Source organism: Nakamurella flava (assembly GCF_005298075.1).
Lineage (GTDB): Bacteria > Actinomycetota > Actinomycetes > Mycobacteriales > Nakamurellaceae > Nakamurella > Nakamurella flava.
In genome coordinates, this window is sequence record NZ_SZZH01000001.1 from 1,724,213 (window position 1) to 1,839,555 (window position 115,343).

Below are 115,343 nucleotides of genomic sequence, written 5' to 3' on the forward strand. Positions count from 1 at the left end.
ACCATCGTGGACCGGCGTCCCGGCTTCGTCGGACGGTCGGTCACCGACCCGTTCAGCACCCATTGGACCTCGGTGGACGTCGCCGTCGCCGTCGACGCCACTGGCTATGCCGACCTGTGGTGGTCGACCATCACCGGCTGACGGTGCCGGGCCGGGCCCGCCCGACGGCCAGAGCCAGGGCCCACCGGGCGGGTCGCCGCGCTCAGGCCAGACGGAGGTCGGTCAGCCGGCTGAGCTGCTGGTCCCGCTCCACCCGTTCGGTGACGTCCAGCTGGTAGCCGATGTAGTGGGTGAGCCGGCCCGCCTTGTTCCGCACCGGGGACAGGTGGAACTCGTTCCAGAACTCGGCACCGTTGCGCTTGATGTTGCGGATCAACGTATCGATCGAACGCCCGGCGACGATGGCGTCCCGGATCTCGTGCCGCAGCCGGGGGTCGCCGTACGGCCCCTGCAGGAACCGGCAGTTGCGGCCCAGCACCTCCTCGGCGGAGTACCCCGTCAGCCGCTCGAACGCCGGGTTGACGTACACCAGCGGCTGGTCCTCGGCGAGGATGTCGGCCACGGTGATCGCCACCGACGCCTCGTGCGTGGCCCGGGTCAGGATGCCGGGCAACAGGGCCTGCGGGATGAGACCGGAGGTCGGCGAGGACCCCGTCTCGGCCGACGGCGCCGACCACCCCTCGGTCAGCGGGGCCGGACTGCCCAGTCCCTCGAAGACCGCGGACACCCGCTGCCGCAACGGCATCCCCGGGTCGGCCACCGCCCAACCCTCGACCAGGGCGGCGCCCAGATCGCGCAGCTTGCGGTTGGTGTGGGAGGAATGCCACTTGAGCAGGTCGAACGCCTGCTCGGCGTCGAGATCGTAGGCCGCCATGATCATGCCCTTGGCCTGGTCGATCTGACTGCGCGTCGCCGCCGAGGCGCGCACCGCCTGGGTGATCTCCGAATCGGTGGCCGCGCGCAGACGGTTGGTCAGATCGGTCACCACGCCGGTCACCGTGCGGGTCCGGCCGATGGTCGGACCGGCCGCGAAAGTCGTCGTCGCCGTCCGCTCGCTGCGGTCGGCGGTGACCAGCCGATGACCGATGACCACGGCCTCACCGGTGGTCAGGCACCGCTGGAGCGCGGTCTGCCAGGCCACCCGGTCGACCGCGTGCACATGAGCGGACAGCATGACCGCCGTGAAGAGCACCTCGCCCGGGGTGAAGCCCAGCACCGTCGCCAGATCGTCGGATCCGCTGAAACGCGACACCTCGCCGTCACTGTCCACCTCGACGACGAATGTCCCGAACGACAGCCGTCCGGTCGGTTCGTCCACAGTGAGCAACGGTCACACCTCCAGCCTTCAACCACCGGCGAACGGCCGTCTGTTTGACCGAAGCACTCCCAGCTTAGTTGGCCCCTGGGTTTCGTGGGTGCGGAACGGGGCAGGGCCACACGGAACGGCCCCCAGACGAAGCACGGCGGGTCCGCCCCTGCCTCCCCCGGGTTCCGCCGTCCCTAATGCGACAGGCTCCGTCCCGAGCCGGCGGGGCGACCGGCAAGTCGGGCCGCGCGGGCGTACTCGCCGTCGAGCCTGGTCAGGACGGTGGCCCAGGCCGTCGGCGGCTCGGTCCGGCGGTTGTGGCGCTGGATCGACCGTCGCAGGGTCTGGTCGGTGGCCAGCCGGACGATCGCCTCGACCATGCCGTCGTCACCGTCGGCGATGAGGCCCTCCCGGCCGTCGGCGACGAATTCGGTGACGCCGGTGTCGCTCATCGCCACGACCGGCAGACCCGCACACCGGGCCTCCAGGGCGGCGATCCCGAACGACTCCAGGAAGGCCGGGGCCAGGAACAGGTCCGCGGCGGCGTACTCCGTCAACAGGGAGGCCCGATCGATGCGGCCGGCCAGCCGCACCGCGCCGGTCAGGCCCTCCCGACGCAGGTACCGCTCCATCCGGGGGCGCAGCTTGCCGTCACCGAACACGGTGAGCCGCAGATCGACGCCGGACCGATCGGCGGCCAGCCGGTCACGGGCGGCGGCCACGATCTTCAGCAACGGCAGCGGTCGTTTCCGGACCGACAACCGCATGGTGGCCACCGCATGGACGGGTGTCGTCCCGACCGCCCCGGCGGGGGCCGACGGTTCACTCGCCCCGTCGACGGCGGCGACCCGCCACTCGCCGGGATCGAGGCCGTTGGGCAGCACCGTCACCGGCACCCCCGTGCGCTCCCGCAACGGGGCGGCGGCGGCCTCGCTGACCGCGGTGAGCGCGAACCCCGGGGCCAGCCGGCGGTCGAGCCACGGGGTGAGGATCAACGGCAGTCGGAAGGGCGGCCGCAGACAGTGCACCGTCACCACCGTCGGCAGACCGAGGTCCAGGGCGACCCGCAGACCGGCGGCCGCGAAGGGCGACCCCACCCCGGCGTGCACGTGCACGGCGTCGAAGTTCCCGGCCCGCAGCACCTTGCGGATCGGGCGGGACGGGAACGGGTTGTTGGCGATCTCCGCGGGGATCGGCAGACCGGAACGGTGGATCGGCACCCGCGGGTCGGCTCCCGCCGCCCCGGCCGGCCCACCGGGCGTCGCAGTGATCACCTCGGGATGGTGCCCGGCCGCCGCCTGCCGGCGGGTGAGGTCGTTGACCTGCATCTCGATGCCCCCGAGACGGGGCAGGAAGCAGTCGGAGACGTGGGCGATCCGCACCCGGTATCCGCCTCCCCCGCGTCCGGTGGCCCACGCCGGCGCTCGCCGGGGTGGCCCCCGGGCCGATCGGGCCTGGGTCATGCTAGCCCCGTGCCGCTGCCTTCACTCCGTCGTCGCCCCACATCGCCGCCCGATCCCGACCCGTCGCTGCCCACCGCCGTCTTCCTGCACGCCCACCCCGACGACGAGGCGCTGCTGACCGCGGGCACCATGGCCACGCTCGCCGCGCGGGGGCACCGCGTCGTTCTCCTGGTGGCCACCGCCGGCGAGGCCGGCCTGGCCGACGCCGCCCTGCAGGCCACGGACCTGGGGGCCCGACGCACCGCCGAACTGGCCGCCTCGGCCGCCGCACTGGGCGTCGCCCGGACCGAGGTCCTCGGGTACGCCGATTCGGGGCTGGGGCCCGAACCCGGCCCGGTCCCACCGCCCGGGCACCTCCCCCGCCTGGCCGACGCCGCCGTCGACGACGTCGCCGTCCGGGTCGCCGCCGTGCTGGACGCCGAGGACGCCGCCCTGCTGACCAGCTACGACGCGGCCGGCGGGTACGGACACCCCGACCACGTCGCCATCCACCGGATCGGCGCCCGGGCCGCCCAGCTGGCGGCACGCACCCCGGTGCTGCTGGAGGCCACCGCTCCGCGCGACCGGCTGCTGGCCGCCGCGACGCGCGTCAACCGGCTGCTGCCCCGCCGCCACCGGGTGGACCTGGGTCCCTGGCAGTCGGCCTACAGCGCGACCACCGACATCACCCACGTCATCGACGTGCGCGGGCAGGCCCGCGCCCGGCGGGCCGCGATGGCCGCCCACGCCAGCCAGGCGACGGGCGGCATCCGCACGCTCGGGGTGTTCCGCCGGATCCCGTCGCCGCTGTTCGGCTGGGCGTTCGGCCGGGAGTGGTACCGGCAGCCCGGACTGCCGCCCCGGGACCCCCGGGACCGTTACCGGGACGTGTTCGCCACGCTCTGAACCGTGCGGCCCTGGCGTCCGGACAACCAGACCAGCCAGGCGATGACCCCGAACGGGATCTCCAGGACGTGCGTGAAGATCGTGAACAGCAGGACCCCACCCGCCGTGGCGGCCGGGTCCGCGCCCATCGCGACCAGCAGCGCCACTGTTCCGGCCTCGACGACGCCCAACCCGCCCGGGGTGACGGCCACCGACGTCAGCAACCGGCCGAGCGCGAACGCGGCGAGCAACGAGCCCACCCCGGCCGAGACTCCCACCGTGGCCAGGCACCAGCAGAACAGGCCGAAGTAGACGGCGAAGTAGCCGGCGGTGCCCAGGCTCATCGGCAGCCAGCCGGCCGTCAGGACGTCCCGCGTCTGCCGACGCAGCTGTTCGACGCCGTCCTGCCAGGCCAGCCGGCGGGGCCGGCCCACCGCCCGCAGCACCGCCTGGGTGGCCCGCTGCGCACCACCGGTGATCCGTCGTGCGGCCGTCGGGCTGATCAGGACCACCACGAACAGCACCAGCACGGCCGACAGGGTCAGCACCCCGGCGATCGCCGCGTCCCGCAGGGTGTCGCTGAGGGTTCCGCCCTGCAGCACGAGGGCGGCCAGGCCCAGCAGCGGGACGACGATCTTCCCGGCGCTGGCGAAGACGCCGCCCAACACCACCGACACCCCGATGGCCGACCGCGAGAACCCCCAGGACCGGCAGAAGGCGTACGTCACGCCGACCCCGAGCGCCCCACCGAACGGCAGCGTGTTGGCGACCAGCGACCCGGCGAGGTTCACCGTCAACGCCTGACGGTGGGTGATCCCCGGGAGGGCGCCGGTGATGGTGAAGGTGAAGGCGATCAACGCGCTCAGCTGCAGGGCGGCCAGGCCGGCCACCTCGATGCCGGACAACCGGCCGAGCGGGGCGACGATCTCCGCCCACCCGACACCGGCCACCCGGGGCAGGCCCCAGATGAGGAGAGCGGCCGCGGCGCCGAGGGAGACGAGGTCACGCAGCACCCGGAACCAGATCCGCGGGCGCCGCCACCACGGCCGGAGGTCAGCGTCGGGCGCGGCCGGACCGATCGGGCCGGTCCGATCGTCGTCCGCACCGGATCCGTCGCCGGCCGATCCCCCCGGATCGATCACCGTCCCACCGTCTTGCACGCGGTCACACTCTCATGCGCCCCCACCGGATCGGGGCCGAGTCGCGTCGGCCTGTCGGTGGCCGCGGTTACCGTGACGACCGTGTCCGCCGCTCCCTCCGGCTCGGATGCGCCCGCCGCGCAGTCCCCGTCCGTTTCGCCCTCCACTCCTTCGCCGACGTCACCCGGGTCACCGACGGCACCGCCCGACCAGGGCAGCCGATGGATCCGCCGTATCTGGTCCTACTGCTGGCGGCACCGCACCATCACGCTGCTCGCGGCGCTGTCCGCGGTCGTCGGGGTCGGTCTCGGCGCGCTCGTGCCGTTGCTGACCCAGGTGGCGATCGACGACGCCACCGCGGGGTCCACCGCCGGCCTGGGCTGGGTGGTCGCCGGCCTGGTGGGCCTCGCGGTCGTCCAGTTCGGTTCCTCGTTCCTGCGCCGGTGGGCCGGCGGTCGACTGTCCCTGGACGTCCAGCACGACATGCGGCAGGACGTCTTCTCCGCCCTGCAACGACTGGACGGCGCGGGCCAGGACCGGCTGCAGACCGGTCAGGTCGTGTCCCGCGCCTCGTCGGACCTGCAGATGGTGCAGTCGCTGCTGGCGATGGTGCCGTTGTCGGCCGGCCAGGTGGTGCTGTTCGTCGCCTCGCTAGCGATCATGCTCACGCTCTCGCCGCTGCTCACCCTGACCGCGCTGATCGTGGTGCCGGCGGTGGTCGTGGTGAGCCGGGCCACCCGCACCGTCCTGTTCCCGGCGACCTGGTCGGCCCAGCAGTCGGCCGCCGAGGTGGCGGGGATCGTCGAGGAGAACGTCACCGGGGTCCGGGTGGTCAAGGGCTTCGGGCAGGAGGAGCGGGAGGTCGGCCGACTGGACGCCGGCGCGCGCCGGCTGTTCGCCGACCGCATGCGGGCCGTCCGGCTGACCGGGTCGATCACCCCGGCACTGCAGGGCCTGACCGCGCTGGGCCAGGTCGCCGTCCTCGGGATCGGCGGGTATCTGGCCCTCAACGGCACCATCACCCTCGGGACCTTCCTGGCCTTCACCCTCTACCTCGCCCAGCTGGTCGCCCCGACCCGGATGCTGACCCTGCTGCTCGTCACCGCCCAGCAGGCCCGCGCCTCGGTGGAGCGGGTGCTGGAGATCATCGACACACTGCCGGTGATCACCGACCCGGAGGATCCGCAGCCGTTGCCGGACGGGCCACTGGACGTCGCGTTCACCGGCGTCCGCTTCGGCTACGCGCCCGACCAGCCGGTCCTGGACTCCTTCGAGCTGCACGTGCCCGCCGGCCGCACGGTCGCCGTCGTCGGGTCGTCCGGGTCCGGGAAGTCGACCCTGTCGCTGCTGCTCCCCCGGTTCTACGACCCGCAACGCGGCACGGTCGCCGTCGGGGGGCGGGACGTCCGCGCGGTGGGCCTGCAGGAGCTGCGGGGCAACGTCGGGGTGGTGTTCGAGGAGGCGTTCCTGTTCTCCGACACGATCGCGGCGAACATCGCGTACGGCCGTCCCGACGCCGACCGCGAGCAGGTCCGGGCCGCCGCCCGGGCCGCCGAGGCGGCGGACTTCATCGAGGCCCTCCCCCAGGGGTACGACACCGTGATCGGCGAACGCGGTCTGACCCTCTCGGGCGGCCAACGCCAGCGCCTGGCGCTGGCCCGGGCCATGATCACCGACCCGCGGGTGCTCGTCCTGGACGACGCGACGAGCGCGGTGGACCCGGTGACCGAGGCCGCCATCCTGGCCACCCTGGGCCGGCTGACGGCGGATCGCACGACCCTGCTCATCGCCCACCGCCGGTCGACCCTGCTGCTCGCCGACGTGGTCGCGGTGATGGACCGCGGCCGGGTCGTCGACATGGGCCCACACGACGAACTACTCACCCGATGTCAGGCCTACCGCGACCTGCTGGGCGGCGCCCTGGCCCCGGCCGAGCCGTCGGGACCGGCGCCGGCCCCGACGACCGCCCCCGATCCGGTGCCGGCGGAACCCGCCGACGCCGGATCGGATCCGACCGGTCTCACCCCCGAGCTCTGGCCCGACCCGACCGACGCCCCGGCGCCCGGACGGGCCGTCCGCGCCGCGGCCGAGCGCATCGGCCCGCGGGGCGGCGGTGGCATGGGCGGGTTCCTCGGCTCCGGACCGGCCACCCCGGAGCTGCTCGCCCGGGTCGACGCGCTTCCTGCTGCCCGCGACGAACCGCTGGCCCTCAGCGGGCCCACCGACGACCCCGGCGACGAGTCCGCACCGGTCGAGCCCGGCACCCCGACCCCGCCGTTCTCGTTGTGGCGCACCCTGCGGCCGGTCCGCTGGCTGCTGGCCCTGGCCCTGCTGCTCGTCGCGCTGGACGCCCTGGCCGGGCTCGCCCTGCCCGCCCTGGTCCGCTACGGCGTCGACCACGGCGTGTCGGCCGGTTCCCTCGGGGTCATCCTCGGCGCCACCGGGGTGAGTCTCGTCGTCGTCGGGGCGACCTACCTGATCCAGCGCTGGCAGTACATCGCCGCCGGCCGGGCCGGGGAGAACGTCCTCTACCGGCTCCGGCGGCGCGAGTTCGTCCACCTGCAGCGGCTCGGGCTCGACTACTACGAGCGCGAGATGGGCGGCCGCATCCTGACCCGCATGACGACCGACGTCGACGCCCTGTCGACGTTCCTGCAGACCGGGCTGGTCACCGCGGTCGTCTCACTCGCCACGTTCGTCGGGATCGCCGTCGTCCTGCTGGTGATGAACGCGGGTCTCGCGCTGATCGCGTTCAGCGTGCTGCCCGTGGTGCTCGTCTCCACCATCGTCTTCCGCCGGTACTCCGCCCGCGCCTACAACGACGCCCGCGACAAGGTCAGCGTGGTTAACGCGGACCTGCAGGAGAACGTGGCCGGGCTCCGGGTGGCGCAGGCCATGGGCCGGGAGCGGACCAACGCGGACACGTTCGCGGCGAGGTCCGAGGCCTACCGGCGGTCACGGATGCGCGCCCAGACGGCGATCTCGCTCTACTTTCCGCTGGTCGCGCTGCTCTCCCAGCTGTCTGCCGCGGCCGTCCTCGGTATGGGCACGGTCTGGGTGGTGGCCGGGACCCTCTCGGTCGGGACACTCATCGCGTTCGTGCTCTACCTCGACTCCTTCTTCACACCCATCCAGCAGCTGTCGCAGATCTTCGACTCCTACCAGCAGGCCCAGGTCGGTCTGCGCCGGATCGGCGAGCTGCTCGACACCCCGACCACCACCCCGCCGCATCCGAACCCCATCGCGGTGACCCGGGCGGACGGCGACGTCCGGGCCCAGGACGTGACGTTCCACTACGGCGCCGGGCCGGTCGGCACCGCGGCGTCCGGTCGGCCGGTGGACGGCGGGCAGCGGTCGGCCGCGGCCCTGGACGGGGTCACCCTCGACCTGCGGTCCGGCAGCACGGTCGCCGTGGTCGGCTCGACCGGCGCCGGGAAGTCCACGCTCGTCAAGCTGATCGCCCGCTACTACGACGTCACCGGCGGGGCCATCCAGGTCGACGGCCGTGACATCCGCACCTTCGACCTGCCGTCCTACCGCCGCCGGCTCGGGGTGGTGCCGCAGGAACCGCACCTGTTCAGCGGCACCGTGCGCGACAACATCGCCTACGGACGTCCGGACGCCACCGACGCCCAGGTGGAGGCGGCGGCCCGCGCCGTCGGAGCGATCGGGGCGATCGGCCGCCTCCCCGGTGGCTTCCGCCATCCCGTCGACGAACGCGGCCGCAACCTCTCGGCCGGGCAACGGCAGCTGCTGTCCCTGGCCCGGGCCGAGCTGGTCGACCCGGACATCCTGCTGCTCGACGAGGCCACCGCCGCCCTCGATCCGGCCGCCGAGGCAGCGGTCCTGACCGCGACCGAACGGCTGGCCCGGGGGCGGACGACCGTGGTCGTCGCCCACCGGTTGACGACGGCGGCGCGGGCCGACCAGATCGTGGTCATGGAACACGGGCGGGTGGCCGAGGTCGGGCGCCACGACGAGCTGCTGGGCACCGGCGGGGCCTACCACCGGCTGTACGCCGAGCTCACGGCGGCCAGCGGAGGACCATCCCCCACCGACGGGACCAACTCGGTCGGCCCAGTAACCAACCGGAGCGCCGGCGAGGCGTCCATCACCTCGATCGGTTCAGCCCCGTGACGCCCCCGGTCTCCGGCAGCCACGGGACGACGCCGAGCGATAGCCTGAATGCATACACCCTCTAACTCACATCGACCACACACCTAGCCTCAGAACGGGCGGAGAAACGTAGTGTCGTCAACGACCGCGCCAGAGTTCGGACCCAACGACTGGTTCGTCGAGGAGAAGTACCAGCAGTACCTCGCCGACCCGGACAGCGTCGATCCGATCTGGCGCGAATTCTTTTCCGCCAACTCCGGGGGCGCCGCCGCACAGGCGGCCAAGGCCACGTCCGCCCCGACGAACGGTGCCTCCGGCAACGGGGCCACCGCCCCCGCTGCCCCCCGCCCGTCGACCCCGCCGCCGCCCCCGCCGCCCGTCCGGAGCGCTGGCAAGCCCGCGGCCGCTCCCCCCTCCCCGGAGGCCCGGCCCGCCGACTCCCCGCCCGCCGCCAGCAACGGCAGCGCCGCCAACGGCGCGGCCCGGTCCCGCCCGGCCCTGGCCAACACCCAGACTCCGAAGGCCGGCGGCAAGGAACTCGCCGACGCCCCGCCCGCGGCCCGTCGCCGTTCGGCCACCGCCACGCCGAACGACATGGTCGCCGCCTCCGCCGCGACCGCCGCCACCGCCGCGAAGGCGGCCGAGGGCACCGGCGAGACCGCCACCCCGCTGCGCGGCGCCGCCGCCGCGGTCGTCCGGAACATGAACACCTCGCTGGAAGTACCGACCGCCACCTCGGTCCGGGCCGTGCCGGCGAAGTTGATGGCCGACAACCGCATCGTCATCAACAACTTCCTCAAGCGGAACCGCGGCGGGAAGATCTCGTTCACCCACGTCATCGGGTACGCGATCATCCGGGCGGTCCGCGACCTGCCGAACATGAACCGCCACTACGGCGAGGTCGACGGCAAGCCGCAGCTGATCACCCCGGCCCACGTCAACCTCGGCCTGGCCATCGACCTGCCCGGCAAGGGCGGTACGCGCAACCTCGTCGTCGTCCCCATCCGCAACGCGGAGTCGATGACGTTCACCCAGTTCTGGAACGGCTACGAGCAGCTGGTGCGCAAGGCCCGCGCCGGTCAGTTGACCGCCGAGGACTACGCCGGCACCACCATCTCGCTGACCAACCCGGGTGGCATCGGCACCAACCTGTCGGTGCCGCGGCTGATGGCCGGCCAGTCGGCCATCGTCGGCGTCGGGGCGCTGGAGTACCCGGCCGAGTTCCAGGGCGCCTCCGAGCAGACGCTGGTCGACCTGGGCATCTCCAAGATCGTCACGCTGACCTCCACCTACGACCACCGGGTCATCCAGGGCGCCGAGTCGGGCGAGTTCCTCAAGCGCATCCACCAGCTGCTGATCGGCGAGGACGGCTTCTACGACGACATCTTCGCCTCGCTGCGGATACCCTACGAGCCCGTCCGCTGGGTCCAGGACCTGGACTCCGGCCGCTACGGCGCCGCGGTCGACCGCACCGCCCGGGTGCTGGAGATCATCGACGCGTACCGCACCCGCGGTCACCTGATGGCCGACACCGACCCGCTGAACTACCGCCAGCGCAAGCACCCCGACCTGGACGTGCTCTCGCACGGCCTGACCCTGTGGGACCTGGAGCGCGAGTTCCCGGTGGGTGGCTTCAACGGCCGGCAGTACATGAAGCTGCGTGACGTCCTCGGCGTGCTGCGCGACTCCTACTGCCGCACCGTCGGTGTCGAGTACATGCACATCATGGATCCGGCCCAGCGGCGCTGGATCCAGCAGCGCGTCGAGGTCAAGCACGACAAGCCCGCCGTCGAGGAGCAGAAGTACATCCTCGGCCGGCTGAACAGCGCCGAAGCGTTCGAGACGTTCCTGCAGACCAAGTACATCGGCCAGAAGCGGTTCTCGCTGGAGGGCGGCGAGACGGTCATCGCGCTGCTCGACGCGGCGCTCAACCGCGCGGCCGAGTGCGGCATGGACGAGGTCGTCATCGGGATGGCCCACCGTGGCCGGCTGAACGTGCTGGCCAACATCGTCGGCAAGCCGTACTCGCAGATCTTCCGCGAGTTCGAGGGCAACATGGACCCGGGGCAGGCCCACGGTTCCGGTGACGTCAAGTACCACCTGGGCGCCGAGGGCAAGTACATCCGCCCGTTCGGCGAGGGCCAGGTCGAGGTGACCCTGACGGCCAACCCGTCGCACCTGGAGGTCGTCGACCCGGTGTTGGAGGGTGTCGCGCGGGCCAAGCAGGACCTGATCAACCTCGGCGAAGAGGGCTACACCGTGATGCCGCTGGCCATCCACGGTGACGCCGCGTTCGCCGGGCAGGGCGTGGTCGCCGAGACGCTGAACCTGTCGCTGCTGCGCGGGTACCGCACCGGCGGCACCGTGCACGTGATCATCAACAACCAGGTCGGGTTCACCACCGCGCCCGAGCAGTCGCGGTCCAGTGAGTACGCCACCGACGTGGCCAAGATGATCCAGGCGCCGATCTTCCACGTGAACGGTGACGACCCCGAAGCCGCCGTGTGGGTGGCCAAGCTGGCCGTCGACTACCGGCAGGCGTTCGGCCGGGACGTCGTCATCGACATGATCTGCTACCGCCGGCGCGGTCACAACGAGGGCGACGACCCCTCGATGACCAACCCGCTGATGTACCAGATCATCGACGGCAAGCGGTCGGTCCGGCGTCTCTACACCGAGGCGCTCATCGGGCGCGGCGACATCACGCCCGAGGACGCCGAGGAGGCGTTGCGGGACTACCACACCCAGCTGGAGCGGGTCTTCAACGAGGTCCGCGAACTGGAGAAGGCGGCGGCGGCACCGTCGCCGTCGGTGGAGTCCGAGCAGGCCATCCCGCCGCGGGTGGAGACCAAGGTGTCGAAGGCGACGCTGGAGCGCATCGCGGACGTAGCGCTGGACTACCCGGAGGGCTTCACCCCGCACCCGCGCGTCAAGACGGTGCTCGAACGCCGGGTCGAGATGGCCCGTCAGGGCGGGGTCGACTGGGCGTTCGGCGAGCTGCTGGCCTTCGGTTCGCTGGCCATGGAGGGGCGGCTGGTCCGGCTGTCCGGGCAGGACTCCCGGCGCGGCACCTTCGTGCAGCGGCACTCCGCGCTCATCGATCGCAAGACCGGCGCGGAATACCTGCCGCTGCAACACCTCTCGGACGACCAGGGCCGGGTCATGATCTACGACTCGGCGCTGAGCGAGTACGCGGCGGTCGGCTTCGAGTACGGCTACTCGGTGGCCAACCGCGAGGCGCTCGTGCTGTGGGAAGCGCAGTTCGGGGACTTCGTCAACGGTGCCCAGTCGGTCATCGACGAGTACCTCTCGTCCGGTGAGGCCAAGTGGGGCCAGCAGTCGGGTGTCGTGCTGCTGCTGCCGCACGGTCACGAGGGCCAGGGCCCGGACCACACCTCCGGCCGGATCGAGCGCTTCCTGCAGCTGTGCGCCGAGGGCTCGATGACGGTGGCCGTGCCGTCCACCCCGGCCAATTACTTCCACCTGCTGCGGCGCCACGTGCTCGACGGTGTCCACCGGCCGATGGTCGTCTTCACCCCGAAGTCGATGCTGCGCAACAAGGCCGCGGTGTCGTCGGTGGAGGACTTCACCGAGGGCAAGTTCGAGTCGGTCATCCCGGACACCGCCCTGGACCCGTCCGAGGTGAAGCGGGTCCTGCTGACCAGCGGCAAGCTCTACTACGAGCTGGAGAACTACCGGCGGACGCACGACATCACCGACACGGCGATCCTGCGGATCGAGCAGATCTACCCGGTGCCCCGCCGCAAGCTGGCGCACTACCTGGAGGCCTACTCGGGGGTCACCGACGTGCGGTGGGTGCAGGAGGAGCCGGCCAACCAGGGTTCGTGGCCGTTCCTGGCCCTGGCGCTGCCGGAGATGCTGCCGCAGCTCGCCGGGATCAAGCGGATCTCCCGTCGCGCCATGGCCGCCCCGTCGGCCGGTTCGGCCCGGGTGCACGAGGTCGAGCAGGCTGCGGTGATCGCCGCCGCGTTCCAGGCCTGATCCACCCGCGAAGGGCGGGCGCCGGCGACGGTGCCCGCCCTTCGCGCGTTCCGGGGGTTCCGCCGTTCAGCGTCCGTTGATGACCGCGTCGGCCTCGATCTCGACCAGCAGAGCCGGGTCGATCAACGCCGCGACCTGCACCATCGTGGCGACCGGACGAACCGCGGCGAAGAACTCGCCGTGCGCCCGGCCGACCTCCTCCCAGCGCGCGATGTCGGTGACGAACATCCGGGTGCGCACCACATCGGCCAGGCCCGCGCCGACCTGGTCCAGCGCCGCGGCGATCCGCCCGATCGCCTCCCGGGTCTGACCGGCGGGATCGCCCGGAGCGACGACGCCGCCGTCCGGTAGCGCCGCCGTCGTCCCGGCGACCCAGACGTGATCACCGACCCGGACCGCCCGCGAGTACCCGACCGCGGCCTCCCAGGGACCACCGGATCCGACTGTCCTGCGCTCGTCCACCATGCCGAGCACAGTAGAAGGCCCGGTCGGCGCCCCGGTCAGATGGACTCGAGGTTCGGCGGGCCGTAGCGGATCACGCCGTCCTGCAGCACCGCCCAGGTCAGCGGAGCGCCGGGACGGAACACCAGGTGCTCGACGAAGGGCGCGTCCAGCACGTGCAGGTCGGCCCGGGAACCGACCGTCAGACGACCGACGTCCGACCGTCGCAGAGCCTGCGCCCCGCCCGCGGTGGCCGCCCAGATGGCCTCCTCCGGCGTCAGCCCGCACCAGCTCACCCCGAGGGCGACGACCAGGTTCATCGCGAACGACCCGACGGACCCCGCATTCCCGTCCGAGGCCAGGGCGAGCGTGGCACCGGCGTCGGCCAGCGCGCGGCCCGGGGGCGGCGGGCGCCGCGTCGCGAGATTGGACAGCGGCAGCAGGGTCGCCACGGTGCCGGGGGCGCCGTCGGACCGGTGCACCGAGGAGGCGAGATCGGCCACGTCCCGCTCGGACAGGAAGGTGCAGTGATCGACCGCGGCGGCACCGGTCTCGACGGCGATCCGCACCGCTGCCCCGAGAGCGTGCTGCTGGCCGTGCACCCGCAGGCCCAGACCGACCCGCTGCCCGGCAGCCAGCACCCGGCGGGTCTGCGCCTCGTCGAAACCGTCCTCGTCACAACAGACGTCGATCCACCGGACGGACGGGGCGACCACGTCCAGCATCGGTCCGCACACCAGGTCGAGGTAGGTGTCCGGGTCGTGGAACTCGACGGGGACCACGTGGGCGCCGAGGAAGCTGATCTCCTCGAACCCGGCGGCGGCCGCGGCGGTCGCCGACCGCGTCTCGTCCCGGGTGGTCAGCCCGTAACCGGTCTTGGTCTCGGCGCAGGTCGTCCCGCCCCGCAGCATCTCGAGCCGGCGCGCCCGCGCCAGCGCGACGAGGTCGGCATCGGCCGTCGCCCGGGTGGCGGAGACCGTCGCCCCGATCCCCACCTGCTCGGCCCGGCCGTCGGTGGCGGTCTCGTCGACACTCGGCGCCAGCCGGTCGGAGCGACCGCCGAGGCGGACAGCGAACTCCGCGGCCCGGTCACCGGCGTGCACGGCGTGGGTGTGGCTGTCAACCCAGCCCGGGAGGACGGCGCGACCCTCGACGTCCAGGCGCAGATCGGCGGCGGGGGCGTCACCGGCGGCCCCGATCCAGGCCACGACACCGTCCTCGACGACCAGCGCGACCGGCCCGTCGCCCCCTCGGCGTCCGAGCTCGCCGGGCCGGGTGGAACCGTCTCCGGCGTCGTTGGTCACCAGGTCGCCGATGCCGGTGACCAGGACGGCCTGACCGGAACCGGATGCTCCCGCGTGTGTCACGGGTCCCCCTCTCCAACCCGGCGGGAGGGTCCTCCGGGCGACGCAGCTGCCGTACCCGGCCAAGGGCCCCGCCACACCGCCCGGGCCCGGGGGTTCCCGCTCAGACGAGCGTCTGCAGCGCGTCGGTGAGCCGATCCACGGCGGCCACGCAGTCGTCGGGGTCGAGGTACTCCTCGGGTGCGTGCGAGATGCCGCTGGGATTGCGGACGAAGACCATCGCGCTGGGCACCGAGGGGGCCAGCACGCCGGCGTCGTGGCCGACCGCCGACGGCAGGACCGGCGCGTCGAGAGCGGCCGAGAGCTGCAACCCCAGGCCGGTGTCGAGCAGCGCGTTGTCCTGGAGGCTCTCCCGGCGGACCACGACGGTGCACCCCTCCGCGGTGGCCCGCTCGCGGACCGGGGCGAGGATGCGGTCGACGACGACGGCGGTCCGGCGGGCCGACGGCGAGGTCACGTCCAGGACCAGTCGGACGGCGCCGGCGATCACGGCCGGGTCGTCGGGTTCGGCGCGCAGCCGGGCGACGGTGGCCCGGACGGAGTGGTCGGCGTCCGTCGCCTCCCGGGCGGCGAGGACGGCCGCGGCGGCCGGGATCATCGGGTCGCGCCGATCCCTGGACGCCGTCGCGGCGGCGTGATCGGTGCGCCCGGTGACGAGGACGGACCACCGGCCGCGGGCGGCGATCTCGGCGCCGACGGCGACCAGCGCTCCCGGGTGCCGGGTGGTCATCTCGCGGCCCTGTTCCAGGTGCAGCTCGACGAACGCCCCGAGGGTGGCGATGCGCACGGGATCCGGACCGAGATGGGTGGGGTCGACGCCGGCCCGCCGGACGGCCTCGGCCAGCGAGCAGCCGTGATCGTCGTGAAGGCGGCGGGCGGCGTCCGGGTCGAGGGACCCGGTCAGCAGGCGGGACCCGAGACCGGGCACGCCGAACCGGCCCCCCTCGGTCTCGGTGAAGCAGACCACCGCCAACGACCGGCTCGGCCGTACCCCGCGTTCCCGCAACCCGTCCACGGCCAGCAGACCACCGACGACGCCCAGGGCCCCGTCGAAGGCGCCGCCGCCCGGGACCGTGTCCAGGTGCGATCCGACGGCCACCGCACCGGGTTCGGGATCCCCCCACCAGGCCCAGAGGTTGCCGCTGCGGTCGGTCTCCGTGGCCAGGCCCCGGCGTTCGGCCTGTTCGACGAACCACTCGCGCAGCGACAGGTCGGCGTCGTCGAACCCGTGGCGGTGGTACCCGCCGGAGCGGTGGTCGCGTCCGATCCCGGCCGGCCCCGACCAGGTGGACAGGAAACGGGCGCGGGCGGCGGACATCGGCGGCTCCGAGGGGACGGCCTGCGGTGCGGACGGGCGACCAGTGTAGGCGCCCGGGCGCCAGCTGGTCAGCGGGTTCCGGGCACTCCCTCGGCCCGGGCGGCCACCGCGACGGCCTCGGCGACCAGGTCGGCCAGCCCGGGGGTGAACGGGTCGGGGACGATGCGGTGCCGGCTGGCCCGCCCGGAGACGGCGGCGCAGATCGCTCCGGCCGCGGCCACCTTCATGCCCTCGGTGATGCGCTGGGCCCCACTGTCCAGGGCGCCGAGGAAGATGCCGGGGAACGCGAGCACGTTGTTGATCTGGTTCGGATGGTCGCTGCGGCCGGTGGCCACCACCGCCGCGCCGTGCCGGGTGGCCTCCGCCGGGTCGATCTCCGGGGTGGGGTTGGCGAGCGCGAAGACGATGGGCTGCGGGGCCATCCGCTCGACCAGGGCCGGGTCGACGGAACCACCGGAGACGCCCAGGAACACGTCGGCCCCCGCCAGGGCCTCGGCCAGCGTGCCGGTGATCCCCCGCGGGTTCGACCAGGCGGCGAGCCGGGCCTTCTCGCTGTCCGGATCGGCCACCAGGTCGGCCCGGTCGGAGTGCAGCACTCCGCGGGAGTCGACGACGACGATGTCCCGCACCCCGGCAGCGTGCAGGATCTTCGCGCAGGCGATCCCAGCCGCACCGGCGCCCATCACGGTGACCTTCAGGTCGACCATGACCCGGCCGACGACCGAGGCGGCGTTCATCAGCGCGGCGAGCACGACGACCGCCGTCCCGTGCTGGTCGTCGTGCATGACGGGGATGTCCAACGCCTCGGTGAGCCGCCGTTCCACCTCGAAACACCGTGGGGCGGAGATGTCTTCAAGGTTGATCGCCCCGAACGAGGGGGCCATCGCGGTGACGGTGGCGACGATGGCGTCGACGTCGGTGGTGTCCAGGACGATCGGCACCGAGTCCAGCCCGGCGAACGACTTCATCAGCGCCGACTTGCCCTCCATGACGGGCAGGGCGGCCTTGGGTCCGATGTCGCCCAGGCCCAGCACGGCCGTGCCGTCGGAGACGACGGCGACCACCCGACCGGCCCAGGTGTAGTCACGGGCCGCGGCCGGCTCCTCGGCGATCAGGCTGGAGATGGCGGCGACGCCCGGCGTGTACAGCAGGGACAGGTCCCGCTTGTTGCGCAGCGGGGCGCGCAGACCGACGGTGAGCTTGCCGCCCAGGTGGGCCGAGCGCACCTCGTCCTCGGTGATGGCCCGGGCGGCCCGGTGATCGGCGGAATGGTCGGCGGAATGGACTCCGGGCACGGTTTCCTCGGCGATCGACGGGACGGCGTCGGGCCGTCGGGGGGTCAGGGAGGGCTCTAGGGAGGGGTGGGTGGGCTCAAGGTAGGGGTGGGTGGGCTCAAGGGAGGCACGGGCGGAAGCGGGGGCGGGCATGGTGTTGCCTTCGGATCGGTCGGACGCGCCGGCCGGGACGGACCGCCGACAGCGGCCGGGCCGGCGAACCCCGGTCCGGCGCCGGGGTGCGGGCGGCGGACGGTCGACGTACTGGTCCGGCGGGCAACCCGGTGGGGCTCCGTCGAGGCACTGACGTCGGAGGTACGGACGGGTCACCGCTGGTCTGGCCGGTGACCGGCGATCATTGTGCCGCACCGGCGCGGGGAGGTCCGGGACCGGCGCTCCGGGGGCGGTCCCCCAACCGGCCCGGGCCGGTCCGGGGCGCCGACCGCCCCAGGTCAGGACCCCGGGGTCTGGAATCCGGCCGCCAGCAGCCCGTCGATGGTGGTGGCCAGGGTCACGTCCCGGTCGGTCAACCCGCCGGCCGAGTGGGTGCTCAGCGCGAACCGCAGCGTGCGCCAGCGGATGTCGATGTCGGGATGGTGATCGGCGGCCTCCGCCCGGATGGCGACCGCGGAGACGGCCGCGATGGCGGCCGGGAAGTCGGGGGCGGTCACCGTCCGCCGGATCGTCCGGCCGTCCGCATCGAGGGTCCACGCCGGGTGACGGGCCAGGAACTGCCGCACCTGCTCCGGCGACAGCAGGCCCGGATCGTTCGCGGCGGCGGTTCCCATTCCGGTGACCGTGCCCGTCGGTCCAGGGCTGGTCAAGCCCGGGACCGTAGACTTCGCATCCGTGCAGGTCCGAGCCCTCGCCGTTCCCGGCGCCTTCGAGTTCACCCCCGTCCAGCACGGGGATTCCCGCGGCCTGTTCCTGGAATGGTTCAAGGTCGACAAACTGTCGGAGGCGGTCGGCCGGCCGCTGGACCTGCAGCAGGCCAACCTGTCGGTGTCGCGGGCCGGGACGCTGCGCGGCGTGCACTTCGCCGACGTCCCGCCGGGGCAGGCCAAGTACGTGACGTGCCCACGGGGCGCGGCGATCGACTTCATCGTCGACATCCGGGTCGGGTCCCCGACGTTCGGCGCCGTCGACGCCGTCCGGCTGGACTCCGAGCACCGCCGGGCCGTGTACCTGGCCGAGGGCCTCGGCCACGCGTTCCTGGCCCTGGAGGACGACACCACGCTGACCTACCTGTGCTCCACCGGGTACTCCCCCGGCCGCGAACACGGCATCAACCCACTGGACCCGGCCCTGGGCCTGCCCCTGCCGTCGGGGGCGGAACTGGGCACCGAATTCCTGCTGTCGGACAAGGACACCTCCGCGCCGACCCTGCAGGAGGCGGCGGACTCCGGTCTGCTGCCCACCTGGGAGGCGTGCCGGCCCTACCTGGCCGCCCCCCGCACGACAACCGGCGAGTGACGGGGCAGGATGCCGCCATGTCCTCCACGCCGACACCCGCGGCCCGCATCGCCCTCGTCCGTCACGGTCAGACCGAGTGGAGCAAGTCCGGGCAGCACACCTCGACGACCGACATCGACCTGACCGACGAGGGCGTGCACCAGGCGGTCTCGGTGGCCAGTCTGCTGTGGGGCCTGGACCTGCAACCGCAGACGGTCTGGAGCAGTCCTCGGCGCCGGGCGCGCCGCACCGCCTCGCTGGCCGGCCTGCACGTCGACGAGATCGTCGACGATCTGGCCGAGTGGTCCTACGGCGAGTACGAGGGCCTGACCAGCACACAGATTCACCGGACCAACCCCGGCTGGTCGATCTTCACCGACGGCGCCCCGGGTGGCGAGACGCCCGAGCAGGTGGAGGTGCGGGTCGACCGGGTCCTGGCCCGGGCGCGGGAACGACTGGTCGACGGTGACGTCGCCCTGTTCTGCCACGGTCACATCTCGCGGGTGCTGGCGGCCCGCTGGGTGGGCCTGCCGGTCTCGGCCGGCGCCTTATTCCTGATGAACCCGGCCGCCGTCACGGTGCTCGGGATGTACCACGACGCCCCGGCCATCGAGCACGCCAACGTCGTCCCGTTCCGCCCGCCGCGCTTCGCGCACACCGCGGAGGCGGCCGGGTCGGAAGGGGCCGACGCCCGATGAGCGGCACGCCCGCCCCGACCACCGACCGAGCGGTGATCTCCGCGATCCAGCCCGATGACGTCGAGGCCGTGGTCGAGATGGTCTACGAGCTGGCCGAGTACGAGAAGGCGCGGTCCTCCTGCCACCTGACGGCCGAGCAGCTGCGGGACGCCCTGTTCGGTCCCGCCCCGGCGCTGTTCGGCACGGTGGCCCGCACCGGACCGGGCGCACCGGTGGCGGGGTTCGCGCTGTGGTTCCTCAACTACTCGACCTGGGAGGGCGTGCACGGCATCCACCTGGAGGATCTGTACGTCCGCCCGGGGACCCGCGGATCGGGGCTGGGCAAGGCCCTGCTGACGGAGCTGGCCCGCATCGCCGTCGAGCGGGGGTACGCCCGCGTCGAGTGGGCGGTGCTGGACTGGAACACCCCGGCGATCGATTTCTACCGCTCGCTTGGGGCGGAACCGATGGACGGGTGGACGACCTTCCGGCTCAGCGGGTCGGCCCTGCGGGCGGCGGCGTCGGGTCGAACGGCAGCGGGAACCGGCTGATCCAGGCGTTGGCCGGGGGGCTCAGCAGCAACCCGGCGATGATCAACCCGGAGACCAGCACGAGCGGACCCCAGACGTACTGACCGCTGGGCGCGATGAGCCACACCCCGATGAAGACCAGCACCACCTCGAGCACCAGGCAGGGTGTACGACCCCAACGGCGCCCCCGCAGGATCCCGGAGGCCGCCGCCGCCATCAGCACCGCCACCACCAGGTAGTAGCCGGTCTGGGCCAGGGTCCGCCCGACCGGCGAACCGCCCTCCGGTCCGGCCGCCAGCCCGGAGACCAGGGTGACGACGGCCAGCACGACCACCCCGACGGCCTGGGCGAGCACACCCCAGCCGGCCCACCGGACGGCCGGCGGTGGGGGGATCGTGATCGGCGGCGGATCGGCGGGCACACTCACGCCGCCCAGGCTACGGGCCGGACGCCCCGCCGCCGCGCGACGGACACGAGCCGGCGGGGTGGCCCCTCGGACGACGACGGTGCTGGCGACCGCACGGTCGCTAGAGTGCGGGATTGATGCGAGCCCTGTTGATCGTCAATCCGCACGCGACCTCGACCAGCGAGCGTCGCCGTGATCTGCTCGCCCATGCCCTGGCCGGGGTGGTGTCGCTGCGCGTGGCGCACACGGCGAGCCGCGGACACGCCGCCCATCTGGCCGCCGCGGCCGCGGACAGCGGTGTGGACCTGGTGGTCGTGCACGGCGGGGACGGCACGGTCAACGAGGTCGTCAACGGGTTGATGTACCGGGGTGTGCGGCCGGACATCCCGTTGCTGGGTGTGGTGCCGGGCGGGTCGACGAACGTCTTCGCGCGGGCGCTGGGGTTGTCGAACGATCCGACGGTGGCCACCGAGCAGATCCTCGAGGGGTTGTCGGCGGGCCGGTCACGCCGGGTCGGGCTGGGCCGGGTCAACGACCGGTACTTCACGTTCAACGCCGGCCTGGGCCTCGACGCCGAGACGGTGCGCGAGGTGGAGCGGCATCGCAGCAAGGGCCGCAGCATCTCGAATCTATTGCACGTGCGCATGCTGCTGCGTCAGTACCTGGCGACGGACAAGCGCCACCCGCGGCTGCGCCTGGAGATCCCCGGCCGGCCGCCGGTCGACGGGGCGTTCCTGGTGTTCGCCTCGAACGTGGACCCGTGGACCTACCTGGGGCAGCGCCCGATCCGGACCAACCCGGAGACGACCGCGGAGGGCGGTCTCGGTCTCTTCGCGGTGACGGGCCTGGGTCCGCTCACGACGGCGGCGGTGTCGCTGCAGTTGCTGCGAGGGACGGAGCACCCCCGGTCGCGGCGGGTGTTTCGGGCCGATGACACCGCGGGGGCCACGGTCACGGCGGATCGCCCCGTCGATCTGCAGGTTGACGGCGATCATTTGGGGCAACGTACGGAGGTCACCTTCGACGCTATTCCCCGCGCTGTACGAATTGTTCTGTAAAAGCTGATCGCCCGTCCCTTTTCGACGGTGACGGGCCGCTCCCGGGGCTCCCCCGACGAGTGGCCCTCCGTGTCTGAATCGTGGTGAGCAGGCACCATGCGTGGCCATGCGGGGGTTGTGCAGGGGTGACCTTTGTAACCTCCGGGGAACAAACTCTTGACAGTCGGGGGCTATGTGAAACCATTCACAAGGCCTTCGGGTGAACACGAAGGCTGACCGTGACGAGCCGGCGTAGTCGATCCGGCGAACTGAGGAGTAACACCAATGGACTGGCGTCACCGCGCGCTCTGTCGCGATGAAGACCCGGAGCTGTTCTTCCCCGTCGGGAACTCCGGCCCGGCTCTGCTGCAGATCGCCGAAGCGAAGGCGGTCTGCCAGCGTTGCCCGGTGACCAGTGAGTGCCTGGGTTGGGCGCTGGAGACCGGCCAGGATGCCGGCGTGTGGGGTGCCATGAGTGAGGACGAGCGTCGCTCGCTCAAGCGTCGTCGCGCCCGCGCCCGCGCCCGCAGCCTCTAGATCCACCTCGGGGGCCGGCGATCGGCCTCCGCCCCCTGACGGAGACGTTGCACCGGCCCCGATCGGATTCCCGATCGGGGCCGTTCTGCACCCGGCGCAGAGACACCGGATTCCCGATCGGGGCCGTTCTGCACCCGGCGCAGAGACACCGGATTCCCGATCGGGGCCGTTCTGCATCCGGCGGAGGGTCAGGTGCGGCGTCGCAACGGCATCGTCAGGGTGACTGTGGTGCCGCCGTCGGCCCCCGGGCCCATCTCGATGGTGCCCAGGAGTTCCGATGCCACGAGGCTGCGGACGATCTGCAGGCCGAGCCCGCGGGCCTTCTCGATGCTGAACTCCGCCGGCAACCCCACGCCGTTGTCGGTGACCGCCACCTGCAGGTTCTTGGCCGACCGTTCGACGACGATGGACACCTGGTTCTCCGGCGCCCCGGTGTCGACCATGCTGGCCGGCGCGGCGGCATCCGCCGCCCCGTCCACGTCGTCGGTTGCGGGGTCGGCGACGAAGGCGTGCTGCAGGGCGTTCTGGACGACCTCGGCGAGCACCATGACCAGCGGGGTGGCCCGGTCGGCGCCGAGGATGCCGAAGGAACCGATCCGGCGGACCCGGGCGGAGGTCTCGGCCGCGGCGACGTCGGAGATCATCGATGACAGCCGGTCCACGATCTGGTCCAGGTCGACCCGGTCGTCCGGCGACGTGGACAGCGTCTCGTGCACCAGCGCGATCGACGCCACGCGGCGCACGGACTCGCTGAGGGCCTGCCGCACCGACGGATCGGCCGAGCGGCGGGCCTGCAGGCGCAGCAGGGCGGCGACGGTCTGCAGGTTGTTCTTCACCCGGTGGTGGATCTCCCGGATGGTCGCGTCCTTGCTGATCAGCGCACGGTCCCGGCGACGGATGTCCGTGACGTCGCGGACCAGGACCAGGGCGCCGGACGGCCGGTCGTGCGGCCGCAACGGCAGCGCCCGGAACAGCACGGTCGCGGCCTTGCCCTCGGCCTCCATCCGCAGGCCGCTGTTGCCGGCCACCGCGCCCTCGATGTGGGCGGCGAGGTCGGCGGCCACGAACGGGTCGACGATGAGCGACCGGCTCAGTTGGGCGAGGTCCACCCCCACCAGCTCGCCGTTGAAGGTCAGCCGGTGGTACGCCGAGAGCGCGTTCGGGCTGGCGTAGACCACCCGGCCGTCGGCGTCGAGCCGGATGAACCCGTCGCCCGCCCGGGGGCTGGAGTGCACCTCGACCGGGCTGTCGGCCGGCGGGAAGGCGCCGTCGGCGACCATCTGGAACAGGTCGTCGGCGGCATCCACGTACGCCGTCTCCAGCTGGCTGGCCTCCCGTCCGACCAGGCTGCTGGTGTCCCGTTCGAGCAGGGCGATCAGTCGCCCCCCGTGCGGGACGGGGATGACCTCACGGCGGATGAACGACGCCGGGGCGTCGACGGGCGGCGGCTCGACGACGATCCGCTCCTCCTCCCACGCCCACCGCAGCAGCGGGAACTCCCGCGAGGTGATGGTGGTGGAGACGCGGTCGTCGGGGAACGCCGTCGACCCGGTGGTCGGCCGGGCCTGGGCGACGCAGACGAACGAGCCGGGCACGCCGTCGACCGGCCCGGTGGGCAGCCAGAGGGAAAGGTCGGAGAAGGACAGGTCGGCGATCAGCTGCCATTCCGCGGCCAGGGCCTGGAGATGGACGACGGCGGAGCCGGAGAGATCGGAATGTTCGGCGAGCAGATCGGACAGCGTCGACATCGATCAGGAGATCTCGGCGATGAGGTCGCCCTCCTGGACGACACCACCCTCGGCGACCGCGACGCTGGTGACGGTGCCGTCGACCTCGGCCAGGACGGGGATCTCCATTTTCATGGACTCCAGGATCACCAGGGTGTCGCCGTCGGCGACCTGGTCGCCCTTGTTCACCAACACCTTCCAGACGTTGGCCACCATCTCGGCGCGCACTTCCTCAGCCATCTTCGGCTCCTCGACATCAGTGACGGGACAGGCACAGGCGCCCCGCTTCGACCCGGCAGGGGCGCGGGCGGATCAGGGGCCCGCGGATTGTCTCACCGTCCGCACGCCGGGTGGCGAGGCTGGCCGCGGCTCCCGGCGACGGAACGGTCGACCGCCGGAGGTGGTTCGCCCCGCCGGGAAGGCATGGGAGGATTGATGGTCGCGTCATCGGGTGGGCGACCATACGAGGGCACCTCGACCGACCGGGACCCCGAGTTCCGGGGCAGCACCGCACAGAAGGGATCACGGTATGAGCAAGCGCGGACGCAAGCGGAAGTCTCGCAAGAAGGGCGGCGCGAACCACGGCAAGCGCCCCAACGCCTGAGCCGGGTTTCACGCCGAACGGTGCGGCCGGTCCCGGCCGTGCGACCGTCCTGTCAGGCCGGGTCCGTTCCACGGACCCGGCCTTTCGACTCTGTGGGGCCCGCTCAGTCCCGCGGCGCGGGCGGCGGGGCCAGCGAGACGGACTCCGTCGTGGTCCGGGTCTCGACGACCACGGACGAGCCGTCCTCGAACACGGTGGCCACCCGGGCCAGGCGCGCGGTCAACCGGACCCGCAGGTCCTCCGGTGCGACGTCGCCGCCGCAGGTGCGGTGCAGCAGTCGCTTGAGCTTGAGGTCCAGTCCGGCCTCGACCAGACACGGCGAACAATCGTCGAGGTGCTGCTGGACGACGGCCCGGCGTTCCGGGTCCATCTCGTCGTCCAGGAAGAGCCAGACGTCGCGCAGCACCTCGTCGCACTTGCTGCCCGACGGGAACTGCGAGGCCCCGCACGGGTCGTGACCGGTGGAGTCAGCGATGGGCGTCATCGGAACCCTCCCGTCCGGTGGTGGCGGCGACCGCTTCCTCGCGCGCCGGGCGCAGGAATCCGCGTTCGGTCGCGTACTCGGTCAGCTTCTCCCGCAACTGGCGGCGGCCACGGTGCAGGCGCGACATCACGGTGCCCAGGGGGGTGCCCATGATCTCGGCGATCTCCTTGTAGGCGAAGCCCTCGACGTCGGCCAGGTAGACGGCCAGCCGGAACTCCTCGGGGAGTTCCTGCAGCGCCTCCTTGACGTCGGTGTCCGGCAGCCGGTCCAGCGCGTCCATCTCCGCCGACCGCAGGCCGGTCGAGGTGTGCGACTCGGCGGCCGCGAGCTGCCAGTCGGTGATCTCGTCGGTGCCGGTGACCTGCGGCTGTCGCTGCCGCTTGCGGTAGCCGTTGATGTAGGTGTTCGTCAGGATCCGGTACAGCCAAGCCCGCAGATTCGTGCCCTGCTTGAAGGACCCGAAGGCCGCGTACGCCTTCAGGAACGTCTCCTGGACGAGGTCCTCGGCGTCACTGGGGTTGCGCGTCATCCGCATCGCCGCCGCGTACAGCTGGTCGAGGAACGGCATCGCCTGCTCGGTGAACCGCGCGCCGAGCGCGTCGGCGGTCTGGTCGAGAGTGCCGGACGACGTGTCGTCGGGCTGCGTTCCGGCCACGTCGGCCACCGGAGTCACCTGCTCCCCGCTCGCACGTCCCCCGCCGGTCGCGGTGGGAGTGCGGGCCGCGGGGGGCGCCGGACGGACCGCCGGGCGCCGACCGCAGGTTACCCGCCCGGCGGGGCGGTCATGCGCGGGTGAGCCGCCCGGCGGACGGGTCCGGTCGCGCTCCCGCTCCCCGGCGACTCGTCTGGAGATGGTGGTGTCCACGCCGCGCACCCTCCTGTTTGTCGTGATCGGTGGTCCCGTCCGCCACGCCGTCGGCACCGTTCCCGCCGCGGGGAAATCGGGCATCGAGGTGTGCGCGGATCCGGTCGGGACAACCGACCCGACGGGCCGGCTATTCCCCGGTCACCAGGTGACGGGCAGCGTCTCGACGCTGTAGACGATCGAGTTGTCCCGGTAGGCGAGCTCGTCGGCCGGCCCGGCCAGCCGCAGTCCGGGGAAGCGGCGAGCCAGGGCCGGGAAGGCGATGCGCAGTTCTATCCGGGCCAGTTCGGCGCCCACGCAGCGGTGGATGCCGTAGCCGAAGGCCAGGTGAGAGGTGGCCGGGCGGGACGGGTCGAAACGGTCGACGCCGGGCCCGGGCGAGTCGGCGGCGAGCGCGGGGTCGCGGTCGACGGCGGAGTAGGAGCACAGCACCATCTCCCCCGCGCCGATGGTCACCCCACCGACGGTGACGTCCTCGCGGGCGAACCGGGGGAACGCGACCTGCACGACGGACAGGTACCGCAGGAGCTCTTCGACGGTGCGGTGCACCGTCTCGGCGTCGGGCTCGCCGGCCAGCGCCGCGTACCCCTGCGCGTTCTGCAGCAGCGCGAGGACGCCGAGCGACAGCGTGGAGGCGGTGGTCTCGTGGCCACCGGTGAGGATGCCGTCGGCCAGACCGGCCAGCTCCCGGTCGCTGATCTGGTCGCCGTACTCCCTGATCAACATGCCGAGCATGCCCTCGCCGGGGTTGCGGCGTTCCCGCTCGACCAGCCCCTGCAGGTAGTCCAGCGAGGTGCCGATGGACCCCAGGGTGTCGGCGGAGACGTCGAAACGGGCGGTGGACAACGCCTGGAAGGTGTCCCGGTCGGCGTAGGGCACGCCCAGCAGTTCGCAGATCACCAGGGACGGGATGGGCAGGGCGAACATCGACACCATGTCGATGGTCGGCTGCTCACCGGCGGCCACCTGCGTGTCGTACCGGGCCTGCATGTCGTCGAGCAGGGACTCGACGATCTCGGTGATGCGCGGCTCCAGCCGCCGCAACCGGCGCATGGTGAATTCCGGGGTCAGCATCTTGCGGAGCCGCGTGTGGTAGGGCGGGTCGGTCATCCCCAGGCCGCCCGGGTCCTGGTCCTCGTCGGCGCCGAGGTTGCCGAAGGCGTTGCTGAACGCATCGGCGTTACCGAGCACCGCCTTGGCCTCGGCGTAGCCGGTGACCAGCCAGGCGGAGATGCCGAACGGGAGTTCCAGCTTGCCGATCGGCTCGTCGGCGCGACGGTCCGTCAGCTCGGCGACGGGGTCCAGCCCGTTCCGGGAGAACAGCATGGGCATGAAGAGGGCCTCGGTCACCGGGTCATCCTCCCGCACGCGGGCGGCGAGATCCGGTAGCACGATCGAGTCACCTGCACCACAGACGTGGTGCGCCCCGGCTTCGGTCCGAGGATCGGTGGGTACTGTGCGACCACCGCGTGAAATTCCGGCCGCCACGCCCCGTGGCGCCACGGCACCCCGAAGGGCGATCCGTGATCAGTTTCCGCTCGGTCTCCAAGGTCTTCCCGGACGGCACCGCCGCCGTGCAGGACCTCACCGTCGAGATCCCCACCGGTCGCATCACCGTGTTCGTCGGTCCGTCCGGCTGCGGCAAGACGACGTCGCTGCGCATGATCAACCGCATGATCGAGCCGACCGCCGGCACGATCGAGATCGACGGCCGCGACACCCGCAGCATCGACGCGCCCACCCTGCGGCGGGGCATCGGCTACGTCATCCAGAACGCCGGGTTGTTCCCGCACCGCACCGTGCTGGACAACGTGGCCACCGTCCCGGTGCTGCAGGGCACCTCCCGACGGGAGGCACGCGCCGCGGCGTCCGAGCTGCTGGAGCGGGTCGGGCTGCCGGCCGCGATGGGCAAGCGCTACCCGGCCCAGCTGTCCGGCGGTCAGCAGCAGCGCGTCGGGGTGGCCCGCGCACTGGCGGCCGACCCGCCGGTGATGCTGATGGACGAGCCGTTCTCGGCGGTCGACCCCGTGGTCCGGGGTCAGCTGCAGGACGAGTTCATCCGGCTGCAGTCCGAGCTCGGCAAGACGATCGTCTTCGTCACCCACGACATCGACGAGGCGGTGAAGCTGGGCGACAAGATCGCCGTGTTCGCGGTCGGCGGGCGGCTGGCCCAGTACGCCTCCCCCGACGACGTGCTGCGCCGCCCGTCCGACGACTTCGTCGCCGACTTCGTCGGCCGGGACCGGGGGTACCGGGCGCTGTCCTTCCTGGACTCCCCCGACCTGCCGTTGCACGACGAGCCGACCGCCACCCTGGGCAGCGCCCTGACCGCCGACGCCGGGTCCACCGGGGAAGGCGCCGAGGAGACACGCACCGACGGTCCGGCGACCCGCTGGCTGCTGGTGCTGGACGGCGAGCGTCGGCCACGGGGCTGGCTGGACACCACGAACCTGGCCCCCGGCACCACCGTCACCGACCAGCAGCTCGTGCTGGGTGGTGCGTTGGCCGGGCCGGGGTCCTCGCTGCGGACCGCCCTGGACGCCGCGCTGTCGTCGCCCTCGGGGCGGGGAGTCGCGGTCGACGCGGACGGCCGGGTGGTGGGTACGGTCCGCGCCACCGAGGTGCTGACCGCGATCGAGAGCGCCCGGGTCCGGTCGGCCGCCGAACGCACCGGAGCCCACCGGCTGCCGGCCGGCGCGCTGACCAAGTCCGGCACGGGGGGTGACCAGCCGTGAGGTGGGACTGGCTCGACCGCAATTCCGACCAGATCATCTCCTGGTTCCTGTCCCACGTCTGGCTCGCCGCGGTCCCGACGGTGCTCGGTCTGCTGCTCGCGCTGCCGCTGGGGGCCGTCGCCCACAAGTACCGCTGGTCCTACAGCGTCCTGATCACGGTGGCCGGTCTGCTCTACACGGTCCCGTCGCTGGCTCTGTTCGTGATGCTGCCCGGCCTGCTCGGCACCCGCATCCTCGATCCGATCAACGTGGTCGTCGCCCTGACGCTGTACACGCTGGCCCTGCTGGTCCGGGTCGTCGCGGACGGCCTGGACTCGGTGGACCCGCTGGTCGTGCAGAGCGCGAAGGCCATGGGCTACAAGACGTTGCCGATGCTTATCCGGGTGCAGCTGCCGCTGGCCATCCCGGTCATCGGGGCCGGCCTGCGGGTCGCCGCGGTGTCCAACGTCAGCCTGGTCTCGGTGGCCGCGCTGCTCGGTGTGCCGCAACTCGGGCAGCTGTTCACCGTCGGGTTCCAGCTCGACTTCTTTACCCCGATCATCACCGGGCTGGTGCTCTGCCTGGTCATCGCCGCGATCTTCGACATGCTGATCCTGCTGGCCATCCGGCTGAGCACCCCCTGGATCCGGGCGACCCGGAGCAGCAAGCCGGTGTCCGAGCCGACGGCTGCCGACGCCGACCAGAAGTCGGCCGACGCCAAGGCGGTGACCGCGTGAACGCCGGATGGCGGTGGTTGACCGACGGCAGCCACTGGACCGGCGCCGACGGGGTGTGGACCCGGCTGGGCGAGCACCTCTGGTACACGCTGCTGGCCCTGGTCATCGCGGCGGTGATCGCGTTGCCCATCGGCGCGTTGATCGGCCACACCGGTAAAGGCACCGCCCTGGTGACCGGCCTGGCGAACGCGTTGCGGGCCATCCCGACGTTCGGTCTGCTGATCCTGCTCGCCCTGTACGGACTGACGAATCTGCGCGGCGAGTTCGCGCTGCTGGGCCCGACGATCGTGGTGCTGGTGATCCTGGCCATCCCGCCGATCCTGTCCAACACCTACGCCGGGATCGCCGCCGTCGATCCGGCGGTCCGGGACGCCGCCAAGGGGATGGGGATGACCGGCCGGGGTGCACTGTTCCGGGTGGAGCTGCCGTTGGCCCTGCCGCTGATCCTGTCCGGTCTGCGGTCGGCGTTCCTGCAGGTGGTGGCCACCGCGACGATCGCCGCGTTCGTGTCCCTTGGCGGGTTCGGCCGCTACGTCGTCGACGGGCTGGCCCAGCAGGACTACGCCAAGGTCGTCGGCGGGGCGGTGCTCGTGGCGCTCCTGGCCATCATCGGCGACCGGCTGATCGCGCTCGTGGGCCACTTCGTGGTCTCCCCGGGCCTGACCGGCCGGCGGGTGTCCGGCCGGGCGACCACCGCCGATCTGGTCGTCCCGGCCGAGAGCGACAAGCCCCAGGACAGCGAGGCCGCGGTGCTGCGCACCGTCGACGCCGGCGGCAAGCACTGAGACTCGTGGGTCGCCACGATTCCCGGAACGGCGCGATGTAGCTCACTTTTCGTGTTCCAGAACGGTCACGGTTGCGGCCGTCCCGTTGCCCTGGCCGCCCAGGCGGGTAGGAAGACCCCATCACCCGAAGGAGATTGACGTGACTGTGCGATCCCTGTTCTCCCGGTCGTCCTCGACCGGCCGCCGGCGCCTCGCCGGTATCGCCGCGGTCGGCACCGCGGCCGCGCTGGCTCTGACCGCGTGCGGCGGGTCATCGGACCCGCTGTCCGGTGGCGGCACCTCGGCGTCCTCGACGGCCGCCAGCAGCGGTGGCGGGGGCGGCTCCCTGGTCATCGGCTCGGCCAACTTCCCCGAGAGCGCGCTGCTGGCGAACATCTACGCGAAGGCCCTGGACGCCAACGGTGTGCAGGCCACCACCAACCTCAACATCGGCAGCCGCGAGGTCTACCTCAAGGCGCTGGAGGACGGTTCGATCAACCTGGTCCCCGAGTACTCCGGCGTGCTGCTGCAGTACTTCGACACCAGCGCGACCGCCGTGTCCTCCGAGGACGTCTACGCGGCCCTCCTGGAGAAGACGCCGACCGACCTGCAGGTGCTGGACAAGTCCCCGGCGCAGGACAAGGACGCCGTGGTCGTCACCCAGGACACGGCCAGCAAGTACAACCTGAAGTCGATCGCCGATCTGCAGCCGGTCGCCGGTGAGATCGTGCTGGGCGGGCCGCCGGAGTGGGCGACCCGGCAGACCGGTGTCCCGGGTCTGAAGGAGAAGTACGGCCTGGACTTCAAGGAGTTCAAGGCGCTCGACGCCGGCGGCCCGCTGACGCTCAACGCGCTGCTCGGCGACCAGATCCAGGCCGCCAACCTGTTCACCACGGATCCCGCCATCCCGGCCAACAACCTGGTCGTCCTGGAGGATCCGCAGAACCTCTTCGCGGCGGAGAACATCCTGCCGCTGATCGCGAAGTCCAAGAACAGCCCGGTCATCACCGACACGCTGAACCAGGTGTCGGCCAAGCTGACCACCGAGGACCTGACCGCCCTGCTGTCCCGGGTGACCGTGGACAAGGAGGACTCGGTGGCCGTGGCCGAGGACTGGGTGAGCAAGAACATCACCGCGGGCAGTGGCTCGTCCGGCTCGTCCGCAGCGAGCTCGACCGCCACCAGCGGCTGAGCCCCCTCGCTCCGGCAGCGGCCCGGACCGGCACCCGCCGGTCCGGGCCGTTCGCTGTCCGGGCCCGGCCCGCTCCCCTAGGCTCATTTCTCGTGTCCGGACGCTCCCGCTCCTCCAGCCCGAACCGTGGCGGTGCCGGCGGCACCCCGGCCGTCACCGCCCTGACCCGGCTGGGCATCGACCACACGCTGCTGCCCTACCACCACGACCCGGCGTCGACGGCCTTCGGGGACGAGGCGGTCGCCGCCCTCGGCCGCACCCCCGACGAGGTGTTCAAGACCCTCGTCGCCGAACTGGACGGCAAGCTGGTCGTCGGGGTCGTGCCGGTCAGCCACCAGCTCGACCTCAAGGCCCTGGCCGCGGCTCTGGGCGGCAAGAAGGCGGTGATGGCCAAGGTGGCCGACGCCGAACGGTCCTCCGGGTACGTCGCCGGGGGGATCTCGCCGCTGGGCCAGAAGCGGGCGCTGCCGACCGTCGTCGACGCCACGGCGATGGATCACGAACGGGTGCTGGTCAGCGCCGGCCGCCGTGGGCTGCAGGTCGAACTGGCTCCCGCCGACCTGATCCGGGCGATGAACGCCACCGTCAGCAGGATTTCTGCCGCCTGACGTCCGAAACGGCCGGTGGCCGGCTCCTGCACGCGCCGCAGCCGCCCGGGTCCGTCCTGGTGATCCACCCCGGTGGCCGCGGCCACGACAGTGGCAGCCCCACCGGTCCGATCGCACCGTCGACCCCACCCTGCTGGGGCGTCGCCGCGGGCCGGCGACCCAGGAGGACTCGACATGAGCGGACCGCCCGAGCGGCCGACGTACGCAGGACCCGGCCCCGATCCGGCCGCGCCCACCCAGGTGTACCGGGCCGGCGTGGAGGCCCCGCCCGCCCCGGCCGGTGTGCCGAGCGTGGTCGGGGACCTCACCCCCGAGCTGGTCGCGACCGACATCTGGACCGACGAGATGGTGCGGCGGGCCGGTATCCCCATCATCGACACGAAGTTCGTCACCGTCGGCGGCGGTATCGGCTCGTTCGTCACCACCGACTTTTTGCGCCTGTACGGCGTCCCGGCCAGCAACATCACCGTGCTGACCCAGCTGGACACCCCGTGGTCCAGTTACGAGTACCTGACCCGGGTCTCGCAGATCCCCCGCGCCGAACGGCTCCGGTCGGACTCGGCGTCCACGCCGGACAACATCTGGGGCTTTCCCAGCTACGCGGTCCGCGAGGCCTTCGGGGCGAAGTCGGTCGGCGACTTCGTCAAGCCGTTGTGGAACGTGATGACCGAGCCGATCCTGGCCGACTACTACACGCCCAAGGCCGGGCAGGCGTTCGAGACGATGGAGCGCGAGTACAAGCGCATCGGCTACCAGCAGTGCGTCCGCAAGGGACAGGTCCGGATGGTGCGGCGCCGTCGGGAGGGCGGCTACTTCACCATCCTCACCCCGCCGGCCGGGGCCACCCCGACCCGGCGGCTGGCCTACCGCAGCCCCTACGTGCACGTCGCCATCGGCTACCCGGGCCTGAAGCTGCTGCCCGACCTGCAGCGCTACCGCGAGTACTACCGGGACCCGTCCAAGGTGGTGAACGCCTACGAGCCGCACGAGCACGTCTACGAACAACTGCGCCGGCGGCCCGGGACCGTCGTCATCCGCGGCGGTGGCATCGTCGCCTCCCGGGTGCTGCAGCGCCTCGTCGACGACCGCGACAAGTCCGGCCTGCAGACGCAGATCGTGCACCTGTTCCGCACGTACGTCACCGGCGCCCACGGTCCGAACGTCTTCTCCCGCCGCAAGGGTGGTGACGGCTGGGCCTACCAGGGCTTCAACTACCCGAAGTCGGTGTGGGGCGGCCAGCTCAAGGCCAAGGTCCGCAACCTCGAGGGCGAGGAACGGGCCGCCGCCTACAAGGAGATGGGTGGCACCAACACCCCGGTCCGGCGGCTCTGGCAGTCCCAACTGAAGCGGGGCCGCGCCGAAGGCTGGTACCGCACGGTCGTCGGCGAGGTGAAGGAGCTGCAACCCGGTCCGCAGGGTCGGGGTGTCGTCACCTTCCTGCGGCCCACCCAGGGCCCACCGCCGGCCGGCACGACCCCGCTGACCCCCGGCCGGAACGGGCTCGCCGAGATCACCGCCGACTTCGTCATCGACTGCACCGGCCTGGAGGCCGACATCCGGGAACACCGGGTGCTGGCCGACCTGCTCGACCACAGCGGCGCCGGACGCAATCCGGTCGGCCGCCTCGACGTCGACACCACGTTCGAGGTGATCGGCACCCGCAGCCAGCCCGGCCGGATGTACGCCTCCGGCAGCGCGACGCTCGGTGGCCCGTTCCCCGGCGTCGACACGTTCCTCGGTCTGCAGATCGCCGCCCAGGAGATCTGCGACGACCTCGCCAAGCTCGGCTTCGGCAAGCCCATCGGCCCGGTCCAGTCCGCCAGGCAGTGGTGGCGCTGGGCCCGCAACAAGCAGATCTAGGAAAGAGTCATGGTTCCCACTCTGTACGGGCGGATCCAGACCCGCATCGTGCTCACCGCGATCATCGGCGGACTCTGGACGCTGCTGATCACGCCGATCCTGCCCACCGGGGCGCCACTGGGCGCCTCCTACCGCGCGACCTTCCTCGTCCTGGCCTGGGTGATCGTCCTCGGCATCGCCTGGGAGTTCCTCTACCACTTCCTGCAGCAGTTCCGCTGGGAGAAGGACTGGCCGACACTGTTCGGCCTGCTCACCGCGATCAACGAGGGGGTGGTGCTCTGGTTGCTGGTGAAAGCCGGTGTGCTGCCGGGCCTCTCGGCCGGCGTCCCGTTCTCGGCCTTCCTCATCCAGTTCCTCACCACCTGGGTCGTCGTCTGGCTGTGGGCCAACGGACCCATGCGGATCTTCTTCCCCCACTGGCGTTTCCGAGGAGGACGACTGTGGTGACGTGCACCCGGCCCGATGCGCAGCCGTCACACGCGCACTGCCACTTCCCAGGAGGACGACTGTGGTGACCCCCGCTGCCACTCCCCACCCCGCCCCGCCGGACGGCCCGGGCGGCGTCCCGTTCGACCGCGTCCCGGGCGAGGTCCTACCGGGTGATCATCTGGTGATCCGGGTCCCCGGGATCGCGGCGGTCATCCGCACCGGCGATCTGACCGGCGCCGACCCGGGCGCGGCCGCCACTGCACTGTCCGGGGCCGCGCTGACCACCGCGACCGAGCTGCTCGAACTGCTGCGAGCCGTCGCCGACGAGCACGGGGCGGCGCCCGGCCGTCCGCTGGCCCACCGACTGACCCAGTGGGTCGTCGGGACCGCGGGCGTCCCCGGGTTCGGCACCGTCGCCGCGACCGATGACGGCATCGCCGTGTTCCTGCACGGCGACGTGTCGCTCGTCGAGTTCCCGACCACCGGCGCGGCCGGATCCGTCTCCGCCACCGGCCGCAGCGTCACCCCCGCCGTCGACCTCGTGCACCTGTCCGGCCGCACCGCCGCGTTCACCGTCGACCGCCTGCTGCCCTGGCCGGCCGGGGCGATCGCGCTGTCGGCCAACGACGACCCGGTGCGCCCGCCGGCGTCGCCGTTCGCGGCCCTGGGTTTCGGCGGTCTGGTGAACGGTCTCGTCCCGGGTGACGGCATCGTGCTGGATCCGGCGGCCGTGCCCGACGGCCGCCGGGACCAACCCGACGGAACCGCCGGTCGGCACGCCGCCCCGGCGCTACCGGTCGCCGCCCCCGGGGTGTCGCCGGTCCCGCGGGCCGGGGACGCCGGGGCGGCCGCGGTGCTGCCGCTCTCCGCGACACCCGTTGCCCCGCCGGCGACGTCGACCCCATTGCCTGCCCCGCGGTTGTCCGCCCGCATCGACACCTCCGACGACGACGTCGCTCCCCGGCGTCCACTGCCGGTGGCCGGGGCATCGGCCACCCCGCCGGCGGACCCGGCGCGACCCGACCAGCGGGCCGACCGGGGACCGGGGAAGCCGGCGGTCCCGCCAGGGAAGTCGGCGAAGTCGGGGCCCCCGGTCCCGGCCCACGCGATCGTCAAGGGGTTCCGCTGCTCCCGGGGCCATCTCAACGATCCGCGGGTCTCGTTCTGCTCGGTGTGCGGGATCCGGATGGACCAGGTGACGGGCATCCTCGTCGACGGCCGCCGTCCGCCGTTGGGACTGCTGGTCCTGGACATCGGGGCGACGTTCGTCCTGGACGACGACTACGTCCTCGGCCGCAATCCCGAGTCCGATCCCGAGGTACTGGCCGGACGGCTGCGACCGATCCGGCTGGACGACGACAGCGGCACACTCTCCCGCGTCCACGCCGAGATCCGCCTGCAGAACTGGGATGTCGTCCTCATCGACCGTGGATCGGCGAACGGCAGCTACGTTGCCGCCGCCGGCCAGGCCGGCTGGACCCGGCTGGCCCCGCGACAGCCGGTGGTGCTGACCCCGGGCCTGACCGTGCGGGTGGGGCGACGCACCTTCACGTTCGAGTCGTCGGCGGCGCGACTGTAACGGCACCACACCGACGAAAGCCCCGGTGGGCGTGGAACCTCCACGCCCACCGGGGCTTTCGTCATTCCCACCGGCCTGGGCTCGGATCACATGCGCCCCGACCCCGGGTCGTCCACACCGTCGACCCCTGGACCAGAGGCACCAGAGACACTCCTGCCTCGGAGCCAGCGCCGATCCCGCCAGCGCGACGATGTCACAGCCCCCGCCCGGAGCATCCGGACGGGGGCTGTGGACGAGCAGCCAGGCGTCAGGTACCGGTCGGCACCAGCTCGGCCACCTGCTCACCGAACTCGACATCGCGGTCCTGCTGACCGGCCCGCACCCGCAGCACGGTGTGCACGTGGGTGCCGACCGGTGTGCGGCCTCCGACGATCCACATCGCGACGGCGTCGAGATCGCCACCACTGTTGGGGATGTCGGGACCGCCCTCGACGGTGCGGACGTCGAGCCCGCCCTCCCGCACGGGTGCCAACGCCCCGGACAGTTTCCGGGCCGGACGGCCGGCCCCGACCGACGAGAGCAACAGTGGCCCCCGGACGCTGGACGCCGCGGCCGCACCCAGCAGGGCGGCGGTCCGGGCGTCGGCGTCGGACGTGGCCGCCACGGCCACCGGGCTACCGGCCGCCGGGGTCACGCCGAGTCGCGCGGTGACCAGGGTGAACGGCAGGTCCAGGGCGCCTTCGGGGAGGTGACCGGCGGCCCACTGCTCGCTCACCACAACGACGTCGGCCTCGACGGCCTCGGCCTGGGCCAGCAGATCGGTCCAGGGGTCGGAAGTGAACCGGGCCAGCACCGACGGCGGGGACCCGAGGTCGGTCGATCCGGCCACCGCGGCGGCCAGCTGCTGGAGGTCGTCCACCGTGCCGGCCATGCGGGCCAGGTCGGGAACGACGGCCGCGCCCAGTTCGAGCGGCGCCGACGCCCGGCGGATCAGCCGGCTGAGCACGAGTTGGGCGGGGCGACGGCGGCCGAGCAGCAGCGCCCCGACCCCGGCGATCCGCAGCGCATCGACCCGGGCCGCATCGGGCGCCGCGTCGCCGGTGACCTCGTCGACGAGGGTCAGCACCCGGTAGTAGTCGACGACGCCGAGGCTGGCGCGCTCGGCGGCGGCGATGTCCCGCTGCTGCTGACGGTCGGAGTACACGAGCTTGAGCAGGGGCCCGGTCATGGCGGTCGTGACCAGGGCCATGATCACCATCATCGTGAACAGGTTCCCGTCCAGGACGCCGACTTGCAGGCCGACGTTGAGGATGACCAGCTCGGTCAGGCCGCGGGTGTTCATCAGGACGCCGACCGCCGAGGCGGTGCGGTGCGGGACCCTCATGGCCCGCGCCCCGACGTAGGCGCCGACGAACTTGCCCACGACGGCGACCACCAGGATGAGCCCCAGCTCGCCGAGACCGCCCAGGTCCAGCCCGCCGACGTCGGTCTTCAGGCCCGTGACGACGAAGAACAACGGCAACAACAGCAGCACACTGACCTGTTCCAGCCGCTCCAGGATCTCGTGGGTCAGGGTCGCCGCGCCCGGGGTCAGTGCCTCGCGGGGCATCACCGCGCCGAACACGAACGCCCCGAAAATGGCGTGGATGCCGATGATCTCGGTGGTGAACGACGACACCAGCACACCGATCAGGACGACGGCGAGGATGTCGGGGGTCAGGCGTCCCGCGCGGTCCCGCCAGGCGACCAGATGTCGCAGCAGGGGCCGAACGAGCCCGAACATCACGGCGGCGAACAGCGCGGTGAGTGCGACGATCCGCAGCACCTCCATCGGGCTGCCGCCCTGCACGACGGCCACCACGAAGGCCAGCAGCGTCCACGCGATGATGTCGTCCACGGCCGCGCAGGCCAGCGCGAGGACGCCGATGGTGGTGCGCTGCATGCCCCGGTCGGCCAGGATGCGGGCCAGTACCGGGAACGCGGTGATCGACATGGCGACACCCATGAACAACGCCAACCCGAGCACCGGGACGGGGCCCTGGTCGGTCTGGGCGTGGTTGCCGTGCAGCAGGAGCGCCACCCCGGCACCGAGAGCGAAGGGCAGCGCCACCGAAGCGGCGGAGATGGTGCCGGCGACCTTCTCGCGGCCGCGGACGAGCAGGACGTCCAACTCGAGACCGACGATGAACATGAAGAGGATCAGACCGAGCTGAGCCAGCACGTTGAGGAACGGCAGCACGTCCGGCGGGAACAGGAAACCGACCGGGTCGCCGGGGAGCAGGCCGAGCAGGCTGGGTCCCAGGGCGAGACCAGCGACGATCTCGCCGACCACCGGTGGTTGTCCGACCCGGATCGCGAGCCGCCCGAAGAGGCGGGCCGCGACCATGATGATGGCGATGTCGACGAAGACGATGGCGATGGTGTGCATCGGGTTCCTGACGGGCGGGCGGCCGGGCGTCCGGCGACCGTGAGCTGAGGTGGGCCGGAGCGGTCACCGAAGGCCACGGTGGATCGCTCCCTGGGTATCGCCGGGCCGGTCCGCGCCTCTGGACTCTGCGCGTGACCGCCACTGTCGACGAGGGAGAAACCCGTGGTTCTGTCTGATACGCCCCCTGCGCCGCTCCCGGTGCTGGCCGACTTCGAGGTCGTGCGACTCATCGGTGACGGCAACCACGGCCGGTTCTACCTGGCTCGGCCGCCGGCCCGCCTCGGCATCGACGACGAGTATGTGGCCGTCAAGGTGTTCGCCGGCCAGTGCAGCGAGGACGCCTACCGCCGCGGTACCCGGGAGCTCCGCGCGTTCGCGGCGGTCGCCTGCCCGCACCTGGCCCGCGTGTACGACGCCGTGCTGGAAGAGAATTTCCTCTACGCCATGGAGTGGTTCCCCCTCGGTTCGCTGGCTGCGCCGGCGCGGCCGCTCGGCCACGACCACGCCCTGCGGGCGGTCCGCGACGCGGCGCTGGCCGTCGACGCGCTGCACGAGGCCGGGATGGCGCACGGCGACATCAAGCCCGGCAACGTCATGCTCACCGAGACCGGCGGCAAACTCTCCGATCTCGGCCTGGCCCGGGTGTTCACCGCGGGCGCGGCGCTGACCGGGATGGCCCCGGAGACGTCCGTCGAGTACCTCGACCCCGCTCTGCTGCTCGGCGAGTCACCGTCCCGCGCCACGGACATCTGGGCGCTGGGCGCGACGCTGCACCGGGTGCTGGCCGGATCCGGGTTGTACGGGGAGCTGCCGGAACGCCAACCGCTGCTGGCCATCCGGGCCGTGCAGTCCCAGCAGCCCATTGTCCACGCCTCGCTCGGGCCGGACGAGGGCGATGTCGTCCGGGCGTGCCTGGCCCCCCTCGGAGAACGGCCCGGCACCGCGGGCGAGGTGGCCGAGCGAATCACCGGTCTGCTCGCCGACTGACCGATGAGCGCGAGAAGGGGCGGGAGCCAACGGCTCCCGCCCCTTCGTCGTTCCCGGCCCGGTCCCGGTGGAGGCCCTCCAGCCGGCGGTCAGAACGGCGCCGGCAGCCACCAGGTGTCGTACAGCTCCTGGCCGGTGTGGTCCTGCCACTCGGCGTAGATGAGGTAGTTCTGCCGTTCCGGGGCGGAGAACGAGGTGTAGATGGTCGGCACGCCCTCGGCACCGTCGGGCGAACGGTAGAGCTGCCCCTCCACGACCCCCTGACGGTCCCAGTCGGTCGCCGTCGAGGTGGCGTAGTCCCGCGCGAGGTAGGCCTTCCAGGTCTGCGTGTCGGGGAAGTGCATGACCTCGGTGTAGACCCCGTCCGCGTCCTTGCAGCCGATGATGGCGTCGGCGCCGCTGCCGTAGCTGTCGCTCTTGACCGTGCACGTCGACTGGTTGTAGCCGGAGCCGGCCGGCGACGTGGGGAGCAGGTCCGGGAACTGCTTGACCAGGAAGGCCTCGCTGCCCCACGGCCCCTTGGGCACGGTGACCGCGACGGTCGCCGCCGGCGACCGCTGCCCGTTCACGTTGCTGGCGGTCACGGTGTAGGTGTGGCCGCCGACCTCCACCCCGGTCCCGCCCTGCGCATAGCCACCGTCGTCGGTGAACGACGTCGCCGGCCCCTGGTAGACCTGGGTGCCGTCCCGGCTGACCGTGTACCCGGTGGCCCCCGCGGGCGCCGACCAGGTCAGCGCGACCGTGAGGTCCTCGGCGCCGGTGGCCGCCAGATTGCCGGGCGCGGCGGGCGCGACGGGGTCGGACGTCCGGGTCGCGAAGAAGACGGTCGTCCCGATGGCCGCGACGATCACCACCGCCGCGGTCGCCAGCCACAGCCAGCGCCGCGACGACCGTCCGGCCGGCGGGCGGCCGACCGGCATTCCCGGTCGATTCCCGGGGACGCCGCCGTGCGGGCCGGTGCCCACCAGGGCCTGCGGACCTGACGGGTGGGTACCGCCGCCGGTGTTCGGGAAGGAATGCGGACCGGTCCCCGACCAGCCCGACCCGGGAGCGGACGGCAGCGGACCCGACGGGTGGGCACCGCCGTAGCCGCCGGCCGTCCCGATGGCCTCGGTCGACTGGTAGGCCTGGCCGCCCAGCGGCGGCACGGTCCCGGTGGGGCTCCAGCCCGGATAGGCCGCGCCGGTGGCCAGCGGATGCAACTCCACCCACCCGGCGTGCCGGCCCATCAACCGGATCAACGCGTCCAGCTCGGTCGCGTGCTTGGACCCCTCCCGCTCGAACACCACCGTCCGACGCAGCTGGGCGTTCTCGACGGTGATCTCTTGAAGGACGTCGTCGGCGACCACGAACTCCAGAGGCAGCCGGGGCGGCAACGAGAAGAAGTTCGACACCTCCAGCAGCCGTTCGAGTTCGACGCGGTCGACGGCGGGCAGGACGGCCGACCGCACGGGACCCATTTCCTGGACCCGGCCGCCCTGCCGGAACGTGCGGCGGATCGTGACGGTGAACGGCGGTCGCGGCCGGGTCAGCCCGACGGCCTCGGCCGGGGCGACCATCGGCCCGTTCTCGGCGGCCGGCTGCGGCTGTCGCGGCGCGGCCATACCCAGCGGACTGGTCTCGGCGCGCGTCGGTGCGGCGTACGCGCCGGCCGGGGCGGTGCTGACCGCGGCGAGGGCGGCCCGGCAGGCCAGGGCCATCTCGCGGCAGGAGGCGTAGCGGTCGTCGGGATTCTTGGCCATGGCCTTGGCCACGACGTCGTCGAAACCGGGGGGCAGCCAGCCGACCCGGGCCGACGGACGCGGCGGCGGCTGCTTGAGGTGGGCGGTCATGGTGGCGAAGGGCGTCGCCTCCGGGAACGGCACACTGCCGGTGAGCAGTTCGTACAGCACGCAGCCCAGCGCGTAGATGTCGACCCGGCGGTCCAGGGGACGGGCCTCGATCTGTTCCGGGGAGGCGTAGGCCAGGGTGGCCAACAGGTTGCCGGTGCCGGTGAGGTGCTGCACTTCGTCGGTCGACTTGGCGATGCCGAAGTCGGTCAGCAGGACGTGCTCGGCCTCGTTGGGGTCGTCCGAGGCGGCCAGCAGGATGTTGGCCGGCTTGACGTCCCGGTGCAGCAGCCCGGCCCGATGGGCGTGATCCAGTCCGGCGCCCACCTCGCTGATGATGTTGACGACCCGTTCCGGGGTCATCGCACCGTCGCCGGCGCGCGCGGCGACCGCGGCGTCCGTGCCGGCGACGTACTGCATCGAGATCCACAGCTGCCGGTCGTCGGGGCCGGCGGCGCCCCGGTCGTAGACGGCGACGATGTTGCGGTGCACCAGACCGGCGGCCAGATCGGCCTCCCGCTCGAAGCGCGCCCGGAAACTCGGATCGTCGGACAGGGTCGGGCTGAGCAGCTTGAGCGCGTCGCGGCGCGGCAGGCGCGGATGCTTGGCGAGGTAGACGGCGCCCATGCCACCCGTGCCGAGGACCGCCTCGATCGTGTAGCCGGCGAAGTCGTCCCCTGGGGCGAGAACCACGAGCGGAGCCCCCGTTCAGTTCGATGAGTGTGAGCGACCGACCACCGGCACCGCGATACGGCGGCCGGGGCCCGGGTGCGCCCATGGACGTACCCGGAAATCGGGAGACCCCGCCGCATCCGGTGATACGTGCGCCTCGACGTCCCGCTCAACGGGGGTTGGGGAACTCCAGGGACAGCTGTTCGCCCGATCCGGCCGCAGCCGGATCCCGGTCACGGTGGGCCTGAACCGGCTCTGCGTCGTCGGCCCCGGCCGGGGTGACCGGGCGCAGCAGGTCGGCGTCGTCGTTGACCACCGCGCCGACCCGCGGACCGACCGGACGCAGTTCCAGCGCATCGACCAGGGCCGCCGGTGTGGGGGTGAGCAGCGGAGTGGGGTCGATCGCGGGCGACAACCAGTCGGTCCATTCCGACGACGGCAGCACCAGCGGCATCCGTTCGTGGATGTCCCGCAGCGGGCCGACCGATGCGGTGGTCACGATGGTCATGCTGACCACGGGCGCCGGGTCGTGTTCGTCGGCCGGGTCCCCGGCGGGCTTCCAGTACTCCCACAGCCCGGCGAACGCCAGCACGGACCCGTCCTGCGGGGTCATGTAGTACGCCTGCTTGGGCACCTTGCGGTTGCCGGCCGGCTCCCCCAGCTTGCGCCACTCGAACCAGCCGCTGGCCGGGATCAGGCAGCGTCGCTTGGCCAGGGCCCGCCGGAACGCGGGCTTCTCGGCCAGCGACTCGGCCCGCGCGTTGAACATGCGATTGCCGACCGACACGTCCTTCGCCCACGACGGCACCAGACCCCAGCGCATCGGCTCCACCTGCCGGCGGCCCCCACCGTCGGCGTGCTCGGCGGTCCGCCGGGGGTCGAGGCGGACGACCGGCACCGTCACGGTCGGCGCGATGTTGTAGCGGGGCCGGGGGGCGTCACCCCCGTACAGGGCCGCCGGTCCACCGACCCCGTCATCGAGATCGGCGGCGAAGGTCCCGTACAGGACCTCGGGTTCGACGGTGAGGGCGTAGCGACCGCACATGCGGTGATTGTGCCCGTCGGGACCGCGCGGCCGCCCGGCCGGTGGACGCACCGACCGATGACCGCGCGTGCTCGTGCGTACCGGCGGCCCCGCAACGTTTGGGAGGATGCAGGGGTGACGGCACCCGATCGCATTCCGCACGACGCCGACCAGCCGGCCGGGAACGCCTCCGGGCCCGGCGACGGGGACGGTGGGTGGAACGCGCCGACGGTGACCGGCCCGGTACGGGCGGTGGTCTCGGTACCCGGCTCCAAATCGCTCACCAATCGGGCGCTGATCCTGGCCGTGCAGTCCACCGAGCCGTCGACCATCCCGGGCGCCCTGGACAGCCGCGACACCCGCCTGATGGCCGAAGCGCTGGTCAGCCTGGGTGCGGACGTCCGTCCCGGGGGCGGCGAGGGAGACGACTGGACGGTCGTCCCCGCGCCGCTCGCCGGTCCCGCGACCATCGACTGCGGCCTGGCCGGCACCGTGATGCGGTTCGTGCCGCCACTGGCCGCGGCCGCGTCCGGCGCCGTCACCTTCGACGGCGATCCCGCCGCCCGCCGCCGCCCGATGGGCACGGTGCTGGACGCCCTGCGCGGCCTCGGTACCACGATCACCGACCCCGACGGCGGCCCCACGGACGCCCTGCCGTTCGTGCTGCACGGTGCCGGTCGGCTGACCGGCGGCACCGTCGTCATCGACGCGAGCGCCTCGTCACAGTTCGTCTCCGGGCTGCTGCTCTCCGGCGCGTCCTATCGCGACGGGGTCCGCGTCATCCACCGCGGGGCGCCCGTCCCGTCGCTGCCGCACATCGAGATGACGGTGCAGGCCCTGCGCCAGGTCGGCGTCCACGTCGACGACGGCACCCCCAACCAGTGGTCGGTCTACCCCGGCCCGGTGCGGCCGTGGACGGCGCCCATCGAACCCGACCTGTCCAACGCCACCCCGTTCCTGGCCGCCGCGGCCATCACCGGCGGTGAGGTCACCGTGCCGCACTGGCCGGCCAGCACCACCCAGGCCGGGGACGGCATCCGCGACCTGCTGGCCGCCATGGGAGCCGGGGTGGAGCTGACCGGCGGGGGCCTGCGGGTCACCGGCCCCGACGCGCTCGAGGGTCTGGACGTCGACCTGCACGACGTCGGCGAGCTCACCCCGACCGTCGCCGCGCTGGCCCTGTTCGCCCGCTCGCCGTCCCGGCTGCGCGGTATCGGCCACCTCCGGGGTCACGAGACCGACCGGTTGGCCGCCCTGGCCACCAACATCGGCGCCATCGGCGGGTCGGTCACCGAGGAGACCGACGGACTGACCATCCGCCCGGCCGCCCTGCACGGCGGTCCGTGGGGGGCCTACGCCGACCACCGGATGGCCACCGCGGGTGCGATCGTCGGCCTGCGAGTGCCGGGCGTCGTGGTCGACGACATCGACACCACCGCCAAGACGCTGCCCGGGTTCGCCGGCCGCTGGGATCGGATGCTGCACGGGTGAGCCGGCTCGGGGAGTCCTGGGACAACGACGACGTCCGGGTCCGGCCGTCGCGGAGCACCCGGCCGCGGACCAAGAACCGCCCCCGCCACTCCGACGCGCTCTCGGGATTCGTCGTCACCGTCGACCGGGGCCGCTACACCTGCCTCGTCGAGGACGGCACCCGGCGGGAGCGGCTCGTCACCGCGATGCGCGCCCGGGAACTGGGCCGGCGGGCGGTCGCGGTCGGCGACACCGTCGAGCTGGTCGGCGAGACCGACGGCAGCATCGACAGTCTCGCCCGCATCGTGCGCATCGGTGACCGGCGCAGCGTGCTCCGCCGGTCGCAGGACGACTCCGCCGAGGCCGGCGCCGGTCCGGGCGGCGAGAAGATCCTGGTGGCCAACGCCGACCAGCTCGTCGTCGTGGCCGCCGTCACCGACCCCGAGCCCCGGCCCGGTTTCGTGGACCGCTGCCTGGTCGCCGCCTACACCGGCGATCTCGACCCGGTGCTGGTGATGACCAAGACCGACCTGGCCGATCCGGCCCCGTTCGCCGACGCCTACGCCGCACTCGACCTGCCCGTGCTGACCATCGGCCGGGCGACGGGCCGCGCACTCGGACCGGACGACCTGGCCGCGGTGCGCGATCTGGTCACCGACCGGGTGTCGGTGCTGGTAGGGCACTCGGGCGTGGGCAAGTCGACGCTGGTCAACGCGCTGGTACCGGACGCCGACCGGGCCACCGGCGGGGTGAGCGGCGTCGGCAAGGGCCGGCACACCTCGACCTCGGCCATCGCCCTGCGACTGCCGGGCGGCGGCTGGATCATCGACACCCCCGGCGTGCGGTCCTTCGGGCTCGCCCACGTCACCCCGGACGACCTGCTCGAGACATTCGACGACCTGCTCCCCGGGACGGTCGGCTGCCCGCCCGGGTGCGACCACAGCGGACCCGACGGCGGCGAGGGCAGCACCGGCGCGGCCTGCGCGCTGGATGCCTGGGTGGCGGCCGGCCACGCGACCCCGGAACGGCTGGCCTCGTTCCGTCGCCTGCTGGCCTCGCGCGGCACCACCGACTACTGACCGGGCCGACCAATGGTGACCCAGATCACAGCCAACTCCCCCGATCGCGGTCCTGACAGTTGAGCGTTGAAGGAATAGTCTCGGACGCAGGTTGTTGAGCCTTCATGTAACCGGCTCCGCCGCCACCGACCTTCACCTGGGAGAAGCCATGACTGCCACCCTGTCCGCCCCGATCGTCTCCGCCGGCACCTGGACCGCCGACGCCGTCCACTCCGACGTCTCGTTCAAGGTCCGCCACATGGCCGTCGGCAAGGCCAAGGGCACCTTCGCCCTGCAGTCCGCCACCCTGACCGTCAGTGAGGACGGCGCGGTCGCCGTCACCGCTGTGATTGATGCCGCCAGCGTCGACACCAAGCAGGAGCAGCGCGACGAGCACGTCCGCTCGGCCGACTTCCTGGACGTCGCGAACCACCCGACCCTGACCTTCGTCTCCACCGGGGTCAAGGAGCACGACGGTGACGAGTTCATCCTGGTCGGCGACCTGACCATCCGCGACGTCACCCAGTCCGTCGAGCTGGCCACCGAGTTCCTCGGCGAGACCGTCGACGCCTACGGCGCCACCCGGGTCGGCTTCTCGGCCAGCACCTCGATCAGCCGCAAGGCCTACAACGTCTCCTTCGACGCCGCCTTCGGCGCCGGCAACGCGGTCGTGGGCGACAAGGTCGAGATCGCCCTGGAGCTGGAGTTCACCAAGGACGCCTGAGCCGGACGTCGACCTTCCTGGTCGGCACCCGCATCGCTGACACCCGTCCGCTCCGTCACCCGGCCCTGATCCGGGCCCGACGGAACGGGCGCGTGTTCGTCGTTCGGCGGGTCGTCAGAGCTGGTCGTCGAAGAGGTAGCGCACCTCGCCCGGGGCGTACCAGGCCAGGTCGAAGTCCTGGACGGAACCCATGGCGAACTCGGCGTCGGGATCGCCGAGGTCCGCCGCGTCCACCAGCGGCAGCGCCGCATCCACCGCCGGACCGGCATCCGCGCCGTCCACGTGGACGGCCGCCACCTGGCGCCACGCCACCGCACCGGTCAACCGGACGGCGGCCCGGTCCAGGTCCGAGCGCACGGTCACCGCCGCCTCGGGGACGTCGACGGCCACCACCACGCGCAGGGACGGTCCGTCCGTCGCCACGGGCGTCTCCCCCTCGGTCCGCTCGGCCGCCAGCAGACGCAGCGAGGCGCGCGCGGCGTCCTGCATGGCCAGGTATTCGAGGTCCTCCTCCGTCCAGTCCGGGTACTCGCGCTGCAGCGCGGGACTCACCGCGAACGCCGTCCCCCCGGCCACCGGGACCTGCTCGTCGGTCAGCGCCGCCCGCAACCGGGACAGGGTCGCCGGCACATAGACCCGCAGGTCGCCGGACGGGGCCCGGCTCATCGCGCGTCCCCCGACGAACCGCGACGGGTGGCCGGCCGCGTCCCGGCCCGGCTGCGGGACCGGGTCGGCCGTTTCTCCGGCCGCGCGTCGGGGGCCGCTCGGTGCTGGACTGTGGGGGGCACGGTGGACCGCAATTCTTCGACCGCCTCGGTGATGTGGATGCTGAAATCGTCGATGTCGGGGATGGCCTCGCGGTCGGCGGTGACGCCGAAGAACACCCCGCCCCGGTAGGACGTGCAGGACACCGCGATGGCCTGCCCGAGCCCCAGCGGCGCGACCGGGTACATGGCCTCGACCGGATAGCCGGCGGCGTACAGCGGGATCTGCGGACCGGGGACGTTGGTGATGAGCAGGTTGTACAGCCGCCTGGACAGCTGCCCGGCCATCCGGGCGCCCAGCGCGTGCAACGTCGGCGGGGCGAATCGCCCCAGCTCGACCAACGCGTCCGCGGTCATCGGCGAGCCGGTCTCCAGCTGGCTCTCCATCGCGAACGAGACCTGGTGCAGCCGCATCACCGGGTTCGCCTCCGCGACCGGCAGGTCCAGCAGCACCGACTGCACGCCGTGGCCACCGCCCTCCCCACCACCGGCCGACGCCGGACCCAGCAGCGGGGACACCGACACCGGAACCATCGCGCGGACGACCGTGTGGGTGGCGACGGGTTCGCCGTGGGCCAGCAGCCATGACCGCAGCGCACCGGCCACCACGGTCAGGATGCCGTCGTTCACCGAACCGCCGTGCGCCCGCCGCACCGCCTTGAAATCGGCCAGGTCGGCCCGCACGGTGACGAACCGTCGCTGACCGGACCGGGCGTCGTTGAGCAGTGAGCGCGGCGCCGGAGCCACGGTGCGGGCCAGCACGGAGAGCACCCGACCCGCGGTGTCCACCACCCGACCGGCAGCGGCCCGGGCGTCCAGCGCGGAGTAGCGCACGACTTCGAGCACGTCCGTGGGGCGGGTGGCCAGATCGGCGACCGCGTCCACCACCAGGTCGATGTCACTCGGGGACGGGTCCGGGATCCACGGCTGCTGCGGCACCACCCGCGCCTGCCGGCTGACGTCGAGGATGGCCGCGGCCACGTCGACCGCACCGATCCGGTCGACCATCGCGTGGTGGGTCTTGTTGACCAGGGCGACCCGCCCGCCCGACAGGCCCTCGATGACGTAGACCTCCCACAGCGGCCGGCTGCGGTCCAGCGGCCGGGAGATCAACCGGCCGATCAGATGGTCCAGTTCGGCGTCCGTCCCCGGTTTCGGCAGCGCCGAGCGCCGCACGTGGTAGGTGACGTCGAAGTCCTCGTCGTCCACCCAGACCGGGCGGGCCAGTCGGCCGGGGACGAACCGCACCTTCTGCCGGTACCGCGGGACCAGCGAGAGCCGGGACTCGATGAGCGAGACGATCTCCTCGTACCGGAACCCGACCGGGGCGGCCCCGCCGTCGGCGCCCTCGGAGGCCCGGGTGGGGCCCAGGATGACCACTCCGCCGACGTGCATCGGCGACCCGGCATCCTCGGCATACAGGAACGCGGCGTCAGTCGCCGACAGCCGGTCCGTCACCCGCACATCGTGCCATCCGCCCCCGACACCCGGGCCGGGCCCGGCCGCGGGATCGACCCCCGGCAACCCAGAACGGCGGCGGCGCGAGCCGGCAACGGCGAATCCGCCCCGACCGCCGCTGTTACCGTCGTGGACGGCCCAGCCCCGACCGCGAGAGGAGTTGCCGCATGGTCGAGCCGTCGCCGTCGGCTTCCGCCGGCCTCGACTCCCCCGGCACCCCCCGCACCGGTCCCCCCGCGGAACCGGTGAGCACCGGTGGCCCGGAGGCACCGTCCGGGTACTTCGCCACCCGTCTGGCCCCGCATCCGGAACGTTCCCGCATCTGGGGCTACATCTGCGATTACCTGGCCCGCTGGATCCCCGCCGACGCCGAGGTACTGGAGCTGGGTGCCGGCTGGTGCGACTTCGCCAACCAGGTCACCGCCCGGCGCGTCGTCGCCCTCGACCAGGACCCGACCGTCCAGCTCGCCGCGGCCGACGGCGTCCAGGCCGTCGTCGGCGACTGCACCGACCTGCACATGTTCACCGCCGACGAGTTCGACGTCGTGATGGCCTCCAACCTGCTCGAGCACCTCGATCGCGCGGCGTGCGACGCTCTGCTCGACGAGGCCGCCCGGGTCCTGCGACCCGGTGGCCGACTGGTGCTGGTGCAACCCAACTTCCGGCTCAACCCGGGGCGCTACTTCGACGACTACACCCACGTCTCGATCTTCACCGACCAGTCGCTGGGCGACTACCTGGCCTCCCGGGGCTGGACGGTGCAGCACTCCGAGGCGCGCTTCCTGCCGTTGACCATGAAGTCGCGGGCGTCGTCCCTGTCGTTCCTGGTGCCCTGGTACCTGCGGTCGCCGGTACGCCCGCTGGCCGGTCAGATGCTGTTCGTGGCCACCCCGCCGACCGGCCCGCGGCCGGCCTGACCGGGAATCGCGACCATGGCCTGGAACCAGCAGACGGTGGCTGTCGTGCTGCCCACCTACAACGAGAAGAACAGCATCGCCGGCGTCATCAACGAGTTCGCCAAGCTCGGATACGTCGACGACATCCTCGTCGTCAACAACAACGCGGCCGCCGGCACCTCCGAGGAGGTCGCCACCACCACCGCGCGGGAGGTGCACGAATCCCGCCAGGGCTACGGCGCGGCCATCGCCCGCGGGCTCCGCGAGGTCGACGCGGATCTGGTGTGCATCTGCGAACCCGACGGCACCTTCCGCGCGTCCGACCTCAACAAGCTGCTGGCCTTCACCCCCGAGTGCGACATGGTCGTCGGCTCCCGGACGGTCTCCAACTTCATCTGGGACGGCGCCAACATGGGCTGGCACCTGCGGTGGGGGAACTGGGCGCTGGCCAAGATCATCGAGGTGCTCTACAACACCGCGTACCTCTCGGACGTCGGCTGCACCTTCCGCGTCATCCGCCGCAACTGCGTCGCCGACGTCCTCCCCCGCACCCACGACGCCGGATCGGCGTTCGGCCTGGAACTGCTGCTGGTCACCCTCATCCGGCGGCACCGCGTCGTGCAGGTGCCGGTGAACTACCAGGAACGGGTCGGGGTCTCGTCCGTGACCGGGCACCTGCACCGGACTTTCGCACTGGGCGCGAAGATGCTCGCCTTCGTCCTGCGCATGCGGCTGCGCCGCCGCGCCATCCGGGCCCAGTGAGGTCCCGTCCGATCCCACTGGAGCCCCGCCGATGACCACGCCCGACGCCGACCCCTCCGGTCCCGGACCGATCGACCCGGTCTCCGGTCGGGCTCTGCCCCGGGTGATCCCGGCGGCGGCCCCGCCCGCCCAACGGGCCCCGCGTCCGGACCGCCTCGGCCGCGACCTGCTGCTCGCCGCGTTGCCCGTCGTCGTTCTTGGCCTGCTGGTCCGGCTCTGGATCGGGCACACCCCGCTGGTCATCGCCAACTCCGACGAGGCGCTGGTCGGCCTGCAGGCGCGGGAGGTGCTGCACGGCACCTTCCGCCTCATGGTGGCCGGCAACGACTACGGCTCGACGACCGAGTCCTACCTGCTCGCGCCCCTGCTGCTGATCGGGTCCGGCACTTGGCCGCTGCGTCTGCTCGCCGGCATCCTCTGGTTCGCCGTGGCGCTGGCCGTGGTGCGACTGGCCCGGCCGATCGTCGGGCCCGTCCCCGCCCTGATCGCCGGACTGCTCACCTTCACCTTCTCCAGCGCGGTCGTCATCCTCTCCTCACGGCCCTACTTCGGCTATCCGACCGGGGTGCTGGCCGAGGTGGTCGCCCTCATCGCGGCCGGTGCGGCGATGGCCGTCCCGGTGGCGCGCCGGCGGTCCCGCCCCCGCCCGAACGCCGCGGACGCCGACGACGCGGCGGACGCTGATCCTGTCGCGTCGGAGCAGCTCGAACCGCCGGCGCGGCGTCTGTGGCCGATCGCGCTCGTCGCCGGTCTGGCCGCCGGTTTCGCGATCTGGAGCCACCCGATGTTCGGGTTGATGGCGCTGATCGGCCTGCTGCCCCCGACGGTGCGGCACTGGCGGCGCTGGGGCCAGTGGTGGCTCACGGTCGCGGTCGGCGGGGTGGCCGGCGTCAGCCCGTGGCTCATCTACATCACCCAGAAGGGCCGACCCCAGGCGGCGTATTCGGCCAGCGAGTCCACCTATCCCGAGCGCATCGGCCGGTACCTGTCGGAGCTGCTGCCCCGGATGTTCGGGGCCGAGACCTTCGACGGTGACTGGGTGCGGCCCGCACCGGCGGCGGTGGCGGTGTCCGCGGTGCTGATCGTGGCCGTCTTCGCCGGTCTGGTCCTGCTGGTGGTCCGTCGTGGTGCGGTCGCGTGGCCCGTCGCCCTGGTCGGGGTGGCCGGTATCCCGGCCCTCGCCCTCTTCCCCCAGACCGTCTACGTCAACGACGCCCGCTACGCCCTGCCACTGCTGCCGGCCGTGGTCCTCGGCCTGGTGTTCTGGTCGACCCTGCTCCCGGGCTACCGGCCCGCCGACCTGGCCGGGCCCGCGGCCCCGGGACGGCCCCGTCGTCCCCGGTGGCCGGTGGTGGTGGTGCCGGTGATCTGGATCCTGCTGACCTGCGTCCCGGTCACCGTCCAGCAGACCGGGTGGACCTGGGGCGACCCCGACGCCAACGCGAAGGCCACCGCCGACCTGCTGGTCGACAACGGCGTCCGCTTCGTCCGCGGCGACTACTGGACCACGTACCTGCTCGACTACTACGCCGACGGCGCCCTCCAGGTGAGGCCGGACTTCACGATGCGGCTGGCCGACGAGGCCGCCGCCGTCGACCGGGCGTCGCGGGACGAGCCGTACAAGGTGGCGCTGGTCTACGAACAGGGCGACCCGCCGAAGCTGGTGCTACCGGCCGCGGACTACCAGCTGCTGCGGGTCGGCACGTACGACGTGTACCTGCCCCAGGTGTCCACCGGACGCTGACCCGTCCGGTCGACGCGGCCGGTCAGCCGCGGCGGCCGCTGGTGGCGAGCGGACGCGCCAGCGCCGCAGCGAGGTTCCGGAACGCGCTGGTCAGTGCCGACGACGGGGCCGCATCGGCCAACGGCTGGCCGCGGCGCCAGGCCCGGTCGGTCGCCGTCCGGTCCTCCGGTAGGCGGGCCAGGACCTCCAGGCCGAGGAACCGACGCACCGCGGCGGTCGCCTCATCGGCCCCGCCCGCCGCCGGGCGGCAGCGGTTCAGGACCACGCGGGGGTCGACGTCGGGGACGGCCGCCGTCAGCTCCGCCACCCCGCGCACCAGTCGCTCCAGGCCCGGCGGGTCGGCCGACCCGACGACGACCACCTCGTCGGCCTCCGCCAGCACGGCCAGGGTGGCCCCGTTGCGCCGGGGGGCGACGGTGTCGAAACTGATCTCCTCGTCGGCCTCGACGGCGAACCCGCAGTCCACGACGACCAGCGCGGCGATCTCCCGGATCTGGCCGAGCACCGTGGGAATGGCGGATGCCCGCACCTCCGGCCACCGGTCGGCGCGCGCGATCCCGGTGAGGAGCTGCAGATCGGCCGTCACCGACCAGCACAGATCGAGCAGGACGGTGCGATCGAGCCGGCCGTTGGCCGCCTGCCGGCAGGCCCCGGCGAGCCCCGGGGACTCGTCGAGCAGCCCGAAGGCGCTGGCCAGGACGCCGCCGTAGACGTCGGCGTCCACCAGGACGGTCGGGGTCCCGGCCGCCGCCGCGGCGGTGGCGATACCGGCGGCGACGGTGGTGCGCCCGGGCGCGCCGGTGGGGCCCCACACGGCGACCACCCGACCCGCCGGCGCCGGCTCGACCGGCGGTTCGGGCTGCTCGGTGCCCGTCGTCGCCGGGGGTGGGAGCGACCGGCGCGGGTCGGCCACCGACGGGATCGAGCCGGGGTGGTCGGCCGCGGGGGCCTGCAGTTCCTCGTACGCGGTCCACGCGGCGGTGACCACGGCGTCGGTACCGGCGTCCTCGGCGACCAGGGCCGAGATGCCCATCCGCAGGAGGCGCTCGCGGGCGGCGGTGTCGCCGACCGGATGCACCCCGACCACCGCCACCCCGGCGGCCCGTAGCCGGGTGACCGCCTCGGTGTCCAGACGGCGCAGGCCGGCCGCGAGGACGGCGACCGCGGCCTGTCCGGTACCCGCGATGGCGAGCACGTCTCCGAGGTCCACGCAGCGGCGGAGCACCGTCATGGACGCGCCGGGGCGGTCCAGGGCGGCGACGAGTTCGTTCTCCCAGTTCTGCCCGCTGCCCGCGGTGACCAGTGCCGTGCTCATCGCCGTCAGCTCGTTCCGCTGACGAGGACGACGGTGGCCACACCCTTGGGCAGCAGCTTGACCAGTTCGTCGGCCTTGGCCGCGGGCAGTTGCACGGCCAGCTGGTACTGGTTCGACGAGGCCCCGCTCAGCCCGCCGGTGGCGGGCGCGGTGACGGCCTGCACGGTCAACGACCCGCCGACCCGGTCGGTGGTGGTCCCCCCGATCGTGGCTCCGGCGGTCGGCTCGACGGTCAGGTACAGGTCGATGACGGAGCCGTGGACGACCCCCGGGGGCAGCCGGTCCGGGTCGACGCCGATGGCGACGACCCGGCTGTCCGGTACCGGACGCACCGCGGCCGCCGGCAGCAGTGATCCCTGGCCGATCCGCTCCCCCAGCACCAGACCCACCGGCGAATCACCGCCGGGCCCCAGGTACAGCGACCCGGTGTCACCGAGGTTGACCTCGGCCGGCCGCAGATCGTCCTCGGTGAGGACGGTGCCGGCGGCGAGGTCGCGGCTGGCGGTCCACACCGGGGCGGTCCGGCTGCTCGCCCCGACCACCCTTGCCCCGAGCACCACGGCGGCGACGACCAGCACGATCCCGCCGACGACCCGGACGTTCAACCAGCGGGGTCGGGTCAGCCGTCGAGGGCTGCGTGCCGTCATCTCCACTCCTCGAAGGTCGGTGATCGCCGGTGTGCGGACGCGACGAAAGGACGCCGCCCGGTCCGCTGTGTGGACAGCTCCCCACCGGCCGAACGGACGTGCCAGGATGCCTGGGTCGTTCGGGCAAATTACCTCACCGGCCGACAAGCGCCGGCAATCGCCAGCAACCGCTCTCAAAGATGATGGCCCGAACGGTTAGGCTGCTGTCAACCAGCCGGGTGGTGGCGGCCGCCGCCAACCGCGACGCTCGTCGCGGCGGTCTGCCCACCCCCGGGCGCCGAGCCGGAATTGTCGGAAGCCACCCCCGGACGGGGGATGCCGAGATTTCGCCGCACAGGACGGAAGGAGCCGACATGGCGTCGGATCGGTTTTTGACGCTCGGTGACGTCGCCGAGATCCTCAACATCTCGGCGTCGCAGACGTACGCGCTGGTGCGCAGCGGCGAACTGAAGGGCATCCAGATCGGCGGTCGCAACCAGTGGCGGGTCGAGCGGTCGATGCTCGAGTCGTACATCGACGAGGCCTACCGCCGCACCGCGGCCAACCTGTCGGATCTACCGTCGGCCCTGCCGTCGGACGTCTGACCGCCAACCGGACCGACCGGGGCCGCCTCACCCCGTCGGCAGGGTGCGCACCACCGCGATGGCCCGCAGCGGCACCAGGCAGACACTGCGCACCAGACCGGCCCGCCGGGGTTCGCCGACAGGATGGACGGCGATCTCGATGAAATCGGCACCGACCCGGTCGACGGTCCCCCAGATCTCCGGTCTGTCCTGATCGATCTGCCCCTGGCCGGTCGACACGGCCACCACGGCGCGGTCCCGGGCCACCGACCGCAGTGCCCGGCGCAGATCCAGCCGGGTCGGTCGATCCGGCAGCTGCGGGGCCGTGCCAGCGGTCAGACCGGACACTGCCGTCACCGCATCCAGGGCAATCAGCAGGTCGCGTCCGAAGTCGTCCTCGATCAGCAGGAAATCCCGGCCGACCCGGCGCAGGAGCCCTTCGTGCTCCCGCCCACCCAGCACCGTGACCCGCATCCGCCGGTCGAGAGCGCCGCCCAGTCGTTGGACCACCGTGACCGCGCCGGTGGCCACACGGTCCCGGTCCGCCTGCTCGGCGGCGGCCTGCTCGTCGGCGAGGTCGTCGAAGCGAGCCTCCAGATCGGCGAACAGACGGTCCCAGCGCACGCGGCACTGTAACGCCGGACGCCCGACCGGCATTCATCCACGTTCACCGCCGACGGTTGACAAGAGCCAAAGGTTCCGATCAAGCTCTGAGGCGTGCCAAACGATGTCAAACGCAAGCAAAGCCTGGTGATCGCCTTCTTCGAGCCCGAATCCGGCCGAGTCCGACGGCCCGGGGGCCGGCCGCCCGTCGACGAACGGTCCGGGGGCGCGGCGTCGGCGTGGCTTCTGCTCGGCGTGCTGCTCGCCGGCCTGACCGGTCTGCTCGCCTTGCTCCCGCCGCCCACCGCGGTGTTGACCCTGACCGGTACCGGCACCCGGGGCCTGGACGCCGCGGTACTGGCGGGCGCGTCCGTCCTGGTCTGGGCGTTGAGCGCCTGGGTGGCGACGGTCGCCCTAGTCGCCGCGATCGGCGTCCTCCCCGGAGTGGGTGGCCAGGCGGCGCGGGCCCTGCTGCGGGTCATCGCCCCGCGGGTCGCCCTGCGCCTGGTCGCGGCGGCCGTCGGAGCCTCCGCGCTGGCCAGCACCACCGCTTGCGCCGCGCCGATCTTCGCCGAGCCGGCACAGGCGGCGATCTCGACCACCAGCACGCCCGCCGCCGCCCTCCCGACGTCGACGGCCATCGCCGGTCCGACGGCATCGGCCACGCTCCCATCGTCGGCAGTCCCGGCATCGACCACCGTCCCCTTCGCGATGGACTGGCCGGAGTCGACACCGACCGACTCGGTGGTGCTCGACATCCAGTGGCCCGACACCGAAGTCGACGGTCCGACCGTCACGACTGCCGTCGCTTCCCCGGCGCCGACAGCAGCACCGGGCCACAGCGGCCCCGCCGCCGCTGCTGAGCCCGAGACGTCGGCTCCGCTGTCGTCGGCCCCCACGACGGGACAGGCGGCCGAGGAGGTCACCGTCCGACCGGGCGACACCTTGTGGTCGCTGGCACAGCGGTCACTGCCCGCCGACGCCGACGACGCCGCCGTCGACACCGCCTGGCGTCAGTGGTTCGCGGCGAACCGGAACGTCATCGGTGACAACCCCGACCGTCTCGAACCAGGCCAGATCCTGCTTGCCCCGTCGGCGGACGGGTCGACGCCATGACACCGGACGCCCCGCATCACCGGATTGCCCGCACCACCGACGAGAGGACCTCGCGATGACGACCGCACTCGCCCCGAGCCATCCCGACCCCCGGGTCGCCGTGCGCCGCCGGCCCTACCTCGTGCCGGTGCCGGACTGTGAGCCGCCGTTCGACGACGAGGCCGTCGGTTGCCCGCACCACACCGGTCCAGCCGCGAGCCCGGACGATGACCGCCCGGAATTCGCCGTGCGCCACGGTGTCTGGCGGGGCGGAGTGACGGCGGTCGCCCCCCAGCCGCTGCCCGGTTCGTCCGTGGGCTCGGGTCCTGTCCGTCACCTGGCCGCCGTCCGACCCGTCGTCCACGGCCCGGCACCGATGCGTCGGGCACCGGAACCGGGTTCGGCCGATCACAGCGCCCGCATGCTCGCGCGCGCGCTCGTCGAGGTGCTGGCCGGCCATCGGCCGGCCCAGCAGCTGCGCGGGTTCTGCGCGCCGGCAGTCTTCGCCGAACTGCAGCGCGGCGAGCGTCGGCGGACACCGGCGCTGCCCCACGTCCTCAGTGTCCGCGTGTGTGAGCCGGCGCCCGATGCGGCGGAAGTGGCCACCGTGTACCGGCGGGGCGATCGGGTGCGCATGGTCGCCTTCCGCCTGGAACGCCCGGCCGGGGACGGCGTGGGCGGCGCGGCGAAGTGGTGCATCACCGCACTGCAGGCCGGGTGAGTCCCACCGGCCGCGTCGGCGCCACCCCGCCCGACACGACACAGGGCCCGACCCCCTGAGGGGGCCGGGCCCTGTGACTGGAACGGTGCGTCGATCAGACGTCCGCGGTCTTACCGTGGCACTGCTTGTACTTCTTGCCCGAGCCACAGGGACACGGCGAGTTCCGACCCGGCTTCGTCGCCGTGGCCGCACCCGACCCATTGGCCGAGGCACCGTCGGTGACGACCTTCGGACGGGCCCCGCCGTCCTCGTCGGGCGCACTGTAGGACAAGGCGTCGCCCGCATGCTGGGGTCCGAGCCCCTTGGCCCGCAAACCGGGCACTGCCCCGTCGACCGCGGGGGCGGCGGCAGCCGCCTCCTCGGTGGGGAGCTTCTCGATGGGCCGCACCCGCCGCTGCACCGGAGGGGCTGCGGCGGGAGCGGGAGCCGCCACCGCGGCGGCAGCCGGCACCGCACCGGCCGGAGTCGCCGTCACCGTCGGCGCACCCCCGAGGGACACCCCGGCGGCAGCCCGGCCGTCCGGGACCCCCGGAGCGGCCGCGGCAGCGGCCGGCTGAGCGGGGACCACCTGCACCTGCAGGTTGTAGAGGAAGCCGACCGACTGCTCCTTGAGGGAGTCGAGCATCGCGGCGAACATGTCGTAGCCCTCACGCTGGTACTCGACCAGCGGGTCGCGCTGGGCCATCGCCCGCAGACCGATGCCCTCCTTGAGGTAGTCCATCTCGTAGAGGTGCTCGCGCCACTTCCGATCCAACACCGACAGCACGACCCGACGCTCCAGCTCGCGCGTGATCGGCGGGGTCAGCGCCTCCTCACGCTTGCGCCATGCCTCCCGGGCGTCGGCCAGGACCTCCTCCTTGAGGTTCTCCCGCGTCAGCGCTCCATGCTTCTCGGAGATCTCCTCCGGGGTGATCGACACCGGGTAGAGGGTCTTGAGCGCCGTCCAGAGCGTCTCGGTGTCCCAGTCCTCCGCGTAGCCCTGGGCGGTCGCGCCGTCCACGTACGCGCCGAGGACGTCGGTGATCATGTTCTGCACCTGGACGTGCAGGTCTTCGCCGTCCAGCACGCGGCGCCGCTCGTCGTAGATGACGGTGCGCTGCTTGTTCATCACCTCGTCGTACTTGAGCACGTTCTTACGGGTCTCGTAGTTCTGCTGCTCGACCTGCGTCTGCGCACTCTTGATCGCCTTGGAGACGAAGCTGTGCTCGATCGGGACGTCGTCCGGCATCCGCAGCCGGGTCATCAGCATCTCGACGGTGCCACCGCCGACGCGGCGCATCAGGTCGTCACCGAGGGAAAGGTAGAACCGCGACTCGCCCGGGTCGCCCTGCCGTCCGGAACGACCGCGCAGCTGGTTGTCGATGCGCCGGGACTCGTGCCGCTCGGTACCGAGCACGTAGAGACCGCCGGCCTCCCGCACCTTCTCGGCCTCGGCCTTGGACGCCGTCCGGGCCTCCTCCAGCGCGTCCGCCCAGGCGGCCTCGTACTCCTCCGGCGTCTCCGCCGGGCTCAGGCCCTTGGCCCGCAGCGCCAGGTCGGCATTGAACTCGGGATTGCCGCCGAGCACGATGTCGGTGCCACGGCCGGCCATGTTGGTGGCCACGGTGACGGCACCGGTCCGCCCGGCCTGGGCGATGATCGCCGCCTCCCGGGCATGGTTCTTGGCATTGAGGACCTCGTGCGGGATACCGGCCCGGAGCAGGAGCTTGCTGAGCAGCTCGGACTTCTCCACCGACGCCGTACCCACCAGGACCGGCTGGCCGTTCTCGTGCCGTTCGACGATGTCCGCGACGACCGCGTCGAACTTGGCATCCTCGGTCTTGTAGATCAGGTCGGCCTCGTCCAGACGCACGACCGGGCGGTTCGGCGGGACGGGCACCACGCCGAGCTTGTAGGTCTGGCTGAGTTCGGCGGCCTCGGTCTGGGCCGTGCCGGTCATGCCGGCGAGCTTGCCGTACAGGCGGAAGTAGTTCTGCAGGGTGATCGTGGCCAGCGTCTGGTTCTCGGCCTTGATCTCGACGCCTTCCTTGGCCTCGATCGCCTGGTGCATGCCTTCGTTGTAGCGCCGGCCGTGCAGCACGCGACCGGTGAACTCGTCGACGATGAGCACCTCACCGTTGACCACGATGTAGTCGCGGTCCTTCTTGTAGAGCTCCTTGGCCTTGATGGCGTTGTTGAGGAACCCGACCAGCGGGGTGTTGACCGACTCGTAGAGATTGTCGATCCCGAACGCGGCCTCGACCTTGGCCACGCCGTCCTCGGTGACGCCGACGGTCCGCTTGGACTCGTCGACCTCGTAGTCGACGTCGGCCCGCATGCGCGGCACCAGGCGGGCGAACTCGGTGTACCACTTCGACGACTGGTCGGCCGGACCCGAGATGATCAGCGGGGTCCGGGCCTCGTCGATGAGGATGGAGTCGACCTCGTCCACGATGGCGAAGTGGTGGCCCCGCTGCACCAGGTCGTTCTTCGACCAGGCCATGTTGTCGCGCAGGAAGTCGAAGCCGAACTCGTTGTTGGTGCCGTAGGTGATGTCGGCCTCGTAAGCCGCCCGGCGGACCTCCGGCGGCTGGTTCGCGAGGATGACCCCGACCTCGAGCCCGAGGAAGCGATGCACCCGTCCCATCCACTCGCTGTCGCGCTGGGCGAGGTAGTCGTTGACCGTGACGACGTGGACGCCCTTGCCCTCGAGGGCGTTGAGGTAGGCCGGCAGCGTCGAGACCAGGGTCTTGCCCTCACCGGTCTTCATCTCGGCGATGTCCCCGAGGTGCAGTGCGGCACCACCCATCAACTGCACGTCGAAATGCCGCATGCCGAGCGTCCGGTGGGCCGCCTCGCGGACGACGGCGAACGCCTCCACGAGCAGGTCGTCGACCGTCTCGCCGTTGGCCAGGCGCTCCTTGAACGCGGCCGTCTGGGCGCGGAGCTCGTCGTCGGACAGGCCGGTGTAATCGTCCTCGATGGCGTTGATGTGGTCGGCGATGACCCGCAGGCGCTTGAGCGTCTTGGCCTCACCGATGCGGAGCAGTCTGCCTAGAACCACGAACTCACCCTCTGAGAAGTCGACCTGTGGTCGACGGCCGTACCGCGTGTCTCCCCGCTCGTGCCGAGCTGCCGCGACGACCGCCGGACGCGCGGTGGGAACCGGCGGATCCATCCACCGGGCCGCTCCGACGCCCCCGCAGTCGCGCGCGACGTGGTCGGTCCCACGGTGGACCGGCCGGTGCCCATGGTAGGCGCACCGTCGGGTGACCCGGTGGGAGCAGCCTGTCCTGGGCCGGTGAGTCGCCCGCTCGGGTGCCCCGCCCGGCCGCGGACGCCGCCACCCGCCGGCAGTCCCGGTCAGGGCCGACCCGGACTGCTCCGTCGAGGAGCAGCCCGGGACGGACCGGTGGACTCAGGAACTCAGCCGCAGGAGTCCGTAGTCGAAGCCCTTGCGGCGGTAGACGACCGACGGCAGCTGGGTGTCGGAATCGTTGAACAGGTAGAAGTCGTGTCCCACCAGCTCCATCTGGAACAGGGCCTGGTCGACGGTGATGGGCTCCGCCGGGTGGTCCTTGACCCGGACGATCCGACCGGGCCCGTCCTGCTCCTGGTCGACGCTGTCGTCGGACGTCTCGTCGGCCAGGGCCACCCCGTTCACCGCGTCGAAGGTGGCGATGTCGGCCAGCCCGGGCACGGCACCGGCGGACACCTCGGCGGCGGCCACGCCGACCGGCAGCCGGTCGTGCTGACGGTGGTGGCGTCGGTCGGCCGAACGACGCAGGCGGGTCTCGAGTTTGGTGACCGCGGCATCCAGGGCGGCGTAGAAGGAGTCGGCGCTGGCTTCGGCGCGGATGGCCGGACCGCGGCTGCTCAACGTGATCTGCACCCGTTGGCAGGTCTTCGACTGGCGTCGGTTGGTCTCGTGGGAGAGCTCGACGTCGACCCGGATGATCTTGGGGTCGTAACGCTCCGTTCGGGCCAGCTTCTCGGTGACATGTGTCCGGAAGTGCTCCGGGATCTCGACGTTCCGACCCTTGACCACGACATCCACGACGGTCCTCCTCCTTCGGGTGACCGGACCCCGACGGATCCGGTGCAGGCTGGCACATCGACCGCCTCCCGGCGGCCGGGGGTGCTGCTGACCTCCTCCGACTCGAACCCACTCCCTGGCAACGGCTCTCGGACACCGTGCCCAGCCGGTGGCGGGTCGGGATCGTTCAGCACGAGATCACTCGAACCTACCGTCCGACGGGCGGGCCGCAAGTGCTGAGTCGATCTTGATCGACACACCTGACCACGCCCCGGATCAGCGACAACGCACGGTCGGGGAAGGTCCTTGCCGGTTGTCCGTTCCGTCGGGAATTCGTATGGGACAGTGCCCGGGTCAGGGGTACGTGACGCCGGTCGCGGGCAGATCGGATCGCGGCGGAGCCCGCCCCGGCAGCCAGGAGGGGGTTGTCATGTCCGGACTCGTCGTACTGCTGGTCGGAGCGGTGCTGTGTTTCCTGGGCGTCGGTTCGGTCCACTGGGCCGTCCTGGCTTCCGGGTTCGGCGCCGGCTGGGTCCTGGCCGACCTGTTCGGCACCTCCGTGGCCGTGACGTTCCTGGTGGCCGCGGCCACCGCGGTCATCGCCTGGGTGCTGGCCACCCTGGTGTTCAAGGTCGCGTCCTTCGTCGTCGGACTGGTCGCCGGGGCCCTGGTCGGCGCCCGGGTCTTCGCCGCTGTCGGCGGGCGGGGCAGCACGCTGCTGCTGGCCATCGTGGTGGTCGTCGCCGTGGCGCTGGTGACCGGACTGTTGGCCGACCGGTACCGCGAACGGGCCCTGCTGTGGGCGACCGCGCTCGGCGGCGCCGGGCTGGTGCTCAGCGGGCTGGGGCTGCTGTGGCCGGGGGGCCTGGGCTTCCTGCGCGATCCGGGTTCGGGCTGGCAGCAGGTGCTCTCGTCGTTGATCTGGGTGGCGCTGGGTGTCTTCGGATGGATCACCCAGCGGCGTCTGTTCCCCGAGAAGCTGCGTCTGCGGTCCCGTGAGGAGCGGCGCACCTGATCGCGCTGGGCCGGCGCTCGACCCCGGGCCCTCTGGCGCCCCGGGCCCGTCCGCCCCACGGTGCGACGAGCAACGGTCGGCGTTCCCCCCGCGGTCTGGACCGATCCGAACCGCAGGCGGCCACCTCGGGCGCGGCGACCGTCGCCCGCGTCAGCCATCCGGCGCCCGTCGATACCGGGGGCCGGCTGCGTGATCGAACGGAACCGCGCTGGCCACCACGAGCGCTCCGCGTACGGCCAGCCCCCGATGTCGCAGTACCTCCGCCGCGCAGGCGATCGTCGCCCCGGTGGTGAACACGTCGTCGACGATCAGCACGTCCGACCCCGCCGGTGGCGCCGCTCCGGCCGACCACCGGACGCGGCGGCGGAGGTTGTCGGCCCGCTCACGGGCGTCCAGACCGACCGAGTCGGCCGCCCGCCAGTCGGTGAACAGGCACGGCGCAACTCCGCAGGGCTGGTCGATGGTGGCCACGGCGACAGCGGCGGCCCGGCGGGCCATCAGGGTGACCGGGTCGCCACCCCGGCGTCGGGCACTCGTCCGCCGGCTGGGCGCCGGGACCAGCCACAGCGGGGCCGGTAGGGCGCTCACCCGGATCAACCGGCCGATGGCGAGCCCGAGTGCCTGTCCGAGCCGCCCGGGGAGGTCGCGACGTCCATGCTCCTTGCCGGCCAGGATCGCCGGCCGGACCGGATCCGTATACCGCGCGAGCGCCCAGACCTCCGGAGGTCCGGGCGAACGTCCGGGCGACCGGCCCGGTCCCGTGCTCGACGTGGGCGGCGGGTCCGGCTCGACGTCGACCGTCAGCGGCCACGGAACCCGTTGGGCTGGTCCGCTCAGCGCCGCTGCGCATCGGGTGCACCACGGCGCCGGGTCCCCGCACCCGGGACAGGGGCGGGGCAACACGAGATCCAGCCCGGCGGTGAGCGTTTCGCGGAGACTGCTGGAGCCGGCTGCCCGCCCGACCCGGCGTGGTGCTGTGCGGTGGGATGTCATCGATCCATCTGGCGATGCCGGGCCACCCCGGCGCCACTCCGGTCAGGAGCCTGTGGACGCATCGACGGGATGTGGACAACCAGGCCGACCGACGGTCGGATGTCGGTGTCCGCCGTCAGGGTTCGGCTCATGACTGCTTCGATGGACACTTCGACCAGCCCGTACGTGGACGGCCGACCAGCCTGGCGGGTCGGCCGGTCAGCCCAGGGCCCGGCCGATGACGAACAGCAACGCGCGACCGTACGCCTCGGTCGCGGTCCCGCCCTCGAAGGGTTGCTCGGGCATCTCGCCGCCGCCGCCCGTCATGCCCGGTCCGTCGTTCTGCGGTTCGGCGTCCTGTGGACCGGCGTCGGTGACTGCCGTGCCCGGGACATTCGCGACGGTGACGTGGAAACGACCCTCGTGGACCTCCAACCGGCGGAACGACCGGCCCAGCAGCCGACGCAGCTGTCCTTCCCGCGGCAGCCAGAGGGTCGCCTCGAGAGGCACCGAGTCCAGCGCCCACTCGGTCGTCCCGTTGAACCCCAGCACCTGTCCCCCGCTGCCCTCGCCGATGACCTCGACGACCATGTCCGACACGGTGAACACGTCCCCGTCCAGCGTCCCGTCGGTGACGACGAACCGGTCACCGGCGGCGGGCTGCCAGCGCAGGCCGGCCGCCCGCAAATCGGCGGCCAGCGGCACGGGCAGATCCTCGGAATCGGAGGGGATGGCCATCAGGCTCCTTGTCTCGGGCCGCCCGGGCGGCGGGTCGTCCGGTCAGCGGGGGTAGAAGGGCGCCGCGCCGTTGACGAACGGGCGATCGGTCAACGGGGACGTCCACTGGCCGTCGGCCTGCGAGCCCTGCAGGCGCCACACGCGACCGCTGAAGGCGACCAGCAGCGGCTGCCCGGGGGCGACGGCGATCGATTCCACGTCGTCGAAGATGCCCTGGTCGCTGATCGCGCGCCGGGTGTATCCGTCCAGCGAGACGGCGCGCAGGGTCCGGTAGCTGGTGGCGGTGGTCGCGGCGGCCACGACGAGCTCTCGCGAGCTGGCGAACTGCACTGCGCCCACCTTGACGAGGTCGGGCTGGATCGCGAGCAGGTTGCTCACCTGCCAGGTCGTCCCGGCCGATCCGGTCGGGTCCGGCGAGTCCCCGGGGGCGACGGACCCGTCGGAGGCCGCCGGGCTGATGACCCCCACGTACAGCCGTTCTCCGGCGACGAAAGCGATGTGCACACCGTCGGGCGAGAGCGCCACGGCCGTGACGGTTCCCCGCCCGACGAGGGCGCTGGAGCCGACTCGTTCGCGGCTGGTCCCGCCGCTGGTCGAGACGCGGTAGATCTCCGGCTTGACCGAGGCGCCGTTCTGGACGACCCAGGCCTGATCGCCGTCCCGGGAGAAGGCCGGTGGCGTGAGGGTGTCGGCCTTGAGGGCCGGGGAGGCGTTGTCACCGCCACCCGGCTGGGTGACCATCAGGACCTGGCCGCCACCGGCGTCGTCGATGACGGCGGCCACGGCTCCGGTGGCCGAGGACATCGCCGCGGACCGGACGACGGGGTTGCCGCTGCCGAGCGGGCCGGGCAGGGAGCTCAGGGTGTCCAGTCCGAGCACGGCCCCCTGGCTGATGAAGTACGGGTCGCTGGTGACCTGCCCGGTCCCGGCCAGCCGGTCGGGGTCGAAGGATGCCACCGAACCGATGGTCAGGACGGGCTGCGCCGGGTCGAGCGGGCTGCCGTCGACGGTGATCGTGATCCGGGGGGCCGTGGGCGACAACGTCCACACCACCATGGCGGCCAGCTGGCGGCGCAGATCCGGGGTGGAGACGTCGACGCCCGTGAGGTCGATGGCCAGGACGCCCTCGGGGTCGACCGTCGGGTTGGAGCGCAGGGCGGACTGTGCGGCGAACGGTGTCCGAACGGCCCCGACCACGGCCGCCGAGGGTCCGTCGAGCAGCATGGCCATCAGCCGGCTCGCCCGGTTCGCGGTGCTCTGCCCGACGACGACGTGGCGGGGATCGGGCACGACCACCGATCCGGTCTGGTCCAGGAAGTACAACGTCCGTTCCCGGAACGCGGTGCCGAAGTCGCTCTCGGTCACCAGCAGCTCGGTCGGTGGGTCGGAGATCCGCCACTGCCCGTCCACCTGCTGCAGCGTCAGGGTCCGCTCGTAGTTCTGCGAGGTGGCGCGGTAGGCGCGATCGACGTCCAGGCCGCCCATTGCGATCCCGCTGACCGTGACCGAGGCCGTGTCACCGGTCGTCGCTTCCGTCCGGTACCCGTCGGTGAGTTCCACGACCGGCAACGCCGACGGCTGCCAGGTGGACTGCGCCTCGGGCGTCAGGTACTCGCGGGCGGCGGCGAAACCGGAGCCGGCCGCGGAATCGAGATCGGTCCGCGCCGTGGCGGCGATCCATCCCCGGACGATCTGGTCGGGCTGCTGGCCCGGTTGAGGGGCCTGCGGGGCGATGGGCCCCTGCTCCTCGACCACCCTGGTCACGTCGACGGCCGCACTGGTGGTCGGCACGCCGGAGCACCCGGCGATCACGGCCAGCGCCAGGAGCAAACCGCACAGAACGGGAACCGATCGCCGGCCGGGACGGGCCCCGCCGCGAGGTTCGGGGCTGACCCGGCTCATGGAGTCCTCCCGGCATCATCTCGTCGCACGCGGTCGGCGACCGGAGGCGATCCCTGCGCGGTCTGCGATGGGCCGTCGCCGCGGGCCATCTCCAGGCCCTCGGTGAGGTCGGCCAGCTCGACCGGTCGCGCCGCCGTGGTCCGGACGGTCGGCAGGGTGGGGTCGGCGGCAAGGCCGAACCGCCGCGGCATCTCCGTCGTTCCCGGGACGGTTCCGGCGGTGCCCGCGGCGGCTCGGGCGGCCGCGGCCACGGCGGCCAGGACGTCGGCGGCGTCGCGGTCGGTGTGGTCGGAGTGGTCGTCGGACGGTCCGCCGGTCTCCGCCGCGTCGCCGGTCTCGTCGCTGTCGGCCCATAGCGGCAACGGCGACCCGGCGATCAACGCGCCCCGGCGGCGGGGCAGGGTGAGCCGGAAGCGGGCGCCGAGGCCGGGACTGCCGGACGCCTGCAACCACCCTCCGTGCAGCCGCGCGTCCTCCAGGGAGATCGCGAGTCCGAGACCGGTGCCACCGGTCTGGCGCTGCCGGGAGGGGTCGGCCCGCCAGAAGCGGTTGAACACCAGTCCGGCCTCCCCCGGTCGTAGGCCGACACCCTCGTCGGTGACCGCGACGGCCAGGACGTCGTCGTCGGCGGCCAGTTCCACCAGCACCGGACGCCCTTCCGCGTGGTCGATGGCGTTGTTGACGAGGTTGCGGACGATCCGGTCGACGCGACGCGTGTCGATCTCGGCGACGACCGGTTCGGCCGGCAGGGTCATCCGCAGATCGATCCCGGACTGCTCGGCCAGCGGCTGGGCGGCGGCGACGACGGAGGCGATACGCGACCGGACGTCGATGGGCTCGGCGCTGAGCTCGGCCATTCCGGCGTCGTGGCGGCTGATCTCGAGCAGTTCGGCCAGCAGCGCCTCGAACCGGTCGAGTTCGTCGACCAGCAGCTCGGTGGAGCGGGCCAGGGGGGCCGGGAAGTCTTCCCGGCTGCCGTGCAGGACGTCCGCCGCCATCCGGACGGTGGTCAACGGTGTGCGCAGTTCGTGGGAGACGTCGGAAGTGAATCGCCGCTGCAGGGTGCCGAACTCCTCCAGCTGGCGGATCTGCGCCCGGATCGCGTCGGCCATCCCGTTGAAGGACCGGGCCAGCGTGGTCAGCTCGGCCGGACCGGACACCGGCATCCGCTCGCCCAGGTCGCCGGCGGCGAGTTTGCCGGCGGTCTCGGCCGCCCGTCGGACCGGGCGAACCACCTGGTGGGCGACCAGGCCGGCGATCAGGGTGACGGTGACGGCGAGTCCGGCCCCACCGAGAGCGAGCGTGCGCTGGACCACCTGGACGGTGCCGAGTTCACCGCCCAGCGGGAAGATCAGGTACACCTCGAACGAGTCGGTGTTGGTGCGCGCCGGGCTCCCCACGACGAGCGCGGGAACGGCCTGGCCGTCGCGGCGGATGGTCGTGTACTGGTAGGAGACGTTGCCCTGGCTGACCCGCGCCCGCAGTTCGGCCGGCACGTCCCCCAGCGGTTGGTCGAGATCGAGATCGGTGTCCGCGCCGACCCGGCTGGGGACGATGACCGGCTCGAAGACCCCGGCCGCGGCTCCCCCCACCCCGGACGCACCCCGTTCATCGCGACCCACCTCGGTCAGCGCGACCCGCAGCTGCTCGGACAAAGAGGTGGGGTCCGAATCGGCCCCGGCCAGGCTGCTCTCGACCGTCGTCCGGGCGGCGGCGATCTCGGTGACGGCGGCGTCGATCTTCGACTGCAGCAGACCGTTGGTGATCTGCTGCTGGATGATGAAGCCCAGCATCAGCATGGCCAGGCTGGTCAAGACGAACGTCGCGACGATGGTGCGGACCAGCAGCGAGCGGCTCAGTCCCAGGATGCGGCGGCGCCCCCGCGAGACGACGGTGCGCCACCACGCCTTGGGGCGCGGGCGGTCCGCGTCAGCGGTGGCCGGACCCGACGGCGGCCCGGCCGGCGCGTCGTGGCCGGGGCTGCGGTCGGGCATCACGTCGTCTCCATCGTTCGTCGACCCGCTGTGCCCATGTGGCGGCGACACCGGGACCGGCGCACCGCCGGCGGCGGGGCCGGTCGGCTCAGGCGTTGCCGGCGCGATAACCGACCCCGCGGACGGTCACCACGACCTCCGGCCGCTCCGGGTCACGCTCGATCTTCGAGCGCAGGCGCTGCACGTGCACGTTCACCAACCGGGTGTCGGCCGCGTGGCGGTATCCCCACACCTGTTCCAGCAGTACCTCGCGGGTGAACACCTGACGGGGCTTGCGGGCCAGGGCGACCAGCAGGTCGAACTCCAGCGGGGTCAACGAGATCGGCTCGGAATCGCGGGTGACCTGGTGCCCGGGGACGTCGATCTCCACGTCGGCGACCCGCAGGCGCTCGGCGGTGCCGACGTCGGCGCGCCGCAACCGGGCCCGGATGCGCGCGGTCAACTCCTTGGGCTTGAACGGCTTGACCACGTAGTCGTCGGCACCGGATTCGAGTCCCAGCACCACGTCGACCGTGTCGGCCTTGGCCGTCAACATGATGATCGGAATGCCGGATTCGGCCCGGATCTCCTTGCAGATGTCCAGCCCGGAGGTCCCGGGCAGCATGAGGTCGAGCAGCACCAGGTCGGGATGCAGGTCGCGGAAGGCGTCGACGGCCCGCGAACCGTCGCGCACCACGGACGGTTCGAACCCCTCACCACGCAGCACGATGGTCAACATCTCGGCCAGGGCGGGGTCGTCGTCGACCACGAGCACGCGAGCTCTCATGGTCTCCATGGTGACATCCCGGGCGCTGGTCCCCCGTGAGCCCATCACGCGCGCCGGTGGTGACCGGTTCCGCCGGTCGGACGAGCTGCCACCATGGGGTGGTGACCCAGCCCCCGTTCCTTCCGTCCGGCGGCGGGTTCCCGTCGGGCCCCCCGGGTTCCGGACGGGGACCCACCGCACTCCCGTCCCCGGGCCCGATCCCGCTGCGACCGCTGACCGTCGGCGAGATCCTCGTCCAAGCCGTGCAGGTGGTGCGACGGCACCTCGCGCCCCTGGCCCTGCTGTCGGGCGGGTTCGGGGCGTTGTCGGCGGCCGCCCTGCTGGGCGTGCTGGCCGGGACGGATCAACTCGGCGTGTACGCGTCGGCCACCTGGCTGCAGGACGTCGTCGACGGCCGCAGTACCACCCCGCCGCTGTCCATCCTGCTCGCTTCGATGGTGTCCCTGCTGATCGGCGCCATCGGCACCGTCCTCGTCAGCGGGGTCGCCGCCGCGTGCGCCGGGGCGGACGCGATGGGTCGCACCGACCGGGCCGCGGCCGCCGGGCGGCTGGCCGGCCGGTGGTCGGCGCTGGGCGTCGTGGCCGTGATCGTCGGCTCCGCCGTCGCGGTCGGGCTCGTCGTGCTGATCGTTCCGGGGGTGCTCGCCTATCTCGCGCTGGGCTTCGCCGGCGCCGTGGTGGTGATGGAACGGGCGACGCCGGGCGTGGCGCTACGCCGCTCGCTGGTCGTGGTGCGGGGCCACCGGGGCCGTCTGCTGGGTGCGACCGCGGCAGCGCTGTTGGCCGGTGTGGTGATCGACACGGTGGTGTCCATGCTGGTCTTGTCGATCTTCGGCATCACCGACGGGACGACCTCGATCGTCGTCCAGCAGGGTGTCGGGGTGCTGGTCGGTGCCGTCACCGGAGCCTGGTTCGCCGCCGTGGTCGCGCTGGCCTACATCGACGCGCGGGTGCGATCGGAGGGCCTCGGTGAGGCCCTGCGCCGCGCGGCGACCACTGGTTCCTGACTCAGGGCGTCAGCGCCTCGGGCAGCTCCGCTTCGTCGCCGGTCAGGACGGTCCACGGACAGAGGTAGGACTGGTCGGCCAGTCGCCGGTACATGCGGTCGACCCGGGCCTGTAGTCCCCCGTCGCTCTCGAAGGAGTCGAGCGCCCGGTCGTCGGCCTGGACGGAACGCCGCCGCGCACGGTCGGCGGCCACGGTGACGGGCGGGGCCAGCAGGATCTGGTGGGTCGGGACGGGCACGCCGAACCGGTCGATCTCCAGTTCGCGGACCCAGTCGGGGAAATCGGACGGGACGTCGGGGGCCCCCTGCCGCGCGGCGCCGTAGGCGGCGTTGGAGCTGACGTAGCGGTCCAGCAGCACCAGGTCGGCCTCCGCCAGTGCGCCGCGGATCTCGTCCGCGGCCGCGCGCCGGTCGAGGGCGAACAGCACCGCGGGGCCGTAGACCGAGTCGGCGAGGTCACCGAGGCGGCCGTACAGGGCGTCCCGGACGAGGTCGGCGTGCACGTCGACGCCGTACCGCGGGAACCCGAGGGTGACGATGCGGGCGCCGGCCTGTGACCACCGGTCGGCCACCCGCCGCGTCAGGGTCTGCTTTCCCGAACCGTCGATGCCTTCGATCGCGATGAGTCTGCCCACGGCAGAGCACCCTACGGTTCGCGGCTCCGGCGTCAGTTCCTCGACAAGGTGGTCGTCGGTGTCGGCGCGTGGCCGACCCGTCACATTCCGGTATACCTACTCGTCAGAGCTCCGCCGTCGCGCATCGTCGGATCGGTCCCCGGAGGCAGTGATGAGCACGCATGACGACCATCAGGCCGGGTCGACCATCCCGCCGGCCGGCACTGCCCGGGTCGCCGCCCATCTCGGCGTCGACGACCACTCGTTCCTGGGGCAGCCCAGACAGCTCGCCACCCTGTTCACCGTCGAGGCGTTCGAACGTTTCTCCTTCTACGGGATGCAGGGCCTGCTGCTCTTCTACCTGTACTACGCCACCGCGGACGGGGGCCTCGGGCTCGACAAGGGGCAGGCCACCAGCATCGTGGGCGCCTACGGCGGGCTGGTCTACCTGTCCACGATCCTGGGGGCGTGGCTGGCCGACCGGATCCTGGGGGCCGAACGGACCCTCTTCTGCGCCGCGGTCCTCGTCATGGCCGGGCACATCTCGCTGGCCGTCCTGCCCGACCTCCTGGGCGTCGGCGTCGGTCTGGTGCTCATCGCCTTCGGCAGCGGCGGCGTGAAGGCCAACGCGACATCCCTGGTCGGCACCCTGTACGACGAGCAGGATCTAAGGCGGGATGCCGGCTTCTCGATCTACTACTTCGGCATCAACCTGGGCGCCTTCGCCGGTCCGTTGCTGACCGGTCTGCTCTGGGGCTGGCAGGGATTCCACTGGGGCTTCGGGCTGGCCGCGGTCGGCATGGCGGTGGGCCTGACCGTCTACGCACGGGGCCGCAAGAACCTCCCGGACGACGGCGACGTCGTGCCGAATCCGTTGCCGCCGGCCGGGCGCCGACGGATGGCGCTGATCGGCGCCGGCGTCGTGGTCCTGGTGGCCGCGCTCGCGCTGTCCGGCGTCCTCGCCGTCGATCGACTGGCCGCCGGCGTGGTCACCGTCGTGGTCGTGGCGTCGATCGCCTACTTCGTGGTGATCATCAGGTCGAAGGGGGTGACCCCGGTGGAGCGGCGTCGGGTCATCGCATTCATCCCGCTCTTCGTGGTGCTGGCGGTCTTCTGGTCGCTCTATCAGCAGCAGTTCACGGTGGTGGCCGAGTACGCCGACAAGCAGCTCAACCGCGACGTGTTCGGCTGGGAGATGCCGCCGAGCTGGGTGAACTCGATCAACCCGGTGTTCGTGATGATCCTGTCGCTGGTCTTCGCGGCCGTCTGGACCAAGCTCGGCGACCGGGCCCCGTCGACCCCGATCAAGTTCGCGGCGGCCGTCGCCGTGATGGGTGTGGCGTTCCTGCTCTTCATCCCGATGGCCAGCTCGGTCCCGAACAGCGCGCCGCTGTGGGGTCTGGTCGGGGTGCTCTTCGTCTTCACCGTCGCCGAGCTGCTGATCTCGCCGGTCAGTCTGTCCCTGGCGACGAAACTGGCACCCCAGCGGTTCACGACCCAGATGGTCGGTCTGCTGTTCCTGGCCAGTGCCCTGGGCACGGCGATGGCGGGGGTCCTGGCCCGCTACTACAGCGACCAGGTGCAGGTCACCTACTTCAGCACGCTCGGCGGCGTCGCCATCGCCGTCGGGGTCGGGCTCGCCCTGTTCGCCCGGCCGATCAGCCGGCTCATGGGCGGGGTGAAGTAGCCCGGCCCGGTGTCGGTGTCGGTGCTCTCGTGTTGGATAGCGGCATGGCAGATACCAATCAGTCCAAGCCCGTCGTCGAGTTCCCCGGCGGCGATGCCCCGAGCGAGCTGCAGATCACCGACCTGGTGGTCGGCGACGGCGCCGAGGCCGTGCCCGGCGGCAAGGTCGAGGTGCATTACGTCGGCGTCGAGTTCGACTCCGGCGAGGAGTTCGACTCCTCCTGGAACCGCGGGGAATCGATCGAGTTTCCGCTGCGCGGCCTGATCAAGGGCTGGCAGGACGGCATCCCGGGGATGAAGGTCGGCGGCCGTCGCCAGCTGGTCATCCCGCCGCACCTGGCCTACGGCCCGGCCGGCAGCGGTCACCGGCTCGGCGGGAAGACCCTCGTCTTCGTCATCGACCTGCTCGACGCGTCCTGATCCTGTCGTTTCCCGGCCGCTCGGCCACTGTTTTGTCGTCCCGTGAGAGAGCGGTGGCCGAGCGATCCACCTCCCCCTACCTTCCAGTCATCACGATCGTTCGTCCACGCATCCCACTTCCATGCGCCGCACGGGTGACCGGGCGCAGGCAGCCGCTGTTGTCTGACCACGGAACACAGGAGTCAACGATGACCGCCCCCGACACCCCCACCACCGGTTCCCAGCCGGCCGTCGAACTCGTCGTCCGCACGATCGCGCAGACCGCGATCGACAACGAGACCTATTTCGGTGAACTGGATGCCGTCGTCGGTGACGGCGACTTCGGCTATTCGCTGGCCCGCGGGTTCGAAAAGGTCCTCGAGCAATGGGACGAGATCGACCGCAAGGACCCGGGCACCTTCCTGAAGAAGACCGGCATGATCGTCAGCTCGCGCATCGGCGGCACCTCGGGGCCGATCTGGGGCACTGCATTCCTGCGCGCCGGCACCACCGCCGGGTCGGACACCCAGCTGACCGGCGAGCAGGCCGTGGCCATGCTGCGGGCCGCCGTGGAAGGCATCAAGGCCCGCGGCCAGTCCGACGTCGGCGACAAGACCCTGCTGGACGCGGTGGTCCCGATGACCGACCGGATCGAGTCCGAACTGCGGGCCGGCAGCGCGCCCGCCGAGGTGGCCGCGGCGGCCGCCGAGACCGCCCGCGAGTCCGCCGAGAGCACCAAGGACCTCATCGCCAAGCGGGGCCGCGCCTCCTACACCGGTGAACGCAGCATCGGTTCGGTCGACGCCGGAGCCATGGCCGTCGCCGTCCTGGCCGAGGCCATCGCCAAGGCGTGGAAGGACAACCCACCGGCCTGACGGAAAGGCCCCGCCGGCACTTACCCGGCGCACCCAGCAGAACGAGCCCTCGTCCCGTCCGGGTCGAGATCACCGTGCCACAAGGGAGTGTCATGAAGAAGTTCGTCAACGACCCTAAGGCGTTCGTGCCCGAGATGCTCGAGGGCCTGGCCCTGGCCAACCCGGACACGCTCACCTACGTGCCCGAGTACAACCTGATCATGCGGGCCGACAGCCCCCGCAACGACAAGGTCTCCATCGTCCAGGGCTCGGGCTCCGGCCACGAGCCGGCGCACGTCATGGCGGTCGGCAAGGGCATGCTCGACGCCGCCTGTCCGGGTGATGTGTTCGCCGCACCGCCGATGGATTACGTCTACGAGACGGCGAAGCGCCTGGCCTCCGACAAGGGCGTGCTGTTGCTGGTGAACAACTACACCGGCGACCGGATGGCCTTCGACATGGGCAAGGAGATGGCCGACGCGGACGGTGTCCGCACCGAGCTGCTCTTCATCAACGACGACGTCGCGGTCAAGGACTCGCTGTACACCATCGGCCGCCGCGGCGTCGCCGGGAACTTCTTCGTCATCAAGGCCGTGGGCGCCGCCTCCGAGGAGGGCGCCGACCTTGACGAGTGCATCCGCATCGGCAAGAAGGTCAACGACGTCACCCGCACCATGGGGGTCGCCCTGACCGCGTGCACTCCCCCGGCCAAGGGTTCGCCGCTGTTCGAGTTGGCCGACGACGAGATCGAGATGGGCGTCGGGATCCACGGCGAGCCGGGCCGCGAACGCAAGAAGATCGCCCCCGCCGACGCCATCGTCGACGAACTGCTCGACGCGATCGTCGGCGACCTGCCCTACAGCAGCGGGGACCGGGTCGCCCTGATGGTCAACGGCCTGGGCGGCACGCCGATCAGTGAGCTGTACATCCTGTTCCGCCGCGCCCACCAGCGGCTGGCCGACCAGGGCATCACCGTGGCTCGCAGCTATGTCAACGAGTACTGCACGTCGCTGGACATGGCCGGTGCGTCGATCACCCTGGTCAAGCTGGATGACGAGATCGAGCGGCTGCTGCAGGCCCCGGCTGAGATCGGCAACCGCATCTTTTGATCCCACGGCCGGTCGGGACGGATCGCTCAGGACCGTCCCGGCCGGGCCGTCGGGCGACCGCGTCATTGCCCCGGTGACGTCCAGCGCGGGTTGCGCCCGGCCTGCCCGAGGACCCGGTCCCAGCGGGTCGCGGGGGCCGGCAGCGTGACGGCAGGTCCGAAGAGCCCCGCGCGGTTGTCGTCGTCGAACGACGCCACGAACTGCTGGACCACCGGCAGCGTCGCCGGGTCCGGCTCGTAGTCCTGTCCGGTCGAGACGGCCAGATCCCAGGCGTGCAGGGCGATCTCGTCGATCGCGACGACCGCTGCGACTTCGGCCGGCATGTCGATCCCACCGGCCCGCCGCATTCCCGACCAGGCCCCGGGCTGCCGCCAGGCGTGGGCCAGCGCCGGCAGGTCACGGGACAGCCGGGCCCGCCAGTCGGCCGGCAGTCGAGCGGCGTCCCCGGCCGGCGGTTGATGACCACCCACGTCGGATGGCGGCACCGGCGCGGCGGCTTCGGTGAATGCGCGGGTGAGACCGATGACGTGTTCCAGCAGGTCCCCCACGGTGTAGTCCGGGCACGGCGTGGGTGCGCTCAGCTGGTCGTCCCGGATGCCGGACACGACGCGGCTCAGGCGGTCAGCGGCCTCCCCCAGGTCGAACCCGGGTGAGGACGATGACGGGTCGGTCATGAGAACCCCTCTCGGTGCAGACGAATCGGGGCGGTGACGGCACCCCGAAGGGTTGACCGCCACCGCCCCGTCGATTCATCGGCCCGGCGGGAGCAGGCTCAGTACCGGTAGTGCTCCGGCTTGAACGGGCCCTCGACATCGACGCCGATGTACTCGGCCTGGTCCTTGGACAGCTTGGTCAGCTCGCCACCGAGGGCCTCGACGTGGATCTTGGCGACCTTCTCGTCGAGGTGCTTGGGCAGACGGTAGACCTCCTTGTCCCACTCGTTCGGCTTGGTGAACAGCTCGATCTGGGCGATGACCTGGTTGGCGAACGAGGCCGACATCACGAACGACGGGTGGCCGGTCGCGTTGCCCAGGTTGAGCAGTCGTCCCTCGGACAGCACGATGAGCGACCGTCCGGACGGGAAACGCCACTCGTGCACCTGCGGCTTGATCTCGATGCGGTGCACGCCCGGGATGCGGGCCAGCCCGGCCATGTCGATCTCGTTGTCGAAGTGGCCGATGTTGCCCAGGATCGCCTGGTGCTTCATCCGCTGCATGTGGTCGATGCGGATGATGTCCTTGTTGCCGGTGGTGGTGATGACCAGGTCGGCGCGCTCGATGGCCTCGTCGATGCGGGCCACCTCGTAGCCGTCCATCAACGCCTGCAGGGCGCAGATCGGATCGACCTCGGAGACGATGACCCGGGCGCCCTGGCCGCGGAGCGACTCCGCGGCGCCCTTGCCGACGTCGCCGTAGCCGGCGACCAGCGCGACCTTGCCGCCGATGAGGACGTCGGTACCGCGGTTGATGCCGTCGACGAGGGAGTGGCGGATGCCGTACTTGTTGTCGAACTTGCTCTTGGTCACCGAGTCGTTGACGTTGATCGCCGGGAACAGCAGCTCACCGGCGGCGGCCAGGTGGTAGAGCCGGTTGACACCGGTGGTGGTCTCCTCGGTGACGCCGATGATCTCCGGGGCGTTGCGGGTCCAGAACTGGCCGTCACCGGCCAGTGACTCGCGCAGCAGCTCGAGGATGACCGCGTACTCCTCGGAGTACTCCGGGTCGCTCTCGTCCAGGCTCGGCACCACGCCGGTCTTCTCGTACTGGACGGCCTTGTGGATCAGCAGCGTGGCGTCCCCGCCGTCGTCCAGGATCATGTTCGGGCCGGTCTCGGTGCCGTCGGCACCCGGCCAGCGCAGCATGCGGTCGGTGCACCACCAGTACTCGGGCAGCGTCTCGCCTTTCCAGGCGAAAACGGGAACACCCGACGGGTTCTCGACGGTGCCGTGCCGTCCGACGACCACGGCGGCCGCCGCGTGGTCCTGGGTGGAGAAGATGTTGCAGGACGCCCACCGCACGTCGGCGCCGAGATCCACCAGCGTTTCGATGAGGACGGCGGTCTGCACGGTCATGTGCAGGGAGCCGGAGATGCGGGCGCCGGCCAGCGGACGGACCTCGCTGTACTCCCGGCGCAGGGTCATCAGGCCGGGCATCTCGTGCTCGGCGAGGGTGATCTCCTTGCGGCCGAACTCGGCCAGGGACAGATCGGCGACCTTGTAGTCGAGGTCGCCGGCGCGATCGACGGTCAGGTGATCGACGGATGCGGTCACGGTTCCTCCGGGTGGGGCGGGTGGCCGCACCGACCGGACCGCAGGCGGCCCGGCGCGGCGGAGGCCACGCGATGGCCGGACTCGGGCTGACGATTCTCAGCGTGCCCTGCACCGGACGCCCCGGACCCCCCGGGACGTGCATGTCGGGCACCAGTTTAGAGCGTCGACCGCCCCGGCCCGGCGACCGAGCCCCGTGACGCGGGTTTGTCGGCGATCGGCGCGGGCACCAGGGTGCCCAAGCGGTCCGGCGTCTACGCGCCCGCACTCATGACAGCCGACCTCAGACGGAAGGCGAGGCATGCCCTCCTCCACGAACCCCGGCCGATACCCGCGGACGGTGGGGCGTCCCGGATGGCGTTCGCTGCTGGCCGGCGCCCTGTTCGGGATCGGGGTGGCGTCGTTCCTGGACGAGATGGTGTTCCACCAGCTGCTGCGGTGGCACCACTTCTACGACGGCGCCGGGCCGGACGTCGGGCTCATCTCCGACGGGCTGTTCCATGCGGGCGGGTGGATCGCCACGGTCGTCGGACTGTTCCTGTTCGCCGATCTGCAACGCCGGCAGCTGACCGTGCCGCGGCGGGTGTGGTCCGGCGGGCTGCTGGGCTGGGGAGGTTTCCAGGTCTACGACGGGCTGTTCCAGCACAAGGTGTTGCGGCTGCACCAGATCCGGTACGACGTCGACCTGGTGCCTTACGACATCGCCTGGAACGCCGTGGGGGCGGCCGCCGTGGTGGCGGGACTTGTCCTGCTGCGGACGCCCGGCCGGTCCCGGCGCGCAGACACCCGACAGTGACCCCCCATCCGGCGGAACACGCGACTACCGCTGCCTCGGTCAACGGATGGCTGGTCCTGCTCGGCGCCGTCGGGGCCAGCGGCTACCTGATCGGTCTCTTTCAGCCACGCCGGCGCAACCGTCGCTGGCCCGCCACCAGGACCGCGTGTGCACTGGCCGGCTGCGGCGCGGTGGCCTCGGCCGCCGTGGTCCCGTCGCACCCGTTCACCGGCCATGTGGCCGGACACCTGCTGCTGACCATGCTCGCCCCGCTGCTGCTGGCGCTGAGCGCCCCGGTGCTGCTGGCGCTGCGCACCCTGCCGCCCGCACCCCGTCGCGCCGTGACCGCCGTCCTCCGGAGCCGGACCGTCCGAACGGTGACCCGGCCCGCCGTGCTCGCCCCGCTGGTCGTGATCCTGCAGGTGGGGGGACTGTTCGCGTTCTACCTGACCCCCTTGTTCGCGCTGGCGCACCAGCACCCGATGCTGGGCGCGCTCGTGCATCTGCACATGTTCCTGGCCGGCTACCTGTTCAGCTGGTACCTGGTCGGGCGGGACCCCCGCCCGCATCGGCCGTCCACCGTGCTCGCCCTGGGTGTGCTGGTGATCGTCGCCGTCAGCCATGACGTCCTAGCCAAGCTGCTGTATGCCCGGCAGTTGCCGACAACGGCCGGTGACCCGGACCAGATCCGGGCCGGCGCCCAGCTGCTGTACTACGGGGGCACCGCGATCGAGACGGTAATCGCCGTGCTCGTGATGGCCGACTGGTACCGCCGCGGGGCGCGCCGCCGACCGCGGGGTCAGGACTTGCCGGAGGCCACCGTGGTCGTGCGGGCCGGCTCCCGGGCGGCCCCGGACACCAGCCCGGCGATCACGATGAGCACCAGCACGGCGAGAAGGCCGTTGAGCAGGCCGAAATGCTCGCCGAGGAAGCCGATGAGCGGCGGGCCGACCAGGAACGCCAGATAGCCGATGGTGGCCACGGCGCTGACCCGCTCGGCCGCGCGCGCCGGATCGTCGGCAGCCGCGGACATGCCCACCGGGAAGCCGAGCGCCGCACCCAGACCCCACAGCACGACACCGAACGCGGCCAGGACGATGCTGGGCGAGAAGATCACGATGCTCAGACCGACCACGGCGAACACCGCCGAGACCCGCAGCACCGGCACCCGCCCGTACTTGTCGAGCAGGCGGACGCCGGCCACCCGGCCGACGGTCATGGCCGCGACGAACAGTCCGATCCCGACCGCCCCGACGGTGTTGCTGGTGCCGTATCCGTCGACCAGCGACAGGGCCAGCCAGTCGTTGGCCGACCCCTCGGCGAAGGCCATGCCCAGGACGATGAGACCGATGAGCAGCGTGCGGGTGTCGGCCCAGCGGGCGAACCAGGACCGCTTGACCACCGGTTCGGTGGTCGTGTCGGCGGCGTCCTCCACGGCGTCCACGATGGGCTCCCGCGCGTAGCGCACGCACCAGACCCCGACCACCGCGGTGACCAGTCCGGCCAGCGGCAGGTGCACGGCGACCGGGACCTGAAGGAACTCGGCCAGGGCACCGATGCCGGCCCCGACGACCGTGCCCATGCTGAAGGCGGCGTGGTAGAGCGGCATCACGGTGCGGCCCAGCGCCCGCTCGTTCGCTGCGCCGGAGACGTTCATCGCCACGTCGCAGGTGCTGTTGCCGATGCCGTAGACGGCTAACGCGGCGACGACGAGCGGAAAGCTGCCGAGCGCGGCTCCGACGCCAGCCCCGGCGAGCCCGAGGCCGCCGGCGGACAGGCCGAACACCATGATCGCCTTGGTGCCGAACTTCTCGATGACGGTGCTGGCGGCGAGCAGGCCGAGGATGGCGCCGCAGGACAGGCCGAACACGACCAGACCCATCTGCCAGGTGCTGGCCTGCAGCGAGTCGCGGATGGTCGGCGTCCGCGCGACCCAGCTGGCCATGCCGACGCCGACGACGCCGAAGATGACGAACAGCGCGTTGCGCCACGCGGTCACCTGCGACCGGGTCAGGGCGCGGGGGTCGGCGAACGGTTCGGGAGTGGACATGGCACGGCCTTCGGGGCTGGTGAGTCGCGTCGGATTTCGTATCGATTCGAGGCTGGTCAGGCCGGGGCCTCGTGCGATCGAATCGTTTCGACTACGCTATGCCCGAGCAGGTCGGTGGTCAAGTGCGGCACCGGCTGGGAACCGACGTTGGACGACCTGGCGACAAGGAGGGGAACATGGCCGCTCGTACCACCCTCGCCGATGTCGCCACCCGGGCCGGCGTGTCCGTCTCCACCGCCTCGCTGGCGTTCAGCGGGGCCGGCCCGGTGTCCGCGGCGACCCGGGACCGGGTCCTCTCCGCGGCGGCCCTCCTGGGGTACGTGGGCCCGGATCCCCGGGGCCGGTCGCTGCGATCCGGGCGCTCGGGCATCGTCGGAGTGGTGCTGGAGGACCGGGTCCTCGAGGCGTTCCGCGATCCGATCATGATCGCTTTCCTGGACGGCATCGCCGCCGAGGTGTCCCCCGGCGGGCGGGCGCTGTTGCTGCTGGCCGACGTCGGCGAGAGCCCACATGTGCTGAGCACCGCACCCATGGACGCCGTCATACTCGTGTCCTGCAGCCCGGCCACCACCGCCTCGGCCGAGACGGTCATCCGCCGCGGGATGCCCATCGTCGTCCTCGGCGGGTCGGTGCCGGCCGAACTCGACGACGTTCCGTCCGTCACCCTGGACGACCGGGCCGCCACGGCGACCTCGGCCCGGCATCTGTTCGCACTGGGTCATCGCGACATCGCGGTGGTCGCCCTGCCGACCGACATCGCCCGCCGTCCGGGGCCGTTGACCGACGAGCGCATCGCCGCCTGCACCACCGCGGTCACCACCGAACGCATCCTCGGCGCCCGGGACGTGTTCCCCGACTTCACCGGGGAGATCGCCACCGGCAGCTACGTCGAGGAGGGGGTGCGCACCGGTCACCTGCTCCTGGCCGACCCGTCCCGGCGGCCCACGGCGATCATCGCGCAGAGCGATCTGCTGGCCGCCGGTGTCATCAAGGCGGCCACCGAACTGGGCCTGGACGTCCCCGGGGATCTGTCGGTCGTGGGATTCGACGGCGTGCGGGTCGATCACGTCATCGACCACGACCTGACGACCCTGGTCCAGCCGGCCGCCGAGGAGGGCCGCACCGCCGGACGCCTGGTCCTCGAGCAGTTGGCCGGGGGGGACGTCGAGTCGGTCGCCTTCACGTGCGAGTTCCACCCGGGCGGGACCACCGCGCCGCCCCGCTGACCAAGCCCACTTGTCGGCGGACGCTCAATTCACCAGGGCGTCCTCCAGGAGAGCGATCGCGCCTCGGCGGGCCCGTTCGACGATCGCCGACTCGGCCCCGCAGATGCGCAGGCAGGCGCCGGCGATGGCGTGCGCGTCCTCGGGTCGGGGCTCGCGTGTCCGCCGGAGTTGGATGACCGTCTCGGCCAGTTGGATGAGCAGATCGCCCAGCAGGCCGTCGGTCTCACCGAGCGTCGCACCACCGGCGGCCCGGGACGCCGCCCGCCCCAACCGGTCGTAGGTGACCCGCAAATCCTCCCGTTCGGCCCGGAACGCGTCGAACCGCTCGTGCTGGATCTCGGGCAGCAGGTAGAGGGTGCCGACGTTGTGCGAGGTCGCGGCCAGGGTGCGGACGTCGATGAGCACGGCGGCGTAGAGCAGGGCGCCCCCGTCGATGGTCCCGCCCGCCGCCGACCTGTCCTCAAGCGCCCGGATGCGGTCCAGGCTGGGCCGCACCGAGGAGCTGAGCAGGTCGGCGAGGATGTCGTCCTTACCGGCGTAGTGGTAGTACAGCGACGCCTGACGGATGCCGACGCGTTCGGCGATCATCCGGGTCGACGTGCCCGCGAACCCGTGGGCGACGAACAGAGCCGCTGCGGCGTCGAGGATCTGGTCCCGCGGTGACAGGGTCCCGGTGTCCGGGACGCGACGGGGCCGACCGGGTCGTCCTCGTCCACCGGAGTCCCCCATGTCCGGCATCCTGCCACCCCCGGAGCCGTTCAGTTCGACCTGCGCACGGCCTGTGCGGTCAGGTGCGCCCGCCAGCCGCCGTGGTGGCTGATGTCGGGGGCGTCCCGCACGGCGACGGGCTCGACCAGGAAACCCGATGACTGCCGGCCGTCCTGCAGGTCGACGGTGCCGATGGCCATGGGGGCGGGGACGGCGGCCACGAAGGTGCCGAACCCGGCCGCCGGTATCCGCCACACCTCCCCTTCGATGGGGTGTCCGCTCTCCCCCTCGGCGACCCGCACGAGACCCGGCTTGGCCGGCAGGGTGTCCAGGGCGTGCAACCGGTAGCGATCGGTGGTGCGAGCCGGGCCGACGAGGGTGCCGCCGGCCGCCACGAGCTGGGCGTTGAGCGGTTGACCAGTGAGATGCGCACCCACCACGAACATCTCGAGGGTCGGGTTGGCCAGGCGACCCGCGAGCACGGCGAGCGCACGGTCGGAGAAGGCCGGTCCGGTGAACATCACGCCGAACGGCCGGCCGTCGACGAATCCGGCGGGAACGGCGAGTGCGGCCATGTCGAGCAGGTTGGCGAAGTTGGTGAACCGCCCGAGCCGGGAATTGGCGCCGACCGGGTCAGCCGCCACTTCGGCCAGGGTGGGATGTCCGGTGGTCGTCGGGGTGAGCAGCGCATCGCACCCGGTGAGCAGGTCCCGTCCGCGGGCCCCGAGCTCGGCCAGCCGGACCGTGTCGGCGGCCCAGTCGGCCGCCGAGAAGCGGCGCGCGCCGAGGATGATCGACGCCACGGTCGGGTCGATACCTTCGGCCTGTTCGCCGACGGTTTCGAGGTGTTCGCCGACCGCGGCGAACCGTTCGGCCACGAAGGCACCCTCGTAGAGCAGCCGGGCCGCGTCCAGGAGCGGGGTGATGTCGACGGGAACGATCTCGACCCCGGTGGCGGCCAGTCGGTCGACGGTGGCGGTGAACGCCTCGGCCCAGCCGGTCGCCAGTCCCTCCAGGTGCTCGGCGGTGGGGACGGCGATCCGTGGCCTCGCGGCCGGCGCCGGACCGGGCTGGTCGAGGCGACTCAGCGGGTCCACCGGGTCGGGGCCGGTCATGATCTCGGCGGCGATGCGGGCCAGCGTCAGGTCCCGGGCGAAGACGGTGACGCAGTCCTGGGTGTAGCAGGCGGGGACGACACCGGTGACCGGCACCAGCCCCTTGGTCGGCTTGACCCCGACGAGTCCGTGCAGGGCGGCCGGCACCCGTCCGGACCCGGCGGTGTCGGTGCCCAGGGCCAGGTCGGCGATGCCCAACGCAACGGCCACCGCCGAGCCGGACGACGATCCGCCGGAGATGCGGTCGGGGTGGAAGGCGTGGCGGACCGCGCCGTAAGGGCTCCGGGTGCCGACCAGGCCGGTGGCGAACTGGTCGAGGTTGGTCTTGCCGAGGACGATTGCACCGGCCGCCCGCAACCGGGCCACGGCGGTGCTGTCGGCCTGGGGCTCGTACGCGTAGGTGGGGGCCGCCGCCGTGGTCGGCAGTCCGGCCACGTCGATGTTGTCCTTTACCGCGACGAGCAGTCCGGCCAACGGCCGGGTCGGGTCGACGGCGGCCGCCTCGGCGACCAGCTCGTCCTCGGGACGCAGGGTGATCCACACTTCGGGCCGGTCGGCCGTGCGGATGCGGTCGTAGGCGGCCCGGACCCGGGCGACGGCGGGGCTCTGCACGGTCACGGCGGTCATGGTCGCACCGCCGCGAGCAGCTGCCCGGCCCGGACCTCGTCACCGGGTCGCACGTAGACCTCCAGCAGGGTGCCGGCGACCGGGGCGGGGACGCGGGTCTCCATCTTCATGGCCTCCAGAGCCAGGATCGGGTCACGGTCGGCGACGGTAGCGCCGGGTTCGGCGTTGAGCTGCCAGACGGTGGCGGTGAAGGGAGCGGTCACGGCGATCGCTCCGGCGGGCAGGTCGATCTCGGAGCTGTCGGTCGCAGGCGGTTCATGCCGGCGGTCGAATTCCCCCGCCGCACGCCAGCGGTCCTTCTCCTCGTCGAAGGCCCGGCTCTGGCGCTCCCGGAAAGTGCTGATCGAGTCGGCGTTGTCGGCCAGGAAGCGCTCGTATCCGGAGATCGAGAAGGTGCCGTCGGTGGTGTCGACCGGGCCCCGCCCGGCGTCGGTCTCGGCGCGGAGTTCGAGCAGTTCCTCCGCCGACACCGGGTACCACTCGATCCGGTCGAAGAACCGCAACGCCCACGGGTTCTCGGCGAACAGACCGCCCCGCCGGAACCGGTTCCAAATCTGGGTGGTGCGGCCGACGAACTGGTACCCGCCGGGACCTTCCATGCCGTAGATGCACAGATAGGCCCCGCCGATGCCCACGGAATTCTCCGCCGTCCAGGTGCGGGCCGGGTTGTACTTGGTGGTGACGAGCCGGTGCCGGGGGTCGAGTGGGGTGGCGACGGGGGCGCCGAGGTACACGTCGCCCAGTCCGAGCACCAGGTAGGACGCGTCGAAGACGGTACGGAAGACGTCGTCGACCGAGTCGAGACCGTTGATCCGACGGATGAACTCGATGTTCCACGGACACCACGGCGCGTCGGACCGCACTCCGGCCATGTAGCGCTCGGTCGCGAGGCGGGTGGCCGGATCGTCCCAGGACAGGGGCAGGCGGACCGTCCGCGAGGGCACCACCAGTTCCCGGGTCGGGGGAACAAGGTCCTCGAGCTCGCCGAGCAGCCGACCGAGGTCCCGGGCCTTGAGCACACTGGGATCGCTATGCACCTGCAGGGAGCGAATCCCCGGGGTGACGTCGACGATGCCGCGGGGGGCGTGCTGGCGCAGCACCTCCTGCAGGGCGTGCACCCGCATCCGCAGACCGAGATCCAGGGCCATCGGCCCGTACTCGACCAGGACGTTGTCGTCCCCGTCCCGCCGGTACGTCACGGACGGCCGGTCGTCGCCGGCTTCGCGGCGGGCCAGCACACCGTCGTCGCCGTCACCGCCGAGGCGCGGCACCGTGAGCCGGGACCGCCGCTCGACGAGTCCGGCGGCGGCCGCCTCCGGCACCGGAACGAACCGCAGGCGGTCCCCCGGTCGCAGCTGGCCGAGCTTCCACAGCTCTCCGCTGGCCACCACGGCCGGGCAGACGAACCCGCCCAGGGACGGACCGTCCGGCCCGAGGATGATCGGGGTGTCGCCGGTGAAGTCGAGAGCGCCGATGGCGTAGGGGGTGTCGTGGATGTTGGACGGGTGCAGACCGGCCTCGCCGCCGTCGGTGCGCGCCCACGTGGGTTTCGGGCCGATCAGCCGGATACCGGTGCGGGCCGAGTTGTGGTGGACCTCCCACTCGGCGGCGTAGAGCTGTTCGATGTCGGCGCGGGTGAAGAAGTCGGGCGCGGCGTGCGGTCCCTCGGTGACCCCGATCTGCCAGTCGTGCGTGAGGGCCAACCGACGGTCGGCCGGGGCGGGCCCGGCAATCGTCGTCAGGCCGGGATTCTCGGCGGCGTCGGCGGAACGGGGGCGCAGCACGTCACCGACGACCAGGGCCCGCCCGCCGTGACCACCGAACCCACCGAGGGTGAATGTCGCGGTGCTGCCCAGGTATTCGGGGACGTCCAGGCCGCCGCGGACGGCCAGGTAGCTGCGCAGGCCGAGTCCGGTGGCAGCACCGACGGTCAGCACGCCACCGGCCGGGATCTCGATCGGCGCCCAACCCGCAGCCGGTTCGCCGTCGAGGGCGATCTCGACCTCGGCCCCGGCGACCGCGACGACGGACGCCGTGGAGAAGCGCACGGTGATGCCGCCGCCGGTGATCTCCAGGCCGGGGGCGGACGACGGGTTGCCGACCGCCCGGTTGGCCTCGGTCAGCGAGACGGGGTCGAACGGACCGCTCGGCGGGACCCCGACGTGCCAGTAACCGAGACGACCGGGCAGGTCCTGCACGGTGGTCATCGGCCCGACCGCGAGGACGTCGATGCGCGCGTCCGGGTCGGCGGTCTCGGACAGGGTGCTGGTCGAGTGCACGGCAGCCCGCAGATCGATCTCGTCGGTCAGGGCGCGCAGCAGCCCGAGGTTGGTGACGATGCCGTCGATCCGGCTGGCCGACAGGGCCTCGCCGAGCAGATCCAGGGCGGCGTCGCGGTTCACTCCGGTGGCGATCACCTTGGCCAGCATGGGGTCGTAGAAAGGCGAGACCTCCAGGCCGGTCTCGACGTAGCCGTCGACGCGGACGCCGGACATCGACGGTGATCCCTGCCCGGGGAGGGACGCGTGGGTGACCAGGCCGGAGGACGGCAGGCAGTCGCGCCCCGGGTCCTCGGCGTAGACCCGGGCCTCGATGGCCGACCCGTCCGCCACCCACTCGCGGGTGAACACGTCGGGCTCCACCTGACCGTCGCGGGCCAGTCGCAGCATGAGGTCGACGAGATCGACGCCGTAGACCTCCTCGGTGACGGGGTGCTCGACCTGCAGCCGGGTGTTGACCTCCAGGAACGCGGCCTCCTCGCGGACCGGGTCGTAGACGAACTCGACGGTTCCGGCGCTGCGGTACCGGACGGCGGCCAGCAGGTCGTGGGCACTGCGGTGCAGCGTCTGGCGCACGTGATCGGGCAGCGCAGGCGCCGGCGCCTCCTCGATGACCTTCTGGTTGCGGCGTTGCAGGGAGCAGTCGCGGTCGCCGATCACGGCGATGCGGCCGGCGCCGTCGCCGAACACCTGGACCTCGACGTGTCGGGCGGGCCGCACGAGCCGTTCCAGGAAGACCCCGGCGGACGAGAAGTTCTGGCGGGCGAGGGCGGCGACGCGACCGAAGGCGTCGCTGACGGCGTCGGCGTCGGCGCACGCCTGCATGCCGATGCCTCCGCCGCCGCCGGTGGCCTTGACCATCACCGGGTAGCCGATGGCGTCGGCCGCGGCGACGGCCGCGTCGACGTCGGCCAGCAGGTCGGTGCCGGCGAGCATCGGCACCCCCGCGTCGCGGGCCAACGCCCGCGCGGTGTGCTTGGCCCCGAACGCGACGATCTGATCGGCCGTCGGACCGGCGAAGACGATGCCGGCCTCTTCCAGACGCCTTGCGAAATCGGCGTTCTCGGAGAGGAACCCGTACCCGGGATGGACGATCGTCGCCCCGGTGTCCTGGGCCGCCTGCAGGATCAGGTCGGTGCGCAGGTAGGAGTCACGGGCCGGAGCCGGGCCCAGCCGCACGGCCTGGTCGGCCTCGCGGACGTGGGGGGCGGCGCGATCGGCGTCGGAGAACACGGCGACGGTGCGCAGCCCCAAGTTCCGGGCGGAACGGATGACCCGGCGGGCGATCTCGCCGCGATTGGCGACGAGCACGGTGGGCGTCATCGGTCGCTCCCAGCGATGGTCTCCGGCCGGACCACGATCATCCGCAGCGGCGTGGGGTTGAAGTCGTTGCAGGGGTTGTTCATCTGGGGGCAGTTGGAGAGGATCACCAGAACGTCGACGTCGGCCCGCAGCGCGACCCGGCGGCCGGGGGCCGATCGTCCGTCGACGATGCCGAGCGCACCGTCGGCCTCGACCGGGACGTTCATGAACCAGTTGAGGTTGGACACCAGGTCGCGGGCTCCCAGCCCGTGCCGGGCGGCCTCGGTCAGGAAGTTCTCCCGGCAGCCGTGCTGGTAGGCCACATGGTGCCCGTAGCGCAGGGTGTTGGACTCCTTCGAGCAGGCCCCGCCGATGGTGTCCTGGTGCGGCACCTCGTTGGCGACGACCGTCATCAGGGCGCGACCCTCGTTGCTGCGCAACACGGTTCCGGTGTCGACGTAGGCGTTGCGCTGGGCGGCGAGCGTGTCCGGCACGCTGTACCGCTCGTCGGGATCGTCGGCCCGGTAGATCAGGCAGTCGGCCGACTGGTTGCCGCCGACGTCGACGATGGTCAGCACCTGACCGGCCGGGACGACGGCCGACCACGGCGCATTGGGCGCCACCCGGTCGTCGCGGACGACGGTGCCGGCGACCGCACTCTCGCTCCAGTCCAGGGGCGAGTCGGGCGTATGGACGGCGCCGACCGGGACGGTGCTGGCGACGCGTTCGATGGTCATGGTGGGGCTCACTGAATTCCTCGCGCGTCGCAGTAGTCGATGGAGTTGAGGTAGGCCCGGTGCAGTTCGGGCGTCGCGGTGAAGCGACCGTCCTGCGGTCCGGTAGCGACCCCACGCCAGGCGTGCACCCGCAGCGGGCCCACCCGGTAGTCGGGGTCGGGGTCGAGCGGGTGGGTGACATTGGCGATCAACACCAGCAGCGGCAGTTCGGCGATGAGCTCGACATGCGTTCCCGGGCCGGCGCTTCCGACCCACTGGAGGGTTCCCTCGCCGTCGACCCGGACGCCCTGGAAGAAGGAGACGCTGGGCGGGAGGTCGCGCCGGGTCAGCCCATGCTTGGCCGCGGCCTTGACGAACAGCGACCGACCGGACGGCGTGGGACCGTGTGGGTCGGCGTTGCCGTACTTCGTCTCGACGACGCCGTCGGTGGTGGTGCCGCAGAAAGCGTCGTGCCGCCCGGAGGTGTCGGCGGAGATCGTGGCCAGGATGCGCCCCTCGCCGGACAGCAGCGGGTGCCCGGAGCCCAGGTAGGCCTGCCACGGGATCTTCTGGGTGTCGGCCACGTTCAGCCGCTCGACCGGTTCCAGGGCGTTGAACAGCACCACGTGGGCGCACGCGTCACCGGTGGGATCGTCCAGCCGTAGCCGACTGCCGCGGGCCAGCACCTTGTGGGTGTAGCCGCCGGGGGCGACGGTCTCGGCCCAGGTGAGCGCGGCCGGGTCGACCCCGTCCGGGCACCAGGGGCTTTCGGAGGCGGGCAGGTACGGCATCCACTCGCTGCGACGGCCGCCCTGGGCCCGCGCGTCGGCCCGCGCGTTGCCGACGCTGTCGGTGAGATGCTTAGCTCGGACGTCGATCTCGCTGATGGTGGTCATCGAGCGTCTCCGGTGGGGGCGATCATGCCGTCGACCTGGTGGCTGTGCGGGACGTGCCGCAGCTCGATGGTCGTGTGCAGGCGGCGGGTGAGGAAGTAGGCCGCCCCGGCCAGGACCGTGGCGCCGACAAACAGCAGGGCGCTCCAGCGCAGCCACCAGGTCTCACCGGTGAGGTCGTAGATCTCCGGCCGGGGCCACAGCAGGTTGACGGCCATGCCGACCTGATAGAGCACGGCGGCGACGTTGATGGCGATGCCCCAGCGGCCGAGGGAGAACAGCGGCTTGCCGTCCTCGTCTAGACCGGAAGGCAGACCGCCGCTGCGGCGCAGTCGGATCCGCTGGATCAGCAGCGGCAGGGTGACGCCGAGGTAGGCCAGGTAGAGCATGGCGATGCACAGGCTGGCCAGCGCGGTGAAGATCGCCGACTGGTGAATGTTGACCAGCAGGGCCAGCGCGGCGCCCACCCCGACGACGATCGAGGCGCTGATCGGGGTGCCGGTGCGGGGCGAGATCTTGCTCAGCCAACGGTGTCCCGGGAAGGCGCCCTCGCGGGCCATGGAATACATCATGCGGGCCCCGGCGGTCTGGACGGCGAGCGTGCAGACCAGGACGGCCACGGCGACACAGCACAGCAGCAGCCGGCCGATCACGTCGCCCAGCCGCTCGGTGATGATCCAGGGCAGACCGCCGAGCGCGAGCTCGCCGTCGGTCAGACTCGGCGCGGCCATGAGCGCCGCCAGGATCAGCAGGGCACCGCCGATGCCGGACAGGATCAACGCCCGCAGGATCGTCCGCGGGGTGGTGCGGCGCGGGGCGTGGGTCTCCTCGGACAGTTCGCTGGCCGAGTCGAATCCGACCATGACGTACGCGGCCATCAGGGCGGAGGCCAGGAACGCCGGCAGGTACGCGCCGTCACCGGTCCAGCCGTCGGTGGTCATGACGACCGACGGCCCGCGTTCGGAGAGCGCAAACAGGACGCCGATGAGGACGACGACGCCGACGATCTCGACGGTGACACCGGCGCTGGTGGCCATCGCCATCTGCCGAACACCCGAGATGTTGATCAGGGTGGTGATCACCAGGATGGCCACACCCAGCAGGACGGCGTTCTGCGCGCCAGTGGCTGACGCAACCGATGGGTCGGCGTCCGAGCCGCCGACGATCTGGAAGCCGGACCAGATGCTGGGCAGGACGGCCTGGGCAGCGATGGCGGCCACGGCGACGGTGAGGATCTGTCCGATCACCATGATCCAGCCGGTGAACCATCCCCACGTGGTGCCGGCCAGCCGGCTCGCCCACTGGAAGATGGCGCCGGAGATGGGCCAGCGCGCCGACAGTTCCGCGAAGCAGAGGGCGACGAGCAGCTGCCCGGCGAAGACCATCGGCCAGGCCCAGAAGAACGCCGCACCGCCCAGGCCGAAGCCCAGACCGAACAGCTGGAAGACGGTGGTGAGGATCGAGACGAAGGAGAACCCCGCCGCGAACGACGAGAAGGATCCGACGCCGCGATGGAGCTCCTGGCGGTAGCCGGTGGACGGTTCGGACGAGACAGCGGTTCCGTGCTGGGTGGCAGTCATGGCGGACTCCGGGGCCGTGGGGCTAATAGCTGTCGATTGACAGGTAACTCCCGAGAAGAGTCGGCCCGGCATGTTGCGCCGGTCGACTGCCAGCGTTAATTCGAGGTAACGGCAGTCCGGGTTGTCGAGTTCGCCACCGACGACCACGTCCCGACAAGGACGTACGGCGATCCACGGGACCGACCCGTCGATAGCCATCCGATCGAACATGCGTCGGACCATACACACGTTCGCTTTCTGAGCTATGGTGGGCCTATGTCTCCGACCAACCCCACTCTGCCGAAGTGGCGCTCCGCTGTTGCGGTGGCCCCGGCCTCTGAACTGTCCCCGTTGTTGGGGTCGCGGCCGGAGCGTCCGGTGGGGTGTTCGGCGCGAGAGTGGGCCAACGTACTGCTGGATGCGGTGATCGCCCGGCAGCGGTGGGTCGCGCACGAGTCGGCGCGGCAGGTGCATGACCTGGTCGAGCTGTCCGCCGCGGCCGGGGAGGACTCGGCCGGGGTGGAGGAGTTCCTGGCCACCGAGTTGGCTCTGGCGCTGGGGGTGGCCGAGTCCACGGCGGGCCGGTATCTGCTGGAGGCGGCCGAGTTGACCGCCCGCTGCCCGGCCACTCTGAACGCTCTGGAACAGGGCCTGATCTCGCCGGGGAAGGCGTCGGTAATCTGCCGGGGCACCGCTGATCTGACCGTCGAGGTGACCGCGCTGGTGGAGGCCGATGTCCTGCCGGCCGCCGGGTCGTCGACGGTGCCGGGTTTGCGGAACGCGGTCGCCCGGTCGGTGATCCGCCGGGACCCCGACGGGGCGCAGCGCCGCCACGAGCAGGCCCGCCGCCGACGCTCCGTGTCCCGGCGTAGCGATCTGGATGGGATGGCGTGTCTGTCGCTGTACGGCACCGCCCAGGACGTCGCGGTGATCTGGGACTGCCTGACCGCCGCCGCCGACGCCGGCAAGACAGAGGGGGATGACCGTTCGGTCGGGGAACGGCGGGTCGATGCCCTGGTCGACGTGTGCACCGACATCCTCGACCGCGGCCTCCTACCCACCGATCAGCCCCTACCGACCACGCAGCGGCGCCGCCCGCACCTGCTGGTCACGCTCCCCGCGTCAGCTCTCGTGGACTCGGAGTCCGGGCGTGGTGAGGTCGCCGAGCTGGTCGGGCACGGACCCATCACCCCTGCCCAAGCCAGGGTCATCGCCGCCGACGCGACCTGGCGGCGCCTGGTCTGCGACCCCACCAGCGGTGCGCTGCTGGACTACGGCCGCACCACCTACACCCACCCTAAGCGCTCACCGACTTCGTCCTCACCCGCGATGCGAGTTGTGTCATGCCGGGCTGCCGGTAACCCGCCCACCGCTGCGACGTCGACCACCGCGAACCGTTCCACCCCGGCCACACCACCGGCGGCGACACCAGCGCCGAGAACCTGGCCGTCCTGTGCCGCCGCCACCACCGCGCCAAAGACACCGGCGGCTACCAACTGCGCCGCACCCCCGACGGCGACCACCACTGGACCACCCCCCTCGGCCGCACCTACACCCGACACTGGCCCCCACCCGAAACCAGCTCCGCGACGGCACTTCTCGAGAGGGAGGCAGGTGACGATGACCCGCCACCGTTCTGAGCGTCCCGAACAGGACATGGCGCGGGTGTCGACGACAGAGGGGCCTTGCTACCCGTGGGGACGCCGGCCGGGGTTGCGGTGGGCCGCCCGTCTAGTCAGCCTTGCTCAGGCATGCACTGGCGTGCGGCATCCCGGCATCGTCGACCTGCGCCAGCATCTCCCCGTCGGCGTCGACGATCATGGACGTCCCGACGGTCACCGGGAACAGTGGCGTCGACCCGCGGTAGTGCGCGATGGCGACCGGTGCGCGCAACGCCCGGGCCGTCACGAAGGTGCGGGCGATCCGTTCACCCTCCTCGCCCGGACCGTCGAGGACGCCGGCGGCGTACAGATCCACCCCGCGCCGGGCCAGCTGAGCCGTGTGCTGCTGGACGTTGGTGTCGAAGCAGATGGCCAGACCCACCGCCCAGCCGTCGACGTCGATGACGGCCGCCTCAGTTCCGCAGCTGAATCGCTGGTGCTCGCCGCCGTGCACCCACACCTTGCGCGCCGCCACCGACGCCCCGTGCTCGTCGACCCGGAGCATCGCGATGAAGTCACGGCCGCTCTCGGTGATCGGCGCCCCGACCAGCGCCACCGCGCCGGATGCCCGGCACGCGTCGATCAGCGGACGCAACACCGCGTCGGTCGGCGCCACCGACGGCGCGTCCAGGTCGTATCCGGTCAGCGACAGCTCCGGGAAGACGACCAGCCGAGCCCGGGCGGCGCGGATCACCTCGAGGTGGGTGGCGATGTTCGTCGCGAGGTCACCCACCACGATCTCGGCCTGAGCGACCGCGACGGTCAACGACGGCTGCGACATTCGACTACCCCTCCCGCGCCTGGCCCCACGGGGCGATCCGCACCGTCGTCTCCGGGCCGATGTCGACGTGGTCCTCGGCACCGAGCGGCAGGGTCGCCGCACGCTGGCCGTCAGCGAACTGCACGACCAACAGTGACGCAGGCTCGTCGTAGGCACCGCCCAACGACCCGGTCCACTCCAGGGCGGCGGCGGCATGTCCGCCCGGCCCGACCATGACCGGGACCGCGGGATCCGCGGGTGGTACCCCGATCGGATTCGCCTCGGGCTGGTTCTGACCGACCACCGTCGTGAACGGTGTCCCCCACTCACCCCGGATCCCCATGCCCGGCCACCCCTGCACCTCGCACGAGCGACCCGAGATGTTGGTGGCCAGCAGGCGGCCGAAATGGTGCCCGGCCGCGGCGTCGGGACTGTCCAGTGACAACCGCAGATCGCCTGCGGTGCAGGAGTTGTCGGTCGACGGCACGGACGCCACGCTCATCAGCAGCGCGTCCAGCTGCTCGCCCGTGAGCTCCGCGTCCGGTGTCGCCGGCGCCCCCTCCGGGCGGTTCGCACCCCGCGGCAGCTCGACCCGGGAGGTCGGCAACACGCTGGAGTAGTAGACGTCCGACGGCAGGACGTCCGTGGCTCCGGCGGACGCCGCCGGAGGCACCGATCCCGGCTGCGCGCACCCGGCCAGCAGCACTGCACCCAGGACGACGGGCAGCGCCCGACCCGGGGTCAGCTGCCCACCGCCGCGCGCACCTGCTCGACCACGCGGGCCGCCGCGTCCCGCAGACCGCCGACCGACGGGCCGTGCTGCAGCACGTCCCGACTGCTGGTGGCCAGCACGTTCCGCCGGGCGTCGCCGAACACCCGCTGCAGGTCCTCGGCGGTGGCGCCCTGGGCGCCCAGGCCCGGGGCCAACAGCGGCCCGTTCACCGCGGCCAGGTCCACGTCGGTGGACCCGATCGTCGCGCCCACCACCAACCCGATCGATCCGAGCGGGTCGGCCCCGACATTGATCTCCGCCGCCTGGGCGGCGATCGTCGCCGCCACCGTGCGACCCGACTCGTCCACCGCATGCTGAACCTGCGGCCCCTCCGGGTTGGACGTCAACGCCAGCACGAACAACCCGCGCCCGGACGCCAGGGCCGCCTCCACCGCCGGCGCCAACGAGCCGAACCCGAGGAACGGGCTGACGGTCAACGAGTCCGCGGCCAGCGGGCCGTCACCCGTCAGGTAGGCCGTCGCGTAGGCCGCCATCGTCGACCCGATGTCACCGCGCTTGGCGTCCAGCACCGACAGCGTGCCCACATCCCGGCAGTCGGCGAGAACGCGCTCCAGGACGGCGATCCCCGCCGACCCGAACACCTCGAAGAACGCCGACTGCGGCTTGACCGCGGCCACCGACGGGCCGACCGCCTCGACCACCGTGCGGGCGAACCGCTCCACCCCGGCGGCGCTGAGCGGCAGATCCCACGCCGACAGCAGCCCCGGATGCGGGTCGATACCGACGCACAACGGCCCGCGCGCAACCATGGCCTCGGCCAGCCGCCGCCCGAACGGAACGGGCACGCCTGCCGCTTGAACCGCGCTCACGACGCCACCCCGACCGGGGAGCCCGCCGCGATCCGGCGGTTCAGACCCGTCACCAGATCCGGTCCGGCATAGATGAGCCCGGAGTAGATCTGCAGCAGCGCGGCCCCGGAGTCCAGCAACGCCAGACCGTCGTCGACGGACATGATGCCGCCCACCCCGATCACCGGCAGATCACTCCGGGAGGCCACGAAACGCACCACTTCACGGGCCCTCTCGGTCAGCGGCCGACCCGACAGACCGCCGGCCTGCGCACCACCGACCTCCGCATCGGCCGGAGTCAGACCGTCCCGGCCCAGCGTCGTGTTGGTGGCGATGACCCCGGCGATCCCCCGGTCCGCGCACACCTGCAGCACCTCGGCGATGGCCTGATCGGTCAGGTCCGGGGCGATCTTGACCAGCACCGGCACCGGCCGGCGGGTCCGGCCGGCCGGGCCGGCGGCGGCCAGGCAGGCCGCCTCCTCGGTGAGCGCGCCGAGCAGTTCGTCCAGCGGCCCGCGGTCCTGCAGGCTCCGCAGGCCCGGGGTGTTCGGGCTGGAGACGTTGACCGCGATGTAGTCGGCGAAGGGATGCACCGCCCGCAGGGACGTGAGGTAGTCCCCCACGGCCTGATCGACCGGCGTGATCTTGGACTTGCCGAGCGAGACCCCGATGGGGACACCGATCGGCCCGGTCCGCTCGAGGGTCCTGGCCAGTACCGCCGCCCCGGAGTTGTTGAAGCCCATCCGGTTGATGATCGCCTCGGACTCCTTGAGCCGGAACATCCGCGGCTGCGGGTTGCCCGGCTGGCCGTGCGCGGTCACGGTGCCCACCTCGACGAAGCCGAAGCCGAGCGCCGGCCACGCCTTCAGGGCCAGGCCGTCCTTGTCCATCCCAGCGGCCAGGCCGACCACCCCGGGGAAGTCGACCCCGAACACGGTGCGGGGAGCGGCATCCAGCCCGTACAGCTTGTGCAGCGCGGCCAGGGACGGCCGGGACCGGCCGACCCGGCCGAGCAGACCCAGGGTGCGGTGATGAGCGACCTCGGGGTCACCCCCACCCATCCGGAACAGCACCGGACGTGCCAGGTGTCCGTACAGACCGTTCATGCCCGCTCCCCTGTCATCCCTTGCTCCCCGCGTCTCAGGCCTGGGCCACCGCGGCGCGCAGCCGCTCCTGCAGCTTCTGCAGCGGTGCCACCCCGACGTCGGAGCGGGTCAGCGCCTCGATGCCCTGGATCGCCGCCGCGGCCCCGGCCACCGTGGTGATGCAGGGGATGTCGGCGGCCACCGCCGCGGTCCGGATCTCGTAACCGTCGACCCGGGGACCGGACTGCCCGTACGGGGTGTTGATCACCAGGTCGATCTGGCCGGCCTTGATGAGGTCGACCACGGTGTCCCCGCTGCCACCGGCCGCGGCGCCCTCGAAGTACTTCCGGACCACGTCGACCTGGATGCCGTTGCGCCGCAGCATCTCCGCGGTGCCCTCGGTGGCCACCACGCGGAATCCGAGGTCGGCCAGGCGCTTCACCGGGAAGACCAGCGACCGCTTGTCGGCGTTGGCGACCGAGACGAACACGGTGCCCGAGGTCGGCAGCGAGCCGTAGGCGGCGGTCTGCGACTTGGCGAACGCCGGACCGAACGCCGTGTCGATGCCCATCACCTCGCCGGTGGACCGCATCTCCGGCCCGAGCAGCGAGTCGACCCCGGTGCCGTCGGCCCGGCGGAACCGGTGGAACGGCAGCACGGCCTCCTTCACCGCGACCGGCGCGCCCATCGGCAGGGTGCCCCCGTCGCCGGTGGCCGGCAGCAGGCCCTCGGCCCGCAGCTCGGCGATGGTCGCGCCCAGCATGATCCGCGCCGCGGCCTTGGCCAGCGGCACCGCGGTGGCCTTGGACGAGAACGGCACCGTCCGCGACGCCCGCGGGTTGGCCTCCAGTACGTACAGCGTCTGGTCCTTCAGCGCGTACTGAACGTTGAGCAGACCGCGCACCCCGACGCCCAGGGCGATGGCCTCGGTGTGGGCGCGGACCGTCTCGATGTCACTGCGGCCCAGGGTGATCGGCGGCAGCACACAGGCCGAGTCGCCGGAGTGGATCCCGGCCTCCTCGATGTGCTCCATGACGCCGCCGAGATAGACCTCGGTGCCATCGCACAGCGCGTCGACGTCGATCTCGATGGCGTCGTCGAGGAACTTGTCGACCATCACGGGACGGTCGGCGCTGACCTCGGTGGCCCGGGAGATGTAGTCGTCCAACGACTTCTCGTCGTAGACGATCTCCATGCCGCGGCCGCCGAGCACGTAGGACGGGCGGACCAGCACCGGGTATCCGATGCGCTGGGCCGCGTCGTTCGCCTCCGGGAACGAGACCGCCATGCCGTAAGCGGGGGCGGGCAGGTCGGCCTTGCGCAGCAGCGCGCCGAACAGGTCGCGGTCCTCGGCCAGGTCGATGGCCTCCGGCGAGGTGCCCAGGATCGGCACCCCGGCCGCCTCCAGCGCCGCGGCCAGCTTGAGCGGGGTCTGGCCGCCGAGCGTCGGGATGACCCCTACGACGGTGCCGGACTGCCGCTCGGAGTGCACGACCTCCAGCACGTCCTCGACGGTCAGCGGCTCGAAGTACAACCGGTCGCTGGTGTCGTAGTCGGTGGAGACGGTCTCCGGGTTGCAGTTGACCATCACGGTCTCGTACCCGGCGTCCCGCAGCGACAGGGCCGCGTGCACGCAGGAGTAGTCGAACTCGATGCCCTGGCCGATCCGGTTCGGGCCGGAACCCAGGATGATGACCTTCGGCCGTTCGGTCTGCGGCGCGACCTCGGATTCGGCCGCCGGGTCGGTCTCGTAGGCCGAGTAGTGGTACGGCGTGGTCGCCGCGAACTCGGCCGCGCAGGTGTCCACCGTCTTGTAGACCGGGCGCACGCCCAGCGACCAGCGCAGCTCCCGCACGGCGGCGTCATCGGCGAGATCGTCGCGCAGGGCGGCGATCTGCTCGTCGGACAGCCCGTACCGCTTGGCCATCCGCAGCGTGTCGGCGTCGAGGATCGCGGCGGTGCGGACGGTCTCGCCGACCGACCGGATGAGCTGGATCTGGTCGAGGAACCACGGGTCGATCCCCGTGGCCTCGTGCACCTGCTCGACGGTGGCGCCGAGCGACAGGGCCTGCTCGACCCGGTAGATGCGGCCGTCGGTGGGGACGGCGATCTCGGCCAGGATGTCCTGCACCGAGTCGGCCGGCAGCGGCACCCCGGTCCAGAAACCACCGCGCTTGGTCTCCATCGACCGCAGCGCCTTGCCGAACGCCTCGGCGAACGAGCGGCCGATCGACATGGCCTCGCCCACCGACTTCATGGTGGTGGTCAGCGTCGGGTCGGCGCCGGGGAACTTCTCGAAGGCGAACCGCGGGATCTTGACGACCACGTAGTCCAGGGTCGGCTCGAACGCCGCCGGGGTCGCCTTGGTGATGTCGTTGGCGATCTCGTCCAGCGTGTAGCCGATGGCCAGCTTGGCCGCGATCTTGGCAATCGGGAACCCGGTGGCCTTGGAGGCCAGCGCCGACGACCGGGACACCCGGGGGTTCATCTCGATGACGACCATCCGGCCGTCCTCGGGGTTGATGGCGAATTGGATGTTGCAGCCACCGGTGGCCACACCCACGGCCCGCAGCACGTCGATGCCGACGTCGCGCATCCGCTGGTACTCGCGGTCGGTGAGCGTCATCGACGGGGCGACGGTGATCGAGTCACCGGTGTGCACGCCCATCGGGTCGAGGTTCTCGATGGAACAGACCACGACGGCGTTGTCCTTGCCGTCGCGCATCAGCTCCAGCTCGTACTCCTTCCAGCCGAGCACGCTCTCCTCGATGAGGACCTCGTGGACCGGGGAGGCGGCCAGGCCGGTGCCGGCGATCCGCTCGAGATCGTCCGGCGTGTAGGCCATCCCGGACCCGAGACCGCCCATGGTGAACGACGGCCGGATGACGACGGGCAGGCCGAGTTCCTCGACCGTGGAACGGACCTCGTCCATCGTGTGGCAGACCGCGGAGCGCGGCACGTCGCCGCCGATGGAGCGGACGACGTCCTTGAAGATCTGCCGGTCCTCACCACGCTGGATGGCGGGGATGTCGGCGCCGATGAGCTCCACGCCGTGCTTGGCCAGGATGCCCTGCTTGTCCATGGCGATCGCGGTGTTCAGCGCGGTCTGCCCACCGAGGGTGGCGAGCACGGCGTCGACCGGGTGGCCCTGGGCGGCCTGGTCGGCGAGAACCTTCTCGACGTACTCGGCCGTGATGGGCTCGACGTAGGTGGCGTCGGCGAACTCCGGGTCGGTCATGATCGTCGCCGGGTTGGAGTTGATCAGCGAGACCCGGATGCCCTCCGAGCGGAGGACACGGCAGGCCTGGGTCCCGGAGTAGTCGAATTCGCAGGCCTGTCCGATGACGATCGGCCCGGAGCCGATGACCAGGACGTGCGAGATGTCGGTGCGGCGGGGCATCAGGCGTTCTTCCCTTCCGGGGTGTTGCTGTCCATGAGCTCGACGAAACGGTCGAAGAGGTAGCCGGCGTCGTGCGGGCCGGCGGCGGCCTCGGGGTGGAACTGCACCGAGAAGGCGGGCTTGTCCAGGCATTCCAGTCCCTCGACGACGTCGTCGTTGAGGCAGGTGAAGGCGACCCGGGCCGGGCCGTAGGGGGTGTCGAAGTCGCCGTCCCGGGGGGCGTCGACGGCGAAGCCGTGGTTGTGGGCGCTCACCAGCACCTGCCCGGTGCGGCGGTCCTGCACGGGCTGGTTGATCCCGCGGTGTCCGAACTTCAGCTTGTAGGTGCCCAGACCCAGGGCGCGGCCCAGGATCTGGTTGCCGAAGCAGATCCCGAATAGCGGGATGCCGGCCTCCAGCACGTCGGCGGTCAGCGCGACCATCGCGTCCGCAGTGGCCGGGTCACCCGGGCCGTTGGACAGGAACACCCCGTCGGCCCCGACGGCGCGGACGTCCTCGATGGTCGCGGTGGCCGGCAGCACGTGGGTGGTGATGCCGCGGGCGGCGAGCATCCGGGGGGTGTTGGCCTTGATGCCGAGGTCGAGCGCGGCGACGGTGAACTTCTGCTCACCGGCCGCCGGCACCGTGTACCGCTCGGTGGTGCTGACCTCGCCGGACAGGTCGGCGCCGGCCATCCCGTCCGTGGCCTTCACCGCGGCCACCATCGTCTCGACGTCGGTGACGTCCGACCCGGAGAAGATGCCGCAGCGCATCGCCCCGGCGGTGCGCAGGTGCCGGGTCAGCGCCCGGGTGTCGACCCCGGCGATGCCGACCACGCCCTGGGCGGCCATCTCGTCGGACAGCGTGCCGGTGGCCCGCCAGTTCGACGGGCGCGGCGCGAGATCGCGGACCACGAAGCCGGCGACCCAGATGGCCTTGGACTCGTTGTCGTCCGGATCCTGCGGGCCGGCGGGGACGTCGGCGCGGACGCCTTCGGGCAGCGCGGTGGTCTGCCGGTCGCGGGAGCTGCCGGCCACCCAGCCGGTGTTACCGATCTGCGGAGCGGTGGCGACCACGATCTGCCGGCGGTACGACGGGTCGGTCAGCGTCTCCTGGTAGCCGGTCATCCCGGTGGTGAAGACGGCCTCGCCGAAGGCGGTGCCGGTGGCGCCGAAGGCGGTGCCGCGGTGCACTCGCCCGTCCTCGAGCACCAGGACGGCCGGTACCGGGGTGGTCGGGGTGGTGGCCCCGTCGGGTGAGGTGCTGGTCACGCCTGTTCTCCCTCTGTCTTCGTGTGCTGTGGTGTGGTGGGCAGCAGGGTGCGAGCCGCCTGCAGCCAGGTCTGCTGTTCGTCGGGATCGTCGGCCCGGACGCCACTGTCGAGCGCGGTGCCGTCCAGGTCCCAGGTCAGCAGCAGGACACCGCCGGCCTGGCCCATCACCTTCCCGGCGATCCCGGGGGCGGTGCCGATGGCCCGGAGGGCGGATCGGGGCAGGAACAGCGGTTCGGAGTTCTCGCGGTCGATGAGGACACCGGCCGGGGTCGCCCGCACCAGGGCGCGGTCGCGGACCCCCAGCCCCTGGGCCACGATGCGGTCCTGCCAGGAGCCGGAGCGGGTGGTGGAGACGTACACGCCGGCCAGCGGTGGGGTCATCTCGTCGCCGGTTTCGGCGGGAACCGCGGGCAGGGCGGGGATGTCGGCCTGACGCTGGGCCCGGTGCTGCCAGCCGCGGTACAGGCCCCAGAAGGCCAACGCGACGAACACCACCATGGCCAGCGTCAGCAGCAGCCGCTCCATCAGGCGGCCCCACCGGCGGGAGCCGTGGCCAGAGCGACGGTGTCGACGCCCCGCAGGTAGGTGGCGACCACCCGGCCGGGCAGCTCCATCCCCTCGAAGGGCGTGTTGTCGCTCAGCGAGGCGAGCTCGGCGCCGCGCACCGTCCAGGTGGCGGACGGGTCGATGAGCACCAGGTTGGCCGGTTCACCGACCGCGATCGGCCGGCCCTGATCGACGAGACCGCCGATCTCGGCGGGCTTCTCGCTCAGGACCCGGGCCACCCCGCGCCAGTCCAGCAGCCCGGTCCGCACCATGGTGGCGACGACCACCGACAGCGCGGTCTGCAGGCCGAGCATGCCCGGCTTGGCGTGGTCCCACTCGGTTTCCTTGTCCTGGCTGGCGTGCGGCGCGTGGTCGGTGGCGACGATGTCGATCGTGCCGTCGGCCAAAGCGGCGCGCAGAGCCTGGATGTCGGTCTCGGTGCGCAGCGGCGGGTTGACCTTGAACACCGGGTCGTACCCGACGGCGCGCTCGTCGGTGAGGATCAGGTGGTGCGGGGTGACCTCGGCGGTCACCGCCGTTCCGCGCCGCTTCGCCGCGGCGACGACCTCGACCGACCCGGCGGTCGACAGGTGGCAGACGTGCAGCCGGGATCCGACGTGGTCGGTCAGCAGGCAGTCGCGGGCGATGATCGCCTCCTCGGCCACCGCCGGCCAGCCGGTCATCCCGAGCCGCGCGGAGACGACACCCTCGTGCATCTGGGCGCCCTCGGTGAGCCGGGGCTCCTGCGCGTGCTGGGCGATGACCCCGTCGAAGGCCTTCACGTATTCCAGGGCCCGGCGCATGAGCAGCGGATCGGAGACGCAGTCGCCGTCGTCGGAGAACACCCGCACCTGGGCGGCCGACGACGCCATCGCCCCGAGCTCGGCCAGCCGCTGGCCCTGCCGGCCGACGGTCACCGCGCCGATCGGGTGGACGTCGACCAGGCCGACCTCCTGCCCGAGCCGGAAGACCTGCTCGACGACGCCGGCGGTGTCGGCGGTCGGGTCGGTGTTGGGCATCGCGAACACGGCGGTGTATCCACCGAGAGCCGCTGCAGTAGAACCGGTCTCGACCGTTTCGGCGTCTTCGCGGCCCGGCTCTCGCAGGTGGGTGTGCAGATCGACCAACCCGGGCAGCAGCACCAGGCCGGCCGCGTCCACGATCTCCGTGTGGTCGGACGCGGCAACCTCCGCCTCAGTACCCACCGCGGTGATGACGCCGTCGACGATCAGGACATCGGCCGGCGCCTCGCCGTAGGGCGCGGCACCCCGAATCAACACGCTCACAGGGCTCCCTCGGATCCGGACAACAGCAGATACAGCACGGCCATCCGCACGGTCACGCCGTTGGTGACCTGCTCGACGATGACGGAGTTCGCGCCGTCGGCGACCTGCGGGGTGATCTCCATCCCGCGGTTCATCGGGCCGGGGTGCAGCACGATCCCGTTCGGAGCCAGCAGGTCGCGCCGGCGGCCGTCCAGGCCGTAGCCGCGCGAGTACTCGCGGGCAGTCGGGAAGAAGGCGCCCTGCATGCGCTCCTGCTGCACGCGCAGCATCATCACCGCGTCCGCGCCGACCAGCGCCCGGTCCAGGTCGTAGGAGACGGTGGCCGGCCAGTCGCTGACCCCGACCGGCAGCAGAGTGGGCGGGGCGACCAGGGTGACGTCGGCACCCAGGGTGCGCAGCAGCAGCACGTTGGAACGAGCAACCCGGGAGTGCAGGACGTCGCCCACGATGACGATGCGGCGGTCCTGCAGTCCGCCGAGGTGCCGGCGCAGGGTGTAGGCGTCGAGCAGCGCCTGCGTCGGGTGCTCGTGGGTGCCGTCGCCGGCGTTCACCACATGCCCGTCGACCCAGGCCGAGAGTTGCTGCGGCGCACCGGACGAGGAGTGCCGGCAGACGACCGCGTCGGCTCCCATGGCCTGCAGCGTCCAGGCGGTGTCCTTGAGCGACTCGCCCTTGGACACCGACGATCCCTTGGCCGAGAAGTTGATGACGTCGGCCGACAGCCGCTTGGCCGCCAGCTCGAACGAGATGCGGGTGCGGGTCGAGTCCTCGAAGAAGAGGTTGACCACGGTCCGCCCGCGCAGCGTGGGCAGCTTGCGCACCTCCCGGCCGGCGATCGCCTGCTCGATCCGGGCGGCGGTGTCGAGCAGGTGCTCGGCGGTCGGCCGGTCCAGGTCACCGGCCGCCAGCAGGTGCCGGGGCATCGCCGGGCCGAACGGTTCGGCCGGTACCGAGGCGGAGCCGGCCTGTTCGGTGGGGCGTGCCGCACTGGTGGTGGTCATCGGATCTCCCCCGCGGTCGGGGCGGCGCGGACGAGTTCGACCGCGTCCCGGCCGTCGGTCTCGGCCAACCGCACGGCCACGTCGTCGCCGAGTGCGGTCGGGATGTTCTTGCCGACGTAGTCGGCGCGGATCGGCAGTTGCCGGTGGCCACGGTCGACCAGCACGGCCAGCTGGACCACCGCCGGCCGGCCGTGGTCGCGGAGGGCGTCCAGGGCCGCCCGGATGGTGCGACCGGAGTACAGGACGTCGTCGACCAGGACGACGACGGCGTCGTCGATACCGCCGCCGGGGATGAGCGTCTCCAGCAGGGCCCGGGGCGGCCGACGCCGCAGGTCGTCCCGGTAGAGGGTGATGTCCAGGGAGCCCACGCCGACCGGCTCGGAGCCGGCGGCGAAGGTGTCCAGCCGCTCTCCCAGCCGACGGGCCAGGTACACACCGCGAGTGGGGATGCCCAGCAGGACGACCGGCCGGTCCCCGTTCCGTTCGAGGATCTGGTGGGCGATGCGGTCGATGGTGCGCGCGATGTCACCCGGACCCAGGATCTCGGTGGCGACCGCAGCAGCGTTCTCGGCGACGGGCGTGCCGGAGCCACTGGCTCCGGACGAAGGCACTGTCACGCGAGACCTCCTTTCCCGCCTCACCGGACGGTCCTTAAAGGATGTCTTCCCGGCCCGCTTCCCCTGAACGGGTCGGCAAGCCGTCGACGATCCTAACAAGCCGTGGGGTCCCACCGGGGCCCCGCCCGCGGACCACCCCGTCATCCGAGCGGTTGGTTTGTCCGCGCACCACCGGTTCGGGTTGACGTCACGCGCTGTGTAGCGACTACTCTGCGTATAGATTGATCGTCTGAACTGCAGGACGCGGTCGCCGGACCACTGCGATGGGGCCGCGGCACCACGGGAAGTCAAGGAGCCTGGATGTCTGCCGACTACGCACACGCGCTGGGAGCGCGACTGCGCGCGATCCGGGCGCAGCAGGGCCTGAGCCTGCATGGGGTCGAGGAGAAGTCGGACGGCCGCTGGAAGGCCGTCGTGGTCGGCAGCTACGAGCGCGGCGACCGCGCCGTGACCGTCGCCAAGCTGGCCGAACTGGCCGAGTTCTACGGGGTTCCGGTCGCCGAGTTGCTGCCCGACGCCCGGGCCGCCCGCCGCGGCGCCCCCAGCCCGAAACTGGTCATCGACCTGCAGCGGCTCGCCGAGTTGCCGACGCACCAGGCCGGGCCGCTGGCCCGATATGCCGCCGCGATCCAGTCGCAGCGGGGCGATTACAACGGCAAGGTCCTGACCATCCGGTCCGAGGACCTGCGGTCACTGGCCGTGATTTACGACATGACGCCGGAAGATCTCACCGATCAGCTCGTGCACTGGGGTGTGCTTCCGGCCGGTACCGAGCTGGACTGAGCCACCCACCGCGGGTCACGGACCCATCAGGTCGCCCGGCCCGAGCCCGAGATGGCGCTCGAGGTCGGCGGCTGAATGGGTGCTGAGGTAGTCCACGAATTTGGCCGCCACCAGATTCATGTGCTCCTCCGCGGTCCGTCGGCTGATGTACAACCGATCAGCAATCGCCTGGAACGACTGGCCACGGGCCCGGCCGGAGAGCACCTCTCGCTGCCGCGGGCTCAGGGCCGGCATGCCGCCACGTCGTTCGACCACCTCGGCCAGGCCCACGAGAGCGGGCGTGATGACCGTCCCACCGGCGGCGACGGCGGTGATGGCCGACACCAACGCCGGCATCTCCTCGGCCTTGTGGATGACCCCCCGGGCACCGGCCGCCAGGCACCCGGCGAGAACCTCCCGTCGGTGCTCATTCGTGTAGATCAGGGCCCGGTACCCGGACGCGGCGACCGCCCGCACTCCGGCCGCTCCCTGCCGCACACCTTGTCGTCCCGTCCCCGAGAGGACGAGATCGACGAGGACCGCATCGACCTCGGGAGCCGCATCGAGGAAGGTCTCGACATCGGCGAAGGAACGAATGGACCGGGCCGGTGGGAGCAGTAACGGCAGCCCCTGCCGGATGACCGTGTCGTCATCGATGACGGCCACCGCAAGTGTCGACCACTCGACTGTCATCGGCCGACGGTTCCGTGGTCAGTGATGGTGATCGTGGTGCCCTGACCCGGCCGACTGTCGATGCGAGCGCACGCACCGATGCGCTGGACCTCGGCCATAACCTGCCTCCGCAGGCCGAAACCCCACTCCTGGTCCGCCGGGTCGAACCCGACCCCGTCGTCGTTCACCGTGACCTCCCAGGAACCACCCGGTCCACCGTCCGCATGCACGATGACCTGACGCGCATGCGCGTGGACACGGACGTTGTGCAACACCGTGCAAACGGCCGCCCCCAACACCTTGGCCCGCTCATCGTCGAGGACGACGGAAGCGGCGAGGTCGACCGAGATCGTCAACGGGAGGTCGCCGAATCCGGATGCCGCCTGCAGCACGGTGTCTGCGACCGAGCGGTCGGCGAGGTCCGTGGAGGACACCGGGTCCGCCACCCCACGGGCATCACCGAGAAAGATCCGAATACGCCCGGCGGCGGCAGCGGCCTCCGAGCGGAGCAGTCCCGCCAGGGCGGGGTCGAGACCGGGCTGGGCCAGCAGGCGCAGGACGGTGGCCTGGTCATGGAGCAGGAGCCGGTGCCGATCGAGCATGGCCTGCGCCGCTGCTTGCGCCGCGTCGGCCCGGGCCTGATCGGCGTCGCGGCCCAGCCGCCGGAGATAGCTGCTCAGCAACCGGCCGAAGAGCCCGAACGCCGGGAAGGCGAAGGTGTTGCTCCAGACGGTGGCGAGCTCCCCGGAGTCCCTGACCGCCGGGAGGCTCACGGCGAGGTATGCGCCGACCAGCACCGTCACTGCCGTCAGCGTCTGCCCCCGTCTCGGGAACCCGACTCCCGCGGCCAGCGCGGCGCCGACACCGACGGGATACCCCCACGCCACCCACGTCCCGATCCGCGTCGCCTCCGCCGTGAACCACGGTTGGGCGACCATCACCACCGTCGCGACCGTGAGATCAACGGCCGTCCAGGGGGCGCTCAGAAAACGTCGTCGCCGGATGGACACCACCGCGATCGCGACGGACTCCGCCAGGTAGGCGACCATCAACCCGCCGTCGAGAGCCGGAGCCGTGGACGACCGCAGACCGCCCGGTACCGACACGGCAAGTTGCACCAGATCGGTCGAACGAAGGACCAGAAAGATCGTCAGCAGACCGATCTCGACCCCGGCCAGCGTGGTCGGCAGCAGGGAACCCGCACGCCACCAGGCATGGGTCACGGGTCGCGAGATGTCCTCACCCGTCCGATCGACCGTGAGCTGTGAAGCGACCACTGGCGCAGATCCCTGCCTCAGGACCGGGGTCCCTGTCGCATCCGCCGGGTGACGGGGCGAGCGACATCGTGCCACCCGACCGGGTGGCGGTCCACCCCGTAGGTCTACGGATGGACACCTAGCCCTCCTGTGGCTACCTTCAGCGGTCCCGACGGAAGTCGGCCCCGTCGACGTCGCTACAGGAGACTGTGATGGCATTCGCAATAGGACAGAACGTCATCGCCCGGACCCGACTCAGCAACGGCGAATTCGCTGTCGAAAAAGGTGCTCGAGGCGTGGTCACCGGAACGTCCGGCTTCTTCTCGACGTCTCACGTCGTCCACTTCTTCGGAAGAAAGGGCGAGGCCATCATCGGCAACGTGAAGGGGTCGGCCCTTCAGGCGGTTCCGGCCGGGACCAAGATCGGTCGACCGGCATCTGGCGCACCCCGCAGGCGTTGAACCCCGGCCGGACGGTGACCGGAGGACCCCCACCCCCGGTCACCATGAGCGGCTAGCGCTGGCAGTACCAGGAGAACACGTCCCACCGGTTCCGTAACCCGGACCAGGCGCCCGGACCGTACTGGTTGGCGCAGGCCCGGTTGACGTCGATCCCGCCGCGGTATCCCCACGGCGCCGAACAGCGCCAACTGTAGGCGTCCCAACGGTTTCCGTACGTAGCCGTCAGACCCCAGCTCGACGGGTACTGCATGGAACATGCTCGCTGCATGTCTACTCCACCGACCGGTGTGGCCGCACTGGCCGACGGCGCGACACCGAGCGACAGCGCTGCGGCCGCCGCGAGACCGGCCGCCCCGACGACCAGACGCCGACCCCAGGTGGAGGACGGACGCTGCTCCCCAGTGGCTCTGTTACCCACGGATCTGACATTACCCATCGTTTCCACCCTTTCCTGTCCGCCGCTGTCCGGCGAATTCAGGAAAGGCTAAAATGAGCACCCCCCGCGCACTACCCGTAAAAGGACGGGGTGCTGATCGAACGCACGCGATCTCAGTCGGATCGGAGACCGAAACCAAACCCGAGCACTATTCTCGTGCTGCCCGGGTCCAGCCCACGCAGGTGCTCGAACGGGACGACCACCCGGCCCCTGTCCAGCGCTTCCCGGGCAACCGGGTCGCCGGTGTCCTCGACGAACCGCCGCAGGTCGGCCGTGACCCGATCGGGCAAGTCGTCCATCAGGTACTGATACCGACCGCCGGTCTCCGCCAGCACTTCATCCAGGAGGCGTCCGTCCGGGTTCGGGGATCCCCCCGCGGCCCGCTCCCGCGCCATCTCGGGCGTGACCACCTCGGCGTGGGTGCGGAATCGCTGCCGTGGCTCGCGGCGCGAGCCGTCGTCGTCAGGTCCGTCCTGCGCCATGACATTCTCCCTGGCCTCTCGGGGCTGCTACCCGATGCCCAGGGTGCCATGGCCCCCGCTGTCCAGGCTGCGGACCCGCGACCGCGTCCCGCCCACCGGAATACCGGCCGGTGATCATCTGTTGCGGCTGACGTGAGTCCCGACTCCGTCGCCCTCGAGGACGCGCTGTCGTCCCTGGACGTCCATCTCGGTCAGACCCGGCGGTGGAGTCTGTCCCCCGGCGGGACCGTCGATCTCGACCGCGGCCGCACCGTTCTCGGCTACGTCGCCCACGGCGAGGTCAGGGCCGACACCCTTGGTCGTACCGCCTGCGCGGTCGCGGTGTCGACCGGTGCGGCGACGCCGACGGAAGCCGGGCGGACCCTGATGGCCGGTGACGCGTTCCTCAGCCTCGGCTGCGACGCCCTCACGCTGCGGTCGCCCGGCCCGGGTCGGCTGGCGACGGCGGTCGTGCGCTTCGCCCCGCCGGCCGGTCTGCCCCCGCTGCCGCCCGTCGTGTACGTCCCCGGGTTCGTTCGCCTGGAACCGGCCGCGGCCGCCCTGGCCGCTCACCTGGGACCCCGGGAGCAGTACCCCACCATCTCGCAGGCCGGCGACCCGGTCATCTGCCGGCTCATGGTCACCACGGTGCTGTTGTCCGTCATCCGCGCCTGGGCGCAGACGGTGCACACCCCAGGTCCCGGACTGGCTCCGAGCGGCGATGCGTTCCTCGACCGCGTCGCCGCCGCCGTCCGGGACGACCCGGGCCGGGACTGGACCGTCGACCGGCTAGCGCTCGTCGGCGCCATGTCCCGGACCGTCCTGTCCGAACGGTTCCGCGCCGCCTTCGGGCGCAGCCCGGCCGGGTACGTGACCGAGGTGCGCATCCGGCGGGCCATGGACCTGTTGCAGCTGGGCCATTCGGTGTCCGAGACCTCCCGCGCCCTCGGGTACGCCTCCGACGAGGGATTCAGCCGAGCGTTCCGGCGGCACGTCGGGCAGGCCCCGTCGTCCTGGCGGGACCAGCGACGCGGCGTCCCGCCGGCGTGAGCCGCGGACGCCGCGCCGGTCAGCCGACGGCCGGGACGGGCTTCCGGGCGGACGCGGAGAACAGCGCGGCTCCGACCAGCAGCAACACCACGCCGAGCAGGTAGTTCGCCGTCACCCCGACGCTGTCCAGGAGCAGCCCGCCGACCCCCGCGGCGAGCACGATGCCCGTCTGGAAGCCCAGGACGACCAGGCTGCCCCCGGCCTCCAGCCGATCCGGCATGCGCCGCCCCACCCACACGTTGACGATGATCAACCAGGACGCGAACACGAATCCCCACACCGCGACCGACACCCCCAGCGCCACCGACGACCCGGTGACCGTCAACACCGCGACCAACGCGGCCGCGATGGTCACCGGCGCCCCCACCGCGAACGTCCGGAACCGGCGGTCGGCGACGGCCCCCACGACCACGTTGCCGACCAACCCGCCGGCCCCGAAGACCGCCAGGAGGACGACGATCTGCCCGGCGTCGAGGTCGCCGCCGCGTTCCAGCGCCGGGCGGACGTAGGTGTAGGCCACAAAGTGCCCGAGCACCACGAACACGTTGCCCACCACACCGGACAGCACACCGGGCCGGCGGAGGACCTCCGCGAGCACCCCGGGACCGGCCGTCGGTGCCGCCGGGACACTCGGCACCAGCATCCGCAGGGGAATCGCCAGGACGATGGTGAGCGCCCCGACCAGGCCGAACGCGGCACGCCAGTCGATCCACTCGCTGAGCACCACGCCCACCGGCACCCCGGCCACCGTCGCCAGCGACACTCCCGCCGAGGTGAACATGGTCCCGCGGCCCACCCGGTCCGCACCGGCGACCCGCGCGACGACCGTGATCGACATGGCCCAGAAGGCGCTGATGGCCGCACCCAGCAGGACCCGGGCCAGCAGGAGCAGCACCAGGTTGGGGGCGAGCGCGGCCAGGACCCCGGACGTTCCGGCGGCGACCGCCAACCCGACCAGCAGCGTCCGCCGATCCAGACGGGGGAACAGCAGGCCGATCGTGGGGGCGACCAGCAGGCCGACGAAGGCGGTCACGGTCACCGTCTGACCGGCCTGCCCCGGGCTGACGCCGAGCCCCCTGGCCATCTCGGTGAGCACACCGTTGGGCAGGAACTCGGCGGTCACCAGCGCAAAGCTGAGGAACATCAGGGTGCCGAGGGTGAGGTACGGCAGCCGCCCGGCTGCGGTCACCGGGGCGGACGGGCAATCGGTCGACGACATGGTCTCCACCCTGGGACGGCCCGACCCCCGGCGCCCGACCGGACGTCCGGGCGGACCGACCGATCGTCCGCGCCGACCGTGACGCAGCGGCGAATCAGTTGCCGCGCAGTCGCGGGGCGATGGCCAGGATCTGGCCGAGGACCCCGTTGACGAAACGGGGCGAGTCGTCGGTGGACAGCGTCTTCGCCAACTGCACCGCCTCGTCGACCGCGACCGGCGGCGGCACGTCGGCGTCGTAGGCGAGCTCGTACACGGCGATCCGCAGGATCGTCCGGTCCACCGCGGGCATCCGGTCCAGGGTCCAGCCGTGGGCGTGCTCGGCGATCAGGCCGTCGATGCGGTCCATGTGGGCGGTGACCCCGCGGACGAGCGCCTCGGCCCAGTCCCCCAACGGCACCCACTGCTGGGTCTGCGGGCCGGTCGGCGGCTGCAGCCGCTCGTCCAGCACCGTCAAGGGGTCGACACCCCGTGCCTCGGCCGCGAACAGCACGTCGAGCGCCCGCTTACGGGCCTTGCTCCGGGCAGACATCTGGCCATTCCCCACTGCGTGATTCGCGCTGTCTAGAAAAATGCGGCAGGCCGCGCCGGCAGGAAGCCGACGCGGCCGGGAGGTCGGAACGTCAGTTCACGCGACCGAGGTAACGGCCGTCGCGGGTGTCCACCTTGATCTTGTCGCCGGTGTTGAGGAACAGCGGCACGGCAATCTCCGCGCCGGTCTCCAGGGTCGCCGGCTTGGTGCCGCCGGTGGACCGGTCGCCCTGCAGGCCCGGGTCGGTGTGCTGGACGACGAGCTCGACCGAGGCGGGCAGCTCGACGTACAGGACCACACCCTCGTTCTGCGCGACCAGCGCGACCTGGTTCTCCAGCAGGTAGTCGGCGGCCGAGCCGACCGTCTGGGCCGGGATGTGGATCTGCTCGTAGGTGTCGCCGTCCATGAAGACGAAGTCGGTGCCGTCCTTGTAGAGGAAGGTCATGTCCCGCTTGTCGACGGTCGCGGTGTCGACCTTGACGCCGGCGTTGAACGTCTTGTCGACGACCTTGCCCGACAGCACGTTCTTGAGCGTGGTGCGGACGAAGGCAGGGCCCTTGCCCGGCTTGACGTGCTGGAACTCGGTGATCGTCCAGAGCTGGCCCTCGAGGTTGAGGACGAGGCCGTTCTTGAAGTCCGCGGTGGAAGCCATGTGCTTGCAATGCCTTTCGATCAGTTCGGTGGCGACCCGGTGTGCCGGGCCGGCTGGTGGGACGGCGCCCGCGCCGACCGGGCGACTACAGGATCCGCAGTTCCCGGGCGGTCAGCGTCAGGACGAGGTAACCGTCCGGACCGACCACGCCACTGTCCTCGATGCGCACTCCACCCCGGCCGGGCAGGTACACCCCGGGTTCGACGGTGACGCACATGTCGGCGGCCATGATACTGGCCGATCCGGCCGCCAATGATGGCGCTTCGTGCACCTGCAACCCCACCCCGTGTCCGAGTCCGTGGGTGAAACGGTCGCCGTAGCCGGCGTCGATGATCACGCCGCGACTGGCCTGATCGATGTCCGCGCCGTTCGCGCCGACCACGCAGGCCTCGCGCCCGGCCCGCTGGGCCGCCAGCACCAGGTGGTGGATCTCCCGCTGCCAGTCGGCCGGTTCACCGAGCACGACGGTGCGGGTCATGTCCGAGTGGTAGCCGTCGACGGTCGCGCCGAAATCGAACTTCACCAGATCGCCGGCGCCGAGGACGGCGGCGGTGGGACGGTGGTGCGGGATGGCGCTGTTCGCGCCGGTGGCCACGATCGTCTCGAACGACGGATCCGAGGCCCCCAGCACCCGCATCCGCTGGTCGAGGTCGAGGCCGACCTCACGTTCGGTGCGACCGGGCCGGATGCCGCCCGCCTCGATCAGTTCGGCGAACGCCTGGTCGGCCACCCCGCAGGCCCGCAGCAGGGCGTCGATCTCCCCCGGGTCCTTGACCGCCCGCAGCTCCTCGACCAGACCGGACGTGGCCGTCAGCTCGACGTCACCACCCCGGTCGTCGACGACCCGGCGCAACGCCCCGTGGGCGGACACGCTGACCGCATCGGCCTCGAAACCGATGACGCCCGCCGCGGTGGTCCGCAGCAGGGCGGTGTCGACCGGCCGGCCGATCAGCCGGGGCAGGTCCGGGACCTCCGCGGCGGACTGGGTGGTGTACCGGCCGTCGGTGCAGAACCGGGTGCGGTCGCCGTCGGCCACCCCTGACGCAGAGTCCGGGCCCGACGAACCGGCGTCGTCGGGCACTAGGTCGCCGTCGTCCGCGTCGTCGTCGGCCATCACCAGCAGCGCACCGTTGGACCCGGTGAAACCGGTGAGGTAGCGGACATTGACCAGGTCGGTGACCAGCAGACCGTCCAGGCCCCGTTCCCGCAGCACCGCCCGCAGGCGGGCGCGGCGGGTACTGGTGGGCGACCCGGTCGAGGTGGCCGACGCCGCCGGCGGCGACGGTACGACGGGTGGGCGGGAGTCGTGCTGCGAAGACGTCATCGCTGCTCATCCTAGGCGGCGGGGCACCGCCCGGACCCGGCCGGAACGGCTCAGCCCGTCGACCGGGCCGCATCCAGTCGCTGCTCGATCACCGGCGCGAGCGCGTCGACCATGGCCGCCCCCAGATGGTGCACGTCGCGGTAGAGCAGGCGGTTGCCGGCGATCGGGCCGCAGGTGGTGTCGGTGCACAGGTGGTCGAGGAGGTCGACCATCGGCACTCCGGCGGCCGCGGCGGCGGCCGCGCTCGCTTCCCGGATCTCGCCGTTCAGGGCCTCGGCCCTGGGCAGCGCACAGGCCGCGGTGTCGTCCAGATGGGCGGCCAGGCAGTTGCTCGGGGCATCGGCGAAGTGGGGCGTGTCGGCCATCATCACCGTCCGGCCGGCGGGCAGCCGTTCCAGCGTGCGCTGCACACCGGCCCGCCAGGTCGGCAGGTCGTCGGCCGAACGCCGCCCGGCCAGGAAACCGAACGAGTCGTAGTTCGAGGTCACCACCAGGGCCGGGTCGAGGGCGTCGATGCGGTCCAGGACCGCGCTGCGCCAGGCGTCGCACTGCGGGTAGGCCCCGTTGGGCGAGGACATCCGGACGTCCGCCGCGGGACAGGCGGAGCGGGTGAAGACGACCAGCGTGGCCTGGCGGTCCAGCGCGTAGCGCTCGACGGCCGGGAACCACTGGGCGGCGTGCGAGTCGCCGAACAGCACGATCGTCGACGTGCCGTTCGGGTCGCCGTAGGTGCAGTCGGGGATGCGGGTGGTCACGAAGTCGAGCACGCACCCGTCGCCGTACAGGACGGGGACGTCGGACGAGGCCGCCCGCAGCGACGGCACCAGGTTGTCCGGGACGTACGGGGTGAAGACCGGCGGTGCGGTCGGTTCCCCGGTCGCCGCCGGGCGTCCCGCGTCGAGCTCTCCCCGGCTGGCCAGCTTGCCGAGGCCGACGAAGCCGGCGGCCAGCACCAGGGCGGTGACCAGCGCGGCGACGATGACCGTGCGGGACGGCAGGCCGGCCCGGAAGGACCCGGCACCGAAACCGGAGCGGAACGGTTCCTCCACGAACCGGTAGCTGGCCATCGACAGCAGCACGGTGACCGCGAGCATCACGGTGCCGGACAGGAGCCCGGGCGGCCCCCAGAGTTCCGTGGCGAAGACGATCACCGGCCAGTGCCAGAGGTAGACGCTGTAGGAGATGCGGCCCACGAACTGCATCGGCGCCCGGTCCAGCAGCACCCCGCCGCCCCCGGTCACCGGCCCGAACGACCCGGCCGCGATCACCAGGGCGGTGGCCGCGACCGGCAGCACGGCGGCGGAGCCGGGGAAGGTGGTCTGCGCGTCGTAGACCAGGGCCACCCCGACCAGCACCAGCAGGCCGAGCCAGCCGGCCGTCGCCCGCACCGGCGCGGGGACCGACCAGCGCTGATCGCCGGCCGCCCGGGCCAGCAGCAGCAGGGCCAGCAGCGCGCCGACGCCGAACTCCCAGGCGCGGGTGGGCAGCGAGAAGAACGCCCAGGCCTGCCGGGTCGGGGTGAACCAGACGCTGGCCGCCAGGGAGACGAGCACCAGGGCCGTGACCCCGACGCCGAGCAGCCGCCACGGGCGACCCGACCGGCGGCGGGCCAGCAGGAACAGCCCGACCAGCAGCGCCGGCCAGATCAGATAGAACTGCTCCTCCACCCCCAGCGACCAGTACTGCTGGTACGGCGACTCGTTGCTGTCGGTGAGGTAGCTCGTGCCGTTGAGGGCCAGCCACATGTTGGGGACGTACAGCGCCGCGCTGGCCGCGTCGGCGGCGATCCGTTCCAGGCGCAACGGCGAGGACACCAGCAGGGCTACGGCGAAGGTGGCCACCGCGACGACCAGCGCGACCGGGATGATGCGCCGGATGCGGCGGGCGTAGAACCGGCCGAACCGCAGGCGGCCGGTGCCGGTCACCTCCCGGGCCAGGTGCGAGGTGATGAGGAACCCGGAGATGACGAAGAAGACGTCGACCCCGACGTAGCCGCCGGGCAGGAACGGCACCCCCAGGTGGAACAGCACCACGAGGCCGACCGCGACGGCGCGCAGGCCCTGGATGTCGGTCCGCAGCTCTCGTCGGGGCGCACCGTGGTCCGGCGGGTCGATCGGGGTGGCGGCTCGGGTCCGCACCTGGAACGCCACGGGCACTCTCCTCGCCGCGTCGGGACCAGCCCTTCGCTTCGTCAACCACGACCTCGAACGGGGGAACCCTAGCGGGCGACAGGCAGCGCTGAGTGACGTCAGCGTTTCCGAGAGTGGTCACAAGGGAGAGAAACCGCACAGCCCGTGCCCGGGGGCGCTTCCCGACCGTGGTCGGCCCGGCCGCCGACGACGGAATACGCACGGCTCGGGCCAGGTTGGTCGAGTCGCCGGGCTGACCTCACACCGTTTACCCCGCCCCGGATCCGGTCACGGAACGATCGAGCAGCCGCCCCACTCCCACCCCCACCCCTTTCGGAGGTCCCATGTCCCCCCGCGTCCTTCTCGTCCTCACCAGCCACGACGACCTCGGCGGCGTCCGCAAGACCGGGTACTTCGTCGGCGAGGCCGCCCATCCGTGGAAGGAATTCGTCGACGCCGGTTTCACCGTCGACCTCGCGTCCATCTCCGGTGGCACCCCGCCGCAGGACGGCTACGACGACAGCGACCAGATCCAGAAGGACTTCCTGGCCGATCCGCGGATGGCCGAGCAACTGGCCGACACCCGCAAGCTCGACGAGGTCGACCCGGCCGAGTACGACGCCATCGTGCTGGTCGGCGGGCACGGCACCATGTGGGACTTCCCCGACAGCCCGGCACTCGCCGCGCTCGGCCGCTCCGTCTGGGAGAACGGCGGCATCGTCTCCGCCGTCTGCCACGGCCCGTCCGGCCTGGTGAACATGACCCTGTCCGACGGCACCCCGCTGATCGCCGGGCGCCGCGTCGCCGGGTTCACCAACGAGGAGGAGGCCGCCGTCGAGCTCACCGACGTCGTTCCGTTCCTGCTGGCTGACCGGCTCACCGCCGCCGGGGCCGAGCACGTCCCCGGCCCGAAGTTCACCGAGCAGGTCCAGGTGGACGGTCGTCTGGTCACCGGCCAGAACCCGCAGTCCGCCGCCGCCCTGGGCCGCGAGGTGGTCACGCTGCTGCAACAGCGCTGACCGGACGAACGTCCCGGACCGTGGTGCTTCCGACGGCGGTCCGGGACGGCCCGGGTGGTCCACCGGGCCACCGTGGGCCCAATCCTGGGGATTGCCCGCGGTCGCCGTGGCCCGCGACGCTGAGCCCGGGTCCGATGATCAGCGGGGCCCAGTGTCTTCACAGCAACCCCTCAGGGTCGGAACCGGCGAGAAACTCAAACGTTCATCTAGCGTGGTGTCGTCGCGGTGATGCATTCCGTCACCGCCGACGCAACGACTCCGCCCCGTCCGACGAGGACGTCGGGGGCCGGCGCATCCCGGGTCCGGGCTTCGGGCCCCCGAACACCAGCAGGAGCCACCACATGACGAACGACCACTCCCCCAGCACGGACAGCCCGGTCGCCCCGGCCGAGCTCGCCCGGGGTCGCCAGGCCCGCCGCCGTCGGACGACCTACGCCTCGCTGGCCGGGTGGACCCTGCTCGGCGCCCTGAGCACCGGCATCGTCGCCTGCAGCTCGACCCCCACCACCACCGCCGGCGCGACCACCACGGCCGCCCCCGCGTCCACCAGCGCCGCCGCCACCTCCGCCGCCTCCTCGGCCACCAGCAGCGCGGCGTCATCCTCGGCCGCCGCCAGCTCCGCCGCACCGGCCTCCACGAGCGCGGAGAGCAGCGCCGCCGCCGCGGCCACCGAATACAAGGACGGCACCTACACCGCCACCGGCAGCTACCAGAGCCCGGGCGGCGAGGAGTCCGTCGAGATCACCCTGACCATCGCCGGCGACGCCATCACCGACGCGACCGGTAAGAGCAACGCCACCCGGCCACAGTCCGTCGAGTACCAGGGCCAGTTCCTGGCCAACTTCGCCGGGCAGATCGTCGGCAAGAACGTCGACGACGTCTCGCTCAGCAAGGTCGCCGGCTCGTCCCTGACCTCCGGCGGCTTCAACCAGGCCCTGCAGACCATCAAGACCGATGCCAAGGCCTGACGGCACCGCGGTCACCGGGTCGGTCGACACCGTCGACCGACCCGGTCCCCGGCCGTTCCGGCGGGACTTCGCCGCCCTGGGGACCCGGTGGCAGATCGACACCGACCGGGCGCTGTCCGTCGCCGAATGGACCGACATCGATGAGCGCATCGACACCTACGACCGCTGCTACTCGCGTTTCCGGGACGACTCGCTGGTCAGCCGGCTGACCGCCGGACCGGGCACCGTCGAGTTCCCCCCGGACGTCCTGCCCCTGCTCGAGCTCTATCGGCGGCTCTACGACGGCACCGGCGGAGCCGTCACCCCGCTGATCGGCGGCACCCTGGCCGACCTCGGTTACGACAGCGACTACACCTTCCGACCGGTCGCCGCCCCCCGCGCCACCCCGGCCTGGGACGAGGCCATGACCTGGGACGGACCCGTCGTCACCACCCGGCGCTC

General features: G+C 72.0%; 98 protein-coding genes and 3 pseudogenes (2 of these 101 running past the window's edge). 43 read left to right on the forward strand and 58 right to left on the reverse strand.

From position 1 onward, the window contains the following. On the forward strand, nucleotides 1–141 hold the 3' end of the coding sequence (locus FDO65_RS07795) for a nucleoside hydrolase (RefSeq protein ID WP_137448772.1). Its footprint begins 822 nt before the window's first position; the window shows 141 of its 963 coding nt (coding positions 823–963); its start codon lies beyond the left edge, outside the window; it ends in the stop codon at nucleotides 139–141. 61 nt (nucleotides 142–202) lie between these two features. Here FDO65_RS07795 and FDO65_RS07800 read toward each other — a convergent pair whose 3' ends face one another. Further along, complete coding sequence (locus tag FDO65_RS07800; RefSeq protein WP_240757554.1) at nucleotides 203–1,318, reverse strand: PAS domain S-box protein; 1,116 nt, start codon at nucleotides 1,316–1,318, stop codon at nucleotides 203–205. A gap of 182 nt (nucleotides 1,319–1,500) precedes the next feature. Continuing rightward, nucleotides 1,501–2,769 carry a glycosyltransferase family 4 protein gene (locus FDO65_RS07805; protein WP_137448774.1) on the reverse strand — a complete coding sequence of 423 codons (1,269 nt, stop codon included), beginning with the start codon at nucleotides 2,767–2,769 and terminating at the stop codon, nucleotides 1,501–1,503. A gap of 9 nt (nucleotides 2,770–2,778) precedes the next feature. On the opposite strand from FDO65_RS07805, the gene FDO65_RS07810 reads away from it, so the two are divergent. Then, nucleotides 2,779–3,654, forward strand: a complete 876-nt coding sequence (locus FDO65_RS07810; protein ID WP_205849841.1) for a PIG-L deacetylase family protein — start codon at nucleotides 2,779–2,781, stop codon at nucleotides 3,652–3,654. Here FDO65_RS07810 and FDO65_RS07815 read toward each other — a convergent pair. Further along, nucleotides 3,627–4,775 (reverse strand): lysylphosphatidylglycerol synthase transmembrane domain-containing protein, encoded by a 1,149-nt coding sequence (locus FDO65_RS07815; protein WP_166442086.1) that lies wholly within the window; start codon nucleotides 4,773–4,775, stop codon nucleotides 3,627–3,629. The genes FDO65_RS07810 and FDO65_RS07815 overlap by 28 nt on opposite strands. Nucleotides 4,776–4,997: 222 nt before the next feature. Between FDO65_RS07815 and FDO65_RS07820 the strand changes: the two genes are divergently transcribed. Beyond that, complete coding sequence (locus FDO65_RS07820; RefSeq protein ID WP_420847530.1) at nucleotides 4,998–8,909, forward strand: ABC transporter transmembrane domain-containing protein; 3,912 nt, start codon at nucleotides 4,998–5,000, stop codon at nucleotides 8,907–8,909. A gap of 111 nt (nucleotides 8,910–9,020) precedes the next feature. Further along, nucleotides 9,021–12,890 carry a multifunctional oxoglutarate decarboxylase/oxoglutarate dehydrogenase thiamine pyrophosphate-binding subunit/dihydrolipoyllysine-residue succinyltransferase subunit gene (locus FDO65_RS07825; RefSeq protein WP_137448778.1) on the forward strand — a complete coding sequence of 1,290 codons (3,870 nt, stop codon included), beginning with the start codon at nucleotides 9,021–9,023 and terminating at the stop codon, nucleotides 12,888–12,890. Nucleotides 12,891–12,956: 66 nt separating this feature from the next. On the opposite strand, the gene FDO65_RS07830 is transcribed toward FDO65_RS07825, so the two are convergent. The 5 genes from FDO65_RS07830 to FDO65_RS07850 all read right to left on the reverse strand — a co-directional run bounded on the left by FDO65_RS07830 (nucleotide 12,957) and on the right by FDO65_RS07850 (nucleotide 18,075). After that, nucleotides 12,957–13,355, reverse strand: a complete 399-nt coding sequence (locus FDO65_RS07830) for a RidA family protein (RefSeq protein ID WP_166442087.1) — start codon at nucleotides 13,353–13,355, stop codon at nucleotides 12,957–12,959. 35 nt (nucleotides 13,356–13,390) lie between these two features. Next, nucleotides 13,391–14,698 carry an amidohydrolase family protein gene (locus FDO65_RS07835; RefSeq protein ID WP_137448779.1) on the reverse strand — a complete coding sequence of 436 codons (1,308 nt, stop codon included), beginning with the start codon at nucleotides 14,696–14,698 and terminating at the stop codon, nucleotides 13,391–13,393. Between the two features lie 100 nt (nucleotides 14,699–14,798). Further along, entirely contained in the window at nucleotides 14,799–16,013 is a 1,215-nt protein-coding gene (locus tag FDO65_RS07840) for an allantoate amidohydrolase (protein WP_137448780.1), read from the reverse strand. Nucleotides 16,014–16,081: 68 nt separating this feature from the next. Then, complete coding sequence (locus FDO65_RS07845) at nucleotides 16,082–17,308, reverse strand: NAD(P)-dependent malic enzyme (protein WP_240757486.1); 1,227 nt, start codon at nucleotides 17,306–17,308, stop codon at nucleotides 16,082–16,084. Between the two features lie 431 nt (nucleotides 17,309–17,739). Then, nucleotides 17,740–18,075: a 4a-hydroxytetrahydrobiopterin dehydratase gene (locus tag FDO65_RS07850; protein ID WP_137448782.1), complete on the reverse strand. Its 336-nt coding sequence runs from the start codon at nucleotides 18,073–18,075 to the stop codon at nucleotides 17,740–17,742. A gap of 61 nt (nucleotides 18,076–18,136) precedes the next feature. On the opposite strand from FDO65_RS07850, the gene FDO65_RS07855 reads away from it, so the two are divergent. The 3 genes from FDO65_RS07855 to FDO65_RS07865 are packed head-to-tail and all read left to right on the forward strand — an operon-like array spanning nucleotide 18,137 to nucleotide 19,967. Next, the gene (locus FDO65_RS07855; protein WP_137448783.1) at nucleotides 18,137–18,760 is read left to right on the forward strand and encodes a dTDP-4-dehydrorhamnose 3,5-epimerase family protein; all 624 of its coding nucleotides are present in this window, start codon (nucleotides 18,137–18,139) and stop codon (nucleotides 18,758–18,760) included. A 17-nt stretch (nucleotides 18,761–18,777) separates the two neighbouring features. After that, nucleotides 18,778–19,437, forward strand: coding sequence for a histidine phosphatase family protein (locus tag FDO65_RS07860; RefSeq protein WP_137448784.1), 660 nt, complete (start codon nucleotides 18,778–18,780; stop codon nucleotides 19,435–19,437). Then, nucleotides 19,434–19,967 (forward strand): GNAT family N-acetyltransferase, encoded by a 534-nt coding sequence (locus FDO65_RS07865; protein ID WP_137448785.1) that lies wholly within the window; start codon nucleotides 19,434–19,436, stop codon nucleotides 19,965–19,967. The genes FDO65_RS07860 and FDO65_RS07865 overlap by 4 nt, the downstream gene beginning before the upstream one ends. Here the strand turns inward: FDO65_RS07865 and FDO65_RS07870 are convergent. Then, on the reverse strand, nucleotides 19,909–20,373 hold the full coding sequence (locus FDO65_RS07870; RefSeq protein WP_137448786.1) for a hypothetical protein: 465 nt from the start codon (nucleotides 20,371–20,373) through the stop codon (nucleotides 19,909–19,911). The genes FDO65_RS07865 and FDO65_RS07870 overlap by 59 nt on opposite strands. A gap of 116 nt (nucleotides 20,374–20,489) precedes the next feature. Here FDO65_RS07870 and FDO65_RS07875 point away from each other — a divergent pair, with 116 nt between their 5' ends. Together FDO65_RS07875 and FDO65_RS07880 are read left to right on the forward strand one after the other, a co-directional pair. Beyond that, nucleotides 20,490–21,410, forward strand: a complete 921-nt coding sequence (locus tag FDO65_RS07875) for a diacylglycerol/lipid kinase family protein (RefSeq protein WP_137448787.1) — start codon at nucleotides 20,490–20,492, stop codon at nucleotides 21,408–21,410. A 264-nt stretch (nucleotides 21,411–21,674) separates the two neighbouring features. After that, nucleotides 21,675–21,926, forward strand: a complete 252-nt coding sequence (locus FDO65_RS07880) for a WhiB family transcriptional regulator (RefSeq protein WP_137448788.1) — start codon at nucleotides 21,675–21,677, stop codon at nucleotides 21,924–21,926. 188 nt (nucleotides 21,927–22,114) lie between these two features. Here the strand turns inward: FDO65_RS07880 and FDO65_RS07885 are convergent, their stop codons facing one another. Together FDO65_RS07885 and FDO65_RS07890 are read right to left on the reverse strand one after the other, a co-directional pair. Further along, nucleotides 22,115–23,674: a sensor histidine kinase gene (locus FDO65_RS07885; RefSeq protein ID WP_137448789.1), complete on the reverse strand. Its 1,560-nt coding sequence runs from the start codon at nucleotides 23,672–23,674 to the stop codon at nucleotides 22,115–22,117. 3 nt (nucleotides 23,675–23,677) lie between these two features. Continuing rightward, a pseudogene (locus tag FDO65_RS07890) lies at nucleotides 23,678–23,899 on the reverse strand (biotin/lipoyl-binding carrier protein); the annotation flags it as partial. A gap of 283 nt (nucleotides 23,900–24,182) precedes the next feature. Between FDO65_RS07890 and FDO65_RS23295 the strand changes: the two are divergent. Next, nucleotides 24,183–24,257 (forward strand): 50S ribosomal protein bL37, encoded by a 75-nt coding sequence (locus tag FDO65_RS23295; protein ID WP_420814074.1) that lies wholly within the window; start codon nucleotides 24,183–24,185, stop codon nucleotides 24,255–24,257. Between the two features lie 103 nt (nucleotides 24,258–24,360). On the opposite strand, the gene rsrA is transcribed toward FDO65_RS23295, so the two are convergent. From rsrA to FDO65_RS07905, 3 genes are all read right to left on the reverse strand, one after another. Beyond that, nucleotides 24,361–24,741 carry a mycothiol system anti-sigma-R factor gene (gene rsrA, locus FDO65_RS07895; RefSeq protein WP_137448791.1) on the reverse strand — a complete coding sequence of 127 codons (381 nt, stop codon included), beginning with the start codon at nucleotides 24,739–24,741 and terminating at the stop codon, nucleotides 24,361–24,363. Further along, nucleotides 24,725–25,396, reverse strand: coding sequence for a sigma-70 family RNA polymerase sigma factor (locus tag FDO65_RS07900; RefSeq protein ID WP_240757487.1), 672 nt, complete (start codon nucleotides 25,394–25,396; stop codon nucleotides 24,725–24,727). Before FDO65_RS07900 ends, rsrA begins: the two co-directional genes overlap by 17 nt. A gap of 351 nt (nucleotides 25,397–25,747) precedes the next feature. Further along, nucleotides 25,748–26,938 (reverse strand): cytochrome P450, encoded by a 1,191-nt coding sequence (locus tag FDO65_RS07905; protein WP_137449622.1) that lies wholly within the window; start codon nucleotides 26,936–26,938, stop codon nucleotides 25,748–25,750. Between the two features lie 191 nt (nucleotides 26,939–27,129). On the opposite strand from FDO65_RS07905, the gene FDO65_RS07910 reads away from it, so the two are divergent. From FDO65_RS07910 to FDO65_RS07945, 8 genes are all read left to right on the forward strand, one after another. Further along, nucleotides 27,130–28,341 carry an ABC transporter ATP-binding protein gene (locus tag FDO65_RS07910; RefSeq protein ID WP_137448793.1) on the forward strand — a complete coding sequence of 404 codons (1,212 nt, stop codon included), beginning with the start codon at nucleotides 27,130–27,132 and terminating at the stop codon, nucleotides 28,339–28,341. Next, the gene (locus FDO65_RS07915; protein ID WP_137448794.1) at nucleotides 28,338–29,057 is read left to right on the forward strand and encodes an ABC transporter permease; all 720 of its coding nucleotides are present in this window, start codon (nucleotides 28,338–28,340) and stop codon (nucleotides 29,055–29,057) included. The genes FDO65_RS07910 and FDO65_RS07915 overlap by 4 nt, the downstream gene beginning before the upstream one ends. Then, nucleotides 29,054–29,842: an ABC transporter permease gene (locus FDO65_RS07920; RefSeq protein WP_137448795.1), complete on the forward strand. Its 789-nt coding sequence runs from the start codon at nucleotides 29,054–29,056 to the stop codon at nucleotides 29,840–29,842. The genes FDO65_RS07915 and FDO65_RS07920 overlap by 4 nt, the downstream gene beginning before the upstream one ends. Nucleotides 29,843–29,981: 139 nt before the next feature. Continuing rightward, on the forward strand, nucleotides 29,982–31,013 hold the full coding sequence (locus FDO65_RS07925) for an ABC transporter substrate-binding protein (protein WP_240757488.1): 1,032 nt from the start codon (nucleotides 29,982–29,984) through the stop codon (nucleotides 31,011–31,013). Between the two features lie 92 nt (nucleotides 31,014–31,105). Beyond that, nucleotides 31,106–31,621: a Cys-tRNA(Pro) deacylase gene (gene ybaK / locus FDO65_RS07930; RefSeq protein ID WP_137448796.1), complete on the forward strand. Its 516-nt coding sequence runs from the start codon at nucleotides 31,106–31,108 to the stop codon at nucleotides 31,619–31,621. A 174-nt stretch (nucleotides 31,622–31,795) separates the two neighbouring features. Next, entirely contained in the window at nucleotides 31,796–33,481 is a 1,686-nt protein-coding gene (locus FDO65_RS07935) for an FAD/NAD(P)-binding protein (RefSeq protein ID WP_205849843.1), read from the forward strand. Between the two features lie 9 nt (nucleotides 33,482–33,490). Then, nucleotides 33,491–33,928 (forward strand): hypothetical protein, encoded by a 438-nt coding sequence (locus FDO65_RS07940; RefSeq protein WP_137448797.1) that lies wholly within the window; start codon nucleotides 33,491–33,493, stop codon nucleotides 33,926–33,928. Between the two features lie 64 nt (nucleotides 33,929–33,992). After that, nucleotides 33,993–35,489, forward strand: a complete 1,497-nt coding sequence (locus tag FDO65_RS07945; protein ID WP_137448798.1) for an FHA domain-containing protein — start codon at nucleotides 33,993–33,995, stop codon at nucleotides 35,487–35,489. A 247-nt stretch (nucleotides 35,490–35,736) separates the two neighbouring features. Here the strand turns inward: FDO65_RS07945 and FDO65_RS07950 are convergent, their stop codons facing one another. Beyond that, the gene (locus FDO65_RS07950; protein WP_137448799.1) at nucleotides 35,737–37,857 is read right to left on the reverse strand and encodes a cation:proton antiporter; all 2,121 of its coding nucleotides are present in this window, start codon (nucleotides 37,855–37,857) and stop codon (nucleotides 35,737–35,739) included. A 162-nt stretch (nucleotides 37,858–38,019) separates the two neighbouring features. Here FDO65_RS07950 and FDO65_RS07955 point away from each other — a divergent pair, with 162 nt between their 5' ends. Continuing rightward, nucleotides 38,020–38,844 carry a serine/threonine-protein kinase gene (locus tag FDO65_RS07955; protein ID WP_137448800.1) on the forward strand — a complete coding sequence of 275 codons (825 nt, stop codon included), beginning with the start codon at nucleotides 38,020–38,022 and terminating at the stop codon, nucleotides 38,842–38,844. An 89-nt stretch (nucleotides 38,845–38,933) separates the two neighbouring features. Here FDO65_RS07955 and FDO65_RS22465 read toward each other — a convergent pair whose 3' ends face one another. Further along, entirely contained in the window at nucleotides 38,934–41,366 is a 2,433-nt protein-coding gene (locus FDO65_RS22465) for a protein kinase domain-containing protein (protein ID WP_205849844.1), read from the reverse strand. Between the two features lie 148 nt (nucleotides 41,367–41,514). Next, nucleotides 41,515–42,390 (reverse strand): SOS response-associated peptidase, encoded by an 876-nt coding sequence (locus FDO65_RS07965; RefSeq protein ID WP_137448801.1) that lies wholly within the window; start codon nucleotides 42,388–42,390, stop codon nucleotides 41,515–41,517. A gap of 210 nt (nucleotides 42,391–42,600) precedes the next feature. On the opposite strand from FDO65_RS07965, the gene aroA reads away from it, so the two are divergent. The 3 genes from aroA to FDO65_RS07980 all read left to right on the forward strand — a co-directional run bounded on the left by aroA (nucleotide 42,601) and on the right by FDO65_RS07980 (nucleotide 45,621). After that, a complete protein-coding gene (gene aroA / locus FDO65_RS07970) occupies nucleotides 42,601–43,860 on the forward strand; it encodes a 3-phosphoshikimate 1-carboxyvinyltransferase (protein WP_420847531.1) in 1,260 nt (419 codons plus the stop codon). Next, nucleotides 43,857–44,918, forward strand: coding sequence for a ribosome small subunit-dependent GTPase A (gene rsgA, locus FDO65_RS07975; RefSeq protein WP_137448803.1), 1,062 nt, complete (start codon nucleotides 43,857–43,859; stop codon nucleotides 44,916–44,918). Before aroA ends, rsgA begins: the two co-directional genes overlap by 4 nt. Before the next feature lie 148 nt (nucleotides 44,919–45,066). Next, entirely contained in the window at nucleotides 45,067–45,621 is a 555-nt protein-coding gene (locus FDO65_RS07980; protein WP_205849845.1) for a YceI family protein, read from the forward strand. 114 nt (nucleotides 45,622–45,735) lie between these two features. Here FDO65_RS07980 and FDO65_RS07985 read toward each other — a convergent pair whose 3' ends face one another. Together FDO65_RS07985 and FDO65_RS07990 are read right to left on the reverse strand one after the other, a co-directional pair. After that, the gene (locus FDO65_RS07985; RefSeq protein ID WP_137449630.1) at nucleotides 45,736–46,263 is read right to left on the reverse strand and encodes a DUF6912 family protein; all 528 of its coding nucleotides are present in this window, start codon (nucleotides 46,261–46,263) and stop codon (nucleotides 45,736–45,738) included. 20 nt (nucleotides 46,264–46,283) lie between these two features. Then, on the reverse strand, nucleotides 46,284–47,843 hold the full coding sequence (locus FDO65_RS07990; RefSeq protein WP_137448804.1) for a WS/DGAT/MGAT family O-acyltransferase: 1,560 nt from the start codon (nucleotides 47,841–47,843) through the stop codon (nucleotides 46,284–46,286). A 167-nt stretch (nucleotides 47,844–48,010) separates the two neighbouring features. On the opposite strand from FDO65_RS07990, the gene FDO65_RS07995 reads away from it, so the two are divergent. Genes FDO65_RS07995 through FDO65_RS08005 form a run of 3 tightly spaced genes read left to right on the forward strand, consistent with a single transcriptional unit; the run spans nucleotide 48,011 to nucleotide 51,245 of the window. Next, entirely contained in the window at nucleotides 48,011–48,760 is a 750-nt protein-coding gene (locus tag FDO65_RS07995; protein ID WP_137448805.1) for a class I SAM-dependent methyltransferase, read from the forward strand. A gap of 15 nt (nucleotides 48,761–48,775) precedes the next feature. Beyond that, nucleotides 48,776–49,501 carry a glycosyltransferase family 2 protein gene (locus tag FDO65_RS08000; protein WP_137448806.1) on the forward strand — a complete coding sequence of 242 codons (726 nt, stop codon included), beginning with the start codon at nucleotides 48,776–48,778 and terminating at the stop codon, nucleotides 49,499–49,501. A gap of 31 nt (nucleotides 49,502–49,532) precedes the next feature. Then, nucleotides 49,533–51,245: a hypothetical protein gene (locus FDO65_RS08005; protein WP_137448807.1), complete on the forward strand. Its 1,713-nt coding sequence runs from the start codon at nucleotides 49,533–49,535 to the stop codon at nucleotides 51,243–51,245. Nucleotides 51,246–51,267: 22 nt separating this feature from the next. Here the strand turns inward: FDO65_RS08005 and FDO65_RS08010 are convergent, their stop codons facing one another. After that, a complete protein-coding gene (locus FDO65_RS08010; RefSeq protein WP_137448808.1) occupies nucleotides 51,268–52,560 on the reverse strand; it encodes a CpaE/TadZ family protein in 1,293 nt (430 codons plus the stop codon). A 5-nt stretch (nucleotides 52,561–52,565) separates the two neighbouring features. After that, complete coding sequence (locus FDO65_RS08015) at nucleotides 52,566–53,207, reverse strand: SAF domain-containing protein (RefSeq protein WP_137448809.1); 642 nt, start codon at nucleotides 53,205–53,207, stop codon at nucleotides 52,566–52,568. 353 nt (nucleotides 53,208–53,560) lie between these two features. Here FDO65_RS08015 and FDO65_RS08020 point away from each other — a divergent pair, with 353 nt between their 5' ends. Beyond that, nucleotides 53,561–53,791: a helix-turn-helix domain-containing protein gene (locus tag FDO65_RS08020; RefSeq protein ID WP_137448810.1), complete on the forward strand. Its 231-nt coding sequence runs from the start codon at nucleotides 53,561–53,563 to the stop codon at nucleotides 53,789–53,791. A gap of 27 nt (nucleotides 53,792–53,818) precedes the next feature. Here the strand turns inward: FDO65_RS08020 and FDO65_RS08025 are convergent, their stop codons facing one another. After that, nucleotides 53,819–54,394, reverse strand: a complete 576-nt coding sequence (locus FDO65_RS08025; RefSeq protein ID WP_137448811.1) for a hypothetical protein — start codon at nucleotides 54,392–54,394, stop codon at nucleotides 53,819–53,821. Between the two features lie 93 nt (nucleotides 54,395–54,487). Between FDO65_RS08025 and FDO65_RS08030 the strand changes: the two genes are divergently transcribed. Continuing rightward, nucleotides 54,488–55,489: a LysM peptidoglycan-binding domain-containing protein gene (locus FDO65_RS08030; protein WP_137448812.1), complete on the forward strand. Its 1,002-nt coding sequence runs from the start codon at nucleotides 54,488–54,490 to the stop codon at nucleotides 55,487–55,489. Nucleotides 55,490–55,544: 55 nt separating this feature from the next. Next, complete coding sequence (locus tag FDO65_RS08035) at nucleotides 55,545–56,189, forward strand: Rv3235 family protein (RefSeq protein ID WP_137448813.1); 645 nt, start codon at nucleotides 55,545–55,547, stop codon at nucleotides 56,187–56,189. A gap of 94 nt (nucleotides 56,190–56,283) precedes the next feature. On the opposite strand, the gene secA is transcribed toward FDO65_RS08035, so the two are convergent. Both secA and hpf read right to left on the reverse strand, forming a co-directional pair. After that, nucleotides 56,284–59,232, reverse strand: coding sequence for a preprotein translocase subunit SecA (secA, locus tag FDO65_RS08040; RefSeq protein ID WP_137448814.1), 2,949 nt, complete (start codon nucleotides 59,230–59,232; stop codon nucleotides 56,284–56,286). 354 nt (nucleotides 59,233–59,586) lie between these two features. Next, nucleotides 59,587–60,225, reverse strand: coding sequence for a ribosome hibernation-promoting factor, HPF/YfiA family (gene hpf, locus FDO65_RS08045; RefSeq protein ID WP_137448815.1), 639 nt, complete (start codon nucleotides 60,223–60,225; stop codon nucleotides 59,587–59,589). Between the two features lie 409 nt (nucleotides 60,226–60,634). Here hpf and FDO65_RS08050 point away from each other — a divergent pair, with 409 nt between their 5' ends. Beyond that, nucleotides 60,635–61,219 (forward strand): DUF4203 domain-containing protein, encoded by a 585-nt coding sequence (locus FDO65_RS08050; RefSeq protein ID WP_137448816.1) that lies wholly within the window; start codon nucleotides 60,635–60,637, stop codon nucleotides 61,217–61,219. 150 nt (nucleotides 61,220–61,369) lie between these two features. On the opposite strand, the gene FDO65_RS22470 is transcribed toward FDO65_RS08050, so the two are convergent. From FDO65_RS22470 to mtrA, 5 genes are all read right to left on the reverse strand, one after another. Further along, a complete protein-coding gene (locus FDO65_RS22470; protein WP_205849846.1) occupies nucleotides 61,370–61,807 on the reverse strand; it encodes a ComF family protein in 438 nt (145 codons plus the stop codon). A 603-nt stretch (nucleotides 61,808–62,410) separates the two neighbouring features. Then, on the reverse strand, nucleotides 62,411–62,929 hold the full coding sequence (locus FDO65_RS08060) for a pilus assembly protein CpaE (RefSeq protein ID WP_137448818.1): 519 nt from the start codon (nucleotides 62,927–62,929) through the stop codon (nucleotides 62,411–62,413). A 42-nt stretch (nucleotides 62,930–62,971) separates the two neighbouring features. Then, a complete protein-coding gene (locus FDO65_RS08065; protein WP_166442088.1) occupies nucleotides 62,972–64,720 on the reverse strand; it encodes an LpqB family beta-propeller domain-containing protein in 1,749 nt (582 codons plus the stop codon). 107 nt (nucleotides 64,721–64,827) lie between these two features. Then, nucleotides 64,828–66,825, reverse strand: coding sequence for an MtrAB system histidine kinase MtrB (gene mtrB, locus FDO65_RS08070; protein WP_137448820.1), 1,998 nt, complete (start codon nucleotides 66,823–66,825; stop codon nucleotides 64,828–64,830). An 88-nt stretch (nucleotides 66,826–66,913) separates the two neighbouring features. Continuing rightward, on the reverse strand, nucleotides 66,914–67,591 hold the full coding sequence (mtrA, locus tag FDO65_RS08075) for an MtrAB system response regulator MtrA (protein WP_137448821.1): 678 nt from the start codon (nucleotides 67,589–67,591) through the stop codon (nucleotides 66,914–66,916). A 101-nt stretch (nucleotides 67,592–67,692) separates the two neighbouring features. Between mtrA and FDO65_RS08080 the strand changes: the two genes are divergently transcribed. Next, nucleotides 67,693–68,598 carry a hypothetical protein gene (locus FDO65_RS08080; RefSeq protein ID WP_137448822.1) on the forward strand — a complete coding sequence of 302 codons (906 nt, stop codon included), beginning with the start codon at nucleotides 67,693–67,695 and terminating at the stop codon, nucleotides 68,596–68,598. 1 nt (nucleotide 68,599) lies between these two features. Here FDO65_RS08080 and FDO65_RS08085 read toward each other — a convergent pair whose 3' ends face one another. After that, on the reverse strand, nucleotides 68,600–69,232 hold the full coding sequence (locus tag FDO65_RS08085; protein ID WP_137448823.1) for a dTMP kinase: 633 nt from the start codon (nucleotides 69,230–69,232) through the stop codon (nucleotides 68,600–68,602). Nucleotides 69,233–69,383: 151 nt separating this feature from the next. Here FDO65_RS08085 and FDO65_RS08090 point away from each other — a divergent pair, with 151 nt between their 5' ends. The 4 genes from FDO65_RS08090 (at nucleotide 69,384) to dhaK (ending at nucleotide 73,259) form a co-directional block, all read left to right on the forward strand. Further along, a complete protein-coding gene (locus FDO65_RS08090; protein WP_137448824.1) occupies nucleotides 69,384–70,898 on the forward strand; it encodes a peptide MFS transporter in 1,515 nt (504 codons plus the stop codon). Nucleotides 70,899–70,942: 44 nt separating this feature from the next. Next, nucleotides 70,943–71,317, forward strand: coding sequence for an FKBP-type peptidyl-prolyl cis-trans isomerase (locus FDO65_RS08095; protein ID WP_137448825.1), 375 nt, complete (start codon nucleotides 70,943–70,945; stop codon nucleotides 71,315–71,317). Between the two features lie 188 nt (nucleotides 71,318–71,505). Next, nucleotides 71,506–72,171 (forward strand): dihydroxyacetone kinase subunit DhaL, encoded by a 666-nt coding sequence (dhaL, locus tag FDO65_RS08100; protein WP_137448826.1) that lies wholly within the window; start codon nucleotides 71,506–71,508, stop codon nucleotides 72,169–72,171. 92 nt (nucleotides 72,172–72,263) lie between these two features. Next, nucleotides 72,264–73,259 (forward strand): dihydroxyacetone kinase subunit DhaK, encoded by a 996-nt coding sequence (gene dhaK, locus FDO65_RS08105; protein WP_137448827.1) that lies wholly within the window; start codon nucleotides 72,264–72,266, stop codon nucleotides 73,257–73,259. Nucleotides 73,260–73,321: 62 nt separating this feature from the next. Here dhaK and FDO65_RS08110 read toward each other — a convergent pair whose 3' ends face one another. Together FDO65_RS08110 and ahcY are read right to left on the reverse strand one after the other, a co-directional pair. Further along, entirely contained in the window at nucleotides 73,322–73,933 is a 612-nt protein-coding gene (locus tag FDO65_RS08110) for a TIGR03086 family metal-binding protein (protein ID WP_137448828.1), read from the reverse strand. A 98-nt stretch (nucleotides 73,934–74,031) separates the two neighbouring features. Continuing rightward, the gene (gene ahcY, locus FDO65_RS08115) at nucleotides 74,032–75,528 is read right to left on the reverse strand and encodes an adenosylhomocysteinase (protein WP_137448829.1); all 1,497 of its coding nucleotides are present in this window, start codon (nucleotides 75,526–75,528) and stop codon (nucleotides 74,032–74,034) included. A gap of 298 nt (nucleotides 75,529–75,826) precedes the next feature. Here ahcY and FDO65_RS08120 point away from each other — a divergent pair, with 298 nt between their 5' ends. Both FDO65_RS08120 and FDO65_RS22745 read left to right on the forward strand, forming a co-directional pair. Continuing rightward, on the forward strand, nucleotides 75,827–76,321 hold the full coding sequence (locus FDO65_RS08120; protein ID WP_137448830.1) for a DUF2243 domain-containing protein: 495 nt from the start codon (nucleotides 75,827–75,829) through the stop codon (nucleotides 76,319–76,321). After that, nucleotides 76,318–77,061 (forward strand): annotated as a pseudogene (locus tag FDO65_RS22745) (cytochrome c oxidase assembly protein); the annotation flags it as partial. The gene FDO65_RS08120 and the pseudogene FDO65_RS22745, both read left to right, overlap by 4 nt. A 38-nt stretch (nucleotides 77,062–77,099) precedes the next feature. On the opposite strand, the gene FDO65_RS08130 reads toward FDO65_RS22745, so the two are convergent. Beyond that, a complete protein-coding gene (locus tag FDO65_RS08130; protein ID WP_137448832.1) occupies nucleotides 77,100–78,350 on the reverse strand; it encodes an MFS transporter in 1,251 nt (416 codons plus the stop codon). Between the two features lie 176 nt (nucleotides 78,351–78,526). On the opposite strand from FDO65_RS08130, the gene FDO65_RS08135 reads away from it, so the two are divergent. Then, nucleotides 78,527–79,576, forward strand: a complete 1,050-nt coding sequence (locus tag FDO65_RS08135) for a LacI family DNA-binding transcriptional regulator (RefSeq protein WP_137448833.1) — start codon at nucleotides 78,527–78,529, stop codon at nucleotides 79,574–79,576. A 24-nt stretch (nucleotides 79,577–79,600) separates the two neighbouring features. Here the strand turns inward: FDO65_RS08135 and FDO65_RS08140 are convergent, their stop codons facing one another. Genes FDO65_RS08140 through FDO65_RS08165 form a run of 6 tightly spaced genes read right to left on the reverse strand, consistent with a single transcriptional unit; the run spans nucleotide 79,601 to nucleotide 88,796 of the window. Beyond that, on the reverse strand, nucleotides 79,601–80,305 hold the full coding sequence (locus FDO65_RS08140; protein WP_137448834.1) for a TetR/AcrR family transcriptional regulator: 705 nt from the start codon (nucleotides 80,303–80,305) through the stop codon (nucleotides 79,601–79,603). 29 nt (nucleotides 80,306–80,334) lie between these two features. Beyond that, nucleotides 80,335–82,026, reverse strand: coding sequence for an allophanate hydrolase (gene atzF / locus FDO65_RS08145; RefSeq protein WP_137448835.1), 1,692 nt, complete (start codon nucleotides 82,024–82,026; stop codon nucleotides 80,335–80,337). Next, nucleotides 82,023–85,628 (reverse strand): urea carboxylase, encoded by a 3,606-nt coding sequence (gene uca, locus FDO65_RS08150; RefSeq protein WP_137448836.1) that lies wholly within the window; start codon nucleotides 85,626–85,628, stop codon nucleotides 82,023–82,025. Before uca ends, atzF begins: the two co-directional genes overlap by 4 nt. Further along, the gene (locus tag FDO65_RS08155) at nucleotides 85,625–86,344 is read right to left on the reverse strand and encodes an urea amidolyase associated protein UAAP2 (RefSeq protein WP_137448837.1); all 720 of its coding nucleotides are present in this window, start codon (nucleotides 86,342–86,344) and stop codon (nucleotides 85,625–85,627) included. Before FDO65_RS08155 ends, uca begins: the two co-directional genes overlap by 4 nt. Nucleotides 86,345–86,352: 8 nt before the next feature. After that, complete coding sequence (locus tag FDO65_RS08160) at nucleotides 86,353–87,219, reverse strand: urea amidolyase associated protein UAAP1 (protein ID WP_137448838.1); 867 nt, start codon at nucleotides 87,217–87,219, stop codon at nucleotides 86,353–86,355. Continuing rightward, complete coding sequence (locus FDO65_RS08165) at nucleotides 87,216–88,796, reverse strand: APC family permease (protein ID WP_137448839.1); 1,581 nt, start codon at nucleotides 88,794–88,796, stop codon at nucleotides 87,216–87,218. The genes FDO65_RS08160 and FDO65_RS08165 overlap by 4 nt, the downstream gene beginning before the upstream one ends. A 255-nt stretch (nucleotides 88,797–89,051) precedes the next feature. Here FDO65_RS08165 and FDO65_RS23300 point away from each other — a divergent pair. Further along, a pseudogene (locus FDO65_RS23300) lies at nucleotides 89,052–90,017 on the forward strand (DUF222 domain-containing protein); the annotation flags it as partial. Nucleotides 90,018–90,061: 44 nt separating this feature from the next. Here the strand turns inward: FDO65_RS23300 and FDO65_RS08175 are convergent. The 11 genes from FDO65_RS08175 to pyrR all read right to left on the reverse strand — a co-directional run bounded on the left by FDO65_RS08175 (nucleotide 90,062) and on the right by pyrR (nucleotide 101,964). Further along, nucleotides 90,062–90,301: a hypothetical protein gene (locus FDO65_RS08175; RefSeq protein ID WP_137448840.1), complete on the reverse strand. Its 240-nt coding sequence runs from the start codon at nucleotides 90,299–90,301 to the stop codon at nucleotides 90,062–90,064. A 205-nt stretch (nucleotides 90,302–90,506) separates the two neighbouring features. After that, entirely contained in the window at nucleotides 90,507–91,217 is a 711-nt protein-coding gene (locus tag FDO65_RS08180) for a carbon-nitrogen hydrolase family protein (RefSeq protein ID WP_137448841.1), read from the reverse strand. Nucleotides 91,218–91,221: 4 nt separating this feature from the next. Then, nucleotides 91,222–91,902: a DUF4232 domain-containing protein gene (locus tag FDO65_RS08185; protein ID WP_137448842.1), complete on the reverse strand. Its 681-nt coding sequence runs from the start codon at nucleotides 91,900–91,902 to the stop codon at nucleotides 91,222–91,224. Between the two features lie 35 nt (nucleotides 91,903–91,937). Then, complete coding sequence (gene pyrF, locus FDO65_RS08190; protein WP_240757493.1) at nucleotides 91,938–92,798, reverse strand: orotidine-5'-phosphate decarboxylase; 861 nt, start codon at nucleotides 92,796–92,798, stop codon at nucleotides 91,938–91,940. Then, nucleotides 92,795–93,883: a quinone-dependent dihydroorotate dehydrogenase gene (locus FDO65_RS08195; protein ID WP_137448843.1), complete on the reverse strand. Its 1,089-nt coding sequence runs from the start codon at nucleotides 93,881–93,883 to the stop codon at nucleotides 92,795–92,797. Before FDO65_RS08195 ends, pyrF begins: the two co-directional genes overlap by 4 nt. A gap of 34 nt (nucleotides 93,884–93,917) precedes the next feature. Further along, entirely contained in the window at nucleotides 93,918–97,262 is a 3,345-nt protein-coding gene (gene carB / locus FDO65_RS08200; protein ID WP_137448844.1) for a carbamoyl-phosphate synthase large subunit, read from the reverse strand. Next, nucleotides 97,262–98,512, reverse strand: a complete 1,251-nt coding sequence (gene carA / locus FDO65_RS08205; RefSeq protein ID WP_137448845.1) for a glutamine-hydrolyzing carbamoyl-phosphate synthase small subunit — start codon at nucleotides 98,510–98,512, stop codon at nucleotides 97,262–97,264. Before carA ends, carB begins: the two co-directional genes overlap by 1 nt. After that, nucleotides 98,509–99,039, reverse strand: a complete 531-nt coding sequence (locus tag FDO65_RS08210) for a PH-like domain-containing protein (RefSeq protein WP_137448846.1) — start codon at nucleotides 99,037–99,039, stop codon at nucleotides 98,509–98,511. The genes carA and FDO65_RS08210 overlap by 4 nt, the downstream gene beginning before the upstream one ends. Beyond that, entirely contained in the window at nucleotides 99,039–100,346 is a 1,308-nt protein-coding gene (locus tag FDO65_RS08215; protein WP_137448847.1) for a dihydroorotase, read from the reverse strand. Before FDO65_RS08215 ends, FDO65_RS08210 begins: the two co-directional genes overlap by 1 nt. Further along, on the reverse strand, nucleotides 100,343–101,269 hold the full coding sequence (locus FDO65_RS08220; protein WP_137449636.1) for an aspartate carbamoyltransferase catalytic subunit: 927 nt from the start codon (nucleotides 101,267–101,269) through the stop codon (nucleotides 100,343–100,345). Before FDO65_RS08220 ends, FDO65_RS08215 begins: the two co-directional genes overlap by 4 nt. A gap of 74 nt (nucleotides 101,270–101,343) precedes the next feature. After that, a complete protein-coding gene (gene pyrR / locus FDO65_RS08225) occupies nucleotides 101,344–101,964 on the reverse strand; it encodes a bifunctional pyr operon transcriptional regulator/uracil phosphoribosyltransferase PyrR (RefSeq protein WP_276606839.1) in 621 nt (206 codons plus the stop codon). A gap of 300 nt (nucleotides 101,965–102,264) precedes the next feature. Between pyrR and bldD the strand changes: the two genes are divergently transcribed. Beyond that, nucleotides 102,265–102,747, forward strand: coding sequence for a transcriptional regulator BldD (gene bldD, locus FDO65_RS08230; protein WP_137448848.1), 483 nt, complete (start codon nucleotides 102,265–102,267; stop codon nucleotides 102,745–102,747). A gap of 15 nt (nucleotides 102,748–102,762) precedes the next feature. Here the strand turns inward: bldD and FDO65_RS08235 are convergent, their stop codons facing one another. From FDO65_RS08235 to FDO65_RS08245, 3 genes are all read right to left on the reverse strand, one after another. Further along, a complete protein-coding gene (locus FDO65_RS08235; protein WP_166442089.1) occupies nucleotides 102,763–103,419 on the reverse strand; it encodes a LuxR C-terminal-related transcriptional regulator in 657 nt (218 codons plus the stop codon). After that, nucleotides 103,416–104,621: a sensor histidine kinase gene (locus tag FDO65_RS08240; protein ID WP_137448849.1), complete on the reverse strand. Its 1,206-nt coding sequence runs from the start codon at nucleotides 104,619–104,621 to the stop codon at nucleotides 103,416–103,418. Before FDO65_RS08240 ends, FDO65_RS08235 begins: the two co-directional genes overlap by 4 nt. A 1,043-nt stretch (nucleotides 104,622–105,664) precedes the next feature. Continuing rightward, complete coding sequence (locus FDO65_RS08245; RefSeq protein WP_137448850.1) at nucleotides 105,665–106,033, reverse strand: hypothetical protein; 369 nt, start codon at nucleotides 106,031–106,033, stop codon at nucleotides 105,665–105,667. 132 nt (nucleotides 106,034–106,165) lie between these two features. On the opposite strand from FDO65_RS08245, the gene FDO65_RS08250 reads away from it, so the two are divergent. After that, complete coding sequence (locus tag FDO65_RS08250) at nucleotides 106,166–107,062, forward strand: helix-turn-helix transcriptional regulator (protein WP_137448851.1); 897 nt, start codon at nucleotides 106,166–106,168, stop codon at nucleotides 107,060–107,062. Between the two features lie 19 nt (nucleotides 107,063–107,081). Here the strand turns inward: FDO65_RS08250 and FDO65_RS08255 are convergent, their stop codons facing one another. The 5 genes from FDO65_RS08255 to FDO65_RS08275 all read right to left on the reverse strand — a co-directional run bounded on the left by FDO65_RS08255 (nucleotide 107,082) and on the right by FDO65_RS08275 (nucleotide 112,936). Beyond that, entirely contained in the window at nucleotides 107,082–108,281 is a 1,200-nt protein-coding gene (locus tag FDO65_RS08255) for an MFS transporter (RefSeq protein ID WP_137448852.1), read from the reverse strand. 94 nt (nucleotides 108,282–108,375) lie between these two features. Then, nucleotides 108,376–108,810, reverse strand: coding sequence for a transcription antitermination factor NusB (nusB, locus tag FDO65_RS08260; protein WP_137448853.1), 435 nt, complete (start codon nucleotides 108,808–108,810; stop codon nucleotides 108,376–108,378). 91 nt (nucleotides 108,811–108,901) lie between these two features. Continuing rightward, on the reverse strand, nucleotides 108,902–109,462 hold the full coding sequence (gene efp, locus FDO65_RS08265; RefSeq protein WP_137448854.1) for an elongation factor P: 561 nt from the start codon (nucleotides 109,460–109,462) through the stop codon (nucleotides 108,902–108,904). A gap of 85 nt (nucleotides 109,463–109,547) precedes the next feature. Then, the gene (locus FDO65_RS08270) at nucleotides 109,548–110,786 is read right to left on the reverse strand and encodes an aminopeptidase P family protein (protein ID WP_137448855.1); all 1,239 of its coding nucleotides are present in this window, start codon (nucleotides 110,784–110,786) and stop codon (nucleotides 109,548–109,550) included. Between the two features lie 50 nt (nucleotides 110,787–110,836). Then, entirely contained in the window at nucleotides 110,837–112,936 is a 2,100-nt protein-coding gene (locus FDO65_RS08275) for an acyltransferase family protein (protein WP_137448856.1), read from the reverse strand. Nucleotides 112,937–113,259: 323 nt separating this feature from the next. Between FDO65_RS08275 and FDO65_RS08280 the strand changes: the two genes are divergently transcribed. The 3 genes from FDO65_RS08280 to FDO65_RS08290 form a co-directional block, all read left to right on the forward strand. Beyond that, nucleotides 113,260–113,934, forward strand: coding sequence for a type 1 glutamine amidotransferase domain-containing protein (locus FDO65_RS08280; RefSeq protein WP_137448857.1), 675 nt, complete (start codon nucleotides 113,260–113,262; stop codon nucleotides 113,932–113,934). Between the two features lie 341 nt (nucleotides 113,935–114,275). Next, nucleotides 114,276–114,902: a hypothetical protein gene (locus FDO65_RS22475; protein WP_205849847.1), complete on the forward strand. Its 627-nt coding sequence runs from the start codon at nucleotides 114,276–114,278 to the stop codon at nucleotides 114,900–114,902. Further along, nucleotides 114,889–115,343, forward strand: the 5' end (the start) of a protein-coding gene (locus FDO65_RS08290) for an FAD:protein FMN transferase (RefSeq protein WP_137448858.1). 517 nt of this gene lie beyond the right edge of the window; the window shows 455 of its 972 coding nt (coding positions 1–455); the start codon lies at nucleotides 114,889–114,891; its stop codon lies beyond the right edge, outside the window. The genes FDO65_RS22475 and FDO65_RS08290 overlap by 14 nt, the downstream gene beginning before the upstream one ends.

Excerpts from the sequence above, each read along its gene's own strand:
- FDO65_RS07805 (WP_137448774.1), bottom strand. The coding sequence starts at position 2,769 with ATGACCCAGGCCCGATCGGCCCGGGGGCCACCCCGGCGAGCGCCGGCG.
- FDO65_RS07830 (WP_166442087.1), bottom strand. The coding sequence starts at position 13,355 with ATGGTGGACGAGCGCAGGACAGTCGGATCCGGTGGTCCCTGGGAGGCC.
- FDO65_RS07840 (WP_137448780.1), bottom strand. The coding sequence starts at position 16,013 with ATGTCCGCCGCCCGCGCCCGTTTCCTGTCCACCTGGTCGGGGCCGGCC.
- FDO65_RS07850 (WP_137448782.1), bottom strand. The coding sequence starts at position 18,075 with ATGGGAACCGCCGCCGCGAACGATCCGGGCCTGCTGTCGCCGGAGCAG.
- FDO65_RS07860 (WP_137448784.1), top strand. The coding sequence starts at position 18,778 with ATGTCCTCCACGCCGACACCCGCGGCCCGCATCGCCCTCGTCCGTCAC.
- FDO65_RS07865 (WP_137448785.1), top strand. The coding sequence starts at position 19,434 with ATGAGCGGCACGCCCGCCCCGACCACCGACCGAGCGGTGATCTCCGCG.
- FDO65_RS07875 (WP_137448787.1), top strand. The coding sequence starts at position 20,490 with ATGCGAGCCCTGTTGATCGTCAATCCGCACGCGACCTCGACCAGCGAG.
- FDO65_RS07880 (WP_137448788.1), top strand. The coding sequence starts at position 21,675 with ATGGACTGGCGTCACCGCGCGCTCTGTCGCGATGAAGACCCGGAGCTG.
- FDO65_RS07885 (WP_137448789.1), bottom strand. The coding sequence starts at position 23,674 with ATGTCGACGCTGTCCGATCTGCTCGCCGAACATTCCGATCTCTCCGGC.
- rsrA (WP_137448791.1), bottom strand. The coding sequence starts at position 24,741 with ATGACGCCCATCGCTGACTCCACCGGTCACGACCCGTGCGGGGCCTCG.
- FDO65_RS07905 (WP_137449622.1), bottom strand. The coding sequence starts at position 26,938 with ATGCCCATGCTGTTCTCCCGGAACGGGCTGGACCCCGTCGCCGAGCTG.
- FDO65_RS07935 (WP_205849843.1), top strand. The coding sequence starts at position 31,796 with ATGAGCGGACCGCCCGAGCGGCCGACGTACGCAGGACCCGGCCCCGAT.
- FDO65_RS07940 (WP_137448797.1), top strand. The coding sequence starts at position 33,491 with ATGGTTCCCACTCTGTACGGGCGGATCCAGACCCGCATCGTGCTCACC.
- FDO65_RS07950 (WP_137448799.1), bottom strand. The coding sequence starts at position 37,857 with ATGCACACCATCGCCATCGTCTTCGTCGACATCGCCATCATCATGGTC.
- FDO65_RS07965 (WP_137448801.1), bottom strand. The coding sequence starts at position 42,390 with ATGTGCGGTCGCTACGCCCTCACCGTCGAACCCGAGGTCCTGTACGGG.
- FDO65_RS07980 (WP_205849845.1), top strand. The coding sequence starts at position 45,067 with ATGACTGCCACCCTGTCCGCCCCGATCGTCTCCGCCGGCACCTGGACC.
- FDO65_RS07995 (WP_137448805.1), top strand. The coding sequence starts at position 48,011 with ATGGTCGAGCCGTCGCCGTCGGCTTCCGCCGGCCTCGACTCCCCCGGC.
- FDO65_RS08000 (WP_137448806.1), top strand. The coding sequence starts at position 48,776 with ATGGCCTGGAACCAGCAGACGGTGGCTGTCGTGCTGCCCACCTACAAC.
- FDO65_RS08005 (WP_137448807.1), top strand. The coding sequence starts at position 49,533 with ATGACCACGCCCGACGCCGACCCCTCCGGTCCCGGACCGATCGACCCG.
- FDO65_RS08010 (WP_137448808.1), bottom strand. The coding sequence starts at position 52,560 with ATGAGCACGGCACTGGTCACCGCGGGCAGCGGGCAGAACTGGGAGAAC.
- FDO65_RS08015 (WP_137448809.1), bottom strand. The coding sequence starts at position 53,207 with ATGACGGCACGCAGCCCTCGACGGCTGACCCGACCCCGCTGGTTGAAC.
- FDO65_RS08020 (WP_137448810.1), top strand. The coding sequence starts at position 53,561 with ATGGCGTCGGATCGGTTTTTGACGCTCGGTGACGTCGCCGAGATCCTC.
- FDO65_RS08035 (WP_137448813.1), top strand. The coding sequence starts at position 55,545 with ATGACGACCGCACTCGCCCCGAGCCATCCCGACCCCCGGGTCGCCGTG.
- FDO65_RS08050 (WP_137448816.1), top strand. The coding sequence starts at position 60,635 with ATGTCCGGACTCGTCGTACTGCTGGTCGGAGCGGTGCTGTGTTTCCTG.
- FDO65_RS08060 (WP_137448818.1), bottom strand. The coding sequence starts at position 62,929 with ATGGCCATCCCCTCCGATTCCGAGGATCTGCCCGTGCCGCTGGCCGCC.
- mtrB (WP_137448820.1), bottom strand. The coding sequence starts at position 66,825 with ATGCCCGACCGCAGCCCCGGCCACGACGCGCCGGCCGGGCCGCCGTCG.
- mtrA (WP_137448821.1), bottom strand. The coding sequence starts at position 67,591 with ATGAGAGCTCGCGTGCTCGTGGTCGACGACGACCCCGCCCTGGCCGAG.
- FDO65_RS08090 (WP_137448824.1), top strand. The coding sequence starts at position 69,384 with ATGAGCACGCATGACGACCATCAGGCCGGGTCGACCATCCCGCCGGCC.
- FDO65_RS08095 (WP_137448825.1), top strand. The coding sequence starts at position 70,943 with ATGGCAGATACCAATCAGTCCAAGCCCGTCGTCGAGTTCCCCGGCGGC.
- dhaL (WP_137448826.1), top strand. The coding sequence starts at position 71,506 with ATGACCGCCCCCGACACCCCCACCACCGGTTCCCAGCCGGCCGTCGAA.
- dhaK (WP_137448827.1), top strand. The coding sequence starts at position 72,264 with ATGAAGAAGTTCGTCAACGACCCTAAGGCGTTCGTGCCCGAGATGCTC.
- FDO65_RS08110 (WP_137448828.1), bottom strand. The coding sequence starts at position 73,933 with ATGACCGACCCGTCATCGTCCTCACCCGGGTTCGACCTGGGGGAGGCC.
- FDO65_RS08120 (WP_137448830.1), top strand. The coding sequence starts at position 75,827 with ATGCCCTCCTCCACGAACCCCGGCCGATACCCGCGGACGGTGGGGCGT.
- FDO65_RS08130 (WP_137448832.1), bottom strand. The coding sequence starts at position 78,350 with ATGTCCACTCCCGAACCGTTCGCCGACCCCCGCGCCCTGACCCGGTCG.
- FDO65_RS08135 (WP_137448833.1), top strand. The coding sequence starts at position 78,527 with ATGGCCGCTCGTACCACCCTCGCCGATGTCGCCACCCGGGCCGGCGTG.
- FDO65_RS08140 (WP_137448834.1), bottom strand. The coding sequence starts at position 80,305 with ATGGGGGACTCCGGTGGACGAGGACGACCCGGTCGGCCCCGTCGCGTC.
- atzF (WP_137448835.1), bottom strand. The coding sequence starts at position 82,026 with ATGACCGCCGTGACCGTGCAGAGCCCCGCCGTCGCCCGGGTCCGGGCC.
- uca (WP_137448836.1), bottom strand. The coding sequence starts at position 85,628 with ATGACGCCCACCGTGCTCGTCGCCAATCGCGGCGAGATCGCCCGCCGG.
- FDO65_RS08155 (WP_137448837.1), bottom strand. The coding sequence starts at position 86,344 with ATGACCATCGAACGCGTCGCCAGCACCGTCCCGGTCGGCGCCGTCCAT.
- FDO65_RS08160 (WP_137448838.1), bottom strand. The coding sequence starts at position 87,219 with ATGACCACCATCAGCGAGATCGACGTCCGAGCTAAGCATCTCACCGAC.
- FDO65_RS08165 (WP_137448839.1), bottom strand. The coding sequence starts at position 88,796 with ATGACTGCCACCCAGCACGGAACCGCTGTCTCGTCCGAACCGTCCACC.
- FDO65_RS08180 (WP_137448841.1), bottom strand. The coding sequence starts at position 91,217 with ATGTCGCAGCCGTCGTTGACCGTCGCGGTCGCTCAGGCCGAGATCGTG.
- FDO65_RS08195 (WP_137448843.1), bottom strand. The coding sequence starts at position 93,883 with ATGAACGGTCTGTACGGACACCTGGCACGTCCGGTGCTGTTCCGGATG.
- carB (WP_137448844.1), bottom strand. The coding sequence starts at position 97,262 with ATGCCCCGCCGCACCGACATCTCGCACGTCCTGGTCATCGGCTCCGGG.
- FDO65_RS08210 (WP_137448846.1), bottom strand. The coding sequence starts at position 99,039 with ATGGAGCGGCTGCTGCTGACGCTGGCCATGGTGGTGTTCGTCGCGTTG.
- FDO65_RS08220 (WP_137449636.1), bottom strand. The coding sequence starts at position 101,269 with ATGCCCCGGCACCTGCTGGCGGCCGGTGACCTGGACCGGCCGACCGCC.
- bldD (WP_137448848.1), top strand. The coding sequence starts at position 102,265 with ATGTCTGCCGACTACGCACACGCGCTGGGAGCGCGACTGCGCGCGATC.
- FDO65_RS08235 (WP_166442089.1), bottom strand. The coding sequence starts at position 103,419 with ATGACAGTCGAGTGGTCGACACTTGCGGTGGCCGTCATCGATGACGAC.
- FDO65_RS08245 (WP_137448850.1), bottom strand. The coding sequence starts at position 106,033 with ATGGCGCAGGACGGACCTGACGACGACGGCTCGCGCCGCGAGCCACGG.
- FDO65_RS08255 (WP_137448852.1), bottom strand. The coding sequence starts at position 108,281 with ATGTCGTCGACCGATTGCCCGTCCGCCCCGGTGACCGCAGCCGGGCGG.
- nusB (WP_137448853.1), bottom strand. The coding sequence starts at position 108,810 with ATGTCTGCCCGGAGCAAGGCCCGTAAGCGGGCGCTCGACGTGCTGTTC.
- efp (WP_137448854.1), bottom strand. The coding sequence starts at position 109,462 with ATGGCTTCCACCGCGGACTTCAAGAACGGCCTCGTCCTCAACCTCGAG.
- FDO65_RS08270 (WP_137448855.1), bottom strand. The coding sequence starts at position 110,786 with ATGACGTCTTCGCAGCACGACTCCCGCCCACCCGTCGTACCGTCGCCG.
- FDO65_RS08280 (WP_137448857.1), top strand. The coding sequence starts at position 113,260 with ATGTCCCCCCGCGTCCTTCTCGTCCTCACCAGCCACGACGACCTCGGC.
- FDO65_RS22475 (WP_205849847.1), top strand. The coding sequence starts at position 114,276 with ATGACGAACGACCACTCCCCCAGCACGGACAGCCCGGTCGCCCCGGCC.